The organism is Maribacter algarum (ex Zhang et al. 2020), from assembly GCF_005885635.1.
GTDB lineage: Bacteria > Bacteroidota > Bacteroidia > Flavobacteriales > Flavobacteriaceae > Maribacter_C > Maribacter_C algarum.
Genome location: NZ_VATY01000001.1, coordinates 1,555,860 through 1,671,202, shown reverse-complemented (window position 1 = coordinate 1,671,202; position 115,343 = coordinate 1,555,860). Strand labels below are relative to the sequence as shown.

Annotated in this window: 103 protein-coding genes and 1 tRNA gene (1 of these 104 only partly in view); 54 read left to right on the top strand and 50 right to left on the bottom strand. The window is 37.3% G+C overall.

Going from position 1 to position 115,343, the window contains the following annotated elements; genetic code table 11:
- Positions 1-3 precede the first annotated feature (3 nt).
- The 5 genes from FEE95_RS07200 to FEE95_RS07180 all read right to left on the bottom strand — a co-directional run bounded on the left by FEE95_RS07200 (position 4) and on the right by FEE95_RS07180 (position 5,144).
- Positions 4-717: a 2OG-Fe(II) oxygenase gene (locus tag FEE95_RS07200; protein ID WP_138657198.1), complete on the bottom strand. Its 714-nt coding sequence runs from the start codon at positions 715-717 to the stop codon at positions 4-6.
- A 4-nt stretch (positions 718-721) separates the two neighbouring features.
- Positions 722-1,564, bottom strand: a complete 843-nt coding sequence (locus FEE95_RS07195) for a methylated-DNA--[protein]-cysteine S-methyltransferase (RefSeq protein WP_138657197.1) — start codon at positions 1,562-1,564, stop codon at positions 722-724.
- Positions 1,565-1,651: 87 nt separating this feature from the next.
- Positions 1,652-2,446 carry an SDR family NAD(P)-dependent oxidoreductase gene (locus FEE95_RS07190; RefSeq protein ID WP_138657196.1) on the bottom strand — a complete coding sequence of 265 codons (795 nt, stop codon included), beginning with the start codon at positions 2,444-2,446 and terminating at the stop codon, positions 1,652-1,654.
- Between the two features lie 17 nt (positions 2,447-2,463).
- Complete coding sequence (locus FEE95_RS07185; RefSeq protein ID WP_138657195.1) at positions 2,464-4,143, bottom strand: sodium:solute symporter; 1,680 nt, start codon at positions 4,141-4,143, stop codon at positions 2,464-2,466.
- A gap of 29 nt (positions 4,144-4,172) precedes the next feature.
- Positions 4,173-5,144 (bottom strand): phytanoyl-CoA dioxygenase family protein, encoded by a 972-nt coding sequence (locus FEE95_RS07180; protein ID WP_138657194.1) that lies wholly within the window; start codon positions 5,142-5,144, stop codon positions 4,173-4,175.
- Between the two features lie 153 nt (positions 5,145-5,297).
- Here FEE95_RS07180 and FEE95_RS07175 point away from each other — a divergent pair, with 153 nt between their 5' ends.
- Positions 5,298-6,149: an AraC family transcriptional regulator gene (locus tag FEE95_RS07175; protein WP_138657193.1), complete on the top strand. Its 852-nt coding sequence runs from the start codon at positions 5,298-5,300 to the stop codon at positions 6,147-6,149.
- A gap of 71 nt (positions 6,150-6,220) precedes the next feature.
- Here the strand turns inward: FEE95_RS07175 and FEE95_RS07170 are convergent, their stop codons facing one another.
- A complete protein-coding gene (locus tag FEE95_RS07170; protein WP_138657192.1) occupies positions 6,221-7,132 on the bottom strand; it encodes a nicotinic acid mononucleotide adenyltransferase in 912 nt (303 codons plus the stop codon).
- Positions 7,133-7,347: 215 nt separating this feature from the next.
- Between FEE95_RS07170 and FEE95_RS07165 the strand changes: the two genes are divergently transcribed.
- Positions 7,348-8,346 (top strand): NAD(P)H-dependent glycerol-3-phosphate dehydrogenase, encoded by a 999-nt coding sequence (locus FEE95_RS07165; RefSeq protein ID WP_138657191.1) that lies wholly within the window; start codon positions 7,348-7,350, stop codon positions 8,344-8,346.
- Between the two features lie 55 nt (positions 8,347-8,401).
- Here the strand turns inward: FEE95_RS07165 and FEE95_RS07160 are convergent, their stop codons facing one another.
- From FEE95_RS07160 to FEE95_RS07140, 5 genes are all read right to left on the bottom strand, one after another.
- Positions 8,402-10,069, bottom strand: coding sequence for a glycerol-3-phosphate dehydrogenase/oxidase (locus FEE95_RS07160; protein WP_138657190.1), 1,668 nt, complete (start codon positions 10,067-10,069; stop codon positions 8,402-8,404).
- A gap of 148 nt (positions 10,070-10,217) precedes the next feature.
- Positions 10,218-11,699, bottom strand: coding sequence for a glycerol kinase GlpK (gene glpK / locus FEE95_RS07155; protein ID WP_138657189.1), 1,482 nt, complete (start codon positions 11,697-11,699; stop codon positions 10,218-10,220).
- A 105-nt stretch (positions 11,700-11,804) separates the two neighbouring features.
- Positions 11,805-14,153: a penicillin-binding protein 1C gene (gene pbpC / locus FEE95_RS07150; protein WP_138657188.1), complete on the bottom strand. Its 2,349-nt coding sequence runs from the start codon at positions 14,151-14,153 to the stop codon at positions 11,805-11,807.
- Positions 14,137-14,448: an antibiotic biosynthesis monooxygenase family protein gene (locus FEE95_RS07145; RefSeq protein ID WP_171036993.1), complete on the bottom strand. Its 312-nt coding sequence runs from the start codon at positions 14,446-14,448 to the stop codon at positions 14,137-14,139. Before FEE95_RS07145 ends, pbpC begins: the two co-directional genes overlap by 17 nt.
- 8 nt (positions 14,449-14,456) lie before the next feature.
- A complete protein-coding gene (locus tag FEE95_RS07140; protein WP_138657186.1) occupies positions 14,457-14,813 on the bottom strand; it encodes a hypothetical protein in 357 nt (118 codons plus the stop codon).
- Between the two features lie 88 nt (positions 14,814-14,901).
- Here FEE95_RS07140 and FEE95_RS07135 point away from each other — a divergent pair, with 88 nt between their 5' ends.
- A complete protein-coding gene (locus FEE95_RS07135) occupies positions 14,902-15,411 on the top strand; it encodes a CvpA family protein (RefSeq protein WP_138657185.1) in 510 nt (169 codons plus the stop codon).
- Between the two features lie 214 nt (positions 15,412-15,625).
- Positions 15,626-16,054: a hypothetical protein gene (locus FEE95_RS07130; protein ID WP_138657184.1), complete on the top strand. Its 429-nt coding sequence runs from the start codon at positions 15,626-15,628 to the stop codon at positions 16,052-16,054.
- Positions 16,055-16,064: 10 nt separating this feature from the next.
- Here the strand turns inward: FEE95_RS07130 and FEE95_RS07125 are convergent, their stop codons facing one another.
- The 3 genes from FEE95_RS07125 to FEE95_RS07115 form a co-directional block, all read right to left on the bottom strand.
- Positions 16,065-17,180, bottom strand: coding sequence for a proline racemase family protein (locus tag FEE95_RS07125; RefSeq protein WP_238474512.1), 1,116 nt, complete (start codon positions 17,178-17,180; stop codon positions 16,065-16,067).
- Positions 17,122-18,078: a bifunctional Delta(1)-pyrroline-2-carboxylate/Delta(1)-piperideine-2-carboxylate reductase gene (gene lhpI / locus FEE95_RS07120; protein WP_138657183.1), complete on the bottom strand. Its 957-nt coding sequence runs from the start codon at positions 18,076-18,078 to the stop codon at positions 17,122-17,124. Before lhpI ends, FEE95_RS07125 begins: the two co-directional genes overlap by 59 nt.
- Positions 18,079-18,265: 187 nt before the next feature.
- On the bottom strand, positions 18,266-23,785 hold the full coding sequence (locus tag FEE95_RS07115; protein ID WP_138657182.1) for an alpha-2-macroglobulin family protein: 5,520 nt from the start codon (positions 23,783-23,785) through the stop codon (positions 18,266-18,268).
- Positions 23,786-24,135: 350 nt separating this feature from the next.
- Between FEE95_RS07115 and FEE95_RS07110 the strand changes: the two genes are divergently transcribed.
- The 5 genes from FEE95_RS07110 to amaB all read left to right on the top strand — a co-directional run bounded on the left by FEE95_RS07110 (position 24,136) and on the right by amaB (position 27,639).
- Positions 24,136-24,621: a CAP domain-containing protein gene (locus FEE95_RS07110; protein WP_138657181.1), complete on the top strand. Its 486-nt coding sequence runs from the start codon at positions 24,136-24,138 to the stop codon at positions 24,619-24,621.
- A gap of 83 nt (positions 24,622-24,704) precedes the next feature.
- Positions 24,705-25,247, top strand: a complete 543-nt coding sequence (locus tag FEE95_RS07105; RefSeq protein ID WP_138657180.1) for a 3-hydroxyanthranilate 3,4-dioxygenase — start codon at positions 24,705-24,707, stop codon at positions 25,245-25,247.
- An 11-nt stretch (positions 25,248-25,258) separates the two neighbouring features.
- The gene (locus tag FEE95_RS07100) at positions 25,259-25,621 is read left to right on the top strand and encodes a DUF1304 domain-containing protein (protein WP_138657179.1); all 363 of its coding nucleotides are present in this window, start codon (positions 25,259-25,261) and stop codon (positions 25,619-25,621) included.
- Positions 25,618-26,025, top strand: a complete 408-nt coding sequence (locus FEE95_RS07095; RefSeq protein WP_171036992.1) for a nuclear transport factor 2 family protein — start codon at positions 25,618-25,620, stop codon at positions 26,023-26,025. Before FEE95_RS07100 ends, FEE95_RS07095 begins: the two co-directional genes overlap by 4 nt.
- 60 nt (positions 26,026-26,085) lie before the next feature.
- Positions 26,086-27,639 (top strand): L-piperidine-6-carboxylate dehydrogenase, encoded by a 1,554-nt coding sequence (gene amaB, locus FEE95_RS07090; protein WP_138657177.1) that lies wholly within the window; start codon positions 26,086-26,088, stop codon positions 27,637-27,639.
- 715 nt (positions 27,640-28,354) lie between these two features.
- Here amaB and FEE95_RS07085 read toward each other — a convergent pair.
- Positions 28,355-29,125, bottom strand: a complete 771-nt coding sequence (locus FEE95_RS07085) for a collagen-like domain-containing protein (protein WP_138657176.1) — start codon at positions 29,123-29,125, stop codon at positions 28,355-28,357.
- 385 nt (positions 29,126-29,510) lie between these two features.
- On the opposite strand from FEE95_RS07085, the gene FEE95_RS07080 reads away from it, so the two are divergent.
- Both FEE95_RS07080 and FEE95_RS07075 read left to right on the top strand, forming a co-directional pair.
- Entirely contained in the window at positions 29,511-30,419 is a 909-nt protein-coding gene (locus tag FEE95_RS07080) for an OmpA family protein (RefSeq protein ID WP_138657175.1), read from the top strand.
- Between the two features lie 26 nt (positions 30,420-30,445).
- Entirely contained in the window at positions 30,446-31,021 is a 576-nt protein-coding gene (locus FEE95_RS07075; RefSeq protein WP_138657174.1) for a hypothetical protein, read from the top strand.
- A gap of 70 nt (positions 31,022-31,091) precedes the next feature.
- On the opposite strand, the gene FEE95_RS07070 is transcribed toward FEE95_RS07075, so the two are convergent.
- The 4 genes from FEE95_RS07070 to FEE95_RS07055 form a co-directional block, all read right to left on the bottom strand.
- Positions 31,092-32,087, bottom strand: coding sequence for an acyl-ACP desaturase (locus FEE95_RS07070; RefSeq protein WP_138657173.1), 996 nt, complete (start codon positions 32,085-32,087; stop codon positions 31,092-31,094).
- Positions 32,088-32,149: 62 nt separating this feature from the next.
- Positions 32,150-32,887, bottom strand: coding sequence for a metallophosphoesterase (locus FEE95_RS07065; protein ID WP_138657172.1), 738 nt, complete (start codon positions 32,885-32,887; stop codon positions 32,150-32,152).
- Positions 32,884-33,972 (bottom strand): TFIIB-type zinc ribbon-containing protein, encoded by a 1,089-nt coding sequence (locus FEE95_RS07060; protein WP_138657171.1) that lies wholly within the window; start codon positions 33,970-33,972, stop codon positions 32,884-32,886. Before FEE95_RS07060 ends, FEE95_RS07065 begins: the two co-directional genes overlap by 4 nt.
- 82 nt (positions 33,973-34,054) lie before the next feature.
- The gene (locus FEE95_RS07055) at positions 34,055-35,188 is read right to left on the bottom strand and encodes an SPFH domain-containing protein (protein ID WP_138657170.1); all 1,134 of its coding nucleotides are present in this window, start codon (positions 35,186-35,188) and stop codon (positions 34,055-34,057) included.
- Between the two features lie 611 nt (positions 35,189-35,799).
- Between FEE95_RS07055 and FEE95_RS07050 the strand changes: the two genes are divergently transcribed.
- Both FEE95_RS07050 and FEE95_RS07045 read left to right on the top strand, forming a co-directional pair.
- Positions 35,800-36,156, top strand: coding sequence for an HlyD family efflux transporter periplasmic adaptor subunit (locus FEE95_RS07050; RefSeq protein ID WP_317129243.1), 357 nt, complete (start codon positions 35,800-35,802; stop codon positions 36,154-36,156).
- An 80-nt stretch (positions 36,157-36,236) separates the two neighbouring features.
- Positions 36,237-37,199, top strand: coding sequence for a carbohydrate kinase family protein (locus FEE95_RS07045; protein WP_138657168.1), 963 nt, complete (start codon positions 36,237-36,239; stop codon positions 37,197-37,199).
- Here the strand turns inward: FEE95_RS07045 and FEE95_RS07040 are convergent.
- The 3 genes from FEE95_RS07040 to FEE95_RS07030 form a co-directional block, all read right to left on the bottom strand.
- Positions 37,196-38,332 carry an ATP-binding protein gene (locus tag FEE95_RS07040; RefSeq protein ID WP_138657167.1) on the bottom strand — a complete coding sequence of 379 codons (1,137 nt, stop codon included), beginning with the start codon at positions 38,330-38,332 and terminating at the stop codon, positions 37,196-37,198. The genes FEE95_RS07045 and FEE95_RS07040 overlap by 4 nt on opposite strands.
- Positions 38,333-38,426: 94 nt before the next feature.
- Positions 38,427-39,179: an SDR family NAD(P)-dependent oxidoreductase gene (locus FEE95_RS07035; protein WP_138657166.1), complete on the bottom strand. Its 753-nt coding sequence runs from the start codon at positions 39,177-39,179 to the stop codon at positions 38,427-38,429.
- Positions 39,180-39,195: 16 nt separating this feature from the next.
- Positions 39,196-40,071: an aldo/keto reductase gene (locus FEE95_RS07030; protein WP_138657165.1), complete on the bottom strand. Its 876-nt coding sequence runs from the start codon at positions 40,069-40,071 to the stop codon at positions 39,196-39,198.
- A gap of 310 nt (positions 40,072-40,381) precedes the next feature.
- Between FEE95_RS07030 and FEE95_RS07025 the strand changes: the two genes are divergently transcribed.
- The 14 genes from FEE95_RS07025 to FEE95_RS06960 all read left to right on the top strand — a co-directional run bounded on the left by FEE95_RS07025 (position 40,382) and on the right by FEE95_RS06960 (position 55,661).
- The gene (locus tag FEE95_RS07025) at positions 40,382-41,383 is read left to right on the top strand and encodes an AAA family ATPase (RefSeq protein ID WP_138657164.1); all 1,002 of its coding nucleotides are present in this window, start codon (positions 40,382-40,384) and stop codon (positions 41,381-41,383) included.
- Between the two features lie 79 nt (positions 41,384-41,462).
- Positions 41,463-42,329, top strand: a complete 867-nt coding sequence (locus FEE95_RS07020; RefSeq protein WP_138657163.1) for a DUF58 domain-containing protein — start codon at positions 41,463-41,465, stop codon at positions 42,327-42,329.
- Positions 42,329-43,996 carry a hypothetical protein gene (locus FEE95_RS07015; protein WP_238474510.1) on the top strand — a complete coding sequence of 556 codons (1,668 nt, stop codon included), beginning with the start codon at positions 42,329-42,331 and terminating at the stop codon, positions 43,994-43,996. The genes FEE95_RS07020 and FEE95_RS07015 overlap by 1 nt, the downstream gene beginning before the upstream one ends.
- Complete coding sequence (locus FEE95_RS07010; protein WP_138657162.1) at positions 43,996-44,994, top strand: vWA domain-containing protein; 999 nt, start codon at positions 43,996-43,998, stop codon at positions 44,992-44,994. Before FEE95_RS07015 ends, FEE95_RS07010 begins: the two co-directional genes overlap by 1 nt.
- Before the next feature lie 3 nt (positions 44,995-44,997).
- Complete coding sequence (locus tag FEE95_RS07005; protein WP_138657161.1) at positions 44,998-46,041, top strand: VWA domain-containing protein; 1,044 nt, start codon at positions 44,998-45,000, stop codon at positions 46,039-46,041.
- A gap of 5 nt (positions 46,042-46,046) precedes the next feature.
- Positions 46,047-46,892: a tetratricopeptide repeat protein gene (locus FEE95_RS07000; RefSeq protein ID WP_138657160.1), complete on the top strand. Its 846-nt coding sequence runs from the start codon at positions 46,047-46,049 to the stop codon at positions 46,890-46,892.
- A gap of 8 nt (positions 46,893-46,900) precedes the next feature.
- The gene (locus tag FEE95_RS06995; protein WP_138657577.1) at positions 46,901-48,673 is read left to right on the top strand and encodes a BatD family protein; all 1,773 of its coding nucleotides are present in this window, start codon (positions 46,901-46,903) and stop codon (positions 48,671-48,673) included.
- 2 nt (positions 48,674-48,675) lie between these two features.
- Positions 48,676-49,434 (top strand): tetratricopeptide repeat protein, encoded by a 759-nt coding sequence (locus tag FEE95_RS06990; protein ID WP_138657159.1) that lies wholly within the window; start codon positions 48,676-48,678, stop codon positions 49,432-49,434.
- 61 nt (positions 49,435-49,495) lie between these two features.
- Complete coding sequence (locus FEE95_RS06985) at positions 49,496-49,792, top strand: hypothetical protein (RefSeq protein ID WP_138657158.1); 297 nt, start codon at positions 49,496-49,498, stop codon at positions 49,790-49,792.
- Positions 49,793-49,860: 68 nt separating this feature from the next.
- Entirely contained in the window at positions 49,861-51,435 is a 1,575-nt protein-coding gene (locus FEE95_RS06980; RefSeq protein ID WP_138657157.1) for a SulP family inorganic anion transporter, read from the top strand.
- Between the two features lie 44 nt (positions 51,436-51,479).
- Positions 51,480-52,106: a carbonic anhydrase family protein gene (locus FEE95_RS06975; protein WP_138657156.1), complete on the top strand. Its 627-nt coding sequence runs from the start codon at positions 51,480-51,482 to the stop codon at positions 52,104-52,106.
- Positions 52,107-52,211: 105 nt separating this feature from the next.
- Positions 52,212-54,077, top strand: a complete 1,866-nt coding sequence (locus FEE95_RS06970; RefSeq protein WP_138657155.1) for a SulP family inorganic anion transporter — start codon at positions 52,212-52,214, stop codon at positions 54,075-54,077.
- A 112-nt stretch (positions 54,078-54,189) separates the two neighbouring features.
- Complete coding sequence (gene pheS, locus FEE95_RS06965) at positions 54,190-55,209, top strand: phenylalanine--tRNA ligase subunit alpha (RefSeq protein ID WP_138657154.1); 1,020 nt, start codon at positions 54,190-54,192, stop codon at positions 55,207-55,209.
- Between the two features lie 56 nt (positions 55,210-55,265).
- Positions 55,266-55,661, top strand: a complete 396-nt coding sequence (locus FEE95_RS06960) for a hypothetical protein (protein ID WP_138657153.1) — start codon at positions 55,266-55,268, stop codon at positions 55,659-55,661.
- A 1-nt stretch (position 55,662) separates the two neighbouring features.
- Here the strand turns inward: FEE95_RS06960 and FEE95_RS06955 are convergent, their stop codons facing one another.
- Positions 55,663-56,157, bottom strand: a complete 495-nt coding sequence (locus FEE95_RS06955) for a YciI family protein (RefSeq protein WP_138657152.1) — start codon at positions 56,155-56,157, stop codon at positions 55,663-55,665.
- A 3-nt stretch (positions 56,158-56,160) separates the two neighbouring features.
- Entirely contained in the window at positions 56,161-56,628 is a 468-nt protein-coding gene (locus tag FEE95_RS06950) for a CYTH domain-containing protein (RefSeq protein ID WP_138657576.1), read from the bottom strand.
- A 39-nt stretch (positions 56,629-56,667) separates the two neighbouring features.
- Between FEE95_RS06950 and dinB the strand changes: the two genes are divergently transcribed.
- A complete protein-coding gene (dinB, locus tag FEE95_RS06945; protein WP_138657151.1) occupies positions 56,668-57,768 on the top strand; it encodes a DNA polymerase IV in 1,101 nt (366 codons plus the stop codon).
- Positions 57,769-57,894: 126 nt separating this feature from the next.
- Positions 57,895-58,035 carry a hypothetical protein gene (locus FEE95_RS22110; protein ID WP_171036991.1) on the top strand — a complete coding sequence of 47 codons (141 nt, stop codon included), beginning with the start codon at positions 57,895-57,897 and terminating at the stop codon, positions 58,033-58,035.
- A gap of 69 nt (positions 58,036-58,104) precedes the next feature.
- Here FEE95_RS22110 and FEE95_RS06940 read toward each other — a convergent pair whose 3' ends face one another.
- The 3 genes from FEE95_RS06940 to FEE95_RS06930 all read right to left on the bottom strand — a co-directional run bounded on the left by FEE95_RS06940 (position 58,105) and on the right by FEE95_RS06930 (position 60,256).
- Complete coding sequence (locus FEE95_RS06940) at positions 58,105-58,494, bottom strand: cupredoxin domain-containing protein (protein ID WP_138657150.1); 390 nt, start codon at positions 58,492-58,494, stop codon at positions 58,105-58,107.
- A gap of 92 nt (positions 58,495-58,586) precedes the next feature.
- Complete coding sequence (locus FEE95_RS06935; protein WP_138657149.1) at positions 58,587-59,135, bottom strand: carboxymuconolactone decarboxylase family protein; 549 nt, start codon at positions 59,133-59,135, stop codon at positions 58,587-58,589.
- Between the two features lie 272 nt (positions 59,136-59,407).
- Positions 59,408-60,256 carry a helix-turn-helix domain-containing protein gene (locus FEE95_RS06930; protein ID WP_138657148.1) on the bottom strand — a complete coding sequence of 283 codons (849 nt, stop codon included), beginning with the start codon at positions 60,254-60,256 and terminating at the stop codon, positions 59,408-59,410.
- A gap of 240 nt (positions 60,257-60,496) precedes the next feature.
- On the opposite strand from FEE95_RS06930, the gene FEE95_RS06925 reads away from it, so the two are divergent.
- Positions 60,497-61,018, top strand: a complete 522-nt coding sequence (locus tag FEE95_RS06925; RefSeq protein WP_138657147.1) for a PAS domain-containing protein — start codon at positions 60,497-60,499, stop codon at positions 61,016-61,018.
- Between the two features lie 73 nt (positions 61,019-61,091).
- On the opposite strand, the gene pyk is transcribed toward FEE95_RS06925, so the two are convergent.
- From pyk to FEE95_RS06900, 5 genes are all read right to left on the bottom strand, one after another.
- Positions 61,092-62,534 carry a pyruvate kinase gene (pyk, locus tag FEE95_RS06920; protein WP_138657146.1) on the bottom strand — a complete coding sequence of 481 codons (1,443 nt, stop codon included), beginning with the start codon at positions 62,532-62,534 and terminating at the stop codon, positions 61,092-61,094.
- A 2-nt stretch (positions 62,535-62,536) separates the two neighbouring features.
- Positions 62,537-63,001: an IPExxxVDY family protein gene (locus FEE95_RS06915; RefSeq protein ID WP_138657145.1), complete on the bottom strand. Its 465-nt coding sequence runs from the start codon at positions 62,999-63,001 to the stop codon at positions 62,537-62,539.
- Positions 63,002-63,110: 109 nt separating this feature from the next.
- Positions 63,111-63,848, bottom strand: coding sequence for a ribonuclease III (gene rnc, locus FEE95_RS06910; protein ID WP_138657144.1), 738 nt, complete (start codon positions 63,846-63,848; stop codon positions 63,111-63,113).
- Positions 63,849-63,855: 7 nt separating this feature from the next.
- On the bottom strand, positions 63,856-65,106 hold the full coding sequence (fabF, locus tag FEE95_RS06905; protein ID WP_138657143.1) for a beta-ketoacyl-ACP synthase II: 1,251 nt from the start codon (positions 65,104-65,106) through the stop codon (positions 63,856-63,858).
- 102 nt (positions 65,107-65,208) lie between these two features.
- Positions 65,209-65,442, bottom strand: a complete 234-nt coding sequence (locus tag FEE95_RS06900) for an acyl carrier protein (RefSeq protein WP_008269813.1) — start codon at positions 65,440-65,442, stop codon at positions 65,209-65,211.
- A 161-nt stretch (positions 65,443-65,603) separates the two neighbouring features.
- Here FEE95_RS06900 and purN point away from each other — a divergent pair, with 161 nt between their 5' ends.
- Both purN and FEE95_RS06890 read left to right on the top strand, forming a co-directional pair.
- Entirely contained in the window at positions 65,604-66,230 is a 627-nt protein-coding gene (purN, locus tag FEE95_RS06895) for a phosphoribosylglycinamide formyltransferase (RefSeq protein WP_138657142.1), read from the top strand.
- Positions 66,231-66,250: 20 nt separating this feature from the next.
- Positions 66,251-66,886 (top strand): ribonuclease H1 domain-containing protein, encoded by a 636-nt coding sequence (locus FEE95_RS06890; RefSeq protein WP_138657141.1) that lies wholly within the window; start codon positions 66,251-66,253, stop codon positions 66,884-66,886.
- 66 nt (positions 66,887-66,952) lie between these two features.
- Here FEE95_RS06890 and FEE95_RS06885 read toward each other — a convergent pair whose 3' ends face one another.
- The gene (locus FEE95_RS06885; protein ID WP_138657140.1) at positions 66,953-67,453 is read right to left on the bottom strand and encodes a hypothetical protein; all 501 of its coding nucleotides are present in this window, start codon (positions 67,451-67,453) and stop codon (positions 66,953-66,955) included.
- A 6-nt stretch (positions 67,454-67,459) separates the two neighbouring features.
- Positions 67,460-67,888 carry a hypothetical protein gene (locus tag FEE95_RS06880; RefSeq protein WP_138657139.1) on the bottom strand — a complete coding sequence of 143 codons (429 nt, stop codon included), beginning with the start codon at positions 67,886-67,888 and terminating at the stop codon, positions 67,460-67,462.
- Positions 67,889-68,119: 231 nt separating this feature from the next.
- On the opposite strand from FEE95_RS06880, the gene FEE95_RS06875 reads away from it, so the two are divergent.
- Both FEE95_RS06875 and FEE95_RS06870 read left to right on the top strand, forming a co-directional pair.
- Complete coding sequence (locus tag FEE95_RS06875) at positions 68,120-69,046, top strand: PfkB family carbohydrate kinase (protein ID WP_138657138.1); 927 nt, start codon at positions 68,120-68,122, stop codon at positions 69,044-69,046.
- Positions 69,047-69,090: 44 nt separating this feature from the next.
- Positions 69,091-70,989: an amidophosphoribosyltransferase gene (locus tag FEE95_RS06870; protein ID WP_138657137.1), complete on the top strand. Its 1,899-nt coding sequence runs from the start codon at positions 69,091-69,093 to the stop codon at positions 70,987-70,989.
- 1,104 nt (positions 70,990-72,093) lie between these two features.
- On the opposite strand, the gene FEE95_RS06865 is transcribed toward FEE95_RS06870, so the two are convergent.
- Complete coding sequence (locus FEE95_RS06865) at positions 72,094-72,702, bottom strand: superoxide dismutase (RefSeq protein WP_138657136.1); 609 nt, start codon at positions 72,700-72,702, stop codon at positions 72,094-72,096.
- Between the two features lie 132 nt (positions 72,703-72,834).
- On the opposite strand from FEE95_RS06865, the gene FEE95_RS06860 reads away from it, so the two are divergent.
- The 4 genes from FEE95_RS06860 to FEE95_RS06845 all read left to right on the top strand — a co-directional run bounded on the left by FEE95_RS06860 (position 72,835) and on the right by FEE95_RS06845 (position 81,402).
- A complete protein-coding gene (locus tag FEE95_RS06860) occupies positions 72,835-75,930 on the top strand; it encodes a UvrD-helicase domain-containing protein (protein ID WP_138657135.1) in 3,096 nt (1,031 codons plus the stop codon).
- A gap of 7 nt (positions 75,931-75,937) precedes the next feature.
- Positions 75,938-77,131, top strand: coding sequence for a glycine C-acetyltransferase (gene kbl, locus FEE95_RS06855; RefSeq protein ID WP_138657134.1), 1,194 nt, complete (start codon positions 75,938-75,940; stop codon positions 77,129-77,131).
- Positions 77,132-77,244: 113 nt separating this feature from the next.
- Positions 77,245-78,585, top strand: coding sequence for an OmpA family protein (locus FEE95_RS06850; protein WP_138657133.1), 1,341 nt, complete (start codon positions 77,245-77,247; stop codon positions 78,583-78,585).
- A 69-nt stretch (positions 78,586-78,654) separates the two neighbouring features.
- Positions 78,655-81,402 carry a PD-(D/E)XK nuclease family protein gene (locus tag FEE95_RS06845; RefSeq protein WP_138657132.1) on the top strand — a complete coding sequence of 916 codons (2,748 nt, stop codon included), beginning with the start codon at positions 78,655-78,657 and terminating at the stop codon, positions 81,400-81,402.
- Position 81,403: 1 nt separating this feature from the next.
- Here the strand turns inward: FEE95_RS06845 and FEE95_RS06840 are convergent, their stop codons facing one another.
- On the bottom strand, positions 81,404-82,117 hold the full coding sequence (locus FEE95_RS06840) for an SDR family oxidoreductase (RefSeq protein WP_138657131.1): 714 nt from the start codon (positions 82,115-82,117) through the stop codon (positions 81,404-81,406).
- Positions 82,118-82,120: 3 nt separating this feature from the next.
- Positions 82,121-83,449: a Gfo/Idh/MocA family oxidoreductase gene (locus FEE95_RS06835; protein WP_138657130.1), complete on the bottom strand. Its 1,329-nt coding sequence runs from the start codon at positions 83,447-83,449 to the stop codon at positions 82,121-82,123.
- A 360-nt stretch (positions 83,450-83,809) separates the two neighbouring features.
- Here FEE95_RS06835 and FEE95_RS06830 point away from each other — a divergent pair, with 360 nt between their 5' ends.
- The 4 genes from FEE95_RS06830 (at position 83,810) to FEE95_RS06815 (ending at position 90,095) form a co-directional block, all read left to right on the top strand.
- A complete protein-coding gene (locus FEE95_RS06830) occupies positions 83,810-85,066 on the top strand; it encodes a tyrosine-type recombinase/integrase (protein ID WP_138657129.1) in 1,257 nt (418 codons plus the stop codon).
- Positions 85,067-85,704: 638 nt separating this feature from the next.
- Complete coding sequence (locus FEE95_RS06825; RefSeq protein WP_138657128.1) at positions 85,705-86,919, top strand: lanthionine synthetase C family protein; 1,215 nt, start codon at positions 85,705-85,707, stop codon at positions 86,917-86,919.
- Between the two features lie 13 nt (positions 86,920-86,932).
- Positions 86,933-89,176, top strand: a complete 2,244-nt coding sequence (locus tag FEE95_RS06820; RefSeq protein ID WP_138657127.1) for a lantibiotic dehydratase family protein — start codon at positions 86,933-86,935, stop codon at positions 89,174-89,176.
- Between the two features lie 13 nt (positions 89,177-89,189).
- Positions 89,190-90,095 (top strand): thiopeptide-type bacteriocin biosynthesis protein, encoded by a 906-nt coding sequence (locus tag FEE95_RS06815; RefSeq protein ID WP_138657126.1) that lies wholly within the window; start codon positions 89,190-89,192, stop codon positions 90,093-90,095.
- Positions 90,096-90,108: 13 nt separating this feature from the next.
- Here FEE95_RS06815 and FEE95_RS06810 read toward each other — a convergent pair whose 3' ends face one another.
- Positions 90,109-90,858: a LytR/AlgR family response regulator transcription factor gene (locus FEE95_RS06810; RefSeq protein WP_138657125.1), complete on the bottom strand. Its 750-nt coding sequence runs from the start codon at positions 90,856-90,858 to the stop codon at positions 90,109-90,111.
- 48 nt (positions 90,859-90,906) lie between these two features.
- Here FEE95_RS06810 and FEE95_RS06805 point away from each other — a divergent pair, with 48 nt between their 5' ends.
- Complete coding sequence (locus FEE95_RS06805; protein ID WP_138657124.1) at positions 90,907-92,799, top strand: tetratricopeptide repeat-containing sensor histidine kinase; 1,893 nt, start codon at positions 90,907-90,909, stop codon at positions 92,797-92,799.
- Between the two features lie 510 nt (positions 92,800-93,309).
- Here the strand turns inward: FEE95_RS06805 and FEE95_RS06800 are convergent.
- Together FEE95_RS06800 and FEE95_RS06795 are read right to left on the bottom strand one after the other, a co-directional pair.
- Entirely contained in the window at positions 93,310-94,623 is a 1,314-nt protein-coding gene (locus FEE95_RS06800; RefSeq protein ID WP_138657123.1) for an HlyD family secretion protein, read from the bottom strand.
- A 5-nt stretch (positions 94,624-94,628) separates the two neighbouring features.
- A complete protein-coding gene (locus tag FEE95_RS06795; RefSeq protein ID WP_171036990.1) occupies positions 94,629-96,833 on the bottom strand; it encodes a peptidase domain-containing ABC transporter in 2,205 nt (734 codons plus the stop codon).
- A gap of 521 nt (positions 96,834-97,354) precedes the next feature.
- Between FEE95_RS06795 and FEE95_RS06790 the strand changes: the two genes are divergently transcribed.
- Positions 97,355-98,572 (top strand): site-specific integrase, encoded by a 1,218-nt coding sequence (locus FEE95_RS06790; RefSeq protein WP_138657122.1) that lies wholly within the window; start codon positions 97,355-97,357, stop codon positions 98,570-98,572.
- 114 nt (positions 98,573-98,686) lie between these two features.
- Here the strand turns inward: FEE95_RS06790 and FEE95_RS06785 are convergent, their stop codons facing one another.
- From FEE95_RS06785 to mbpA, 3 genes are read right to left on the bottom strand one after another with little or no spacing between them, the layout of a single operon-like run.
- Positions 98,687-99,154 carry a DUF6730 family protein gene (locus FEE95_RS06785; protein ID WP_138657121.1) on the bottom strand — a complete coding sequence of 156 codons (468 nt, stop codon included), beginning with the start codon at positions 99,152-99,154 and terminating at the stop codon, positions 98,687-98,689.
- A 17-nt stretch (positions 99,155-99,171) separates the two neighbouring features.
- Positions 99,172-100,041, bottom strand: a complete 870-nt coding sequence (locus FEE95_RS06780; RefSeq protein WP_138657120.1) for a relaxase/mobilization nuclease domain-containing protein — start codon at positions 100,039-100,041, stop codon at positions 99,172-99,174.
- Entirely contained in the window at positions 100,038-100,334 is a 297-nt protein-coding gene (gene mbpA / locus FEE95_RS06775; protein ID WP_138657119.1) for a mobilization protein MbpA, read from the bottom strand. Before mbpA ends, FEE95_RS06780 begins: the two co-directional genes overlap by 4 nt.
- Before the next feature lie 521 nt (positions 100,335-100,855).
- Between mbpA and cysQ the strand changes: the two genes are divergently transcribed.
- From cysQ to FEE95_RS06755, 4 genes are all read left to right on the top strand, one after another.
- Complete coding sequence (gene cysQ, locus FEE95_RS06770) at positions 100,856-101,668, top strand: 3'(2'),5'-bisphosphate nucleotidase CysQ (RefSeq protein ID WP_138657118.1); 813 nt, start codon at positions 100,856-100,858, stop codon at positions 101,666-101,668.
- Positions 101,669-101,893: 225 nt separating this feature from the next.
- Positions 101,894-102,484 (top strand): adenylyl-sulfate kinase, encoded by a 591-nt coding sequence (gene cysC / locus FEE95_RS06765; protein ID WP_138657117.1) that lies wholly within the window; start codon positions 101,894-101,896, stop codon positions 102,482-102,484.
- Positions 102,484-103,389, top strand: coding sequence for a sulfate adenylyltransferase subunit CysD (gene cysD, locus FEE95_RS06760; protein ID WP_138657116.1), 906 nt, complete (start codon positions 102,484-102,486; stop codon positions 103,387-103,389). The genes cysC and cysD overlap by 1 nt, the downstream gene beginning before the upstream one ends.
- A 6-nt stretch (positions 103,390-103,395) precedes the next feature.
- Complete coding sequence (locus tag FEE95_RS06755) at positions 103,396-104,649, top strand: sulfate adenylyltransferase subunit 1 (protein WP_138657115.1); 1,254 nt, start codon at positions 103,396-103,398, stop codon at positions 104,647-104,649.
- 96 nt (positions 104,650-104,745) lie between these two features.
- Here FEE95_RS06755 and FEE95_RS22495 read toward each other — a convergent pair whose 3' ends face one another.
- The 7 genes from FEE95_RS22495 to FEE95_RS06715 all read right to left on the bottom strand — a co-directional run bounded on the left by FEE95_RS22495 (position 104,746) and on the right by FEE95_RS06715 (position 110,800).
- Positions 104,746-105,147 (bottom strand): GtrA family protein, encoded by a 402-nt coding sequence (locus FEE95_RS22495; protein ID WP_138657114.1) that lies wholly within the window; start codon positions 105,145-105,147, stop codon positions 104,746-104,748.
- A gap of 6 nt (positions 105,148-105,153) precedes the next feature.
- Complete coding sequence (locus FEE95_RS06745) at positions 105,154-106,413, bottom strand: ArnT family glycosyltransferase (RefSeq protein ID WP_138657113.1); 1,260 nt, start codon at positions 106,411-106,413, stop codon at positions 105,154-105,156.
- Positions 106,414-106,418: 5 nt separating this feature from the next.
- Complete coding sequence (locus FEE95_RS06740; RefSeq protein WP_138657112.1) at positions 106,419-107,447, bottom strand: sulfotransferase; 1,029 nt, start codon at positions 107,445-107,447, stop codon at positions 106,419-106,421.
- Positions 107,448-107,529: 82 nt separating this feature from the next.
- Entirely contained in the window at positions 107,530-108,399 is an 870-nt protein-coding gene (locus FEE95_RS06735) for a class I SAM-dependent methyltransferase (protein ID WP_138657111.1), read from the bottom strand.
- Between the two features lie 393 nt (positions 108,400-108,792).
- Entirely contained in the window at positions 108,793-109,215 is a 423-nt protein-coding gene (locus tag FEE95_RS06725) for an HYC_CC_PP family protein (protein ID WP_138657110.1), read from the bottom strand.
- A 641-nt stretch (positions 109,216-109,856) separates the two neighbouring features.
- Positions 109,857-109,933: transfer RNA gene (locus FEE95_RS06720), tRNA-Ala, on the bottom strand.
- A gap of 72 nt (positions 109,934-110,005) precedes the next feature.
- Positions 110,006-110,800, bottom strand: a complete 795-nt coding sequence (locus tag FEE95_RS06715; RefSeq protein WP_138657109.1) for a universal stress protein — start codon at positions 110,798-110,800, stop codon at positions 110,006-110,008.
- 53 nt (positions 110,801-110,853) lie between these two features.
- Between FEE95_RS06715 and FEE95_RS06710 the strand changes: the two genes are divergently transcribed.
- The 6 genes from FEE95_RS06710 to FEE95_RS06685 form a co-directional block, all read left to right on the top strand.
- Complete coding sequence (locus tag FEE95_RS06710; protein ID WP_138657108.1) at positions 110,854-111,354, top strand: GNAT family N-acetyltransferase; 501 nt, start codon at positions 110,854-110,856, stop codon at positions 111,352-111,354.
- A gap of 3 nt (positions 111,355-111,357) precedes the next feature.
- Positions 111,358-112,701, top strand: a complete 1,344-nt coding sequence (locus FEE95_RS06705) for an MATE family efflux transporter (RefSeq protein ID WP_138657107.1) — start codon at positions 111,358-111,360, stop codon at positions 112,699-112,701.
- Positions 112,702-112,722: 21 nt separating this feature from the next.
- Positions 112,723-113,490, top strand: coding sequence for an enoyl-CoA hydratase/isomerase family protein (locus FEE95_RS06700; protein WP_138657106.1), 768 nt, complete (start codon positions 112,723-112,725; stop codon positions 113,488-113,490).
- Between the two features lie 213 nt (positions 113,491-113,703).
- Entirely contained in the window at positions 113,704-114,135 is a 432-nt protein-coding gene (locus tag FEE95_RS06695) for a hypothetical protein (protein ID WP_138657105.1), read from the top strand.
- Positions 114,136-114,205: 70 nt separating this feature from the next.
- A complete protein-coding gene (locus FEE95_RS06690; protein ID WP_138657104.1) occupies positions 114,206-114,655 on the top strand; it encodes a 6-pyruvoyl trahydropterin synthase family protein in 450 nt (149 codons plus the stop codon).
- A 42-nt stretch (positions 114,656-114,697) separates the two neighbouring features.
- On the top strand, positions 114,698-115,343 hold the 5' portion of the coding sequence (locus FEE95_RS06685) for a UDP-2,3-diacylglucosamine diphosphatase (RefSeq protein WP_138657574.1). 116 nt of this gene lie beyond the right edge of the window; the window shows 646 of its 762 coding nt (coding positions 1-646); it begins with the start codon at positions 114,698-114,700; its stop codon lies off the right edge, out of view.

The window sequence follows — 115,343 nt, the reverse complement described above, 5'->3', positions numbered from 1 at the left end:
AGCTTAACTAAGTGCATCGTGAAAAATAACTCCCATGGTATGCCTTTCCCCATTATACAACTCACTAACCCCATGCTTCATATTTACTCTGTAATATCCTTTTTTCCCCTTAATAGGTCTAAAATTAGTGGTAAAAATGAGCATATCACCTTTTTTTGGCTTTAAAACAATGGCTTTGGATTGTGCTCTGGGCATCTGTTGGGTCATAACAAATTCACCACCTGTAAAATCGACATCAGGTTCATTTAAAAAAAATACCGATTGAAGCGGAAAAAACACATCTCCATATAAATCCTGATGCAGGGTGTTGAATCCACCTTTGCCATATTTTAAAATAAGTGGTGTAGGTTTTAATTGATTGTTGTCATGACATTGCGTTTGCAATTCATGGTACGATTTAGGAAATTGTTTATCGATTTTTAAAACCTTCATCCATAGATTAGCGATAGGTGCTAATTTAGGATAAACTTCTTCACGGATGGTCTGAATAATTTTGGGTAAGGGGTAATCAAAATATTTATATTCCCCTAGGCCAAAGCGGTAGCGTTCCATAACTACCGTTTTTCGATACTTGTCTGGCCTCTCATACAAATCAATTAATTCGTGACATTGTATTTCCGAAAGGACACAGGGTATAATCGAATATCCTTTGTCGTTCATATCTGATGTGACCTTTTGCCAATCTATTTCTGCTATTCTAGAACTTAAACTTTCCATAAGGCTATCCATTGATTTTTGCGGCCTCCCAACCAATGATAGCTGATTTTCGCGTGCTTCCCCACATATATCCACCTGAACTCCCCGATGATTGAATTACTCTGTGGCAGGGAATTAAAAATGCGACGGGATTGTTTCCAATAGCAGTTCCTATCGCCCTAGAAGCTTTGGGCTTATCAATTTTTTTAGCAATAGCGCCATAAGTTGATAATTCCCCCATAGGTATTTTTAATAGCGTTTCCCATACTTTAAGTTGAAACGGAGTACCCGTTAAATGCAATTTAATTTGGTCGAGTTTGCTCCAATCGTGCCTAAAAATAAATAGTGCATTCTGCTGTGCTTTATCAACAACCTGATTATAAGTGGCATTTGGAAATCGTTTTTGCAATGTAGCAAATGCGTCATCTTTGTTATCAAAGAAAGCCATATGGCAAATACCTTTTGCTGTAGACGCAACAATGATATTTCCAAATAAGCTTTCAGCAAAACTGTAACTTATAATTAGATTCTCGCCACCGTTTTTAAATTCTCCAGGAGTCATTCCTTCTATATTAATAAATAAGTCATGTAAACGGCTCGTACCGGAAAGACCTGTTTGATGTGCAGTTTCAAATAGTGTAGTCTGTTTATCTTTTAATACTTGTTTGGCATACTCGATGCTAATGTATTGCATAAACTTTTTGGGACTTACCCCTGCCCAATCAGTAAACAAACGTTGGAAATGAAAAGGGCTCAAATGCACACTTTCGGCAATGTCGTTTAAAGAGGGTTGTTCTCTAAAATTTTTCTTGATATAATCTATCGCTTCCGCGATTCGATTATAATTAATTTGTTCTTGCTCAGTCATTTTCTTTGAATTTTATGATACAAACTTATGTTGCTTTTGAAGGTCATAAAACCCGATTCTTGCTGAACTTTTTTACAAAAAAAGCATTTACATAATTCCTCCCGTACTACCGCCATCAACTTTTATGGCTGACCCATTTGTGGCCGAAGAAAGTGGGCTGCTCAAATAAGCGATGGTATTGGCCACCTCATCTACTTTTGCAAAGCGTTGTAGAAGCGAAGATGTTCGGACTTCTGAAAAAAAGTCTTCCTCTACCTCAGCTTTTATCTTGCCATCTTTTTCAGCCGCATTTTCCAAAAATCGTTCTGCTCCTTCCGATAAAGTAGAACCTGGAACGATTGTATTTACAGTTACTCCAGAACTTTTAGTCAATTGCGCCAATCCTCTAGAAACAGCATGTAAAGCCGCCTTTGTCATGCTATACGGAATCATATCAATCGGGACCAAAGTGGCACATTCGCTAGAAACGAAGAGAATTCGCCCCCAATTTTTAGTGAGCATTTTTGGTAGTATATTTTTAGATAATCGGACTCCACTCATCACATTTACTTCAAATTGCCGGTACCAGTCTTCGTCGGTAATTTCAAAAAAAGAACCAGATGAATAGATACCCACATTATTAATAAGAATATCTATTTCTGGAAGTTTGTTCACCAACTCTTCTACCTCGTTTAATTTACTAAAGTCCGTTGCAAATCCAGAAACTGAATTATTGGGAAACTCTTGTTCCAATTTTTGAACTGCCTTAATAACACTTCCTTCTGTTCTTCCGTTTAAAATGACCGAAGCCCCTTCTTGAATTAATGTTTTAGCAGTTGCGTACCCAATGCCCGCAGTAGAGCCAGTAATAAATGCCGTTTTATCTTGAAGTTGTAAATTCATTGTTTACTTATTTTAAACTACCCTGCAATGCCCCACTTACTGAATAGTAGCCACAAGAGCAATACCAATCCGATGAGAATAATAGTAAGCGTTACATCTGAAGACCATTTAAATTTAGGTCGTTCTGCGCGTCTTTGAAAAGTCACTAATTCTAATACTTCAGCAGCTTGTGGTTGTCCTATTTTACTTACTACCATTAATATCACGGCGCAGAATAGGAATAAAAATAGGGCGAAGTGCAGGAAATTAATTCCTAAAAACATTCCCAATAGTGAATCCTGTGTTACGATAATAGTTCCTTCATTGGCTAAAAATTCTGCAACTAATCGAAAAACACCGATAACAAAGCCTACCCATAAGGAAACGATGGCGCCTTTGGCATTAATCCATTTGTAAAATAATCCGAATAAGAAAACTGCGGCAATTGGCGGTGAAATATAAGCTTGTACGCTTTGAAGGTAATGAAAAATTCCGCCGCCCATGAGTGCTTTCATAAAGGGAATCCATCCCAAACTGACAACAACTAAAACGATAGTTGCCAATCTACCAAAACGGACCAAATCCTTCTGAGTGGCATTGGGTTTGTATTTCTGATAAAAGTCGATTGTTAATAGGGTAGAGCTCGAATTAAAGGCGGAAGAAAGCGAGCTCATTAAAGCAGCCAATAGTCCTGCTATAGCTAAGCCTTTTAAGCCCGTTGGGAGGAATCCGTTTATCATCGCCGGCAATGCTTGATCGGCATTTTCCATTGAAAATTCAATTGCTCCTTCTTGTAACAAAGCATAGGCGATTACCCCAGGGATAAAAAATATAAACACTGGAAGTAATTTCAAATACCCTGCAAACAAAGCGCCTTTTCTGGCATTGTTTACATCTTTGGCAGAAAGGGTTCTTTGCACGATATATTGGTCGGTACACCAGTACCAAACCCCTAATATAGGAGCTCCGAAGAGCATTCCTGTCCATGGGTATTCGGTGTCAGCCATGGGACGCCAAAGATTAAAAAATTGTTCTGTTGGCGGATTCCCTTCTTGGGCGGAAGCAGTTGTAATTACGTCTATCATATGATCCCATCCGCCTAGGGCATACAACCCAAAAATGGTTACGGCGATTGTACCCAAAAGTAAGATAAACGCTTGAACCATATCAGTGTAGATTACTGCTTTGAGTCCGCCTAAAACGGTATAAAAACCAGTTGCAACGACCGTAATGATGGCCCCTGTCCAAAATGGGATACCGATGGTTTCAAAGACCAAAGCTCCTGCGAAAATGATAAGGGAGATTTTGGTAACTACATAGGCTAAAATGGAAATTACTGAAAGGTAACTTCTGCATGCTTTGGAGTAACGTTTTTCAAGAAATTCAGGCATGGTGTATACACCCGTACGCAGGTAAAAAGGCACAAATACCCAACCTAGAAGTATCAAAACAAGAGAAGCTATGATTTCGAAATTCGCCATAGGCATATTTCCTCTTGCTCCTGCTCCAGAAACACCTAAAATGATTTCCGAACCAATATTCGAAGCGAAAAGCGATGCTCCAATAACGAGCCACCCCGAGTTTTTCCCAGCTAGAAAATAATCAATTGCGCTGCCTGAATCTGATTTACTTTTCGATGCCCATTGGGCTATCCATAAAATAATTCCAAAATAGATTAGGATAATGGCTATATCCCAAAAGCTGAGGCTTGAAAGCATAGATTAGTGGTTTTATAGTATTCGGTTGATTACCAGTTATTCAAACCTAGGAGTTTTTTCCCTAAATCAGTAAGTTCGGCGGTCTCATATTTGGTTTGTTCCCAGTTTCGAGGATCACCGGGAAAAGCGTAACCTTCGGGTGCAATTCGGTTTTTCCAAGAATTGATTCGCCAATTTCTTAGTTCTTCGTTTTCCTCTTCTGCGGGCATCATAGAAATGTATTGTGCAATTCTAACTTTATCACCTGATTTATTGGGGCGAATTCCATGCGGTTCGGTACTATTGAAAATGAGCAAGTCACCTGCCTCCATTTTCACTTTTACAATTTTATCTTCTAGTTCAGTAATATTAGGTTGAAAGCGGTCTCGGTCTTCAGGCTGTGTCAATTTCCAAGTATCGTAATTTCTATATAACCATGGAATACATTGAAAACCACCCATATTTTCATCAGTTTGGTCCGCTAACGCTAATACGCCCTGAACATTTTGTGGTTTGGTTTCCGGGTCATAGTCCCAATGAATGAAACCTTTTTTCTCCACTCCAGGTTTTAATGGAAAATTCAGGTTTGCCCTGTCTATGGTAACCCATAACTTTTCAGTTCCCCAAACATCTACAAATGCATCGTATACCCTTTGCATTTGCCGATTGTTCCATAAAAACTGATTGTTATATACCTCTACCATTCCTGTTCCTTCCAATTCTTTCATTTGCATTTCTGCACGTGGTGGTGCATACCACGTTTCAGAGTCGTTTGGGTCTTTTTCGTCAAATTCCCATATAAAATCAGCCGTTGCTTTTGCCTGTTCTCTTGGGATGGCATTCTTAATAACAATGTATCCATTGTGCATCCAAAACTTCCAATCTTCCTCACTTAATACCCGCAAAGGTTTTCCATTTGAACGGTCATTTAATTTCTGCTTACTACTTGTAGCTGTGGATGGATTTCCGGGAATTTCTTCATGAGCTTTATTCGCCATCTCCATTTTATTGTTTGAATCCATAGTATAAATATTTTGAGATTACTAATAAATTGATACTATAAAACTAAAAATGAAAATAAAGGAGTTCCACCTCGATATTGATTAATATTTGAACTATATTGATATTTTAAATAATAAATGAGCAAAATAAGGTCAATTTAGGTGCATTAGGTAATGAAGATTCAACTAGAAACAATCAGTCCCGCATCTAAAAGTCCATTTCGACTTTTGCATGACCCCAAACTAAATCATCTCTTCTATTGGCATTTTCACCCAGAGTTTGAGTTGGTCTATATTGAAGGTGCCAGCGCCACTCGACATGTCGGAAATCATATTTCTCAATTCACAGAAAGCGACCTTGTTTTGATTGGTTCCAATATTCCACATTTGAATTTCGACCATGGCGTTACCACCACTTATCGCAAAGAAGTCTTACACATAAAACCTTTTTTCAAGGAGCAATTCATTTCACAAATGCCCGAGTTACTTAGTATTGAACGATTGCTAGAACTCTCTAAATACGGAATTGCTTTTACCGGATCTACGAAAAAAGAAGTTAGTGAATTGTTGAAGGAATTACATTTATTAGCGCCTTTCGAATTCTTTATGCAGTCGGTTACGATTCTGAAGAAATTGGCGCAAAGTAAGGAATTTGAATTGCTGCATACCAAACCCTATATAAATCGATATAGTAAAAAGGAACAGGAGCGCATTCGTCAAATTTACGCAATGATTGATGAACGTTATCAATACAAAATAACGGTTGATGAAGTAGCCGAACTTTGCAATTTGACCAAGCCCGCTTTTTGTCGTTATTTCAAAAAGGCAACGGGAAATACTTTTATTAGTTTTCTTAATCAGTATCGTATTAGTCAGGCCAAACGGTTATTATTAATGGGAAGGAATATTAGTGAAACCTGTTACGAATGTGGTTTCGAAAGTCTTTCTTATTTTAATCGGACCTTCAAAAAAGTTACTGAGGAAAATCCTTCTGAATTTAAAAAGAGGCATTTGAGCTTCAAATGACCATACAAGAAAAAACCCCTCGACATTTCTGTTCGAGGGGTTTTCTAACTAAATAACCAACCAAAAATTGTTTATCTCTTTCTACTTCGTTTGACCTTCATTTTAGGATTCGAAGTCTTTGTTCTTTTCTTAGCAACCGCGCTTTTGCCCGATTTCAAGTACTGCTGATATCCTCGTCCTTTAAACTCATATACCGTTTCACTTGAAGGATGGTACAGCTCGATAGTACTATCATTAATAACGTAAAGCTCGAAGTAATCATTGCCCATAAAGTCGTAAGCAAGTGTTAAAGTTTTGAGCGTTTCATCGTTTTCTATGTCATACACCTGATAATTTCCGACGAAATCCCACTGTAGGTTTGAAATCGATGTTCCTACTTCGTCAATTGAGGACCGAAAAGTTTCTACATTGAACTGCAAGAAATTCTCATCATCAAAGTCATTTAGAGCACCTTCTTCACTCGTAAATGTTTTTTCCCAAGCATCATACTCTTGTAAAAAGAAGTTGATATTATCATAGAACACGGTATCATAATCGAAATTTCCTATTTGATACCCATTCAGGAAATACGACGTTCCAGAACGAGGGTCTCTTACTTCTATGGTATTTCCGTTTACTGCAAAAATATCCAATAGCCATAATCCGTCAACATCGTGATTGATTTCTACAGTTCCGCGAAGCGTACCATAACTGCCGACATCAATTCCGAAACCATTTCCGGTTTTACCGATACCTACAATATTGTTATTTGCGTAAACCGTCCCATTATTAAATGAAACTGTGAATGCGCGTTGCAAGAAAGGTACTTCGCCATTTCCTCTGGTAGCATTAATATCAACATACCATAAATCGTATGACTGCAAAACTTGATCTGTATTGAAAGCTGATTCTTCAATAAAGTCATCTTGAATAATAGTCTCTGTATAACACGAAGTCATCAAAGTTCCTATAAGAATAAGTCCGAAGAGTAGTTTAGCTTTCATATGCATCAATTTAATTGTTCCTAAATGTCATATGTAATTCGTCAATCAAAATTCTAGCTGTGTTTAAAACTATCATGACTCATTTCATAATAAACGTATTTAAATTCTTTTTACTAAAAACAATCTCCGTGCCATTTTTTATAAATACCTGTTTATCAGTATTTAAGGTTTCATTTTAAGAATTGCTTAGCTTTGAATCTTAATTCAATGGAAGAATGGATAAAATGAAGTTTGGGGTTTTAGGCGGTGGAAGCTGGGCTACAGCAATTGTAAAAATGCTTACTGAAAATCAGGATAAAGTAGCCTGGTATATGCGGAATTCTGACGCCGTAGCTTACATTAAAAAGGAGAAACATAATCCGAATTATCTCACTGCTGTAGAATTTCGTACGGAACAATTGAGCTTAACCGATAATATCAATGAGGTCATACAATCTACAGATGTACTCATTTTTGCTATTCCATCAGCTTTTTTAGAAGCTGAATTACAAAAATTAACTACGTCCATTCACGATAAAATTATCTTTTCAGCTATAAAAGGTATTGTACCCGAAACCGGGTTAATCGTTGGTGAACATTTTCATGAAATCTATAAAATACCTTTTAAAAATATCGGAGTGATTACCGGGCCATGTCACGCTGAGGAGGTGGCTTTAGAGCGACTTTCTTACTTAACCATAGCTTCTGCAGATGAAGAAAAAGCGAAGCTAGTCGCTAATAATCTGAGTAGCCATTACATCAAAACAAAAATCTCGGATGATATCATTGGTACTGAATATGCGGCAATGCTAAAGAATATCTATGCCCTAGCAGCTGGTATTTATCACGGATTAGGTTACGGAGATAATTTTCAAAGCGTATTGATGAGCAATGCCATTCGTGAAATGAAACGCTATATCAAACGCGTACATAAGATGAAACGCAATATCAATAATTCAGCTTATCTAGGGGATTTGCTAGTGACCGGATATTCTACTTTTAGTCGAAATCGTATGTTCGGAAATATGATTGGAAAGGGTTATGCGGTCAAAAGTGCGCAAATGGAAATGAAAATGGTGGCAGAAGGATTTTATGCTGCTAAAACTGCCTTTGAGCAAAAATCAAAATTCAGCAAGAAGGTTGAAACTCCGATTATTGATGCTGTTTATAAGGTTCTGTATGATAGGGAGAATGCGAAGCGGGTTTTTAAAGAGTTGACGGATAAACTGGATTAATTTTCACACAATAGTATAAAGTTCCTTCCCCAGAAAGGGGAAGGAGCGTATTTATTTAAACCCTTTCCATCGAAAAATCAGAATGTTCTTTCAACTCCCTATTTAACTCCTCTTTCCACTCTTCTAGCTGAGCATCATCAACCTTATAAATTGATTTAAATTCCTGCAAAACCGGCTCCATCAGTGAGCGAACGCTATCAATATCAAAATATAAACGTCCTGTTCTGCGGATGAAGAAATCCATCGGATTTTGCACCATTTCATAGTCGATTCCAAAATGCAATTCTGCTTTTGCCATACGAACATACAAGTCTTCATCTTTTAGAGAAGCATAGTTTTCTAAAATGATTTCTGTTTGCTTCCCATAATTCGTTACCAAAAACCAGGCATCGTGTTCTGTAAAGCCATCACTTTTGATACGGTCAAAAATTTCAGCCATATATTTCTTAACATGCTTGAATTTTTTGAAATCGACATTACCTGCTAACGGAATTTCATCAGTAAAGCATTCTTTCAACTTTGTACCATCTTCTTCAATCTTTTTTGCAATTCGGTCCACGACTCGTTCTGCCATTTTTCGATAGCCGGTAAGTTTTCCTCCTGCAATGCTGATTAAACCCGTATCAGAAGTAAAAATCTCATCTTTTCGAGATAGCTCTGAGGCCGATTTCCCTTCTTCATGGATTAAGGGACGTAATCCTGCCCAAGAAGAGACGATATCTTCCATCTCCAAATTAATCTTTGGAAACATGTTATTGACCGCCGACAAAATATATACCGCGTCCGTTAAATCAGTCCGTACATCGTCTTTATCATTATTATAATTTGTGTCAGAAGTTCCCACATAAGTAGTTTTTCCCCGTGGAATTGCAAACATCATCCTGCCATCTGGAACATCAAAATAAGTGGAATGCTTTAGCGGAAGTTTTTCATAGGGAAATACCAAATGAACTCCCTTCGTCAAATGCAAACGTTTTCCTTTTTTAGAATTGTTTACACTTCTCAATTCATCAACCCAGGGGCCGGCGGCACTAATCACATATTTGGTTTTGATAGTAAAGTCCTCACCGGAAATCTCATCCATGATACTTACTCCCGAAATCTGATTATCAGTATACTCGAAATCTTCAACCGAAGCATAATTCAAAGCAGTAGCCCCAAATCGCAAACTGGTTTTTATATTTTCAATAGTTAGTCGAGCGTCATCGGTTCGATATTCTGCGTAGTAACCTGCACCTTTTAATATTTTCTTCGGAAGTAAGGGCTCCAATTTTAAAGCCTCCTTTTTCTCTAACATTTGGCGCTTATCATCTCCGGTAACTTGGGCCAGAATATCATATACCTTAAGTCCAATAGATGTTAACCATTTACCGTAGGAGCCATTCTCAATCAATGGCAATAGCATCTTTTCAGGAAGCACCAAATGAGGCGCTAATTTATGTACGATTGCTCTTTCAGAACCAACTTCTTTTACCAACCAAAAATCAAATTGCTTTAGGTATCGGAGCCCTCCGTGAATTAGCTTAGTAGATTTACTGCTTGTCCCTGAGGCAAAATCGTTCTTTTCAACTAAAGCAACTTTCAACCCACGAGACGCAGCGTCTAATGCGATTCCTCCACCTGTAATTCCACCACCGATTACAACTAAATCGAATGCCTCAGTAGAGAGTTTATCGACAGTATTTGCTCTGTCTAGATTAGAGAATTTTATGTTTTTACTCATTCTTAATTAGTCGTCATTGAGAGGAGCTTTTCGCGACGTGGCTATCTGCCTACTCATAGTTCATACTATTGTAAGTGCTCTTAACAAACGGATTGCTTCATTGTCGTCCTTCGAATCCGCTCAGGATGACAATTCGCAAAGACGTCTTCTATTGCTCCTCCCAACCTTTGGTTCTTTCAACCGCCTGCTGCCATTTCCCGTACAAACGTTTTCTTTTTACTCTATCAAAAGTGGGTTTGAATATTTTGTTCATTGGGCGATTTTGGTCTACGTCTTCTTGTTTCCAAAGTCCGACTTGGATGCCAGCTAAAAAAGCCGCACCGATAGCAGTAGATTCAATTACCTCGGGACGATGGACTTCAGTATCTAAAATATCCGCTTGAAATTGCATGAGGTGATTGTTCGCACAAGCGCCCCCGTCTACCCGAAGATTTTCCAGTTGAATTCCTGAGTCATCTTCCATGGCTTTTAAAATATCTTTGGTTTGATAGGCCAATGATTCCAAAGTTGCTTTTGCCAAATGTGCTTTGCCGGTATCCCGTGTTAATCCGAAAACAGCGCCACGCGCATACATATCCCAATAGGGAGCTCCTAAACCTGCAAAAGCTGGAACGACATATACGGGATTTTCACCCTCCACAGAGTCTGCTAAGGCTTCCGTTTCTTTGGCATCCTTTATTAATTCAAGTCCGTCACGTAACCATTGTACTGCTGCACCGGCTATGAAAATACTTCCTTCAAGAGCATAAGTTACTTTTCCGTCAAGTCCATATCCTATTGTGGTTAATAATCCGTTTTTGGAGAACATCGGTTTTTCACCCGTGTTCATCAGCATAAAACAACCAGTTCCGTAGGTATTTTTAGCGGTACCTTCTTTAAAACAAGCCTGACCAAAGAGCGCAGCTTGTTGGTCACCAGCAATTCCAGCAATGGGTATTTTAACCCCATCTAATTCATAATCCCCAAAATAATGTGCGGAAGGTTTTACTTCGGGCAACATACTTTTCGGAATTCCTAAAGCTTTAGTCAGTTTATCATCCCATTTCAGATTTACGATATCATAAATCAAGGTTCGAGAAGCATTGGTATAATCGGTAACATGACTTGCACCATTTGTCATATTCCAGACCAACCAAGTATCAACAGTGCCCATCAACAAATCTCCATTTTCAGCTTGTTCTTTTGCTCCACCTACATTATCGAGAATCCATTTCACCTTTGTTCCAGAAAAATAGGAATCGATTACCAGTCCTGTGGTTTGTCGCACATGTTCGGTAAGTCCATTATTCTTCATGTTCTCGCAGATATCTGCCGTACGTTTATCTTGCCAAACAATTGCATTGTAAACAGGTTCTCCCGTATTTTTATCCCAAACAATAGTCGTCTCTCGCTGATTGGTAATTCCGATAGCCTTAATATCCGAAACACTTATATTTTGCTCCTGTATCAATTGTTTCAGAACACCCATTTGGGACTCTAAAATCTCTTTGGGGTCATGTTCAACCCATCCTGATTTCGGGAAAATCTGTTTGAACTCCTTTTGAACCATGCCTTGAATGGCTCCTTCCTGGTCAACCAATAAGGCTCTTGAACTTGTAGTTTCTTGGTCTAAAGAAATGATGTATGACATATATGCAATTTTTAGAATGCCAATATACACATAAAGTAGCATATAGTAGCACAGATATTTAAACTAAATATAAGGGTTTCTTATTCAGGGACAAAGTACTCAAGACTACTCTATCGTTATCGTAACACTAACTTCATTTCCGAGGGCATCTACAACGGTAATTTTGTGTCTTCCCAAGTCGGGAATTAGTCCGATTTCATGAAAATCTTTGGTTTGTGAAATGAAACGGTCGTCTAAATACCAGTACACTCCAGTTTCAGGCTTTGCATGGGCCAGTTTCAAGACCACTTCATTTTTTTCGCCATTAAAATTCTTCGTTAGCGAAATACGACTTCCGTTCTTCGGATAAATGAATTCCATCGGTGGGGCATTGGTGCTTTTACAATCGTTTCGAAAAGGAGGTAAGGGTTTATAGAGAGGATGGGTTCTTTTGTAATAAAACTCCATTAATGGAGGAAGAGAAAACCAGGATTCAGAAATAGCTGTCGACAAATCAACACAGGATGAATTTACACGGAATTGCTTCTGCACATCTAATTGAACCATTTGGTGAAAGTTACAGGCATTTACGTAATTCGGCTTATTCGGAATAGAAATGGTTTTCCTCGGACAGCTATCCGTTGTTAAATATCCACTCTTGGCACACACATCAATATCGACAAATTCATCAAAGGGCTTTTGAAACCAATCACTTCTCGGAAGCACATCAAAAACATCGAACAAAATGGGCGCGGCGCTGGTCACTCCTGTAACATTAGGTCGCCCTTCTCCGTCCGCATTTCCCACCCAAACTCCTACTACATAATCAGTGGTTACTCCGATGGTCCAAGCATCTTTGTTACCGAAACTTGTACCTGTTTTCCAAGCAATTTCTTTACTGCTATCATAAAATTCCCATGACTCATTTCCGTCGGGCCGGTTGACTTCTTTCATCGCTTCGAAAGTGAGGTAAATACTAGCCGCATCAAAAACTGTTTTATTTGTGGATTTTACCCCGAAGTCCAAAACTTCCTTTCCGAAGGTAGGCTCTGTAAATTCCTCAGAAAAGTATTCACTTGAAGTTGCATTAAAGTGATTCAAAGTTGAGGCCAAATTCATGTAGGTTTTACACAAATCCCAAAGGTTGCTTTCTGCACCACCAAGAATTAAAGTTAGTCCGTAATGGTCTGCTGTTTGGTTTAATCCTCCGAGTTGAAAAACATCCAATTGGTCTCGAAATTTTGCCAATCCGTAGGATTGTAAAAGTCGCACTGCCGGAATATTCAGTGACCTCGCCAAAGCACTTTTAGCCTGAACCGCACCACTATAATCTTCATTAAAATTTTCAGGAGTATACCCTGCTATTTGAGTCGGCACATCAGGCACCAACATATCTGGAATCAATTCGCCTGCATCTAACATAGCAGCATAGAGTAAAGGTTTTATTGTACTTCCTGTGCTTCGATTTGCCTGCACCATATCAACATCTTTCTGATTCTCTTTGGTGGTTTGGGTATTTCCTACGTAACTCAATACTTCCTTTGTGTTTACATCTAAAACCAAAACTGCAGCATTATGTACTTGATTTTGCCGCAAGCTTTGATGGTATTTTTGGACTATGGAATTTACATTCTGTTGTAGATTTTCATCCAAAGAACTTTTAATCCGTTGCCCTTTGGCATTTTTTGCAATTTGCTCTACCAGATGGGACGCAATTTTCGGTAAGGGATAGGGTTTCAGAGGAAGCGCCTCCAATAAAGCTAAGTGATAAGTTGTACTATCGATATATTTTTCGGCAAGTAGTTTTTTAAGCAAGCGATTTCGTTTGTCCAATAACCGTTGCTGATTCTTCCCTGGATAAATCAAACTTGGGGCATTTGGCAAAACAGCAAGTGTGGCAGATTCTGCCCAAGACAATTGATGCGGTTGTAAGCCGAAATAGCGCCAGGAGGCTACATCTAGGCCGACCACATTTCCTCCATACGGCGCATGGCTTGCATAGAGCTTTAAAATATCTTCTTTAGAATGCCGAAACTCCAAACGTGTCGCCAAAATCAATTCAATAAGCTTCTCGAAATAAGAGCGATTTTGATTTCTTGATAATCGAACAACCTGCTGTGTCAAGGTGCTACCACCACGAACAGTCTTTCCAGCAGAAATATTTGAACCAATAGCCTTGGCCATCGAAACAGGATTGAATCCAAAGTGTTTATAAAAATATGCGTCTTCAAATTGCAGCAAACAGGTCTCAAACTTCCTAGGTACACTATCGATTACCGGAAAACGCCATTGACCATCATCAGCAATTTTGGCCCCTATTAAGGTCCCTTGACGGCTTTCGACTACGGTGGCTGTTGGTGTTTTGAATAACTCTTTGGGAAGACAGTAATAGTAGGCGATGAGAAGAATGCCAAAAAGTATAAGCTTTTTCGGGTGTTTGCGAGCGAAGCGATGTACCCTATCTTTCAAAGTCATACTCCCTTTCTACCAGACAAATGCGCACTTTATACCAAGAATACCAATCTTTGATTCCCTTTTGCTGAGCAAATAGATGGTCTGTATTTGCTTTCCACTTGGCGATTGCTTCCAGACTTTCCCAATAACTAATTGAGATTCCCATTTCTTCTCGTGCGCTTTCGAAATCTAAATAACCTGATTGTTGTTTGGCCAAATCTTGCATCTGTTGTGCCATTTCAGCATAGCCCACATTATCATCTCCTGTAAGGTTTGAAGTAAAAATTACCGCGTAATAAGGGGTTATGGGTTTCATTACATTCATTAGGTTATATACTCTTTTTCAAGAAAGTAAGATACGATAGCCTCCTTCATAAGCACCGATTGCTCTCCTGCTTTTAAAGGCGGTAACTCCTCCTTAACTGTATAGTGAGGCCAACTATCTTCATCGAAATGTGAAAACTCATAGAAACCATAGGGCTCTAACAAACGACATATCGCGATATGCATTAAATCAAGTTTATGGTCTTTTTTAAACTTTCTATGGTATTGCCCCAATTCTTGAACTCCCACCAAATAGATAATGGCATCAAGTTCCAAATCATCGCCATCGGCGAATTGATTTGATAGTTTTTCAACCAATTCTCCCCAGCGTTCTTTTAAAACTATATCTCTTGACATCTTACTTTTTTAAGGTCTTTCCCCACTAATGGGTGCAGTGGCATAAAGGTACAAATCAAAGTTCTATATTTGTGAAAACGCTTCACTTATGAGCTTCTTGGATATCATTTTAGGATTATTGCTTGCCTACGGATTGTACAAAGGTTTAAAAAACGGACTTTTCGTAGAATTGGCCTCTTTAGTAGCCTTAATCGGAGGGATTTTCGGGGCTATTCATTTTTCATATATCGCTGGAGACTACCTGTCGCAAAATATGGAATGGGATGAACGTTATATTAAAATCGCAGCTTTCGTCATTACCTTTTTTGCCATTGTTATTGGTGTTAACCTAGCGGGAAGGTTTATGACCAAAATAGCTGATTTTGCGATGTTAGGGCTGTTGAATAAAGTTGCAGGCGGTTTATTCGGCACTCTAAAAGTGGCTATAATTCTTGGTGCACTACTCATATTTATTGAAAGAGTCAATGCGTCAGTGGGGCTTGTAAAAAATGAGACGAAGCAAAATTCTGTACTCTACGGACCTGTTAAGGAGATCGGAGCTTTCATTTTCGATGCGGTATTACAGCAAAGTGAAAACCCTGAGGAAAAGCTGCAATAGATAACACTCTTGAATTGAAAAATAAAGGCGTAACGAGGATTCGATAAGAACTGTGAAAAACAGCTTTTCCTTCCGGATAAAAAAACCACGCAAATTGTAAGAAGACTACTAAGTATTTGCTCTACATAGATTTTCAAAGCACTTAACCGACCAAAAGCACCATCTACCTCGTACATCAATTATCTTGGCAATGAGAATTTGAAAATGAGGATTAGTGGGAAAATTTAAAGAATCAGAGTTTTTTCATGAGGCTATTCATGAAATTAACTATCCATTTGGGGATTTCTACCTTTTAGATGGTTTTGTTGTTGCAGAAGTTTATGAGGGAATTACTTTTAACTGGGAAGACCATGGTAAAAAGGTGGTCGAAGATATTACATATCTATACGACTCTTATGGTCAAGATCTCATTCTGATAGCCAATCGAATCAACCCCTATTCTACAAAACCCACAGACTGGAAGAAGTTTTTCCAACACAGATATACTTTAAAAGGATACGCAGTTGTCAGCTATTCAAAATACGGAAATTCTATTGCGCTTATCGAGAAGTGGTTTATCAGAACAAGAACCAAAAGATTCAAATCATTGGGAAATGCCATTGAATGGGCCAAGGGAGTTTCTGGTAGTCGGATGGTTTCTTAAGGGGAAAATCTTATCTCAAAACAAATCCGTTTTTCATGGGGTCATTTGGGTCGATACAAAAAGTATGTTGCCCGGTGATATGGGCGGTTCCTTCTACTTGAGGTACGACTGCCATAAAAGGACCATAGTACTCTTCAGATACTACAGAACCTTTAAATACCGAACCCGTAATGCTTTCGATAGTCATGCTTTCTCCAAAGTCAATTTCATTTCTGGCTTTATGAATGGCCATTCTTCCAGATACTCCTGAACCAGTAGGGCATCGGTCAACTTCTCCCTCTGCAAAAATGCAAACGTTTTTACTATCTATTTCGGGTTTATCTGAATTACCGATAAAAATCGTTCCGTAAAGGAAACTTAAATCTTCCTCGAAGGGATGCAAGATTTCAGGGTCTTCTTGCATTACCGCTTTTTTGATATTCATTCCCGCGGAAATTAGAGAACGATACGAATCACTACTTAATTCAAAATTAAAACTGTTCTTTTCCATATCAACATAGACATAAAATGCTCCACCATAAGCCAAATCGTACGTAACTTTTCCCAAGCCTTGAACCTCGACCGTTCTCTCCAAACCGACTACAAAACTGGGCACGCAATGAAATCGTACTCCGGTAACTTTTCCATTCTTCACAAGGACAAAGGCAGTAATGCGTCCGCAAGGGGCATCTATTTTTAATTGATTATCACCCTCGTTTACTTCTATCCAATTCATCTCAACTGCCAAAGTAGCTATCGCTATTATGGCATGACCGCACATGGTACTATAACCTTCATTGTGCAAAAAAAGAATTCCAAAATCACCTTCTTCATCATTTGGCGGCACCAAAATACAGCCATACATATCAGCATGACCTCGGGGTTCAAACATCAAGGTCATTCGCAAATGGTCGTAGTTTTCCTTGCAATAGCGACGGTAATCTAAAACAGAACTTCCTTTTAACTCCGGAAAACCGGAAACAATTACACGTAAAGGTTCTCCACCAGTATGCATATCAATCGTCTTGATTTGAAGCCAAGCTGCGGGTGGATTGAAATCTGTTTGCCTCAGGATATTTTGATAGGTGCTACTCATGAGTAAATTTTTCGTAATAATAGGATGCTGCCACCAAGTCTTCAAGCGCATGACCTACGGATTTAAAAAGCGTAATTTCCTTATCATTGGTTCTTCCCTTTGTTTTTTTCAAACACAGTGAAAATAAATTTCCCTTGATATCTTTCTCTTTAAGGATTCCTTCTTCCATTGGAATAAAAATATCTCCGCTTTCTTTTCGTCCTCCAAAGGAATCGACAAAGACAGAAGCTTTTTTAATAACCTCATCATCGGCTTCGCGCATATCTTGTTTGTAAGCTCCAACCAAATCAATGTGTTGCCCTTCTTTGAGTAATTTTCCGAGGACCAATGGGGTATTCGAAAGGGTCGCACTAGAAATAATATCAACTTCACTTATTTTTTCGTCAATGGAAGCTATAGCTTTACAATTGAAAGTTTCATGTTTTAGTGCCTCACAAATCGTTTCTGCCTTTTCTTGATTTCGCCCCCAGACAAAAACTGTATCGATTGGTCGCACACTAGCATGTGCCCGAATCAAGTTAGTGGACAACACCCCAGTTCCAATCATTAATAATGAGGTCGAATTCTCTTTTGATAAAAATGCAGATGCCAAGGCAGAACTAGCGGCGGTGCGTTTAGCCGTCATCTCTTTAGCTTGAAATGTAGCTTTTACAGTTCCCGTAACGGCGTTCATCAAAATATAGATGGCATGAACTGAAGGCAAACCAAACCTTTCATTTTCAGGACTCACTGTCGCAATTTTTACTCCGGCTTCTTTCCCAGAATGCCATGCTGGCATTAAAAGTAAAGTAGAATCAACGCCTGTTTCAGGATTTGGAAAAAGATGATGGTGTCGATTTGGAATGTTGATATCCTCAGAAGCAAAACCTGATTTTAAAGCTAGAATAAGTTCTTTAAAATTGGTATTAGCTTTTATAAAATCATCGTTGACTTGAACGGTTGGTTCCATATTCTAAAAATATGGAATTCTATCCTTAGAACAATCTTAAATAGAAGTATTGAGGCTTCCTAACTATAAAGAACACCCCGGCTGCGCCACCTTTACTTCGACTTCGCTCAGTACAGGCCTCAAAAGGGGAATACTCAAAATCGATACTAGTTATCACTTCGTGCTTCAAGCATCTAACACCCAATTTTTATTTCACCACCTCGACCCATTGCCCCTTGGTTCGAACTATATAATCATTATCGTACATAGCTTCTGCTTGAATTCCTGGCAAATAGTACTTACCTAAATACGAAGCATTCAAGAGAATTCTAAAAGTTTTGGTTTCGTTGCGTTTCATATCAAAATAGAAATTCGCACGGTCATCTCGTAAATCAGTATAGGTCACTTGGTTTTGCGCAAAGCTTCCAAAATCAGTGAAACGGGTGTTCACGATTTCCCATCCGCTAGGGAAGATTTCTGTTAGTGCCATATCCTTTAATCTATTCGATGACGTATTGGTCAAGGTTACCTCGGCTACGAAATCTGTTCCTTGGGTAATCGAACTTGGGTCTAGAATCGAACCGTTTCTACCCTTGAAAACTAAGGTTGCTGCCAAGTTCTTCTGAACTGTTTTTTCTTCTCCCACAGGAAGAATTCCACTATTCACGATACTCACATAAACTGTATTACTTTCTTGGTTTTTAACGGTAATACTATTGCTTCCTTTTTTGATTTGAATAGGTCTATTGGCAAGTGTTTTCTCCGTCCCTACATTTTCAGATTTTCCGTTTACCGTAAGGCTGGTTTTGATTCCTTTTCCGCCAATCATTTCGGCAAATTTGGCCATTGCCATCAAACTATAGGATGTACTTTGCGTACTCATATATCTTTTGTCCGAAAGATTTTTGGCGATGGTTTTTGCTAATTCTTGAGCCTTGGTTTTATCTTTCATCAAGACATAAGTTTCTAAAGCCATTGCTCTATTTCGGTCCGATGAGCCGTAGGTATAGTAATGATATTTGTTATTCTCTACATCTAATCTTGCCGTGCTTAAAATCTTTTTCGCCACGTTGGCCTGACCGATAATTGCATAAGCTGCAGCTAATCGGAATTTACCTTCATTTGAAACTCCTGAACTCTCTCGCAAACGGTTCATACTAGCTACATCAGCGTTACCCGAAAGTGCTAGGGTGTATAGACGATAGGCTTGTGCTAAATCTGAATTGCTTCCCGCTCTCCATTGTTTTGCAACACCTTGTTGGTACTTTACCCAACTCGATTTGAATCCGATAGGTAAAACATAACCTTTCTTTTCAGCTTCTAGCAAAAAGTGTCCGGCATAGGTGGTTCCCCAATCGTTGACATAGTTTTGACCTGGCCAATAAGAGAAGCCGCCATTGGGTTTTTGAAATCCTCCTAAACGCTTGATGCCTCTATCGATATTTTGTTGGATGCGTTTTTTCTTGCTGGCTTCTACGTCAAAAACATCGGATAAGAACAACTGTGGAAATGCTCCTGAAGTAGTCTGTTCAACGCAACCATGTGGATAGCGAATCAAGTATTTCATTCGTCCATTAAAGTTCATCGGAGGCAAAGTTGAAAATTCGATTTCTGCGGAATTACTTCCTGCAATTCCGAAGGTTTCTAGATTGATGGTTTGACTTCCGTTGCCATCAAGAATTACCTCTGTTACTTCGGATGTCACCGGATTCGGATTCACTACATCAATCGGAATTTCAAAAGATGCTTTTTCACCTCCACCGGAAGCTTCGACAACTACTTTTCCTATTCCCGAGAAATCGGAAACATTCAATTGAAAATAGGCCATCTTTTCATCTGGCTGGGCAAAAGTCAGTTTTTGAGTTTGTTCGCCTTCGATACTAAATGCTTTGTCTTGCTTGATTTTCAAAGTCACATTTTTGACTTTCTTTTCCATCGCAAAAACCGTAACGGGAAGTGTCACTTTTTCACCTGGAGTAATCTTTCTAGGCAAAGAGGCCAAAATCATTAATGGTTTGCGAACGGGAGTAGTCTTTTCAACTTGCCCATAAGCTTCTTTTTCATAATCACCAGCTATCACCATTGTTCTCACGGAACCAATGTATTTCGGAATCTTAATTTTATGAGACTTGGTTTCTCCCTTCTCTAAACTAAAAGGTCCGAGATGCACCACCATGGGTTCAAAACGGTTGGCTTTTTTGTTTTTCGCTCCAGCTAATTCGCCATCACCACCAATAGCAAATACTTGGTCAATTCTTCCACCAAAAGCGCCAATGACATCGTCATAGACATCCCAGGTTTTTACTCCTAGTGCTTCCTTGGCGTAGAATGTATTCCACGGATTTGGCGTTTTAAATCGAGTTAAATCCAATAATCCCTCATCAACAATTGCAATGCTGTAGGTCATTGCTTTTTTATTCTTCTCATTAACATTAACCGTAATTGTTTCTTCAGGACGTAAGACATCTTGCATTGAAACCACAGGTTCCAGTTTCGTGTTTTGGTCTTCTACATTGATTCCTGTAACGCCGTACATTCGAATTGGAGAATCATTTTTCGTCGTCGCATGAGGTTGTAATGATGAAATATTGATGAACACATTTGGGGTGTAAAGCTCAGTAATTGGTAATTCGAATTTCGTTTCGCCTTCAACGGTCTCCACCCACATTGATTCCAAAACTTCGCTCCCATTTTCAACGGTAACTAAGGCTCTTCCACCAAATGAACTTGGGAAGGTAACTGTAGCCGTTTCACCAACATTATAGGTTTCTTTATCTGTTGAAAACACCAACATCGTAGCCGCAGAAGGGTCCCCTTTTCGAGATTTTCCTGCCCAACCAGGCCAATCGATATAGATTGTTTTTCCGGTAGCGTGGCCCCCGTTTGGATCTTCAACACGGACTAAATATCTCCCCCAATCAGGATATTTTAATTCAAACTCAAATTCACCTTTTCCTTGGGAGTTAGTATTAATCGTCTTCTCAAAAAGCAAATCGCGGTATTGACTGCTACTATAGGATGAAAGGTTATCGGAAGAAGTATCCCACCACCATCTCCAGCTTACTTTGAAGATGGATACTTTTAAGTTTTTCGCTGCTTTGGCCTTGCCATTTTCGTCAACAGAAACGACCTCGAATTTATGCTTTACATCCGTAAGGAGCATTCCTCTTGTCTTATCTCCTTTGGGTGCATTCAGTCCGATATAGGTATTATATGGAGAATAGGGTTTCGTGAATACATCTGTGCTGAAATCACCTCCATTTTCATAAACTTTGGTGATGAATGCCGCATTTAGCATTCCAGGGGCCTTACTCGTCAATTGCGGATTAAGGCTAAAACTAGCTTTCCCTTCACCATCTATTTTGCTATCAAAAACAACTTGGTCTTCCGAAGAGAAACGGCGCGTTGGGTCATCAAAAATATAGCCTGGAAAAGTCTCAAATTTTGTAGTTGCCGGATTGAACTTTGCCGTAATATCTGCTTTTAGGTTTTTAGCAATGGCACCGTGCAACCATTTCACTTCCATATCACCTTTGATAGGTTTCGAGCCATTCAAGACCTCAGCGTCAAAGTCCGTTTTAATTTTTAAACGATTTGGTTTGATAGTTTCAATCTTGATAGTTTTGGTGAAGGTTGCTCCACCCACAGAAACTTTAGCTAACCAATTTCCGGTAGGCGCATTTTCATCGGTTTTGATGTCAAAATGGAAGAAATTATTAAGTCCGTTTTTAGAAACTTTGCGATGTACGACCTTGTTATACGGGTCCATCAACTCCAGTTTCACAGGATGTCCTGCAGGTAATTTATTCGCATTATCATTCAACATAAAGGATAAGAATATTTTATCCCCAGGTCGCCAAACTCCCCGTTCTCCGAAGATGAAACCTTTAATCCCTTTTTGCAAACGTGTGCCTGAAACATTGAATTTGCTGATGGAAAGTGCGTTTCCATCATTCAATTTCACGTAATTCTTTTGTCCGTTATTTTCAACTACAGCGAAAAACGCAACTTTTTCAGAATCGAAAATAGCGGTACCCTCAGCATCTGTATTTACATAACCTACAGACTGTTGCTGGAAGTTATAAAAGGTAACTTTTGCTCCAGCGATGGGGTTTGTATTTAAAATATCGCTAACAGCAATGAAGTAGCTTTTGTTTACGCCTCTTTTAATGGTAACGCCAATATCTGTAGCTAAAACATTTGTTCCTATTTTCTTGTCGTAGTAATAGGACTTGTCACAGGGGTTGTCTCGTTCGTTCCAATTGTATCCGTAATAGCCATAATCGTCGTAGTAGTTTTCGATACCATCCCAAGAGCTATCTTCCTGTTCTTCATCAAAATTATCATCATCATCTTCTACTGGGTCGAAATTCGTAGCGTCACATTTATAGGTACTGTATGCAGGGCGGTAATTGAATTCAACGCGATACATCGCTCCGACTTCTGGAGAAATCAACGCGCTTAAATCTATGGCATGGGCTGCCCATTTACCCGTCGATGCTGATAAATTATTTTCAAGAACAATCTTTTTTCTAGCAATTGGTCGTGCAACACTTCGAAGGTTAGAACTTCCATTGATATTGTTGCTCTGCAAAAACTGAAGCACATTGTTCTCAAAGATTTTAAAAACAGAAACATCTACCGCCTTTAGGTTTACCGCTTCGAAATTGATTTTTAAATTGTTCGAAGAAGGTAGAATCGTCCCATTAGAGAGTAATCTAACTTGAGGTTTGAGCTGTTCGAAAGCTACATACTGTTCGAACTTGTTCTTGAGTTTATAACCATCTTCACTTTGAATACCTTGTAAGACTTCCAACTTGGCAGAGCCTTTCAATTCTGCAGATGGGTATAGTTTTAATATATTTCCATCAACCGCATACTTCGGTTTGGAAACGCCTTCAAGTGTTACCAAACCTTTAAAGTTCTGGCCTTTTTTGATAGGGTCCGAAAAGTTGATGAGCACCACTTGACTTTCTCCTGTTTCGACAGAAGTATCTAAAACTGTGAAGTTGTTCTTCCCTGATATTTTTACAACATTCTTACCGCTACTTTCGATGTCGAATTTTGCACCATCCCAAGAAATTTCTAAATCAGAATCTTCTTCATAACGCTGAATACTATCTATTTTAAAGGAAAATTGCGTGCCCTTCTGCACAGCTTCATCGAACTTTAATTTAACGGATTTCCCTTTGTGTGAAACCGATAGCAATTGCTTTGCTGTTTCTAGGAGTAATACATCTGAGGCTCTTAGCTGGCCGGTAATATACTGTCTTTCTTTTGAATAGGATTGCAATGCATCTGTATAAATATTGAATTGCTGTTTTAGGGTTTTTACGCCGAAAGACATTGTTTTTAATTCCTTCGGAAGGTCTTTTACTACTTCTGAAAGCGCGAATTCAAAAGTATATTCAGTGTCTTGCTTGAATCCGTTTTCGGGGATAAAAGCAATCGTTCTTTTATCTAGAGAAACTACCTTTCCTTTTGTTTTTGGGGAAACACGAAGTAAATCAGAATCTAGTTCATCACCGTTCGTCCATGATTCCACAGGCGTATTCAACACAACACGAATATCGCTTTGTGCGGAGATTATTCCGTGAGAAACTTCAGTAATGTATCCTTGATATTTATTGAGATTTTCAAATTGTTCTTCTGGCGAGGCGATTTTATCTTTGCATCCGGCTAGAACAAATAGAAAAAGAGAAAGGCGTAAAAAGAACTTGATTTTCATGAAAATAGAATTTTATTAAAAGTAAAGGAGCTTTAAATAAAATCTATCCCAAGATGCCGTGAATATGATGCCCCAAATACCCCCGTATTCAGTTAGAACGAAATAGCTTGTTTCTTTATTACTTTGTTTCGTAATAATTCAAGTAGTGTTAAAGAAGTACGGTTTGACTTACTAAAATTTCACGGAAAGGTGTAATTCGTCGAAAAAAGCACTTTTTACATAGACGAGCTCTGTATTTTACGTATCATTACAGGCGCTAACCTCCCCGATTAGCAGAAGAACACGAGAACACCCCACATCTCTCCTACCTACTTTACTTAAGAGCACCTACTTACAAATAGAACTGTTGTATGAAAATGAGAACGCACTTTGTTGCCCTTGTTTTATTTGTAATTACTTTGGCTTCTTGCAGTAAAGAATCCTTAGAAAACACAAGTATTACCGAGGCTGAGAACGCTACAGATGTTGAATTGGAATTATTGGCGGTTGTTAATGACCATCGCATTTCTCTAGGCCAATCTGCTTTAGATTTTAGTGAAGTGGCTTACGAATATGCAAATCAGCATAATGATTATATGATTTCAATAGGAAGTATCAATCACGATAATTTCAGCTCTAGAGCTTCAAAAATCTCTTCTCAGGCAAGTGCTGAGTTTGTAGCTGAAAATGTTGCCAAGGATTATACGAATGCAGCGGAAGCTTTTCAAGGTTGGTTAAATAGTTCGAGTCACAAAAAAACCATGGAGGGAGATTTTTCCCATACTGCAGTCAGTGTTAAAATAAATGATTCTGGCGACTATTATTTTACACAAATATTCTTCAGACAAGGTAACTAAAAAAGCCGATTTCTTTTCTTAAATTTGATTGAATCTGTTGTTCAATTTTTAAAACTAGATTGAACAAAATCAATTACTTATTTATGTCAATAGCACCTCCGTTTAATCTCCACAAATGGATTGAAGAAAACCGTGATACTCTAAAACCACCCGTAGGAAATAAAAATCTATACAAAGACGCCGGGGATTATATCGTTATGATTGTCGCTGGCCCTAATGCAAGAAAAGACTATCATTACAACGAAACGGAAGAACTTTTTTATCAGCTCGAAGGAAATATAGAAGTACATATTCAAGAGGGTGGACAAAAGAAAACTATGAAGTTAGAGGCAGGAGATATGTATTTACATCCCGCGAAAGTGCCACATTCTCCTGTGCGTCATGAGGGAAGTATTGGCTTGGTAGTTGAACGCAAACGGGCTGATATGGAGGTTGATGACGGCCTGCTTTGGTTCTGTGAAACCTGTAACCACAAATTGTACGAAGCTTACTTCACACTAAACGATATCGAAAAGGATTTTCTAGGACATTTCAATCATTTTTACGGTTCCGAAAAATTGAGAACTTGTACTAATTGCGGGACGGTTATGCCCATTGATAAACGTTTTGTTGCCGAAGAAGACTAAACTCTGAAAACATGGAAATCACTATCAAAATTTTAATTGGACTTGTAGCATTTTTGCACCTCTATTTTCTCTACTTTGAAATGTTTGCATGGACAACAAAGGGCCCCAAAATATTTCGAAGTTTTTCCAAGGATTTATTTGCACCAACAAAATCAATGGCCGCTAATCAAGGCCTGTACAATGGTTTCTTAGCAGCTGGATTAATTTGGACATTTTTTATCACCGACCTAGCTTGGAAAGATAACATTGCTCTTTTCTTTTTAGGATGTGTTGCCGTGGCAGGAATTTATGGTGCCCTTACTGTAGAAAAGAAAATATTTTTTATTCAGGCTCTACCGGCATTGATTGCTATGACTCTTATCCTTTTCAAATGATGAAAACGGTAGTCGTACTTTCCTTAATTCTAACAACGATATCCGTATCAGCCCAAATGAGCCCTGAAGAAGTAGTACAAAAACAGTTGGAAACTTATAATAACCGAGATATTGAAGGGTTCATGTCTGTCATCGACATGAACATTACAATGCGTGATTTTTCCTCTGGAAAAGTTACTTTGGAAGGTTATGATGCCTGCAAGAAAGTGTATGCTGATTTATTTGCGACTTCTCCCAAACTCCATTCTAAAATATTGACCCGAACAGTTTTCGACAATAAGGTCATTGACCACGAATATATTACAGGAAGAAAAGGAAGCGATACACCTATTGAATTAGTACTTATTTATGAGGTAAATGGTGAAAAAATCACCAAGATATCTGTCCTTCGAAAACAAGAATAAATCAGTTGTTTATTCGTAGTTTTGTAGAAATTTAACAATTCACGCTTAAAAAGTTATAAAATGTCAAAAATAGCCACGGAATTTGGTATTACTGAAGCGCTAAAAGCCTTAGGAATTAAAGAAATCAATGAAGGGACTTCTACAGGTTCTGATAATTTTTCTTCTGGAGAAATTATAGAATCCTACTCTCCTGTTGATGGCGCCTTGATTGGAAAAGTGAAAGCCACTTCCAAAGAAGACTATGAAAAGGTAATGACCACAGCTACGGCTGCATTCAAAACTTGGCGTCAAAAACCTGCTCCACTGAGAGGTGAAATTGTGCGTCAGTTTGGTGAAAAATTACGTGAATTAAAAGAACCGCTTGGAAAATTGGTGTCCTACGAAATGGGAAAAAGCTACCAAGAAGGTTTGGGCGAGGTTCAAGAAATGATTGACATCTGCGATTTCGCAGTCGGACTTTCAAGACAATTACACGGTTTGACCATGCACTCTGAACGTCCAGGACACAGAATGTACGAGCAGTATCATCCTTTAGGGGTTGTTGGAATTATTTCGGCCTTTAACTTTCCCGTTGCGGTTTGGGCTTGGAATACCGCCTTAGCATGGATTTGTGGAGATGTTTGTGTTTGGAAGCCATCCGAGAAGACACCTTTATGTGGCGTTGCCTGTCAAAATATCGCAGCGGAAGTTTTCAAGGCAAACGGACTTCCAGAAGGTATTTCATGTTTAATTAATGGAGATTATAAGGTTGGTGAAATGATGACCAAAGATGGGCGCGTTCCATTGGTTTCAGCTACAGGTTCTATCCGCATGGGGAAAATCGTTGCGCAAGCAGTTGCGGCAAGATTAGGAAAATCTTTATTAGAATTAGGAGGAAACAACGCAATTATCGTTACTCCAGATGCAGATATTAAAATGACAGTGATTGGCGCTGTATTTGGCGCTGTAGGAACAGCAGGCCAACGTTGTACTTCAACGCGAAGATTGATTATTCATGAGTCTATTTATGATAAGGTAAAAGATGCGGTTGTAGCTGCCTATGGTCAATTGCGTATCGGTAATCCTTTGGATGAAAACAACCATGTTGGCCCATTAATCGATACAGATGCTGTTGGTCACTACAATAAAGCCTTGGAAAAGGTTATTGCTGAAGGTGGAAAAGTAATCGTAGAAGGAGGCGTTTTAGAGGGTGAAGGTTATGAAAGTGGATGTTATGTAAAACCTGCTATAGCAGAAGCGAAAAACGATTTTGAAATCGTTCAACATGAAACTTTTGCACCAGTACTGTACCTTTTAAAATATTCTGGGGATGTTGAAAATGCAATTACAGTTCAAAACGGAGTAGTTCAAGGACTTTCTTCCGCCATCATGACCAATAATTTAAGGGAAGCAGAACGTTTCTTAAGTCAAAATGGCAGTGATTGTGGAATTGCCAACGTCAATATTGGAACTTCCGGTGCCGAAATAGGTGGTGCTTTTGGTGGCGAAAAAGAAACTGGCGGTGGTCGCGAAAGTGGTTCGGATGCATGGAAAATATACATGCGTCGTCAAACGAATACAATTAACTACACTACAGAACTTCCGCTCGCTCAAGGAATCAAATTCGATTTGTAAATTATTGATGTAGCTTAAATTAAAAAGCTCCTAGTTGTTTAGCTCCTTCATTCACCGACTGGCGAACTGGCTCAAACAATTAGGAGTTTTCTATTTCCAATAGAATTCCAAAACCTTTTTATCCGGATTATCAAAAAGTATTTGGGTTGGACTATATTCTCTTCGGTGCCCCGATAAAATATCTTCGTTACTTATTAATAGTTATTTCCTCAGAAAGGTTAACACGAAAAAGCATAAAAAACCCGCTGTTACTCAAAATCTACCCGTTCCCCCGAATGATAGTCTTGAAATAACAGCGGGATTAACCAAACTAACTCAAACACTAAGTTGTATATAGAAGTCTTATGAATTGCTTCCATTTTTCGACTTTAGAGGCTCTGTTTCCTGAACTCGCCAGCTTCCGTGGAGGAGAGCCTGGGTTCCAAGAACTATCACCATACAAGCAAAAGTCAATATTTTTATAATTTCAGTTTTCATATTTGTTTTGTTCAAACTTCTAATCCTTTTCAAATATAGGTTTAGGATCTATTCTTCTTTTTCAACATTGTATTGTTGGATGTAATTTCTGTGTAAATGGTAAAAAATAGGCTTTTCCAGTTTCTCTGTGCACTCCTATTTGTTAGTACCTTACCTTAAAAAAGGTAAACATCCTAATAAATACCCTGTCCATTAAAAAGAAGACAGGGTATAAACTAGACTAACTCAAACAACTATTTTAATGTGACAAACCATAATGGTTCATGACTTCTTCATAGGTCATCTTTGTGAAGTCCTGGTTTGAACTTTTTCCTGCAACACCCGACGGAATTATAACATACCGTACTTTCCTAACACCAGTGAATCTCTCTGGAGTTACCCTATCAACAGCTCTGCCTAAAAATCTTATTTTACCAGTAAGGACTGCAAAGTAGTAAGATTGGTTATTGGAAACATAAGGAATAGGTAGAACACTTCCAGTAGTGAGTTCTCCGTAGGCAAGAATTACTCCACTATCCTTAACCTCTTGATTCAATCTATTATCTGTAATATCAAATGATGTTGATGTGACTGCTGCCAAACCGTATTCTGCGTCAATCCATTCAGATGCTATTACATTTGCATTGCCATCGGCGCCATCTTCACCCGCCGGACCTGCCGGGCCTTCTGGTCCCGCTGGACCTTGTTCTCCGTCTTCCCCATCCTGACCATCTTCACCGTTAGCGCCAGCTGGACCGACAGGGCCTTGTTCGCCTTGTGGACCTTGCTCACCCTGCGGTCCTTGTTCTCCATCTGTACCATCTTGACCATCCACTCCGTCTTCACCGTCAGTGCCATCAGTTCCATTCGTACCATCACTGCCGTTGGTTCCATTTGTTCCACTTAACCCATTCTCAACAGGTATCGGCTCTAGTAATGCAACATCTTCTAAATCATTCTTTTTGCAAGATGCAAATACAAGGACGAGGATGCATATTCCTTTTGTTAAAAATTTTAATGTAGTTCTCATAATCAAATATTTTAAGTTTATTGTTTGACCTTTTATGAGAACTCAAATGAAAAGGTTAACATCTTTAATTCCTGAAATTTGATTTCTAGCCTAACTTTTAGTCAAAACAAAACCCTATCACAATGCCGATCTTTGTCGGGAGTGATAGGGTTTTCACTTAATATTTTTCAGCAATTTCAGAAATTCTTAATTGACGGAGTCCAGATATTTTATGAATGGTATCAAAAACTGTATAAATAACAGCAAAACAACAGGCAAGCCATGTAATACTTACATGAATTCGGAATGCTTACTTACTCATTTATAGGATTTAATTCACAATAATTTAACATTTTAAGGAAATTTTTTAATACATTGTGAATTCAACACTAAATCATTTTTAACAATGACAAAAACAACAACAAACTTGTTGCTGATGCTCATTACCATTTTGGCTGGTACGTATTTTTATATTACGTGCTGCAGCTCATGCGGTGCTTCTACGGCAGAAGAACCTGTTAAAGAAGCGGTAACAGCTCCAGTAACACCCGAAGCAACGTCGTATCCCTTTGCATTTAGCGATGGTGATTATGCGTACAATGAAAACGACAATTATAATTTTAATGTGTCGTCCTCATCGATTTTAATGCCACTCTCCCAAAAAGTAACAGATGGGATTGCCAGCTTAAAAGCCTTTTTAGCTGAAAATGCAGGTAAAGTTATTAACCTTACCGGCTATTATAAAAGCGATGAAACGAACGATTCCGCTTTTCCGAATTTAGGTTTAGCTCGTGCCAATGCGGTAAAAAACCACTTGGTAGAAAACGGCATCTCTTCGACCCAAATCAACACTATGGGAAAATTGATGGATGAAATGGTAGCAAAAGGTGAAATGTTCTTAGGGCCCATCGCTTATGGTATTGGTGACGCAGCACCTGATGCCGAAGATGAGATGAAGGCTCTCAGAGATAAAATAAATGCAAACCCTCTTGTTCTTTATTTTGAAACCAACCAAGCATCGATTAGTCTTAGTGCGGAGCAGCGTCAAAAAGTTGCTGATATTTCTAGATATCTTGATAAGGTTGAAGGCGCATCTTGTAACGTTGTGGGTCACACTGACAATGTTGGTCGTCGTGGACCAAATGTTCGCTTAGGACAGGGTAGAGCTGATTTTGCCAAATCGTATTTGGTGCGAAACGGAATTGCAGCTACAAAAATCAACGCTTCATCTAAAGGACCAGATTCTCCGGTTGAAAGTAACGCAACAGAAGAGGGAAGGGCTAAAAACAGAAGAACTGAAGTCACATTAAACTAATAATTAACTCATAAAATAATATAAAAATGGATTTTGAAAATATGAATATTTGGTGCTGGTTAATTCCACTACTTGTAGGTGCAATTTGTGGAATTCTTGGTTACCTTATTGGTAAGGGTTCGAGTACTACGATAGATAATTCAGGTGAACTTAACGCTTGGAAGGATAAAAATGCCAAACTTCAGGCTGATCTTGATGCTTGTAATGGGAAATTGAAAGTAGCCTCAACTGCAGCAGCAGCAGGTGCAGCTACAACGGCGGCATCATTAACTGCAAGCGCCCCTGCTGTCGAAACTAAAATTCCTTTCGATGCCGCAGCAGCAAAAGCAGCAATGGGCAAAGCAATTAAAGAGGATGACCTTAAAGTTGTGGAAGGAATCGGACCCAAAATTGAGGGTATGTTCCATGATGGAGGTATCAAGACTTGGAAAGAACTCTCTGAAACCGCTGTCGCTAGATGTCAAGAGATTCTTGATGGAGGAGGTGAACGCTACAAAGTTCATAATCCTGCTTCTTGGCCAATGCAGGCTAAAATGGCGTACGAAGGTAAATGGGCTGAACTTGCAAAATGGCAAGATGAGCATGACCACGGAAAGTTGTAATCATACGATTGATATTCAACTAAAAAGGTCCGCGATTGCGGACCTTTTTTATTTTGATTCTATTTCATCTTTAAACCATTCCATTAGCTTCTACCCATTTGAAGCGATACTGGTCTTCAGGAAATTGCATGCGTTCAGAAATACGTAGCAGTCTCGCCGGCAGCCTCATTAAATAATCTCTTGCTTTTTCTGCTTCATCAGATAATCCGCGTATAGCATCTATTTCCCAATATACATTCAGCTTACTGAGAATATCTATGTAGTCTTGTGCCGTATATACCCCTAAACGCTGTGCACAATTCGAAAAATTTTCAAATGCTGTACCAATGCTTCCGCCCGACTCTCTTAAAAAGTGAGCTGGCATTACAATTTTCTTTTTCATCATATCCGCAAAAGCCAACATCATACCAGACGGATCTTCACCAAATATGGTCTTTACAAACTCTCGATATGCTAAATGGTGCCGCATTTCATCACCAGCGATAATGGTACACATCTTTCCCAATAAGGCGTTGCCTTTTTTCTTGGCCATCTGCCCTACCCTTTTGTGAGATATGTTTGTTGCCAGTTCTTGGAAGGACGTATATACAAAATTCTTATAAGGATCTCTATCGGTACCGATATCAAATCCATCTGTTAACAAATGCTGAGTAGTAATTTCTACTTCACGCATATTCACTCTTCCTGACAGATATAAATACTTGTTCAGAACATCTCCGTGACGATTTTCTTCTCCTGTCCACGCTCTTACCCATTTAGACCAACCGTTTTTCTTTCCATCATGCTGATTGATTCCTTCAACATCCATAAGCCAAGATTCGTAAGTTGGCAAAGCTTCTTCAGTAATAGTATCAGCAACCATGGTCACCCAAAAGTCATAACCCAGTTCTTTTGATTCCCCGCGTAAGGTTTCAACTGCATCTAGAAACCCCTCACTTTGTGAATCTGGTAAGAAATCAGTCGGTTGCCATATATCTTCAATGGGTATTAGAAAAGAGTCGATAAACCCCTCAACCTTGTGCTCTATCGCCTGCATCACCTCTAATCGTATGTTCTTTTCTACCATTATTTTATTTTTTACAAAGTTCGGAAATAATACATAGTTATTCCTCGAACAATCCGTCTATTTTAATTTCTTCCTTTTTCTGTAGGATATAAGGTATGGACTGGGTCACTTTGCCATATCTCTTTTGTATCAACATCTATAACAGAAAGTGGCCCCTTGAATGCTGCGCCCGTATCGATATTCCAAACATTTGCGCTCATTGTTGGAACAACATCCGATAGTTTTTTTGAAATAGGGGTATGCCCGATATAGATTTCTGAATAGTGCTTCAACCGACTCGGATAATACTCGTCTTCTTTCAACATTTCAGGATTCAGTGATTGTGCCAACTCCCACAAGGTTCTATCCCAATAAAAGGTTTTTGTGAAGTATTCATGTTCTACTCCTTTTAGGTTCGTAAATCCTGCATGTAAAAAGAGTCTATTGGCTGAATCTAGATGATAATTTTCAAGCCCTTCATAAAACTGCAAATGCGCCTCAATGGTTTTGTCATCTGCTTCCTCATAAGATTCAAGCGTAGCCTGTCCACCGTGTTGAAGCCAAATAGGATTGTCTTTTTTTTCTTTTAGCCAATCATAGCATAACTCATCATGATTTCCTTGAATAAATACGCAATTATGGGTTTCCTTAAGGGCTATAAGAAAGTTGACCGTTTCAACAGCGGTACTCCATCCATCTACATAATCCCCAAGAAAAACAATCTTATCATCTGAGGTAACCTTAGCTTTTTCTAATACCTGCTCCAAAGCGCTTAATCCGGAATGGATATCACCGATTACCAAAGTCCTACTCTTTTTCATTCTGCAAAAATCGCAATTACGGCGATGACTGCAATAATAAAAAGGACCAAAAAGAAAATTTTCCAAAACGAATAGGGCCGGGTTCCACTCAACGTTCCTGTCTGCCCATTGATAGAGAAATGATATTCCTTTCCGTTATAGCGATATGAGCTTATGTAAACAGGAAGCAAAATGTGTTTAAAGGTTTCATCAGCTAACTTTATATCTGCGTGCGAAATACGCTGGGTATCACCTCCAATGTCTCGTCGTATCCAGTTATGGGCAATATGCTTTGCTTCTTGGAAGGATTGATGATGTCCTTCTTTTAGCGAAACGGTGTACTTTTCAGTTACAAAGCCAGATAAATATTTAGAGTTGAAAGCCACTAACTTTTTTGTGTCCCAAAATGCTATTTTGGTCGGAATATCTCGTCTTTTCTTATGGGAAGCATTAATCAGAATATCATCAATGAACCCTTTTACCGAGCCGGAAGCTGATGACCACCTTGTTTTTCGAACTTGTCGAGTTTGTATTCCGTTCTTAGTTCTCACACGCTGGGTTTCATAATAATAATCACCTCGTTGACCGTGATAAGCAGCAAATAAGTTGGCATCAAAGGTCCAATATGGGACGTACAGTCCATGTAACCCTTCAGGATCTAAAGCAGCTCTTTTCAGCTTGCTTGGCGCAAACCAAATTCCATTGACCCAGTTTTTAAAAATGCCTCTAGCCTTTTTGGAGTCCAGTTGAAACGGAACCAGTGCTCCTGGTAATATCCAACCTTCCCTTTCAACATCCTCACGAATCAAAGGTTCACCGCAATACACGCAACTTAAAGATTTATAGTTTTCCTCTACGTGTTGATTAGCTCCACAATGTTTGCAATTCAGTAAATCAATGGTATTCGTATAGGCGTTCTCACCAACAACCTTTAAATAATGCTGTAGCTCGAGCTCTTCGAAACTGCTCTTAGTTTGTTCAATAAATTCTTCATACCCACAGTACTCACATTTTAATTGATGTGAGCCGGGTTTAAATTTTAGCTCCGCCCCGCAATTGGCGCAGTCCTTTTTATGTTCGGAATTTAGTGTTTCTTCTTCTTGCATTCTATTTGATAGAAGTTGGTTCGGAAAGTCCTCCCCTAGCCCCTCCAATGGAGGGGGAATAGCTTATCTTAATTTCCTATAGTTATGCTGTAGGTAATGGTGGTGGAGTACTTCCTCCTAAGAAGGATTTTAATTCTTCTACATCTTTTAAAGCAGTCCAGTTTTGCATGCCTTGTTTCCAAACCAATGAATCTTTATTGACTGTTCTGCTTGCAAACAATTCTTTCAACTTGTCGATAGAAACCGGACCCATTTGTTGTCCATTGCTCGCGTAATGATACATTACCTGAGTTGGCATGGGTGGAGGAGTAGCCACTTGTTGCGGAGCACCAAAAACCTGTTGTTGAGCTTGTGGATTCATCATTCCACCCATTTGCTGTGCTAGTACAAAGCCCATTCCCATTCCCATTCCGGCACCAGCTGTGCCACCCTCGTTTTTGGCAGCGGCTTCCATAGCTTTGGCAGCTTTGAATTGTGCCAATTTGGTCATGTCTAATTTGTCTAGACGACTATATTCAAATATTTCTTTTTTGAGTTCTTCGGGCATCGATACATTCTCTATATAGAATTTTTCCAATTCAATACCTACCCTGCCGAATTCGGGCTGCATTACTTCCTGACAAGTTTCGGAAAGTTCTGTTGTATTTGCCGCGTAAAGTTCAATCGGAAGATTAGCCTCCCCAACAGTATCGGTAAAACGCGTGACGATTAAACTTTTCAAGTGTTCATTAACTTCATAATTGGTGAAATTACCGTCAGTTCCAACCACATCGACGACAAACTTTCCTGGGTCGTTAATTCTGAAACTATAGGTTCCGAATGCGCGAATTTCTACCAAACCAAAGCGTTCATCACTTAACATGAATGGGTTCTTTGTCCCCCACTTTTCATCGGTAAACAAACGTGTGTTTACAAAATACACCTCTGCTTTAAACGGACTATCGAATCCGTATTTCCATCCTTTTAGTGTAGCTAAAATAGGAAGGTTTTGGGTAGTCAAATCATAGGTGCCTGGCGTAAAAACATCTGCCAACTGCCCTTCATTAATAAAAACAGCGGTTTGCCCTTCACGAACAATGAGTTTCGCGTTGTTCTTTATCTCATTTTGATAGCGTTCAAAACGGTGAACGATTGTATCATTGGTGTTGTCAAGCCACTCAACTATGTCAATGAATTCATGACTGAGTTTCTTTTTTATTTCGTCAAATAAGCCCATTACTTTTCGTTTTAATTAGTTTTTGAAAAGGTATGAATTTCTTTGAAGGGGTGCAAAAAGATGAAATTATTCAATTCTTAAATTGATACTGATTTTTGGAGTAATAAATACTCCTCTTGACATTTAAATCAAAACAAGATTTAGAAAGGAAAAAATAACCAAAATAGATGAATTTCTTTTAAATGATTAAGCAGCTAATTTTATTATGAAAGCTTACCTCTTAAATAATAAGTTACACCTTGGAGGGCATTAGAGACTCATTAAAATTTACTCATCACCTATGAAAGCGCGTTCTTATTTTGATGACAATATTTTACTATTATTCGGCTTATTAACTTGAAAGTTCTCATAAAAGTAGTTTTCTAATTTAATGGTTTTTGATTTTTCAGTTTTTTTGCCATTATATGATGCTGTAATCAAAAACTCTTGAGTTATCCTCAAATGTTCATGATTGCCCTCATATTTAACCTCTCCAATCAAATCTGACCGAAAGGAACTTAATTGATATTTATTTTTGGTATATGGCCTAAAACGTAATTCTAAAGATTGAAAGTTGGTTTTACTCTTGTAAGGAATCTGCTTTTTTTAGAGAATTCATCTGAAAAAACACCATCGATTTTGGTATTTACTATTTTACCAATACCAGTTCTTCGTTTGTAGCTAAGCTTCGAACACCAAGTAGCAACTCTGGTAAAATCGAAGTGGGTCAAAAAGTGAATGTTTCCCTTTATGATTATCCTGAATACGAATTTGGGGTCATCAAAGGAAAGGTAACGAGTATTTTGTCCATTTCAAGTACAGAAGGTATCTATATTGTTAATGTTTCAATTCCTTCAGAATTAACCACTTCTTTCGGAAAACAAATAGAATTTAAGCAAGAGATGAAGGGGAAAGCAGATATTATCACAGAAGATTTAAGGCTTTTAGAGCGACTGCTCTATCAGTTTCGGGAGGTTTTCAAAAGGTAGGCTTAACTATAATTTCATTCAACAGTGTATCATAAACTGTTTTTGTCATTATCTTGCTCCCCTAAGCAATTGACTTGATTATGCGAAATGTATATTGTATCGGAGAACTCTTAATTGACTTTGTTGCCGAAAAGCAAGGGAACAATCTTTCAAAAGCACATGAGTTTACAAAAAAAGCAGGTGGAGCACCGGCCAATGTGGCTTGTGCCATTGCCAAATTGGGTGGTAAGAGTAAGTTCGTTGGTTGTGTGGGCAATGACCCTTTTGGTGATTTTCTTCTTAATGTTTTAAAGGAAAATGACGTTGATATTTCATTTGCTCAACGTTCAAAAACTTTCACAACCTTAGCCTTTGTCTCGCTAGCTGAAGACGGCGAACGCGATTTTGTTTTCAGTAGAGGTGCCGATAAAAAACTGGCATATGATTCGTCTTTAAGAAATGATTTTAAAGACAGCATCGTTCACCTAGGTGCCGCTACCGCCTTATTAGGCGGTGATTTAGAAAAAGCCTACGGGCGTTACTTTTTTGATGCGCTTACCCAAGATGCCTTTATAAGTTTTGACCCAAATTTCAGGGGGGATTTATGGCGTGATGAAGAAGAAGCCTTTGTAAAAAAATGCATGCTTTTTGTTGAAAAATCACATTTATGTAAATTCAGTTTAGAGGAGGCCCAACTACTTTCAGGAAAGAGCGACCTTTATGAAGCCAGCGATTTTCTCCATGAAATTGGCGCTAAAATTATCACGATTACGCTTGGAGGTGACGGTACTTTTGTCAGTACTGCTGAAATAAAAGAAACTGTTCCTAGTATTCTTGTAAAACCCATTGATACGACTGGAGCTGGAGATGCTTTTATAGGTTGTTTGTTACAGCAAATTGCAAACCTTCAAAACCCCAATGAAATAGTAGAAAACACAAGTCTTTTAATAAAAATGGTAAAAAATGCCAATAAAGCAGGGGCCTTGACTACTACGAACTATGGGGCGATTCCATCATTACCTTCCCGAGATGCTGTTTTTGATTCTTCCGAGCCTCACCTTTAATTATATTTTACTTTTCTTAAAATACGAAGAGACTCTTTCATAGTTTGATAGATTTTTTTATCGTGTCTTTTAAGTAATGGTCTAGCATTCTCCATTTGGTCTTTCGCCTCATCAAATCCGTTTAAAAAACAAATTAAATATGTATCAGGAAGATGCCTTAGATCAGACAGTTCAGCCTTATTCAGTGTTATCTTCTTTTCTAATTTTCGCAATAATGCGTTGTTAGAGTTCAAAATATGATGCAATATTTTCTTATCATATTGAGGTGGTTTAAAAATCAAATCAGTTTGAATCTGATAAGTGCCATTATCTGAAAAAGTAATGACGACCTTTTCTAATGGAAAGTACTGCTGTTTCTTTCCTAGACCCAATTGAACATATTCAATAGTGGTAAAAGAATGTTCATCATATGATATCGTGACTTCATCCAAAGTTGAATAGAACAACTTTACTTGTTCATTGATTAACTCAATATCAACTCTTGAAAAATAGGTGTCTCCTTTTACTTTTTTTTGGATTCCAGCCCAGCAAACAATAAACTGTTCTTTAAATACTTTATAGTTGCTTTCTAGGTCTTTATGGCGGTTATTGATAAAATCAATAACACCATCTAAAGTCAATTCTATATTATTCCGCGCATGTTGTTCTATTTTTGCGACAGCATCCCTATTGATGTCTTTAAGCTCGATATCATAGGCTTTTGGCATGCTAATACTACCTTCTCTAAAAAAAACCATTCCTCCATAATATTTCCAGATATTCTTGCGAAGGGCACATACTTTTCCATTGGATTTTATGGTAACCAACCCAACTACTTTCCCTTCCTCAAGATGCGGAAATGGAATATTTTCATAAGAAATTAAAGGCGGATTATCGAGATAGGCATTGACTAAATTCTGAATTTTACTATCATCAAAAAAGTCAACTCCGACAATCTGATTATCCTCATCCTCAACACCAATAACTATAAATGAATTGTTCTTCGGATTGCTGTTTGCCAAGGCACAAACATGCTTCAAAAACTTAGCTTTACCCTCCTTTTGACCAATAGCAATAAAACGCTTTTTGTCATAAAAACTATTCTCGTCATTATGGGCGAGAAGGTTTTTGACAAGTAAGCGTTTGTTAATCATTCTTTTAAAATACAAACTCAAATTTCAAATACAAACTCAAGGCACAAATTGTATTTGATTTTCGAACTTGTATTTGAAGTTAAGCAGACTATTTCTAATTTTTATTAATGATTGTAGAGGATGCCTGCGCAGTTGGCATGACCACAAGATCAGCAATATTCACATGATATGGACGTGTAACTACAAAGTGAATAATGTCAGCGATATCCTCTGCTTTTAGTGCTTGAAAACCATTGTAAACTGTTTCAGCCCGCACTAAATCACCTTTAAAACGCACATCACTAAACTCCGTTTCAACAAGGCCCGGGTTGACCGCTCCGACCCGAATTCCGTGGGCATTCAAGTCAATTCGCATGCCCTGGTTTATGGCATCCACTGCGTGTTTACTGGCACAATATACATTGCCTCTAGGGTATACTTCCTTTCCCGCAGTTGAACCGATATTGATAATGTGTCCCGATTTTCTTGCAACCATTTGAGGAATTATGGACTTTGACATATAAAGCAGCCCTTTTACATTAATGTCCAACATTGCATCCCAATCTTCCAGGCTTCCTTCATCTATAGTATCAAGACCATAAGCGTTACCCGCATTATTTATCAAAATATCAATAGTTGTAAAATCCGTAGGTAAAGAATTGATTGCACTGAAAACAGCATCCTTATCTCGAACATCGAAATTTAATGCATGAACACTGGTCTTCTCTCCAAGTGTTGATTTCAGTTCATCCAATCGTTCTTGTCGTCTCCCGCAAAGAATCAAACGAATTCCATTTTCGGCAAATAGCTCTGCCGTTGCCTTGCCAATGCCGCTAGTAGCTCCTGTGATTAATGCTGTTTTATTCATTTTGTATTTTTTTGTTTTAGGGGACTTCATGTCCTTTACTTGCTTCTAAAAGTATGAACCAGTCTTCCAATTCTAAATCTATTTGGGTTGCTTCCATCGATGCTTTCAACCGCTCTTTCGATGCGGTACCCACAACAGGATATATGTCTGAAGGATGTTTTAAAATCCATGCTAAAAGTAATTGATCTGCATTTGCATTATACTTTGATAGCATGGGAGCGATTGCTTTTTGAATGCGTTTAACTTGAACGTTGTCTTCACGAAAGTATGAACCTAACGGACTCCATGACATCGCCATTCGCTTCTTTGCCAAACAGTCATCCAAAGAACCATCATACATAACTTCGTTAGCTGTCAAAGAAAATTCAACTTGATTTCCTGACACCGGAATTGCAGTTTCTAACAAGGCTATTTGAGAGGGATTGAAGTTTGATACTCCGAATGATCTTATCTTTCCATCGTGTAATAGCTTTGAAATAGCTTCTGCAATAGTTTCAGGATGCATCAAAGGACTAGGGCGATGCAAAAGGAAAAGATCCAGATAATCTGTTTTAAGGTTTTTCAGGGATTGCTCCGCAGACCAGACGATGTATTCCTTAGAGAAGTTGTAGTGTTTGACCTTGTTAGACCTTGAATCATCAACCATTTGAATACCACATTTGGTGATGAGCTGTACCTCGTCTCTCACTACTTTGCTTTCCTTAAAAGCTTTTCCAAAAGTTGCTTCGGTTGAATACCCGCCATAGATATCTGCGTGGTCAAAAGTAGTAATACCCTCATCCAAACAATAGTACATTAGGCTACACATTTCTTGAGTTGTAAAATTCTTTCCCCAGTTACCCCAAGTCATGGTGCCAGCTATAATTTTAGAATACTGTTTTTTATTTTGCATAGGATGGTGAAATTAAAAAATAATTATGTCAATTTCAGGTAGGAATTTACCGATTTTGGGCTTCCTTAATTTTTCCTATCTTTCGCCATCGTCAGTTTAGAAAAATCTATTCTTTGAATTGTTAAAAAAGAAATGCTGATTCAAAAGTATATTTTGAAATTAATATCCTACAAATACCTTAAAGACTTCATAAAAATAAGGGGTTAAGCTATTTTTTAACCAATCATTAACAGCTACTCAGTGAATAAATTTTCAATTTGCACCACCAATTATAGATAAACCGATCATTACCGAAATTTTAAAAGAATATATGGAAGAAAATACTACTGTTGATATTAGCGCGGTAAACGAAAAAATAGCACAAGAAAGCGCCTTTATCGATTTACTGATGTTGGAGATGAACAAAGTCATTGTTGGTCAAAAACACATGGTCGAACGATTACTTATCGGACTTCTTGGCCAAGGCCATATTCTATTGGAGGGAGTTCCTGGACTTGCCAAAACTTTAGCGATTAATACACTTTCAAAAGCAGTCAAGGGGGAGTTTAGTCGCATTCAGTTTACGCCAGACCTTTTACCGGCAGATGTAGTTGGTACTATGATTTACAATATGAAGGTCAATGACTTCTCTATCAAGAAAGGTCCTATTTTTGCCAACTTTGTATTGGCTGATGAGATTAATAGGGCACCTGCGAAAGTGCAATCGGCTTTGCTTGAGGCAATGCAGGAAAAACAGGTCACGATTGGTGATGAAACCTTTATTCTTGATAAGCCTTTCTTGGTAATGGCAACACAAAATCCTGTAGAACAGGAAGGAACTTATCCCTTACCAGAAGCACAAGTTGACCGTTTTATGTTGAAAACGGTAATCGACTACCCGAAGATGAATGAAGAGCAGTTGATTATGCGTCAGAATCTGAAAGGGGCTTATGATGAAGTTAAACCCGTAGTTACTTTAAAGCAGATTTTAAGTGCGCAACAGGCGGTTCGTGACGTTTATATGGATGAAAAAATAGAGAAATATATCTTAGATATTGTATTCGCTACCCGTTATCCTGAGAAATATAATCTAGAACACTTAAAGCCGCTCATTAGTTTTGGAGCATCCCCTCGTGGAAGTATCAATCTTGGTACTGCCGCCAAATGTTATGCCTTTATAAAAAGACGGGGTTATGTAGTGCCAGAAGATGTTCGCGCCGTAGTACACGACGTATTGCGACATAGAATAGGTATTACCTATGAGGCCGAAGCGGAAAATATCACTTCAGAAGAAATTATCAATAAGATAGTAAACGAGATCGAAGTACCCTAAAAGCAGTTGGCAATGGCAGTAAGCAATTTTCTTGAATATTGCGACTGTCTTCTGCAACTGGATACTGTTTACTCAATAGATGGATACCAAAGAATTACTTAAGAAAGTTCGTAAAATCGAAATAAAGACTCGGCGTCTTTCCGACCATATTTTTGGTGGGGAGTACCACTCTACTTTTAAAGGTCGCGGAATGACTTTTAGTGAGGTCCGTCAATATCAATTCGGAGATGATGTACGCAGTATTGATTGGAATGTCACAGCTCGCTACAACGAACCCTATGTAAAAGTTTTTGAGGAAGAACGTGAACTGACTATGATGTTAATGGTTGACGTCAGTGGCTCAGAACTCTTCGGAACTTCCAATCAGTTCAAAAAAGAAATAATTACCGAAATATCTGCTACACTTGCCTTCTCGGCTCTTCAGAATAATGATAAAGCGGGCCTAATTCTATTTTCCGATGAAGTTGAGCTTTTCATTCCACCTAAAAAAGGGAAAAGCCATGTACTTCGTATCATACGTGAGCTTTTGGAATTCAAACCAAAAAGCAATAAAACTGATTTAGCTGGTGCCCTAAAGTATTTGACCAATGTAATGAAGAAGAAAGCCATTGTTTTTGTGCTTTCTGATTTTATTGCCGAGGATTACGAGCGCACTATGAAAATTATTGGAAACAAGCATGACGTGACCGGTATTCGTGTTTACGATGAGCGTGAAGAATCCATACCGAATTTAGGGATGGTACAAATGCAAGATTTCGAAACCGGAACGATTCAATTGGTAAACACCCAATCTAAAAGTGTGAGAAATGCATATGCCAAATACCATCGTGAGCGAGTAGATTACTTTAAAGACACTTTTACCAAATCTGGCTCTGGTGTTTTAGATTGTCGTGTTGATGAAAGCTATGTGAAGAAGTTGTTGGGATATTTTAAGCGAAGAGGATAATGGGAAGTTTGAAATATGAAATACGAAGTACGAAATGCCCAGCGAATGGTTTGCGGTATGTCCTTCTATTTCTATTCTTCGGGCATTCCTTCTTCGGATATGCCCAATCAACTGCTAAAATTACTTCAGAGGTAGATACCACTTTTATCAAAATTGGTGAACAGATAATTTGGACAGTTTATGTGGATACCGATTCTACCGCAAATGTAATTTTTCCTGAGGGACAGACTTTCTCTCCTTTAGAAACGGTTGAAGCATTTAAAACGGACACTACTCGAAAAAAAGACCGTTTTACACTCGAAAAATCATACGCACTTACCCAATTCGATTCGGGTTCGTATAAACTCCCAACCCAAAGAATTGATATCAATGGTCAAGGGTTTTTTACCGATTCCCTTCAAATTGATGTGGCTACTGTACCCGTCGATACGCTCAACCAACAGATGTACGACATCAAAGATTTGATGGTCGTCGAAAAAAGTCATTCAGGTTGGTGGAAAATAGCACTTGGGATTTTACTCGGGCTAGCCATTTTAGGTGGATTGCTATACTGGTTTGGATTCCGAAAAAAGCCATTGACAGAAGAAGAGAAAGTAGCATTACTGCCACCCTATGACCGGGCGATGTTGGAATTGAAAAAGTTGGAAAATTCCAGATACCTCATTCAAGACGAATACAAAAAATACTATTCTGAACTGACAGATATTGTTCGCTCCTACTTAGAAGAAGATGTAAATGTTACGGCCTTAGAAAGTACAACTGACCAGTTGATTGATAAGCTGGAGTTAATGACAGATTCTGGAGAATTGGAATTGGATAAAGACACCATTTCCCAATTCAAAAGAATTCTACAAACAGCTGATTTAGTAAAATTCGCTAAATCAAAACCAGAGACCTCAGTTGCAGAACAGGATAGAAAATCCATAGAACAAATTGTTGAAAAGACGCATGAAGCACTTCCAGAACCTACGGAGGAAGAATTAATGCAGCAAGCAGAATACATAGAAGAATTAGAGCGTAAAAAACAGAAAAAAAGAATCCTTATTGCTAGTATAAGCCTAGCCGGTTTAATTTTGATTTCAGCAATTGCGGCTTCTGCGTATTTCGGTTTTCAATATACAAAAGACACGATTTTAGGGCATCCCACAAAAGAATTGTTAGAAGGCGAATGGGTAAGAAGTTCATATGGGTTTCCTCCGGTCATTGTAGAAACCCCTAAGGTTTTGATTCGTGAAGAAGTCAAGCTTCCCCCAGATGCTAAGGCAACAATCAAAGAACTACAAATGTTCGGATATAGGAGCTCCGTTGGTCTATTTACCATGGCGACTTCTTCGATGTCTCTTGTTAATCCAGAGCAAGAACCTGAGTTTGAACAATCAATCGAAACGATTATCAAAGAGTTTGAGCAGAAAGGGGCTAAAAATATTATTACTAAGCAAGAAGATTTTAAAACGGTTTCGGGTGTTACAGGGGTAAAGGTTTTTGGAAGTGGAAAATTTGCAGTGCCAGAGTCTGATGAATTGATTCGGGGAAAATATACTTTAATCATGTTTGGTGGAAAAGGCTTTCAACAACAAGTAATTCTTACTTGGTTAGATGATGACTCCTATGCTCAGAAAATAGTAGATAGAATTTTAGCAACCCTCGAAGTTAAATTAGAATCATAATGTTTAAAGACGTACAATTTGCAAATCCAGATTTCTTTTGGTTGCTTCTATTGCTTCCATTGGCTGCGCTATGGTACTTCTTTAAACGCAAAGAGCAAACACCATCACTTAAAATATCGAGTATAAAAGGATTTTCAACCCAAGGATTTCTTCCAAAGTTAAAACCCCTTTTATTTCTATTGCGTCTTTTGGCATTAGCAGCAATCATTGTCGCTATCGCCAGACCACAAACCAAAGATGTTTCAACAAGAACCAAGACAACTAAGGGAATCGATATTGTAATGGCTATTGATGTTTCCTCAAGTATGCTGGCCCGCGATTTAAAACCTAATCGGTTAGCAGCATTGAAAAAGGTGGCTGCAGACTTTATTAGAAAACGCCCGAATGATAGAATCGGTTTGGTAGCCTATGCGGGTGAAGGGTATACGAAAACTCCGATTACTAGTGATAAATCCATTGTTTTAAGTTCTTTAAGGGAGATTACTTATGGACAATTAAATGATGGTACAGCCATCGGAATGGGTTTGGCTACTTCGGTAAATCGACTCAAAGAAAGCAAGGCAATTAGTAAGATTATCATTTTATTAACGGACGGAGTCAACAATTCTGGCTTTATTGAACCCCAAACAGCCGCAGACCTTGCTATTGAATATGATATTAAGACCTATACCATTGGTCTTGGCACAAATGGAAATGCCTTATCGCCAGTAGCCTACAACGCTGATGGGTCCTTTAGATATGGTATGAGACAGGTAGAAATCGATGAAGAGTTATTGAAAGATATTGCGAAGGTTACGGGAGGAAAATATTTTAGGGCCACCAATAATGAAAAGCTTGAAGAAATTTACGACGAAATCAATAAGTTAGAAAAAACAGAAATAGAGGAGTTCAAATACACCCGATACGAGGAAAAGTTTCGACCTTGGATACTTTTGGCGGGAGTGCTACTACTCTTAGAATGGATTTTGAGAAATACCTTATTTCGAAGTTTTATATAGATTATGATTCAGTTCGACGAAAAAATATATTTCTATTTGCTAGGCATCATTCCTGTATTGATTGTCCTTTTCGTGCTGCTTCAAATCTGGAAAAAAAAGACACAGAAGAAGTTTTCAAATCTTTCCTTACTAAAACATTTGACTCCCGATAAATCGGATTTCAAATCAAGTTTGAAATTAATTCTATTGCTACTCGGCTTGTCCTTTCTAACCTTAGGCTTGGTCAACCCAAAGATTGGCACAAAATTAGAGACGGTAAAGAGAGAAGGTGTTGACATCGTGTTCGCCGTTGATGTTTCTAAAAGTATGCTGGCCGAGGATATCGCCCCCAACCGGTTGGAAAAATCAAAACGTTTGGTTTCTGAAATAATTAATCAGTTGGCTAGTGATAGAATAGGAATCATCGCCTATGCGGGGCAGGCATTCCCCCAGCTGCCTATCACTACGGATTATGGTGCGGCAAAGATGTTCTTGCAGAGTATGAATACTGATATGCTAACTTCTCAAGGCACGGCAATCGACCAGGCCATTGAATTAGCAACTACCTATTATGATGATGAGGACCAAACAAATCGGGTACTGTTCATTATTTCCGATGGAGAAGATCATTCTGAAGGAAATGCAGTGAAATCTGTCGAAAATGCCAGGGAAGCTGGAATTCGAATCTTCACTATTGGTGTGGGGAAAGAGAAAGGCGCTCCCATACCAATAAAAAGAAAAGGTGTTGTTGAGAGTCTGAAAAAAGATGCCCAGGGAGAAGTTGTCATTACCAAATTGAACTCAGAAGTTCTTGAGGATATTGCAGATGACGGAGACGGGGAATACATAGATGGTACAAACACAGAAGAAGCAGTGGAATTCATCAAAGAACAATTAAACCAGATGGATAAAAAGGAATTTGAAGCCAAACAATTCGCCGAGTATAAAGACCAGTTTCAGTGGTTTTTGGGCGCAGGTCTATTATTGTTATTTTTAGATGTTTTTGTTTTAGATCGAAAAACGCAGTGGTTGCGTAAGTTGAATTTGTTTAACGAAAAAAGAAACTAGGTGCTATGAAAAAGTATATCCTGTTTTTTGTTCTACTAATTGGATGTCTCTCTCATGCTCAAGATGAGGAGAAAGAAAAAGCAAAAGCCTTAGAAGCCTCCACCAATCTCACTTGGGATGCCAATAAATCCCTATCTGAATCTAAATTTGTAGATGCGGAAGTCGACTATAGAAAAGCGATTGCAAAAAGTGATGAGAATGTTGCCGCCCCCTTCAATTTAGGAAACGCATATTACAACAAAGAAACCTATAGTGAGGCCTTTGGGCGATTTAAGGAAGCAGGCGAAACAGCAACAGACAAAAATAGCAAACACAAAGCCTATCATAATATGGGCAATGTTTTCATGAAACGCAAAGAGTATGAAAAGGCGGTTGAGGCCTATAAAGAAGCGCTTCGAAATAATCCAACTGATGAGGAAACGCGCTACAACTTGGCTTTAGCCAAGGAGATGCTTAAAAAGCAGCAGGACGAGCAAAAGAACGACGATAATAAAGACGACAAGGAAAACAAGGATAAGGACAAGAAAGAAGACGAAAACAAAGACAAGAACGAGGGCGACGACGGCGAGAAAAAGGACAATAAAGACGAAGACGAAAAAGACAAAGGAGATAAGGGCGACGAGGAAAAAGAAGATAATAAAGAAGGGGATGGTGACCAAAAAGAAAAAGAGGAGAAAAAGCCAGAAGATGATAAAAAAGGAGAGCAAAAGCAGCCTCGACCCAATCAATTATCAAAACAGCAAATTCAGAATCTGCTAGAGGCCATGCAGAACGAAGAGAAAAAAGTACAACAGAAGATTGATGCCAAGAAAGTAAAAGGCGTTAAAGTAAAAAATGAAAAAGATTGGTAGTACCTATTATGCCTAAGAAATACATACTTCTATTTCCGTTGCTGTTTCTAGCGTTTTTGTCAATAGCGCAAGATTCAGAAGCGGTTACATTTGAAATGTTGGTAAGCAAAGACAAATTGGGTATCAACGAACGTCTTAGAGTTGATTTTGTCATGAACAAGGATGGTGATGATTTTAATCCCCCAGACTTTGCCGGTTTTCGAGTTCTCATGGGGCCATCTCAATCGATTAGCTCCTCGTGGGTTAATGGGGTGCGAAGTTATTCCAAGACCTATTCATATACTTTGGCTCCTACCAAGCGGGGCAAAATCAATATTAGGCAAGCATCTATTACGATAGGGGGCAAAGTCTATAAGTCACTTGCGAAACAAATTGAAGTTACGGCCGCCGTAGATAAACCCAATGCTCAAAAAACTATAGAAGATTTCGCAGATGAGAGTTTGCATCTTGTGGCCGAAGTTTCTAAGTCAAACCCTTATATGAATGAAGCGGTAAGCGTTGTCTATAAATTATATGTGAGCCCATCAATAAGCGTTTCAAATTATCGTCCTTTGGATAATCCAAAGTATAATAATTTTTGGAGTCAAGATATTCCTGTATCTGTACGAAATGCAAAAAACGGAACCTACAAGGGAAAACAATATCGTTATGTTATTCTAAAACGTGTTGTTCTATACCCACAGAAATCTGGAAAACTTGAAATAGAACCACTTTCTTTGGATGTAACTGTTGATGTACCTACCAATAAAAGGGATTTTTTCGGAGGAAGGATTTATTCCCAAACCAATAAAACCGTTTCTGCCGGAAAACGAACGATTAACGTTAAAGCATTGCCAACCCAAGGAAAACCAGCAGATTTTAGTGGCGCTGTTGGTGATTTCGATTTTTCTGTTACAGCTAGTAAGACAAGTTTAAATGCTTCTGAGTCGTTGCAAGCAAAGGTTGAGGTGAATGGCAAAGGTAATCTGAAACTTTTTCAGTTGCCAGAACCAAATCTTCCTAGTTCATTGGAAGTCTATGAGCCCGAGTTTGATGAAAAAGTCAGGACTACACTATCTGGAATGCAAGGAAAAGTGACCAACAGCTACACCATCATACCTTCATTCCGCGGAAAATATCCTATTCAACCTATTTCCTTTAGTTATTTCGACCCTAAGACAGAACAATACAAAACACTTTCTTCTGACGAAATCCTTATCAACGTTGTAGAAGGGCCAACTAGTGCCAGTGGAAATACTGCTTCCCAAACTGGAAGTAAACAAGCCGTAATTGCTACAAGCGATAAGTTCAATTTCATCAAATTGAAACCAAATTTAACGGCAATCGGGTCTGATTATTTTTTAGGTTCGACTAGTTTTTATCTATGGTTATTGTTGCCATTACTATTAATTCCTTTAGCCATTATCTTCGGGAAGAAACGTGATGCTATTGCTAGCGATGTTGCTGGAAACAAAATTAGAAGAGCGAACAAATTGGCACGCAAATATCTCTCCGCTGCTAAAAAATCCCTAGGTAATAAGGAAGCGTTTTATATTGCTTTAGAAAAAGGGCTGCATAACTATCTGAAAGCAAAACTAAAAATAGAAACTTCAGAATTCAGTAAAGATAAAATTATGACTCTGCTCACTGAAAAGCAGGTAGATGATACCACAAGGAATGGTTTTATCGCTCTGCTTAAAAATTGCGAAATGGCACGTTATAGTCCATTTTCAGAGGTTCAAATGAAGCAAGATTATGAAAAGGCCAGTGAAGTGATTTCATATTTAGATAAACAGTTGTAACTATGAAAAGCGTACTTACTTTTCTATTCATCTTACTCTCCTTTACTGTGCAATCACAGAACGATGCCTTGTTTAAGGACGCTACGGATGCTTATAATGCGGGTAATTATAACAAAGCAATAGAAAATTACTTAGAAATTGTTAAGGCAGGTCAACATTCACCTGAACTGTATTTTAATTTGGGCAATTCTTATTACAAATTAAACCAAGTTGCCCCAAGTATATACTATTTCGAAAAGGCCCTCTTGTTAAAACCAAATGACCCAGAGATAAAAAACAATCTGGCCTATGCCCAAAATATGACACTTGATGCCATAGAGCTAATGCCCGAGACAGGACTTTCAAAAATTTACCAAGAAATTACTGGTTTCTTATCATTTGACCAATGGGGTTATGTGGCAATAGTTTTTATGATTTTGTTTGTCCTTCTATATATTGGATTCTATTACCTAAAATATGCCACACAAAAGCGAATTGCCTTTATCACCAGTATCGTTTCATTACTCCTAGCAGTAGTTTCCGTTGTTTTAGCTTTTCTTCAATATGCCGACTTTCAGACAGACCAGCCTGCTATTGTTTTTGACAGCGAGGCAAAAGTTACCTCAGAACCAAATAAAAGAAGTCAAGTTGTATTTACATTACATGAAGGCACAAAACTGAATGTACTCGAAGAATTGGACGGCTATAAAAAGATTCGAATTGCGGACGGCCAAACCGGATGGCTGAGTTCTGAAAGTATTAAACTGTTGAAAGATTTTTAAAATTTATTTAACAAAAAATTAATAGTATTACTGTTATCTTAGCGCTCTATTCGAATATCCTATGAAGTCATCTTGCCTCATTCTTCTTGCATTGTTGGTAACAACGGCCATTATTGCCCCGTCGGTTATGACTTTAACAAATCTTGATGAAAAGGGAATAGTCGTTGACTTCAATGAGGAGGAAAATAAAGAAGAAAAAAAAGAGGCACAAGAAAAAGAATATTTTTTAGAGTTTAACCTAAATACAATTGCACAATTTCGAAGCGAGAAAATTGTTATTTCAAGTTTTTATTTTGAACAAGACTATATGGCTTCATTGCCTATTCTACTGCCCCCTCCGGAACACTGTTTTATTTAAAATTCCGACCGTTTTTCAAATAATTAATCAATCTCATCAGGGCAAAATGCCCTATTATTCTTTAAATTATGTTTAAGCATTTAAAAAAGGACTTGCCTGCAAGTATCGTTGTATTTTTCGTAGCGCTTCCCCTTTGTTTGGGAATAGCCTTGGCAAGTGGCGCGCCACTATTTTCAGGTCTAATAGCAGGTATTGTAGGTGGTATTGTTGTTGGGGCAATAAGTGGCTCCAATATAGGGGTTAGTGGTCCTGCTGCTGGTCTTGCAGCAATTGTTTTGGTCGCAATCGATCAACTAGGCTTTCAAGTATTTCTCTCTGCCGTTGTTATTGGAGGGGTGATTCAAATCATTTTTGGCGTAGCCAAATTGGGTATTATCGGATATTTTTTTCCAAGTTCTGTTATACGTGGTATGCTAACTGGAATTGGAATAATAATCATTCTAAAACAGATACCTCACTTTTTAGGGGATGATGATGATCCTGAAGGAGATTTTGCCTTCTTTCAAATTGATGGTGAAAATACATTTACAGAAATCGTAAACGCAATAGGAGACCCAAGTTTAGGTCCAACTATTATAGGCTTAATTTCCTTGGCGATATTAATTCTCTGGAGTAATGTACTTTCCAAAAAAGGGAGGTTTTTTGAGCTTGTTCAAGGTCCTTTAGTGGCCGTTGTAGTTGGTATCATTTACTACGTTGTTACCCAAGGAACAGATTTTGGAATTACAGAACAGCATCTGGTTTCTTTAAGCGAAGATAGAAACACGGCGGGCTTACTAACTCAATTTGTTACACCAGATTGGAGTCAAGCATTCACTACACCCGTTCTAATCACAGCCTTTACAATCGCATTGGTGGCCAGTCTTGAAACACTCTTATGTGTTGAGGCTACAGATAAACTCGACCCCGAAAAACGGGTTACCCCTACCAATCGGGAATTATTGGCGCAGGGAGCTGGAAACATTGTCTCTGGTTTCATCGGTGGTTTACCTATTACTCAGGTAATTGTACGTTCGTCTGCAAATATTCAATCAGGAGGTAAGACCAAAACATCAGCCATAGTTCACGGCTTTTTATTAATAGCTTCTGTAGCTGCAATACCATTTTTGTTACAAATGATTCCGCTCTCTGTACTTGCTGCGGTACTCTTTATTGTAGGATATAAATTGGCTAAACCATCAACTTTTAAAGCAATGTATGATGGTGGTTGGACGCAGTTTGTACCGTTTATGGTAACAGTCATGGGAATTGTATTCATGGACCTCCTAAAAGGACTAGCCTTAGGTTTGATTGTAGGAATCATCGTCGTGCTATATAAAAGTTTTAAAAACTCGCATTTCCTACATACAGAAAATGATGACCCAACGGACGGAAAAGTAAAAATGACACTTGCTGAAGAAGTTACATTCTTTAACAAGGGGGCTATTCTAAAGGAGCTTGATTCACTTCCAGAAAATTCTTTTTTAGAGCTGGACGTTCGTAAAACACGTTATTTAGATCAAGATATCATTGAAATTCTAGAAGATTTTGCGTTCAAGGCAAAACAACGAAATATTCATATTAAATTAGTTTCTGAAAGAGGAATTGTCGAAAACCCACCAAGTTATATTGAGTTTTTCAAACTCCGTCCAAAACTGAACTAGTTCATATTCAAACAATAAACGTTTTTACTTAAAAAAAATACAAAATGAAAGCACATACACAAGAAACGCAGGCGGCAATTACCCCTGATATAGCAATTCAACTCCTAAAAGAGGGAAATGAAAGGTTTGTTGCCAGTAAGATGGCAAACCGTAATTTATTAGATCAAGTAAACGACACGGCCACTGGTCAATATCCCTTTGCGACAGTACTTAGTTGCATTGACTCAAGAGTATCTGCCGAATTAATTTTTGACCAAGGTGTCGGGGATATTTTTAGTGCAAGAGTAGCTGGCAATATTGTTAACGAAGACCTTCTTGGAAGTGTTGAATTTGCTTGTAAGTTAGCTGGCACCAAAGTATTTGTAATACTTGGCCATACCGCATGTGGCGCTGTCAAAGGTGCTTGTGACGACGCTAAAATGGGGAATTTAACTACTTTGTTACATAAAATAAAGCCTGCAGTAAGAGCAACTACAGAACCAACTGATGCCGGTCAGAGAAATTCCAAAAATGGTGATTTTGTAAATGATGTAGTACGTAATAATGTACTGCTAACTATCGAAGATACACGCAGTTTGAGTCCTGTTTTAAAAGAAATGGAAGACAACGGTGAAATAAAAATAGTTGGTGCCATTTATGATATCAGTAATGGAAAAGTGGCTTTTATTTAGGCTATTAGGACTATAGAATATAAAAGCCAATGCAGTTGCATTGGCTTTTTCTTTTGTCAAAATATACTATCTTTCAATCGTTCAAAATTTACTTAAATCATACCTATGAAAAATCTCTTCTCCAATCTTCGAGGTGACCTCTTTGGAGGAATTACAGCTGGTATTGTCGCATTGCCCTTAGCCCTTGCTTTTGGGGTAAGTTCAGGACTAGGACCTAGCGCAGGGTTATATGGAGCTATTTTTATAAGTTTTTTTGCTGCTCTTTTTGGAGGAACTCCAACTCAAATTTCTGGGCCAACGGCACCTATGACCGCAGTAAGTATGGTAGTCATTGCAGGAATTATTGCTGCGAATGATGGTAGTGTCTCCCAAGCACTGCCTACAATTCTAGTCGTTTTTCTTTTAGCCGGCTTAATTCAAATTGTACTTGGCCTTACGGGTATTGGTATGTATATTAAATACATTCCCTATCCTGTAGTTTCAGGATTTATGACTGCGATTGGAATTATTATTTTAATAACACAAATACTTCCTGCGATTGGGTATTATCCGAAAGAAGATACTCAATTTGTAAATCAATTTGTTCCGGAAGCTCAGGAAGTCATTCTGAAGAATATCTTGAAAGAGGAAGTAGGCGAAGATGTTTTGAATGTTCAAGACTTTGTTGGAACAGTTGATCGAGTAAATGAGATTAATGAAGAAAGTACAGCTAAGGAGGCAAGAACCTTGGCAAAAAAAGAGGCATCAGGTGTCATTGGCACTCTAAAAATATTACCTAGAGCACTAAAAAATATCAAATGGCTGGAACTACTTCTGGCGCTCTCAACAATCATCATTATTTACGGATTTAAAAGAATTACTACCATAATACCGAGCACATTAGTCGGTTTGTTAGTAGTATCAGGGGTAGCCTATGCTTTTAATTTAAATTATATACCTATAGAAGAAATACCTTCCGGTTTTCCATTACCCAACTTTGAAATTTTTACGCAATTCGATTTAAATTCTATTTCGCCTTATTTGGTAGCAGCATTAGCTTTGGCCCTCTTAGGATCCATTGATTCTTTGCTTACATCGGTCATCGCTGATAACATGACAAAGACAAAACACAAACCAAACAGAGAATTGATAGGACAAGGTATTGGAAATAGTATTGCAGCGGTATTCGGAGGTATTCCTGGAGCAGGAGCAACCATACGAACTGTTGTAAATATCAATGCAGGTGGTAAAACAAAGTTATCGGGTATGATTGCAAGTATCATTTTGCTTATTGTGATGCTTTCCCTTGCCCCTGTTGCTTCACAAATTCCAGCCGCAGTCTTGGCAGGTATTCTAATTACTGTAGGTATTGGAGTTATGGATTACAAAGGACTAAAAGCGATACCAAATATGCCTAAGGATATTAAATTAGGGCCTATTCCGCTAAGCTCGGAAGTAATCATAATGTTGGTTGTTCTTGTATTGTCATCCGTGTGGGATTTGGTTTATGCGGTTGGTGTAGGCCTTGTCATTGCCTCATTGATGTTTATGAAAAAAATGGGGGATCTTACCGCAAGACGTTCTGATGTCAAAACGCTAGCGGAAGAGGAAGCATGGGACGACGAGATGGGTTTTCCCGAAAATCTTCGCGATCAAGTTTTTATCAAACACCTCAAAGGCCCTTTATTCTTTGGTTCCACCACAGAATTCCAGGCTTTGGCAGACCAAATACCTAATGATGCCGATGCCGTTATTATTCGCTTAGGACGTACTCCTTACATGGATCAATCAGGATTATATGCCATGGAAGAAGTACTCTATGAGTTAATTAAAAATAACATATCCGTTTTATTCGTTGATCTTCAAAAACAGCCTCGATATATGATGGAACGCATTGATATCATCCCTGACTTAATTCCTGAAGAACATATTTTCAATACATTTGACGAGTGTCTAAAATGGATTATGCAAAATGTGAAGGATAAGGTTTAAGACTAATTTTTCTCATGCAACGGCATTTGTAAATAGATAAATGTGGTTTTTTGGAAGCTTCCAATGACATACTGGTTATAAAGTTTTAAATTTGCCATTCTATCGCAAAATTATGATTGACAAAATCAAAGAACATATTGTCGAAGTGGAGCAGTTTACGGCAGATTCAAAAGAAGCCGTCGAAACCTTCCGTATTAAATACTTAGGAAAAAAGGGACTATTAAAAGAGTTCTTCGCTGAATTTAAGAATGTTGCTAATGATCAAAAAAAAGAATTTGGTCAGACCATTAATACCCTTCAAAAGCTAGCGACAGATAAAGTAAATTCCTTAAAAGAAAGCCTAGATAACACCTCTGAATCCCAGGGCGTGTATAATGATTTAACACGACCGGGCGAACCCATTGAACTTGGTGCCCGCCACCCAATTTCTATCGTTAAAAATCAGATTATTGAGATTTTTTCAAGAATAGGGTTCAATGTTTCTGAGGGTCCTGAAATTGAAGACGATTGGCATAATTTTACTGCACTGAACCTTCCAGAGTATCACCCAGCTCGAGATATGCAGGATACCTTTTTCATTCAAACAAATCCTGATATTTTGTTGCGTACCCATACCTCATCGGTCCAAGTGCGATATATGGAGAATAATAAACCTCCGATTCGAACAATTTCACCTGGTAGAGTATATAGAAATGAAGCTATTTCAGCACGCTCACACTGTTTCTTTCACCAAGTAGAGGGTTTATACATCGATAAGAACGTTTCCTTTGCAGATTTAAAGCAAACCCTGCAATTCTTTACTACAGAGCTTTTCGGAAAATCAAAAATACGGCTTAGACCTTCATATTTCCCATTTACGGAACCTAGTGCGGAAGTAGATGTTTATTGGGGTCTAGAGACCGAAACCGATTATCGCATGACCAAAGGAACCGGTTGGCTAGAAATAATGGGCTGCGGTATGGTTGACCCTAATGTGCTTAACAATTGCGGAATTGACCCAGAGGAATATTCAGGTTTCGCTTTTGGAATGGGTATTGATCGTATAGCACTTTTGTTACATCAGATTTCAGATATTCGCTTGTTAAGTGAAAATGATGTTCGCTTCTTAGAACAGTTTAGAGGCGCTTTGTAAATCAAATATTTTCTACAAGGTTTAATTTTATTCCCCATTCAGCTGATTCTCAGGGTATGAAAAAAGATATTGAAATACCGATTGCCAAAGACGTATATGTTGCCGCAGTTCATGAATGGAATCAAGAATTCTTATCTAAAGACTGGAATGCATATATCATAAACAATAGAGCCACGCAAATCGATATGGTGCTAATTGTTTCCAAAGGATATGATGGTGAGCGAAAAACTTCTTTGATGCGGCACGCCATTGGCGTCGTTGATGCTAAATCATTCCAAAAGATAGAATTGATTCAGGAAGATGTTCTTGCACTAAACAATGAATTTTTTGTTACCTATTATGCGGATAACAAAATCTATGAAAAACGATTCGTGTTTGAAAAGAATACGGTAAATGAGGCTAGCCTTTTAGAAATTCCCTTAATAGAAAAAGAAGGTGTTTTTGCGAAATAACCTAACGGAGCGGAAAACCCTTAGCAGCCCACCATGGATGTACTTCAATAATTAACCTTCCTGCTTTTACCATCGGATCCGAATTTGCTAAGCTATCGGCCATTTCCTGTGATGGCGTGTTGTAGATGGTAATACCCCTAATATCTCCGTCATCTCCAATAGGTCCCGAAATATCTGCATAACCTTCATCATACATTTTTCCTAAATGAGCCATATGCAAGGCTTGTAAACTGTCTGCTTCCTCTTTACTTTGTGAACGGTTTGGTCCTCTTTTTAAAAAGGCGATAAAATACTGCTGCATAACAACTGTATCTTTAGTATTCTCGTCTACATAATCAAAGATTTCAAAGCCCTTAGAAGTCAATTCTTCCTTGATTTCCTTAACGGATTTTACCTCCTCTTGAAGGACATCGGTTATAGTATAATTCGAGTTCACAACTTCTTTACAGCCCGCGAGAAATAAGGTAACAAGAATCAAAACTTTACTTTTTTTCATGATTCACCAGTTTTTATAGGGCTCCTTACTCAATTGAGAATTATAATATTTAATAATTCCAGTAACTTCTTTTCCAAGCCAATTCGGTTTTTCAAAAATCTCATCTTCAGAATTTAGTTCAACCTCGGCAACGAGTAGCCCTTGGTTCTCCCCATGGAATTCATCAACCTCATAGGTATGTTTCCCTATTGGAATTTCATATCTGGTTTTTTCCAATACACCTTCTTCACATAGCCCCAAAAGGGATTCAGCTTCTTCTAAGTCAATTAATTTTTCCCATTCAAATCGCGAAGTTCCTGAGGCATTTGAAATTCCCTTAACAGTTAAAAATCCTAAATCTCCCTTTATCCGAACTCTTACGGTTCTTTCAGGGTGGATATTCAAAAACCCTTGAACTATTCGTGATTTGGAAGAAGCCTGTTCCTTGAATTGATTCGATTTCACTAAAAATTTTCGTTCTATTTCAACCACTATTAGGAGTTTCAATTTTATGTTCAATAAATTTACGATATGGAACCGGATTTTCCTTTACGAAAAATCATTCATGTCGATATGGATGCCTTCTATGCTTCAGTAGAGCAGTTAGACAATCCCGATCTACGAGGCAAGCCCATTGCAGTAGGTGGAAGTTCGCAAAGAGGGGTCGTCTCCGCCGCAAGCTATGAAGCTCGTAAGTTTGGGGTTCGTAGTGCCATGAGTAGTGTGATAGCCAAACGAAACTGTCCTGAATTGATTTTTGTAAAGGCAAACTTTGAACGCTATAAAGAAATATCAAAAGCCATTCGACAGATCTTTTATGATTATACTGATTTGGTGGAACCACTTTCCTTAGATGAAGCTTACTTAGATGTTACCATAAATAAAAAGGGAAATCCGTCAGCAACTTTGGTAGCCCAAGAAATTCGACAGCGCATTTTTGATGAATTGCAATTAACTGCTTCTGCAGGTATTTCCATTAATAAATTCATTGCCAAGGTTGCTAGTGATTACAACAAACCTAACGGACAGAAAACTGTAAATCCCGAAGAGGTTATTCAATTCTTAGAAGATTTAGAAATTCGAAAATTCTATGGTGTCGGAAAGGTAACTGCGGAAAAAATGTATAAGCTTGGTATTTTCACCGGTAGAGATTTAAAAACAAAATCCCTCGAATTTCTAGATCAAAAGTTTGGTAAGAGCGGAAACCATTACTACCATGTAGTTCGTGGCATTCATACTAGTGAAGTAAAACCTCATCGCATACCAAAATCCGTTGGGGCCGAACGCACATTTAGTGAAAATCTAAGTAGTGAAATCTTCATGCTAGAACGTTTGGAGCATATCGCGCAAGAATTAGAACGTCGTCTTAAAAAGTCTAAAATTGCCGGTAAAACAATTACACTCAAAATCAAGTACAGTGATTTCTCTCTACAAACAAGAAGTAAGACCCTCCCTTACTTTATATCTGACAAAGATTTAATCCTCGAAACTGCCAAAAATTTATTATACCAAAATAGCCTCGAAAATTCAGTTAGATTACTAGGAATCTCACTGGCCAATTTAAACACAGAAAGGAAAGAGACCATTAACGGGGAGAAAGAAGTTTCTGTTCAACTGAAATTCGATTTTTAAAAAAACCCCCTTCAAATACAATAATTCCTAAAAGTGCAGTTCATCGAATAAATTTATAATTCACAATAAAATCTAGATAAGGTGGTTTTAGATAGACAAATTTTAATAACCTAAAATCTTTAAACCATGAAAATTTCTATCAACAAACCAAAAATGTTAGCCTTATTCGCAGTTTCTTTATTTGCAGTTTCTTGCAGCGTTAAAGGAGAAATCGAGGATATCGTAGAAGAGTTAGAAGAAACAACTGAGACAGCTGTTACTGAGTAATTAGCTTCTTTTAAGCATAAAAAAAACCCGAGCAAAAGCTCGGGTTTTTTTATATCAATAATTTCATGTTTAATTGACAATCAATGCATTATCTGTTGCCGTGGGGTTCATTGGGCAGAAATATACATATTCTCCCTTTGCCAATTTTGTCGGCTTTGAAGTCTGCTTTTTTCCTGTTGCAACTACTTCAGTTACATAAGCTGTTTGGATATGATTTTCCGGCTTACTGATATCTTTGCCTTTTGGTACCAATACAAAGCCCACGTCATGACCAACGGCATTGTTTGCGATTTCAAAAACATAGGTTCCTTCTGAAACCGTTATTTGTTTTTGAGTAAACTCTCCAGGAGTCTGTTCTAAAGAAATTGTACTTACTTCTCCTTTCATCATTTTATCCTGTGCACTCACTGAATATGCTACTCCAAATACTAGTGCTACTACTGCTATTACTTTTTTCATAATTACTTGATTTTATTCTGGCTTCCCAGAACGTTTTAAAACTATTTATTTCTGACTATGCTCAAACGGACAGCCTACGTTATACTTCCATATTAAGCTTCAATGGCTTCCAAAGACTGTACTGCTGGAAAATCAACAGGTACATTTGTGGTCTTGTGCAGGTAATTCGATATGGTTTTATCGCCCACTAAAACTATAGTGTCGACAAGATTTTCTTTTGTCCATCCTTCGTTTAAGAAATTCTCAACTACGGCTTCACTAGCAGCTCCTCTATTTTCGGTAATATTCTTGGCTAGCTTAGCAAGTGCATTCAATTTTGAATCGAATGTCGCCTGTCCACCTCGCAACTCCAAAATTTGCTCATCGGTAAAACCATTCATTTTACCAATCGCTGTGTGCGCAGAAAGACAGTACGTACAGTTATTAACCTCACTTACGGCAAGGTTCACAACTTCTTTTTGTTTTGCGTTGAGCGAAGTCTTCGAACCACTAAGGTTTAGGTAATTCTCCAATGCGTTTTCTGAATGTGCATAGGTCGCATATAAGTTAGGAACAAAGCCCAAAGCTTTTTCTAGGTTATCAAAAATCGCTTGATTTTTTTCACTTACTTCTTCTCTTTTAGGAACATTAAATGTGCTCATACTATTTTAGTTTTTAATTATTATTTATATTGATACATATGGTTTCTCAGCATCACAATAAAAATCGTGATGATGTTTTTGCTCACAATGCATTTGTGCATTTATGGGCTTCACGCTTGAGTTTCTCGACTGTCGAAAAATCTCTATTAAATTGAATACTGATTTTATTTGTGCTTTCATCTTATGCTATCTTTTAATTACAAGGCAAAGATGCGACACAAAAGAAGGTGTATGTTATTATGAATTGCCCGACGGCTTGTAGAAATTTCCCGTTAGGAAGAAACCGCTTTGGTTTCACGATAATTTGTGGGAGACTGACTCGTCATTTTCTTAAAAAAACGACTAAAATGGGCAGGGTCGTTGAAGCCTAATTCATAAGCAATCTCTTGATTCTGTTTATCCGTGAAACGGATAAGGCGTTTTGCCTCTAGGGCTAAACGTTCTAAAATTATTTGTTGCGGCGACTTCTGGTTATATAATGCAAACAAATTGGAAAGAGTCTTTGGACTCTTAAAAAGCAAGTCAGCATAATCACTCACTTTACGTTTAGTCTTATAATGCGTATCAACTAAAACATTGAACTTACGAACCACATCAATCTGTTCGTTATCTAGTTTTTTAACTATCAATTGCTCTTTTGCCAAACGTGTACAAATAATAATTAATCTTTTCAAAAGCATTTGAAGCATATCTCCTTGTATTTTATCTGGAGTAGCAAACTCATCTACAAAGACCTCGTAAAGGGTTTCGAATTTCCGGTTTTGCCCTTCTGGTATTGTAACGATAGGTAGATCTTGTGTTCCAAAAAACAAAATTCCGTTACAGGACACCTCACTATCGTGATCTGAGATGCAATAAAACTCCCTGTTAAATAAAAAGGCAGTCAACGGAAGGTTTGAATTCTCATAGGATATTTTTTGCAAATAGGTGGTAGTCATCAATTGATTTGGAAGCAATTGCACTCTCAATCCATCAACCTCTAATTCGGTGACTGAGTCATTTCTATTCCATAAAATAGTTATGTTACCAGTGTTTACGGAGAAACGATTTTCGTTGCTTTTGATATCATCAGTAAAGGCAAACAACGACCCAATCTTCTTGTCGTGGAATTCAAATTTCATACATCTATTGCTTACATGAGCTTAAAAACACTGATTTAGTCTGTTTTTTTGTTCATCCTTACGCCTGCAAAATCATTCTAATTCAGTTATTTATTAAACAAGACTGTTAATCATTGCTTTATATTTTAACACAATTCAGGCTTTTTCTAATTTTATGTAAAATTGCTATAATCAAGGAAATTAATTTTTCCTCTAGTTTGTTCAAAAAGAACGTTTTGCCCTAAAAATCGACTTTAAAAAATGCAGGAAATTAAAAACTACGACCGTGCCGCCAATAAATTTTATGACACATTGGATATAAAAAGTTTGCCTATAAACTCATGGGATTTATACGCCACTTTTTTTGACAAAATCTGTCAATCAATTAATGACGTCTTTGTGCTAAAGAATTTAGCGAAAAGTAATTTGTGGTCTTATAGGGAAGACTTTAACGAGGAGTTATTACAAAAAGAGCACGTGGTAGTAGTTACTGATGCTGAATTGAGAATAGTTTATGCCACTCAAAATATACGCCTTATGAATGGTTATAGACCGGAAGAAATTTTGGGTAAGAAACCGAAAATGTTTCAAGGTATAAAAACGTGTAAGGAAACATCAAGAAATATAGGTATTGCAATAAAGAACAGAGAACCCTTTGAAGCTGTAGTATTAAATTATAGAAAAGACGGAAGCACCTACAATTGTTGGATAAAGGGAGAGCCGATATTAAATAAATCTGGTGAAGTAGTGAACTTCATCGCCTATGAAAAAGAAGTAGCTTAAGAGTTACATGTTTAAGTGAAAAGAGCCAATCGATTTAGTTGATTGGCTCTTTTTTATACAATAAATTCTTGCCTTAAAAATTACAGGTTTCGATTTCAGTCACACGCAAAGTGTTTACCATACCTTTATCTTTAATCGGCATGGCAGCAAGGCTAATCAACATATCACCTACATCTAAAAAACCTTTTTTACAGGCAATCTGATTCACATCTTCGATGGTTTCATCTGTAGAAACATACTTGTCATAATAGAATGCTTTTACTCCCCAAAGTAGATTGAGTTGGGTAAGTATTCTTTTATTGGATGTAAAAACTAAAATGTGAGCACTTGGCCTCCAAGCTGATATTTGAAAAGCGGTATAACCACTGTTGGTTAAAGTGGAAATTGCTTTGGCCTTAATCTCATTCGCCATAATTGCAGCATGATAACAAACCGATTTTGTAATATATCGGTTTGTACGAATATGAGGTGGGTCGTGAGGCACATTAATCAATTCAGAACTCTCAACACTTTGTAGTATACTCGCCATTTTTTCGATAACCTGAACCGGGTAGTTCCCAACGGAAGTCTCTCCAGAAAGCATTACAGCATCAGCACCATCCATAACCGAATTGGCCACATCGTTTACTTCAGCTCTTGTTGGCGTGAGGCTTGTAATCATAGTTTCCATCATCTGCGTAGCGATAATTACTGGTATTCTAGCCTTCTTAGCTCTCAGTACAAGTTGCTTTTGAATCAAAGGTACTTCTTGTGCAGGAACCTCAACGCCCAAATCACCACGGGCTACCATAAGTCCATCGCAATAGGCAACAATCTTGTCAATGTTCTCTACAGCTTCCGGTTTCTCGATTTTTGCAATAATCGGAATTTTGTGTTCAGAATGTTCTTTAATAATATTCTGGAGGTCAATAAGATCTTGACTGAATCGAACAAACGAAAGGGCTATCCAATCTACATCCAAAGAAACTGCAAAAATAGCATCCTTAACATCCTTCTCTGTCAGAGCAGGCAATGAGATGTTCGTATTGGGTAAGTTCACTCCTTTCTTAGATTTCAATGGACCTCCTTGGATGACCTTCGCCTTAACCTCATCTTTACCATTGGTCGAAACCACTTCGAACATTAATTTTCCATCGTCTAATAAAACGCGCTCCCCTGCTTTTACATCTTGCGGAAAGTTAGTATAGTTCATGTATACCTTCTCTGCTGTTCCTTCAAAAGGTTCTCCTGTCACAAAGGTAATTTCATCTCCTGGTGCAACTACCACTTCACCAGCCATTACTCCCACACGAAGTTTTGGTCCTTGTAAATCCGCTAGAATAGAAGTATAGATTTGCATTTCCTCATTAAGCTCACGAATCATTTTAATTCGCTCTTTCACATCTTCATAATCAGCATGTGAAAAATTGATTCGAAAGACATCTACTCCCGCCAACATCATTTTTTTCAGTACCTCTTTCTTACTTGTAGCTGGTCCTAAAGTTGCTACTATTTTGGTTTTTTTCTTACTCGGCATTTTTAAAAAATTAGGTTGTTCTTAGATTTTAGATAATCAACTTCTAAAATGTAAGCGGTTATTATTTTGGGTATGGTTTGTAACTGCTTTACCGTACGCTCTTCTATACTATCGTCATCATGTTCAATTTTCAAAAGATAGTCTGCTTCTTTGTATTCTGGCACCAAATGATTTTTGGTATAGGATGGCTCGTTTGCAAACAAGTCACTTCCTACTAAACTTTCCTCTTGTATACTAGTATTGGTGATAAGCGTCCAATAACTGTCATTTTGTTCATCTCTCCATTCGAAAATCGGAAAGGAAATATCTTCCGTCAAGTCTAAATCTTTCGATGCTCTTTTAAAGTTTGATTTTAAGCACGAATTAAGGGCATATACAATAGCGTAATCCTCCATACTACTGTGTAAAGCTAGCAGTGTAAAGGAGTCTTCATAAAAATCATCCGTGATTTTATGTATTGCCATCATGTAAGTGCGAACTTCAAATATAAAACTAAAAACCAAAACAGCCTAGAGTAGGCCAATAGAATGCCATTAATTGACAAACTATAACGGTTTAGTTACATTAAATTTATACTTAGGATTTTTTCATCTTATCCTGAAGTGCAAAATAGGCTCTTTTGGAAGCCCGCTCTTCGGCCTTTTTTTTAGAAGTTGCCCTGGCCTTTGCCACTACGTTGTTTCCGATGGAAAGTTTTACAGCGAAGTGCTTTAAACTATCATTACCAGTATCTTCATAAACATTGTAATTGAAGTTTTTTTTCTGTTTTTGGCACCACTCAATTACTAAACTTTTATAACTTATAACCTTGCCCTCTAGCATTTCGATATCCACGTAAGGTGCAATAACCCTTTCGTTTATAAATTTTTCGCAGTAGTTATACCCCCTATCCAGATAAATGGCGCCAACTAAGGCCTCAAAGACGTTGCCATGAATATTATCTCCGAAATGCGACTTAGGAATTCGGCTTTCCACATATTTAATTAAATCCAAATCCTTTCCTAGTTCGTTCAAATGTTCTCGACTTACAATCTTTGACCTCATTTTAGTGAGATATCCTTCATCACCCAAAGGGACTTCATTATACAGATGTCTTGAGATAATGGTGCCCAGCATGGAATCTCCCAAAAATTCTAAACGTTCATAGTTCATGGGGTTCCCATCTTTGTCCCTTTTATTAGCGGATCGATGTAGAAATGCCTTCTGGTAGATTTTGAGCTTCTTTGGCTTAAAACCCAAGATTTTGGTCATTCCCAAAAAAAAATTCCCATCTTCTTTAGAATGGGAATTAAATAAATTAGATGGGAAGTTCATTTGTTGATTAGTCGATTTTCTTAAATACTACACAAGCATTATGACCTCCAAAACCAAATGTATTGCTCAATGCGACATTTACTTCTCGCTTCTGAGCCTTATTCAGGGTCAAGTTTAATTTCGGGTCTATATTTTCATCAACCGTAGTATGATTTATGGTCGGTGGAACAATACCGTGTTTCATCGCTAGTATAGATGCAATCGCTTCTATGGCTCCTGCCGCTCCCAGTAAGTGGCCTGTCATCGACTTGGTAGAGTTTATATTGATGTTTGGAGCATGCTCGCCGAACACTTCTGAAATTGCTTTTAGTTCAGCAACATCTCCCAAGGGGGTTGATGTACCATGTGTATTAATGGCGTCAACATCTTCGGGTTTTAAACCTGCATCTTTTAAGCAGTTTTTCATTACTTGAACCACTCCTATTCCTTCGGGATGCGGTGCCGTCATGTGATACGCATCACTTGACAATCCGCCACCAACTACTTCAGCGTATATTTTTGCACCACGCGCCTTGGCGTGTTCATATTCCTCTAAAATCAAAGCTCCTGCCCCTTCGCCTAAAACGAAACCGTCCCGAGTTCCATCAAAAGGTCTTGATGCGGTTTCAGGACTATCGTTTCTTGTGGAGAGGGCGTGCATAGCGCCGAATCCTCCCATACCTGCAATAGTTACTGCTGCTTCACTTCCACCAGAAACTACGACATCACAATATCCTAAACGAATATAGTTCAACGCATCAATCATTGCATTCGCTGATGACGCACAGGCAGAAACCGTTGTATAATTCGGCCCCATGAAACCATGCTTTATAGAAATATTGCCAGGAGCAATATCAGCTATCATTTTAGGGATAAAGAAGGGATTAAATCGCGGCGTACCATCACCTTCAGCGAAATTCATCACCTCGTTCTGAAAAGTCTCTAGCCCTCCAATACCTGCACCCCAGATAACACCAACTCGAAACTTATCGATTGTATCTAAGTCCAAACCGGAATCTTCAATAGCCTCATCAGATGCAACAAGTGCATACTGCGCAAACTTATCCAGTTTACGGGCTTGCTTTCTATCAAAAAAATCCTCGGGATTGTAGTTCTTTAATTCGCAGGCGAACTTGACCTTAAATTTTTCGGTATCGTAGTAAGTAACGGGAGCAGAACCGCTCTTGCCGTTTACTAGTCCTTCCCAATATTCCTCAATGTTGTTTCCGATGGGAGTAAGTGCCCCCAATCCGGTAACTACAACTCGCTTTATCTGCATTGAACTAAATTTTACACGCTTACTAAGCAAATTAAAAAAAATATCCATGCGATACAGTTACCGCATGGATAATTTCAAATCTTGTTCAAGAAATCATAAAGATTACTTCGCTTCTTCTATATAACTTATGGCTTGGCCAACTGTTGCAATATTTTCAGCTTGATCGTCTGGAATCTGAATATCGAATTCTTTCTCGAATTCCATAATCAACTCAACTGTATCTAGTGAGTCCGCCCCTAGGTCGTTAGTAAAGCTAGCTTCTGTAACCACTTCGTTTTCATCAACTCCTAATTTATCAACGATGATAGCTTTAACTCTTGATGCAATGTCTGACATAATAATATTTGGTTTTAAAAATTTAAATTGTTGGCAAAAATAAAAAACTTTGGATTAATAACACGTTTTACCGTTAAAATGTCTCGTAATTTAAGAAATTTAAGTACAAGAGTGCTATTTTAGCTCCAAATAATTCTTCTTCGGTAACGCCGATTCCCTTCATGAAAAATATCGTATTATTTGCCTCCGGTTCTGGTTCAAATGTTGAAAACATCATACATCATTTTCATGACAAGCCTAACGTTACTATAGCCGGTGTGCTAACTAACAAAAGGGATGCCAAAGTTTTAGACAGATGTAATAAATTGAAAGTCAATGGATTATATTTTAATAGAACTGCTTTTTACGATACCAATTGTATTCTAAACATTCTTAAATCATTACAACCAGACCTTATAGTGCTTGCTGGTTTTCTCTGGAAGATTCCCTCGAATTTGATTAAAAATTACCCCAATAAAATCGTGAATATTCACCCAGCTTTACTTCCTAAATATGGAGGCAAAGGCATGTACGGAAATCATGTACACCAAGCTGTAAAAGACAACATGGAAACTGAAACTGGAATTACAATTCATTATGTGAACAAAAACTATGATGAGGGAGCAATAATCCACCAATCAAGAACAGAGGTATCGTCAAAAGATAGTGTTGAAGAAATAGCTAAAAAGGTACATGCTCTAGAATACAAACATTTTCCTGAAGTGATAGAGAAATTATTGAATGAAAAGTCCTCCCCCAACATCGCTTTAGGCGATGTTGACCTCTCACAAGGAGGGGTAAAACAATAGTGTTGATTCAACCATAAGCAATGGCTAAAAAAGCAAAATTCTATACCGTCTGGAAAGGGAAACGACCTGGAGTCTATAACACCTGGGATGATTGCAAAGCAGCTATAACAGGATTTAAAGGTGCACAGTATAAATCTTTCCCAACATTCGAACTTGCAAAAAAGGCCTATAATGGAAACTACGAAGAATATAAGGGAAAGAAAAAAGGGGAAGCTTCCCTTTCACAAGAACAACTGCTCAAAATAGGGCAACCGAATTATCATTCCATTTCTGTAGATGCAGCTTCCAGCGGAAACCCAGGTATAATGGAATATCAAGGTGTAGATACCAAAACCAAAAAGAAACTTTTTAAACAAGGTCCGTTTGCTGAGGGCACCAATAATATTGGAGAGTTTTTGGCACTTGTACATGGCCTTGCCTACCTAAAGGAGCGTAATAGTGACCGCATCATTTATACCGATTCAAGAACTGCGATGAGTTGGGTTCGAAAAAAATCGTGCAATACAAAATTGGCAGAAACTACTAAGAATAAAGCTTTGTTTGACCTGATTCGGCGTGCGATTGATTGGCTGAAAAACAATTCTTATAATACCCCTATTGTTAAATGGGAAACAAAGGCTTGGGGGGAGATACCTGCGGATTTTGGAAGGAAGTAGGCTAGAAAATTTGATTTTTCTGGAAAGCAATATTTTAATAGTCCAAAATCAGATTAACACACAAGGCTACTCACTACTATTTATTGTCAAATGAGTATTTCCTTGGTCATGAAATATGGAAAAGACAATATCCTTATCTAATTTATTCCATTTTATAAACATAGGTTTATCAACAAATTGACACTCTTCTAAATATCCTGTTGTAGAAATCGCGGTGTTTCCACTATCAAGCACCTCTGAATCCTCATTAATTATTGCGCTCATCTTTTTAATTTGGTCTGGTTTTCCAAGTTTATCCACTAGGTCCTTGTAATAATCTTCATCAATAATTTCCTTAAAATCTGTACTAATCGATTTAATAATTCCTTTGTTATCTGTTTCGATAATAATTAGGCTAACCTCTTTAAAAAGAAAGACCATTTCTTGATCGGAAACTACGTACGTTTTTATTCCTTCCTCAGAATCCATTTCAATAGCTGGATAAGGTAATTCACTAATATTTAGACCTAAAAAACCTTCAATGGGATTATTCATAATTAAAAACAGAAAAACTATGGATTTTATCATAACTATTTACAGTTGGTAGGTCCTTCCCAAAAAGAACTCTTCGATGTACGGCGCAAGCGATCTGAGAGCAAAAGAACTGTTTTGTGAAAAACCTCCGCCAATAATCCTCATTGCTAAATCAATATTTTTATTCCATTTTTGGTCCAAAGCGGTGTTACTAGCTTTAGGGTTTTGCAAATACCACACTTGTGTTCTTATGTTAGCAACATTTAAAGCTCTTGCTGTTTGATTTGCAGCAGTCCCATTTGTCCTTCCCAGAGATAGGGTAAAATATCCTTTAGGGATATTCAATTCAACTGCATGTGTAAAAAAAGAGCCGTCAGGGTTAACCTTACCTGTTGCGAAAGTATTATTTATATTAGCAACTCCAGCAACTTTTGAAGGAATACCATTTGAAATCCCGTCTGCATATTCAAGGTTAAAAGCTTCCCTCAATTTAGAAAAACCAACCAAGAAATTGTACTATGAAAACCTTTTAAATTCAGAGGTTTTGATGATATCAAAATATAAGTTAATTCTTACTTTTTGTTTAGTAATTTAAAGTTAGTTCCTTTTTTTTCGCTCAATATAAACTTCAAATATTTTATTATTTGATATAAACACCCTTATCAAATACCTGTACAAAACCGTATATTTGCAGCTTAATTTTTAGGCCACAAATTGAATATGGGTAAGTTAGTAATTGTAGGTACAGTAGCTTTCGATGAAATTGAAAGTCCTTTCGGTAAAACCGATAAAATTCTTGGCGGTGCCGCAACCTTTATCGGCCTCGCTGCATCTCAATTCAATGTTGACTCTACCATTGTATCCATAGTTGGCGATGATTTACCCCAAGCCTATCTAGATCTATTGACTTCCAAAGGAATTGATATTTCAGGCATTGAAATCGTTCAAGGTGGTAAGACTTTCTACTGGAAAGGTAAATACCACAACGACTTAAATTCGAGGGATACCTTGGTTACTGAACTGAATACGCTGGCTGATTTCAACCCAGTTGTGCCAGAGAATTATAAAGATGCAGATATCGTCATGTTGGGCAATTTGCACCCTATGGTTCAAATGAGCGTCATCAACCAAATGGCAAAACGACCGAATCTAATTGTATTGGATACGATGAACTTTTGGATGGATAATGCCTTAGACGATTTACTTGAGGTCATCAAACATATTGATGTGATTACCATAAATGACGAAGAGGCTAGACAATTGACTGGTGAATATTCCCTTGTAACAGCTGCCGCGAAGATTCAAACAATGGGCCCTAAATATGTAGTTATCAAAAAAGGAGAACATGGGGCTCTTTTATTTCATGATGAGAATATATTCTTTGCTCCAGCCCTACCCTTAAAAGAAGTTTTTGACCCAACTGGTGCTGGAGATACTTTTGCAGGAGGCTTTGTAGGTTATTTAGCTGCTACTGATAATATCTCTTTTGAAAATATGAAGAATGCCGTGATTCATGGCTCAAACTTGGCATCTTTCTCTGTGGAAAAATTTGGCACAGAGCGCATGGAAACTCTTGAAAGAGACGAAGTCAATAAACGCTTGCATCAGTTTAAAGCATTAACACAATTCGACATCGAACTAAAATAAAAACACGCCCTGATAATTCGGGGCTTTTTTAATTTATATATCTAATGAGCGACGCTATTAAACATGAATGTGGTATATCGGTAATACGATTGTTAAAACCCCTAGAGTACTACAAAGAAAAGTATGGTACTGCTTTCTACGGAGTTAACAAAATGTATTTGATGATGGAGAAGCAGCATAATCGGGGTCAAGATGGTGCCGGTTTTGCAAGTATCAAATTAGATATGAATGCTGGAGAGCGATACATGAGTCGCGTACGCTCAAGTCAGCAACAACCTATTCAAGATATTTTCGCTCAAATCAATGACCGAATCAATACTGAAATGGAGCAAAACCCCGAATATGCTAGTGATGTGGCTTTGCAAAAAAAGAATATTCCGTATATAGGGGAGTTACTTTTAGGTCATGTTCGCTATGGCACTTTCGGAAAGAATAGTATTGAAAGTGTGCATCCATTCTTACGTCAAAATAACTGGATGCATAGAAATCTTATCATGGCGGGTAATTTTAATATGACCAATGTACATGAGCTTTTTGACAACTTGGTACAATTGGGGCAACACCCAAAGGAAATGGCAGACACCGTTACCGTGATGGAAAAAATTGGTCATTTCTTAGATGACGCCGTTGCCAAGTTATATAAGCAGATTAAAAAAGAAGGGTACAACAAACAAGAAGCTTCACCCTTAATTGCAGAACGTCTCAAAGTTGCTAAAATACTTAGAAGGGCAGCTAAAAACTTTGATGGCGGTTATGCTATGGCGGGTTTATTAGGGCACGGAGATGCCTTTGTATTAAGAGATCCTGCGGGAATCCGGCCTGCCTATTATTATCAAGATCATGAGGTGGCAGTAGTTGCTTCAGAAAGACCAGCAATTCAAACTGTTTTTAATGTTTCTTATGATGATGTAAAAGAACTGGATCCAGGTCATGCATTTATCATCAAAAAAGATGGTAGCACTTCTTTAAAACAAGTTCTTGAGCCTACGGAAAGAAAAGCTTGCTCCTTCGAGCGTATTTATTTTTCCCGTGGAAGCGATAAAGAAATCTATCAAGAACGAAAAGAACTTGGAAAGCTCATTTTTCCTAAAATTTTGGATGCTATTGACCATAATATCAAGAAAACTGTTTTCTCCTATATTCCGAATACCGCCGAGACTTCTTTCTTCGGAATGGTCAAGGAAGCGCAGAACTATTTGAATAAGAAAAAAGAGGAACAAATTCTTTCTATCGGGTCAAAAATTACTAGTGAGGAGCTTCATGAGATTTTAGAAGTCCGACCTAGAATAGAGAAAGTAGCCATTAAAGATGCGAAGCTGCGAACCTTTATCACACAAGATGATAGTCGTGACGATTTGGTTGCCCACGTTTACGATATTTCATATGGTTCAGTTGACAAAGGGGACAACTTGGTGATTATTGATGATAGCATCGTTAGAGGTACTACACTTAAGAAAAGTATTCTTCGCATTCTTGATCGACTATCACCTAAGAAAATAATCGTTGTCTCTTCTGCTCCCCAAATTCGCTACCCCGATTGTTATGGTATTGATATGGCCAAGCTCGAAGATTTTATTGCCTTTAGAGCTGCACTAGACCTACACAAAGACAGAGGAACATTAGATATCGTGGAAGATATTTATAAAAAATGTTTAACTCAAGTCAACACAAAAGATGCCGAGGTAATTAATTACGTAAAGGAGTTCTATGCTCCTTTCACAGCCGATGAAATTTCGAAAAAAAGTGGCGAATTATTAAGTCCAAAGGATATTAAAGCTGAAGTTGAAATCATCTATCAATCTATTGAAAATCTCCACCAAGCCTGTCCGAAGAATTTAGGAGATTGGTATTTCACCGGAAACTACCCGACAGCAGGGGGAAATCGTGTAGTCAATAGAGCATTTATTAATTTCTACGAAGGTAAAAATGAACGGGCCTACTAATAAAATTATCGATGAAATGCACAAATTCTTGTAGTTCATCGATAATTCACGCTATTCAGCGTGTTTTTAGCCTCCATGGAAGGTGTCTCGTCTATTTTAGATTTGCCATAGCATAAGTAGGTTAAGTTCATGGTAAGATTTGGGGCAAAAAAGGTGGAGACTTCTCCACCTTTTTTATTTTAATCAAACTCCCTGTTAAAGGCTTTTCTTTTCAAAGCAGCTATTCAAAAGTCGTTAAAGCTAAATAACACTCAATTTATTTCAAATGTCCAATTTATTGGGCTCAAAAGTCTAAGGCTCTTCCTAAAACACTTCGTGAAATTACACTTCATCCGAATTATGCGAACTTCAACAAAGAAGTTTTCAAGAATCACGAACTCGCTTTACTTTTGAAGAACCATAGCATAAGTAGGTTAAGTTCATGGTAAGATTTGGGGAAAAGGCGGAGCATTGCTCCGCCTTTTTATTTTTAAATATTCCTTCGAAAGTTAGATCTATACTTGAGTCAACAACTTTAGAATCCAAAAGAATGTTGAGCAAAAAACACGGTTGGAAAAATAGTTCGATTTCCATGCGCGCTCCTATTTCAATATCTCAAGTCTATGGTACTACTTGGAGAAAAGTTACCCGTCATTTACATCGGTTTGTAGGACTCTCATCGATAAAATGCATTTCAACCCAACTTCTTGGAAGTTCATCTAAAACCTTTTAAAAGGTCAAATAATCACTATATTTTTGGAGAACCATAGCATAAGTAGGTTAAGTTCATGGTAAGATTTGGGGAAAAAAGGTGGAACATTGTTCCGCCTTTTTTATTTGAAACCCCCAGTGTTTAACAAGGTTAACCTCATTTTTAAGTAATTTCCTACGATTTTATTGATAAATAAAGCTCTTAAAAAATACCAAAATTTCTTTTTTATTTAACGCAATACCAGTAATTTAGTACTGCCATAGCATAAGTAGGTTAAGTTTATGGTAAGATTTGGGACGAAAAGGGTGGAGACTTCTCCGCCCTTTTCTATTTTTAATTGGAACCTAAAAAAATCCCTCCCCCGTAATTACGGGGGAGGGATTTTTCTTATTTGGAGAGTACTTAAAAGACTCTTATTTGTGTGCGCTATACAATTCGGCCACTTTATCCCAATTGATAACATTGAAAAAAGCACTTACATAATCAGGTCTTCTATTCTGATAGTTCAAGTAGTAAGCATGTTCCCAAACATCTAAGCCTAAAATAGGTTGGCCACCACAACCAACACTTGGCATCAGTGGATTATCCTGGTTTGGCGAAGAGCAAACTTCTACTTTACCTCCTGGGTGCACGCAGAGCCATGCCCAACCCGAACCAAATCTAGTTCCAGCAGCAGTACTAAATTTACTTTTAAATTCCTCGAACGAACCGTAAGCGTCATTAATAGCACTAGCTAATTCTCCAGAAGGTAAACCTCCACCATCAGGTGACATAACACTCCAAAATAAAGAGTGGTTGAAAAATCCCCCTCCGTTATTTCTAACAGCTCCGTTCGACATATCTAAATTCGATAAAATGTCCTCTATTGATTTTCCTGCCAAATCAGTTCCTTCAATCGCTGCATTTAATTTTGTAGTATATCCATTGTGATGTTTGGTATGGTGAATCTCCATCGTTCTTGCATCAATATGTGGTTCCAACGCATCATAGGCATAGGGTAATTTTGGTAATTCAAAAGCCATAATCTCTATATTTAATTTTTAAAATTCGATTTCCTCAAATTTACATATTTTAACAAACATATTCGTATAAATCTTTGTTAAGAAGGGTGCCGAATATAGAAGAGTTCTATGTAATTTGCAGGTAAAAAGTAGGTGCTTACGAATTCGTTCAAAATATATGATGCTTCCGCCGGTTCGGGCAAGACCTACACCCTTACCAAAGCCTATCTTAAAATTATTCTCTCTTCAAATGAGGGCTACCGTCAAATTCTAGCCATCACCTTTACCAACAAAGCTGTAAATGAAATGAAGGGGAGGATTTTAGAAAGTCTTTTCGTTTTCAGTAAAACAACCAGTACTGAAAAAGCACCCTCCTTGTTTATTGACCTCTTAAAGGAACTTTCATTTACAGCTGCCGAATTGCAAAATAAATCGAAAAAGGCCTTAAAAAAGATACTTCATAATTATGCCTTTTTTGATGTATCTACCATTGACAAGTTTACCCATCGCTTAATCCGCACCTTTGCCAAAGACTTAAAAATTCCGCAGAATTTTGAAGTCATTTTAGATAGGGATTTATTATTGGATGAAGCAGTATTAAGGCTCATCAATAAAGCTGGTAGTGATTCGAAACTAACTAAAGTTCTTATCGATTTTGCACTTGAGAAAATTGATGATGACAAAAGTTGGGACATTACTATTGATTTAAAGAAAGTCGGAAATTTAATTTTCAATGAGGCCGATGCCGAGCATTTTAAAAAATTTGAAGATAAAAGTATTGATGATTTTCTTAAACTGCAGAAGACTATTAAGAAGAATATTTCTGGCCTTAAAAAAGCCATCGTTGCAGACGCTTCGCAAAATCTCCAAATAATTGATAAAAATGGACTAGAGCATTCCGATTTTAAATCAAGCTGGTTTCCTAAATTCATGCTTAAGATTAAGAGTGGTGACCTCCACATAGATTTCAAAGCAGGCTGGAAACAAAATTTTGATTCAGAACCATTGTATGCGGGCAAATGTGACGCCGCAAAAAAACCACTTCTAGACGGCTTACAATCTCAATTCGTTTCGCTTTTTAATTCCATTAAAAACAATACACTTTCCCATCAACTTCTTACCAATGTCTATAAAAACATTGTTCCACTTACCGTTTTAAATGCTATTCAGCAAGAAGTAAAAACAATTCAAAATGAACGTGACCAACTGTCTATTTCTGAATTTAATATTATCATATCAAATGAAATAAAAGACCAACCAGCCCCATTCATCTATGAACGATTGGGGGAGAAATACAGACACTACTTCATTGATGAATTTCAAGATACTTCTGAAATGCAATGGAACAATTTGATTCCATTAATTGATAATGCCCTATCAAGTGAAGTCGGCTCACTTTTTTTAGTGGGTGATGCTAAGCAAGCCATTTACAGGTGGCGAGGCGGAAAGGCCGAGCAGTTTTTGAATTTAGTGAATTCGAAAACCAATCCGTTTGTAATACAACCTCAAATTGAAGCGCTACCGTCCAACTATCGCAGTCATGAAGAAATCATAAAATTCAATAATGATTTTTTTACGTCCACAAGTCCCTTGTTGAATAGTCAGATTTATAGAACACTTTTTGCTAACGGTAACCAACAAGAATTCAATGAGCTAAAGAATGGTTTTGTTCAGCTCACTTTCCTTGAGGAAAATGATGAAGAAAGTCTTGATGAGCAATACGGTAATAAGGTTCTAAAATCGATTCTTGATATCAGGGCAAAGGGATTTTCATACATAGATATCTGTATTCTAGTACGCGGCAATAAAGAAGGTGTGGCGCTAGCTAACTTTTTAACTCAAGAAGGTGTCCCAATAATTTCTTCAGAAAGTCTTTTACTAAAAAGTAGTCCTAAAGTTCAGTTTTTAGTCAACTTGTTGCGCTATCAAAACCAACCCGATGATTCCGAAATTGCATTTGAACTTTTATCCTTTTTATATAAGGATGAGCTAGAGCAACATCAATTTATTGAGGCCCATTTAGAGAATGTCAGCATACTGCTTAAAAATGAATATCGTTTTGACATTGCTAAAATGAAACAGGCATCTGTTTATGACACTCTTGAAACTGCCATTAAACAATTTGATTTAGCACCCAGTTCAGATGCTTATATAAATTTCTTTATGGACACGGTTCTTGATATAGAACAAAAAGAGGGTACTGGTATTCCGTCATTTTTATCCCATTGGGAAAAGAAAAAAGACAAGCTGAGTATTACGGCACCGTCAAGTATTAATGCTGTTCAAATCATGACCATTCATAAATCGAAGGGATTGGAATTTGAAATAGTAATTTATCCCTACGCCCATTCAAAAATATATAGCGAAATAGAACCTAAGCTTTGGCTTCCTGTCGAGGCCGAGTCTTTCGAGGGTTTTGATGAGCTCCTTATTAACAAGAAACAAGAAGTTATTAATTATAGTGAAATAGCGGAGTACTTATTTGAGGAAGAAAATAATAAGTTAGAGCTTGATGCTTTCAACGTATTGTATGTTGCACTTACCCGAGCGGTTAAAGCATTATATATCATTACGAAAGAGGAAGTTTCATCTAAAAAATCAGATGCGCCTAAAACTTATAGTGAACTGTTTATCCATTTTTTAAAGGAAAAAACACTTTGGGAAGAAAACAAAAGCGTTTACCAATTTGGCTCTTTGGACTTTCCAAGGGAGGGTAATAAATCAGAAGAACAAGAAGATATCAGTTATCAGTATTCTTATAAAGAAAGAGATAGTTTTAAAATTCTTGCCAAATCGGGAGTGCTCTGGGATACGGACAGTGAAGCTGCTTTATCAAAAGGAAATCTGATTCACTTTATGATGGGTTTGGTGGAAACAGAAAAAGACATTGAAAACGCCCTGGCCATAGTAATTAGAAATGGTGATATTAGTAAGATTGAAATAGAACCAATGCGGGATATGGTTTTGCAAATTATCAACCACCCTAAACTTGAGACCTATTATAAGGAGGGGCATTCAATTAAGAATGAGAGGGATATTATTACCAAAAGCGGACTTGTTTTAAGACCAGACAGAGTTGTCATCAAAGAAAATAATGCAACTGTTATTGATTATAAAACAGGAAGGCGAGATATTCGCTATAAGGACCAATTAGATTCATATGCTCATGCATTAAAGGAAATGGGGTATGCCATAGAAAATAAAATCATCATATATATTAACGAAGAAATTACACCAGAATTCATTTAAGAATATTATGTACGGAAAAATAAAAGAACATCTACAGGCTGAGCTAGACCAGATTAAAGAGGACGGACTTTATAAATCGGAGCGCATCATCACTTCTCCCCAAGATGCGGTTATCAAAATTTCAACAGGTGAGGAGGTCATTAATTTTTGTGCGAATAACTATTTGGGGCTTTCATCGCATCCTGAAGTTATTCAAGCTGCCAAAGACGCGATGGATACGCATGGCTTCGGAATGTCGTCAGTGCGTTTCATATGTGGTACGCAAGATATCCATAAAGAATTGGAACAAAAGATTGCCGATTTTTATGGAACTGAAGATACCATATTGTATGCTGCCGCTTTTGATGCCAATGGCGGAGTATTTGAACCGCTCTTAACTGCAGACGACGCTATAATCTCAGATTCGCTCAATCACGCTTCTATTATTGATGGCGTGAGGTTGTGCAAAGCAAAGCGATACCGCTACACCAATAGTGATATGGCTGATTTGGAAAAACAACTGCAACAGGCCAATACAGATAATGCACGCTTCAAGATAATTGTGACGGATGGTGTTTTCTCTATGGATGGATTAGTTGCTCCTTTAGATAAAATTTGCGGCCTCGCAGATCAATATGACTCCATGGTCATGATAGATGAATGCCATGCCACCGGATTCATTGGTGAAACCGGTCGCGGCACCTTGGAAGAAAAGAATGTTATGAATCGCGTTGACATCATAACAGGAACGCTAGGAAAAGCAATGGGAGGAGCAATGGGAGGCTACACCACTGGAAAAAAGGAAATTATAGAAATCTTAAGACAACGTTCAAGGCCGTATCTATTCTCAAATTCTCTGGCACCTGCAATTGTTGGAGCTTCTATTAAGGTATTCGATATGTTAAAAACGGATACCAGTCTTCGCGATAAACTCCAAAGAAATACTGATTACTTTAAAAAAGGAATGAAAGAAGCAGGCTTTGATATAATTGACGGAGAATCTGCAATTGTTCCAGTTATGCTTTATGATGCCAAACTTGCGCAGAAAATGGCTAACATGTTGTTAGAGAGAGGAATCTATGTAATTGGCTTCTTTTATCCCGTTGTTCCTAAGGAAAAAGCGCGTATTCGCGTGCAATTATCAGCCGCACATAAAACCGAACATTTAGATAAGGCAATTCGCGCGTTTATTGAAGTAGGTAACATACTAAAAATCGTTTAAGTGCGTTATTTCACCTGTCAAATGCAATAAAAAAAATAACATATTGATTTTGTTAATAATTTTTAACAAGTTACATTTGCAGCTAATAAACACTTAAACTTAAAAATTTAAACATGAAACATCTTAGCAAATTAATGGCTGTTGCCCTATTATTCGTAGGTTTTAGCAGTATTCAAGCGCAAGACGAGAATAACCCTTGGCAAGTAAGTTTTGGGGTTAATGCCATTGACGTTTATCCTACTGGGGATGTAAGTTCTTTTGGTAACGAGCTCTTCAACGCTAATGATCACTGGAACATTCTTCCTTCAATCTCGTACATCGGCGTTTCTAAGTCTGTTGGTGACGGATTTGCAGTTGGAGTTAGAGGTTCTTTGAACAAAATCAGCAAATTGGGTGACACCCGTGTTGATGATCTTTCTCACTACGCTGTAGATGGTACTATAAAATATAGTTTCCTTAAAAATAAAAAAGTTGACCCTTTCCTAGAAGTAGGTGGTGGTTATACTTGGGTTGATGAAATCGGTGCAGGTACGGTTAATGCTGGTGTTGGTGTGAACTTATGGTTCTCGGAAAACGTTGGTCTTACTTTACAGACTGGTTACAAACATGCATTCGAAGATTACGGAGTTAAGCACTGGCAACATTTAGCAGGTATCGCTGTTAAATTTGGAGGTACTGATACTGATAGTGATGGTATTTACGACAAAGACGATGCTTGTCCAGAAGTTGCTGGTTTAGAAGCATTCAACGGTTGTCCAGATGCTGATGGTGACGGAATCGAAGACAGCAAAGATAACTGTCCTAACGAAGCTGGTTCTAAAGAAATGAATGGATGTCCTGATGCTGATGGCGATGGAGTAGCTGATAAAGATGATGCTTGTCCTAACGAAGCTGGTCTTGCTGCCTTAGCTGGTTGTCCTGATGCTGATGGTGACGGGGTTGCTGATAAGGAAGATGAATGTCCTAACGAAGCAGGACCTGCTGAAAACAAAGGATGTCCATGGGCTGATAAAGATGGTGATAGCGTTTTAGACAAAGACGATCAGTGTCCAGATGTTGCTGGTACTGTTGCTAACAATGGTTGCCCTGAAGTAACTGTTGAGGTTCAAAAGCAATTGAATGACTACGCCAAAACAATTCTATTCGATTCAGGTAAATCTTCTATCAAAGCTGAGTCTACAGGAGTAATGGTTGATATCATCAGAATCTTAGGTGAGTACCCAACTGCTAAATTCTCAGTTGAAGGTCACACAGATAGTCAAGGACCTGCCGCTAGCAATCAGAAACTTTCTGAGTCAAGAGCAAATGCAGTTCGTGATTTCTTAATCGGTGAAGGAATTGGTGCAGACAGATTGACTGCTGCTGGTTTCGGTGAAGATCAGCCTATTACTACCAATAAGACTAGAGCTGGTAGAAAAGAAAACAGAAGAGTTGAAATCAACTTAATCAAGTAAGAAGATTTAAATTTCTTTTTCATAAAAGAAAAGCCTCGCAATTGCGAGGCTTTTTTTATTTTTAGACATATGCAGAGTTTTTTAGAAGAGGTTATCCATAAGATAACAAGAGAATACGATAGCCTCGAAGACTTCATTTTTGTATTGCCGAGCAAGCGTGCTGGTACTTTCTTAAAGAATAACATAGCTAAAATTTCTATAAAAACAGCTTTTGCTCCAGAAATATATAGTATTGAGAGTTTTATAGAAAGGGTATCCAAACTTGGTTATGTCTCAAACACACAACAGCTTTTTGAGCTTTATAATGCCTATTTAAAGAATACCACTAAAGATGAAGATAACTTCTTTACTTTTTCGAAATGGGGTCTAACATTACTTCAAGATTTCAATGAAATAGATCGTTATCTCATTGATGCGGAAAATTTGTTCTCCAACCTGGCAGACATTCAAGAAATCAATCACTGGTCCCTTCAAGGGGAAAAGACCAAAATGATGTCAGATTATTTGGCTTTCTGGAATAATCTTAATCAACTTTATAACAAATTCAATTCGGCCTTGCTTGAAAAAGGCCTAGGCCATCAGGGACTTGTTTATCGCCAAGCATGTGAACGACTTCCAGAGTACATCGAAAGTTGTAAGAACAAAATTCATGTTTTCGTTGGATTTAATGCCCTGAATACTTCTGAAAGTGAAATTATTCAACGTATTCTAAAGCAATCCAAAGCTAAAATTTATTGGGATATTGATTCTTATTTCTTGAATGACCCCATCCACGATGCAGGATTGTTTATTAGAAAACATCAAAAGACGTGGTCACACTTTCAAAAACATGCACTTCAGGGTGTCAGCGAAAATTATGCTTCCGAAAAAAACATTCAAATTACAGGAGTACCGAAAAATGTTTCACAGGCTAAATATGTGGGTGCGTTGCTTAAAAAGCTCAAAAAAGAACGCCCTGACTCATTAAAAACAACGGCAGTCGTATTAGGTGATGAAGCCCTTCTGAACCCCATACTTAATGCTGTGCCAAAGGAAATAGAAGCTGTAAACATTACCATGGGTTATCCCCTGAATAAAACTTCACTAGCAAGTCTATTCAATCAGTTTATGGATTTGTATATCAATAGAGACAGATTAGGTTGGTTTTACCAGAATGTCCTATCATTTTTATCGCATCCCCAAATTAAACAAGTCCTTTATAAGGAAACTGATTCAAATTTAGATTTACAAACAAGTATTAAAACAAAAAACTGGACGTACATAACCCTGTCTAAACTGGGGTCCTTTATGGAGGAAAACCCAAATTTAAAGTTGCTTTTCTTCGATAGTCAAATTAGTCCGAAGAATTTTGTTCAAAAATGCCTAGCTATTATTCTAGAGTTAAAAGCCCAGTACCAAAAAGATGAAAGCAATTTGACATTGGAATATCTCTATCGTTTTCATACGCTTTTCAATCAAATATTGGATTTGGTTCAAAAACATTCTTTTATCAACGATTTGAAATCACTACAAAGTCTATTCAAGGAGCTCTTGTCTTCGGAGACCGTTGATTTTCAAGGCGACCCATTGGAAGGGCTTCAAATAATGGGGATGTTAGAAAGCAGAAACCTTGACTTTGAAACGGTTATCCTTACCTCAGTGAACGAAGGTATTCTACCTTCCGGTAAATCGAACAATTCTTTTATCCCTTTTGATTTAAAAACAAGGCTTGGCCTTCCTACCTTTAAAGAAAAAGATGCCGTTTATACCTATCACTTTTACCGCTTACTACAGCGGGCAAAGAACATCCATATCATTTACAATACGGAACCTGATGTACTTGAAGGAGGAGAGAAAAGCAGATTGATTTCCCAAATGCTAACAGACCCGAACAAAGAAAAGGATATCGTTGCAAAGGTTGCTACTCCGTCGATTGAACCTGTCATACAGACTTTGAATTCATTTAAGAAAGATGACGGTTTGATGCGGTTAATTCAAAATCATGCGGAAAACGGTTTTTCGCCTACTTCCTTAAGCAATTATATCAGAAACCCCATTGACTTTTATAAACGTAATCTATTGGGTATTAATGATTCCCTTGAGGTTGAAGAGACGATAGCGGCCAACACTTTTGGGACAATCGTACATGACACCTTAGAGGATTTATATGCCCCTTTCTTGGGAAAATATTTATCTCCTGAAGGACTTACAAAAGCAAAGGCCAAAATTCAAACCTTGGTTCAAATGCATTTTACCAAGAATTATCTCGATGGTGATATCAGTAGAGGCAAAAACTTAATCGCATTCAACGTGATTGTTCGCTACCTCACTAATTATCTAGATTCTGAAATCAAGGAGGCCAAAAATCACCAAATTAAAATTCTTGGCATAGAGGAAAAATTAAATATCGAGCTCAACATCTCAGAAATTGATTTTCCCATCACTTTAAAAGGAAAACTTGACCGAATCGATGAGAAAGACGGAATGCTCAGAATTATCGATTACAAGACCGGAAAAGTAGAATCAAAAAACGTCGAAATCCTAAGCTGGGATGAAATAACCGCTGAATACGATTTTAGCAAAGCGTTTCAATTACTTTGTTACGCCTTCATGTACAACGACAAAAATCCTATTGAAAATATCGAGTCGGGAATCATTTCCTTTAAAAACTTGAATGGCGGACTTCTAAAATTTGCTACAAAAGACAAAAGAGGAAGTTGGGCAAAGAAGAATCATATCATTTCTCAAGAAACGCTTTCCTATTTCGAAAAAGAACTTAAAAAACTAATCTTAGAAATCTGCAATCCAGAAATTCCGTTTACAGAAAAGGAAGTTTAACCTACTTTTTATCGGGCCGGGTTGGGCGCACTTCTATCTTGCTAGGTAAAGTTCTGGGGTGCATTTTAAGTAAATCTAAAACCAGTTCGCCAATGTCTTCAGGTTGAATTTTCCAAGCATCTTTTTCCGAGGGTTCATTATTATTGAAATGTGTTGCAACTGAACCCGGCATAATCGTAGAGACCTTCACGTCATACTTTCTCAAATCTAACATTGCAGCTTGAGTAAAACCAACGACTCCGAATTTGGTGGCGTTATATCCTGCTCCCGAAGCAAAGAAATTGGTGCCAGCCAAACTGGCAAGGGTTATGTAATAGCCCTTTGATTTTTTTAAAGCCTGAACAGAAGCTTTTAAGGTATGAAAGACGCCACTTAAATTCGTATCTATCATTTGATGCCATTGTTCTTCTGACATTTCATAAACAGGAGCAAAATGTCCAACCCCTGCATTTGCCAAAACTACATCTACCTGTCCCCAAATATCTAGAATCTTTTGAATAGCTTCTTTCTCGCTATTGAGTTTGCTAACATCGGATTGCAAAGCCAAGACATTTTCAGAATCCCCCAAATATTGAGCGGCAGTTTCCACCTTTTTCAAAGTTCTGCCACTAATGGCCACTTTCATTCCCGTTGCAATGAGTTTTTCTGCGACACCATACCCTATCCCTTTTGAACCCCCTGTTATATAGGCTACTTTACCTTTTAAGTTTTGCATGTATTATAGTTTAGGCTCCCACCCAGGTTGATATTCCCTTTTCCAGCTTTTCATTGCTTTTTCATTATTCAGTATCTTCCCTGTTGCAGAATCTATTTTTAGCATCTCACCGGCATCCTGCGCCATATTTCCAAGATGACATAACATGGTCGAAATACTGGCATCATTGATATCTGCTTGAAGGGTTTTATCCTCACGAATGGCATCAAAGAAATTACCAACATGGGATACATCCAAACCTCCTTCACCTCGGGTATTTGTCGTTGCACTCGCAGTTTTTTCAAATTCAAATTTTATGGGATTTCCCTGTAAATCATACAATTTATAATAGTTTCGGTCCAATTGAATGGAACCTTTGCTCCCATAAATGGTAATACCTCTTCCAGGTCTTGTTGGTTTTAAGACGCCTCTGCTATGGCCTGTCCAAGTGATGAATTTATCATCAGCGAATTTGAAGGTTACTTGTTGATTATCTACAAATTCCCAATCGTCATCGAAGGTATATTTTCCACCAAAAGAAGTAACACTTTCGGGTAAATCAACACCCAAAGCCCATCGACAAATATCCACCTCATGCGTTCCATTGTTATGTATTTCCCCTGTTCCCCAATTGCGGAACCAGTGCCAATTATAAGGGTGAATATTGTCCTTGTACTCTCTTCTTGGGGCTGGGCCTTGCCACAACTCCCAATCAAGTGTTTTTGGAACATCCATTTTATTTCCTTTTCCTATAGAACCTCGATTATTCGAATAGTAAGCTTCGCCCTTGTAAACATCTCCAATTATTCCATTTCTGATATCATCAATGGCCATAATAGAGGTTGTCGCAGAACGCTGTTGATTACCCATTTGTACTTTCTTTCCGTACTTGTTCTGTGCAGCCACCAATAAATCATTTTCATGAGGATTATGACTACAAGGCTTCTCCACATAAACATGTTTCCCTGCCTGCAATGCCGCAATTGCCATAGGTGCGTGCCAATGTTCGGGTGTTGCTATAAAAACAGCATCAACGTCTTTATCTTCGAGAATTTTCCGAAAATCTTTTTCTACTTTAGGAACATATCCCAAGTTTTTCTGGCACCATACATTGTGTTCATCTATTATTTCATCATCTACATCACAGGTATAAATCACCTTAGCGTTCTTATCAGCGTGAATTGCTTTATAATGTGCCTTTCCTCTGCTACGAACTCCGAGTACCGCACAGTTGATATGGTCGTTCGCTCCTAGGAAATTTGCGTATGAGGTACTTGGCAATACTAATCCGCCAAGAGTGACAGCTGCAGTTCCTGCTGTAGTTTTCTTGATAAAGCTTCTTCTTGTGGTCATGGTTGTCGAGATGAAATTGTTGGTATTCCTGTAAGACCTTAAATTAAGAAAAAAAACGTTTTGAAAGTATTTAATGAGGTTTTTAATGTAGATGAGATAGTATGTAAGCTCCAAAACAAAAAACCATCACTGTCGCGATGGTTTGTGGAGAATACCGGAGTCGAACCGGTGACCTCTTGCCTGCCAGTCCGAAATTCCTTAATACATCAAAAATCAAAATAACCCGCTACTTGTTGATTTACAGAATATTAACTCAATTTTCATAAGATTTATATTCATATGACATCATATGAATACAAACAAAACTGTGCACAGACTGTGCATTTTTATTCCTAACTTGAAGTAGTATAAGGGGTGAAAATGGCTAAAGTTAAACTCATATTAGATACTCGAAAATCATCGAAAAATACAATTTCTGAATTGTATCCGATTGCATTACGATTATTCCATACTAAGCCAAGAATTATTCGATTACCATATGAGACTTCAAAAAATGGATGGGATGTAAATTCATTCTGTCTGAAACGCTCTGTTCTTGTAAATAAAAGTATTGACTGCTCAAAAGTCAACCAAATTTTGTATGACAAACTTCATGTTGCGCGAAGCTTGATAAATGAACTCGGAGATGCTATCCAATATATGGCCGTAGATACTCTAGTATCGGAAATCAAAGATAAATGGGAGGAACAGATTAGCCCATCTCTAAAAGGCAAACTATCAAACGGATTAACTCTAAAAGTTTGGGGGCAAGTCATTGTTGACAGAAAACTAAAAACAAACAAACCAAGCTCAGCGGAATGGTATTTAAATGGAATAAAAGCTTTTATAAAATTCAATAACAATCAAGATTTAAGATTGGACCAATTAAATGTAAGTATGCTCAAAGATTTTCAAATAGAAAAAGAATCAAAAGGCCTAAAACCAAATAGCATAAGTTCAGTCCTAAGAGCTATCAGGGCAATATATAACGCAGCTATAAATGAAGATAGAATTGAAGTAGTCAAGAACCCTTTTCATCGGTACAAGATTCCATCTTCAAATCAAACAAAGAAGAGAGCGATTTCTAAAGAAGACTTCCTAAACATTCGCAAATTAAAATATGGAAAGAACTCTGCGCTGTGGCATACGAAAAACTATGCTCTGATAATGTTTAATTGCAGAGCAATGAATTTGATAGACTTGGTTAAGCTTAAAAAATCAAATGTACGTGAGGATAGAATATTCTATGGAAGAAGTAAAACAGGTGACCCATTATCAGTAAAACTCACTTCTGAGCTAAAGGAGATTTTAGCCCATTATTTAATAGATAAATCAGAGGATGATTTTCTATTCCCTGCAAATTACGATGGCAGTACAGCTAAATATGAGAAGTATAAAACCATAAGAAGAAGGGTAAACGAAAGACTAAAAATTATCGCGCTAGACGCAGGAATTAAACAGCACTTTACAACATATGCTATTCGTCATTCTTGGGCGACAATCGCCAAATTTATGGGAATCCCGACCGCAGTAATAAGTGAAGGTTTGGGGCATAGTTCCTTAAAAACTACTGAAATTTACTTGAAACGTTTTGATAACTCTACTTTAGATGAAGCTAACGAACGTATTGTTGCTTAGTAGAAACATCCCAAATCTTACCCTAACTTAACTGCGCATGGTTCCTGTTTCGATTTCATAGCGTTCCGATAGATAAGCGTTAAGTGAAATCGAAATAGGGCGCATCTACTATTGTCATTTTAAGTTCTAATTTTTCTTTGCAACCATCGGGAGCAAAGCAAGATTGTCATGACAATGACACATCTTGAATTACCTTTTTTACTATAAAATTTTGCTGTAAAATGGGAGCTGCTGAGGTTTTTTACGAAAAAACAAAGAGAGAATAATCGTAGTAAAATATTAATAGGTTGATTTTTAACAACTTATGACAAATAACATCGCTTTAGCGTGTTATCCTCTTGCTTTTCCCTTTACCTTTGGAAAAACACCTTAGGCTAATAATTTCTGTGATAAAAATACCGTTAATTAGAAACTTTATTTTGGGAAAACGATCTTATTGTCAATTAAACTCCAAGTTCTAAAAACAATTAATATACTTTTCAAAAACCTATGAAGCTAAGCGACTTTAAAAAAACAACTTTCGTTTAAGGATTGGATTGTAACGTTCATGAACGAAATTGACCTGTTCAAATAGTGGTCCTCCGATATCAAAGTAAGAACAACTATTTTCAATTAGAAGGGATAAATAATCTACTTGAATGGTCAATAGGGAATTACTAGAACAGAAGCTAAGCGATATTCATCTAATAATTAAGGAGAATTATCAATCAGAAAATGACATAGGAGTGTTAGGTGGGCTATCCGGTTTGGCCTTATTTGAATTCTACTATTCAAAACACCTTGATATTGAAGAACCTTCAGATATTGGAGTAGAAATCATCTCAAGAGGCATTTCGAAAATAAATAATGGTTATGGGCTAGCTACTTTTTGCAGCGGCATAGCTGGTTTCGGTTGGGTTCTAGATCATTTAAATAACAAAGAATTTATTGAACTAGATAACGACACTTTGCTTGAGCCTCTAGATTCCTATTTAAGTGACTTCATGCTTTCTGAGCTTAATAATGGCAACTATGATTTTCTACATGGATCATTAGGTTGTGGTCTTTATTTTTTAAAAAGATTTAAGAGCACTCACAATAATGAATTACGAACGAAGTATCATGAAAAACTTATTAGACTTATTGAGTTATTAAAGGACAGCTCTGAGAATGAGAACAGTATGACCAAGTGGAAGTCGATACTTGATAACGAAAAAGGAAATGAAGGCTATAACCTTAGTCTATCTCATGGTATTTCGAGCGTCATCAATTTTATAACAAGGTTATCATTAGAAGCTGAGTTCAAACCGATGGTTGAGCCAATTTTGAAACAAGCAATTGCGTATGTCCTGAGCTTTAAAATGAACGCCCCTGAGAATCTTTCCTTATTTCCTAGTTGGATTACGGATTCAGAGCCAATTGAGTATCAAAGTAGAATTTCATGGTGTTATGGAGATTTAGGTATTGGGATTACCCTGCTTCAAGCCTCAAAGGCAATTGAAAGTGATAACCTTAAAAAAGATGCAATTGAAATATTAAAACACGCTGCTAAGCGGAGAACAATGGAAACAACGCGAATTATTGATGCAGGGCTATGTCATGGCTCTTACGGCAACGCCCAAATTTTCAATAGAATATACCAAGAGACAAAAATTTCAAATTTTCAAGAGACCGCTTTATATTGGATTCAAGATGGATTGAATAAAGCAGTTCATGAAGACGGATATGCTGGCTACAAACAGTGGGGAGGTCTAGAACAGGTTTGGAAATCTGAATTATCCTTACTGGAAGGTGTTGCTGGGATTGGACTTTCTATTATTGATTTTCTCAGCACAGATGAAAATTCGTGGGACGAATGTTTATTATTAAGCTAAACATCTCAAATCGATGAAAGTATCTAAAAATCCATATTCAGAATTTTCAAATTTTGTTTTAAGAACGCCACTCTTACCCTTTGAATTTTATAAGACCCTTACCAGTAAAAAAGAGGTTACAACAAATGAACTTAAAACAGCCTGTGCAAACCCAGTAATTAAAGAAGCTATTTTTTTAGCTTCTCCATCACTTCTGTTTGAGATGGAAAAATGGTTGGCAAATGATTTGGATTCTGATAAAGAAGAGAAATTAAAACATTCACTACTCAAGTATATCACGCGCATGACAACCAGGTGTACCCCATTCGGTATTTTTGCCGGTTGCGCTACAGGTACTTTAGAAGAAAACACATTAATTAAGTTAGATTCTTTTACTGGCAACAAAAGGTATACTAGGTTAGATATGAATTATCTAGTGGCATTATCTCAAGATTTGGCAAAGAATGATAGTATTAAAAAACAGCTGCTTTTCTATCCTAATTCCAGCTTGTATACTAGTGGTAATGAATGGCGCTATGTGGAATATAATTATATCAACAGTAAAAGAAATCACTATGTCTCTGCAGTAGATAATACAAAGTATTTGAATGCTATCCTTGAAAAATCAATAGGTGGAGCCAAGTTAAGCGACATGGTTCCTTATGTTGCTGATAACTTTCAAGTCTCTTTTGAAGATGCTGAATCGTTCTTAAATGAATTAGTAGAGTCTCAAATCTTGATTAGTGATTTAGAACCTTCAGTTTCAGGGCCAGAGTTTCTCAGTCAAATATTAGAAATCTTAAGTACCCTAGATAATACGCAACACCATATAAGTTCATTGAAAAAAATTGAACTGGAGCTTCATTCTTTAGATACAAAATTTGGAAATGATCCTAAAAAATATGTTAGGCTTAGCGAATATATAAATACCCTCGGCACTTCTTTTGAGATTAAATATCTATATCAATCTGATATGGAGTTGCGACCTGAGCAATGCAGTTTGTCTTTAAGACATATTGAAAGTATTAAAAAGGGAATGGTTTTACTAAATAAACTAAGCGCTACCTCTCCTTCACCAAACCTTACGGCATTTAGAGACAGTTTTAGAGAACGATATGAAGACCGTGAAATTTCTTTGGCCAAGGCCTTAGATGTTGAAATAGGAATAGGCTATCTTCAGAATCAAGGCAGCGGCGACGTAAATCCACTAGTTGATAGTTTGGTATTACCTCCTCTTAATTCAAATAAAAGTAGCAATAGTTTTAATTGGAATGAGAACTTTCAGATTTTATTCGACAAATTGCAAGAATCACATAACAGAGGTGTTGACAAAGTGGTACTAAAGGATGAGGATTTTAAAGATGCCTCTTTGAATTGGACAGACTTGCCCGATACCTTGTCAACAATGATTGAATTAGTTGTTGAAAACGGGATTGAAAAAATTGTGTTTTCTGGTGCAGGTGGCTCAAGCGCTGCTAATTTACTGGCAAGATTTGGTCAAGGTAATGAACAAATAAAAAAAACCATTCAAGAAATAACAGTATGTGAAGAAACAATGAACCCTGATAAGGTAATCGCAGAAATTGTACACCTCCCTGAATCCAGAATAGGAAATATTCTTTCTAGACCATCATTAAGAACGTATGAAATTCCCTATTTGGCCAAATCGGTTCTTGAGAGAGAACAGCAGCTTACCTTAGATGATTTATTTATTTCGATTCGCAACAACAAAGTTTTTCTAAGGTCAAAAAAACTGAATAAAGAAGTGCTTCCTAGGTTGACCAATGCACATAATTACTCGTTTAACTCGTTGCCTATTTATCATTTTCTTTGCGATTTGCAATCTTCCAATAACAGAAGCGGAATTGGTTTTACCTTGGGACCTATTTCAGAATTGCGCAAGCACCTGCCAAGAGTCGAATATGAAAATTTAATCCTACATGAAGCGCGGTGGACCATTGAAAAAAATGAAATACAATCAATGCAGAAAGTATTAGGTGATACCAATAAGCTATTAAAGGCCGCAAAAGATTTTTGTGCTTTAAATAAAATGCAGCAATATGTTTTATTAGTAGAAGGTGATAATGAACTATTGATAAACTTCAAGAATTCCTCATCAATTCGAATGTTCGTCAATGAAATAAGGAATCGAGAGCGTTTTGTGCTGAAAGAGTTTTTATATGGTGACAATGGCGTATTGGAGTCAAAAGAAGGTTATTATACCAACCAAATGGTTGTTTCGTTCTTCAATTCAAAAAAAATTACGAATACTGATTAGATAATCTTAGCAAATGCAACAAAGAAATTTCATTTTTGGTAGTGAATGGGTATACTACAAGCTATATACCGGTTCTAAGACCTCAGATTCAATTTTGACGGATGTTATTAAACCTATATCCGAAGAATTGTTGGCATGCGGCGCTATTGATAAATGGTTTTTCATTAGATACGCTGACCCCAAACATCATCTTAGAATTCGGTTTCATTGTCCCGACACCAATAGAATACTTGAGGTAATTAAAAGCTTAAAAGAGCCCTTAAATAATTTATTTAATAAAGATTTGATTTGGAAAATTCAGACAGATACTTATGTTAGAGAATTAGAGCGCTATGGCGCTAAGACCATGGAGCTTTCTGAAACAATCTTTTATTATGATAGTAAATGTTGCATAGATTTTATAGCCCTAATCGAAGGAGATGTGGGGGAAGAATTGCGGTGGCTTTTCGGTCTAAGGGCAATCGACTTTTTCCTAAGTGCTTTTCAGTTTACCACAAAGCAAAAGTTAGATTTACTTGAAAAGCTCAAGACAGGTTTTGGAGAAGAGTTCGGAATGGGACGCCCTTTGAAAAAACAACTTGATGATAAGTTCAGAAATGAGAGGGACAAAATAGAGCATTTTATGTCGTTCTCTAAAGTAAGCGAGCCTGATTACGGGGTTTTACTTAATCTTCTTGAAGAAAAAAATAAAAGCGTCGGCATCATTTCTAAAGAGATATTAGGAAGTATTGAACAAGGTTCATCACTTACCCTAGATAGTCTCATAAGTAGTTACATTCATATGTTAATGAATCGACTCTTTAAATCTAAGAACAGATTAAACGAGATGGTCTGTTATGATTTTCTTTATAGATATTACCGCTCTTTTTTGGCTAGAAACAAAAAACTTCCTAATAAGACGGCGCTAAAAATAAATTAGAAAGTATTTGCTGCTAGTACTTAAAACTCTCCATCAATTCAGCCAATCTTATTTTATTTCGTGAGGTAATACTTATTTTGGTGCCATTGCTTAAAATAACGGTCTCCTTTTTATAAATAGATTTAACATGATTCATATTAATCAAATCAAATCTGTTCATTCTATAAAAACCTTTATATGCTAATAAGTTTTCATAATACTTTAGCGGGTTTGAAGCCAGTAGTTTTTTACCTGATTTCAAATGCAATTGCGTGTAGTTTCCATCAGACTTGCAGTTCACAACATCTGATATATCTACTGCCAAATACTCATTACCTACATGAACCAAAAACTTTGACCCATCCTCTTTGATAAAATCCTTTAAAATTTGAAGTCGTTGATGGTCAAAAATTCTTTTTCGTTTGGTGGAATACCCTTGAATTGCCCTAATCAATTCAATGTCTTCAAATGGTTTGCTGATAAAGGTAAAGGCAAAATGTTCAAATGCCCGTTTCATGAATTCGCTATGGGCCGTAATAAAAATAACCTCGAATGTGTTATTTGGGAAATGATCAAGAATTTCAAAAGCGTTACCATCCTTTAGAACAATATCCATCAAAATCAATTCAGGATTCTGATTTTTTATCGCCTTTATAGAATCTTTGATTGTAGAATGCTTACCAATAATATCTATTTCAGAAAAATGTGTTGCTATAAGTTTCACTAAACTTTCCATCGCATTTTCATTATCTTCAATAATTATGCTTTTGATTTTTCCATTCATATTTTTCTTTGGATTTGAAAACCTATAATTCAGTTTAAAATTTACTTTATGAGGTTCTTTTTTATACTATCCTTATTTGTGTTACATCTAAAAATGATTGCGCAAACCCCTAAATATACGCAAGCTTTTGCGGATTCATTTGCAATAAGACCCCTTAGCGAAGAAAATTTACAAAAATTCAAAGGTATTCTAGAATCTAACAAAAAACTATATGGCTGGTCAAAATACTATGCATTGCATGGCTATTACAAAATGGTCAAAGCTGAGCATGATTCTGCCTTGTTTTACGCACAAAAATCTATAGACATCTATCAAAATATTTTAGTAAAGCATTCGAATGAAGAGAAATCGCTAGTTCACGCTTATTTTACCTTAGGATATATCAATAGACAGCGGGAACTTTATAGAGAATCTACAAGTTATATGTTGACAGCTCTAGATCTTTCAAGTAAATATAGCATCTCATTAAAATCTTATATTACTAATAACATAGCCAGTAACCACCTTTCACTAGGCAATGACCAAAAAGCATTAGACTATTTTCGTAAGAATATCAAAGATTCCCTTTTTATAAAATCCGCTCAATCAGAAATAACTACATTGACAAGAATGGGGGTTTTGTACTCAAAAACCTACCTCAATAAAATAGATTCTGCTGACTACTTTTTCCGTAGAGCTTTAAGGAGAAGTCATGACTCTGATTACAAAAACAACCTCCCCTTTATATATGGCAATCTTGCAGGTTTGACCAGGGGTATAAATCAAGACTCAGCTTTATTCTATTATAAGAAATCGAAAGAATGGTTCGAAGTTTTTGTAAATGATCCAAATTCTTCTCCTGACAATACCGATTTCTATCAGGTGATAAATAATAGCTATGTTGACATTCATGAAAATAAAATTGATAAGGCCATCCTTGATTTGAAGCTCGCGATTGATAGTTTAAAGCCATATATAGACAATAAAAATGATCGAGATATACTTTCTGATGCCTACGAAAATCTCATTTTGGCTTATGAAAAGAAAAACGAATTCAAAAAGGCAAATACTATTTTAAAAGAACAACTTGAATTTGAAAACGAATTTTCCAGAAAACAATTAGATCAAGAACTGGAAAAATTACAAATAGATTATGAAACAGAAAAAAAAGAAGAAGAGATCGTTATTTTAAAAGGAGAGGCAATAAAAACCGATACCATACTTCAACAGCAGCGTACCATTACTTATAGTGCCATAGGGCTAGGTTTGCTTGCACTAGCACTAGGAGGGCTTTTTTATAGACAGCGACTACTTAAGGAAAAGTTTAGACAAGTATCATTAGAGCAACGATTACTTCGATCGCAAATGAACCCTCATTTTTTATTCAATGCCCTTAATACCGCCTCTGTATTAGTAGACACCAAAGCAGCTCAAGCCAAAACATACATTCAAAAACTTGCCAAATTATTACGTTTAACATTGGAAAATTCTAGAGAAGACTATGTACCCTTTGAGAACGAAATAAATGCACTTGAAAGCTATTTGGAGTTACAATCCAATTTCGCACAAAATTTTAACTACGATATTATTATTGATGATGCTATTGAAACGCAAATTGTAGAAATACCCCCAATGTTGATTCAACCTTTTATAGAAAATGCCATAATACATGGGATTTCTAAAACCAATAAGCGAGGATATATTACCCTTGAAATAAAAAAAGGTAAAGAAAAGACCCTTATGTGTTCAATTACTGATAACGGACCAGGTTTTAATCATATAAGTGCTGATCAAAAAATTGGCCGTAAATCTTTATCACTGTCTATTGTAAAAGAACGTTTAGCGGTTTATCAAAAAAATAATAAGCAACGATTTATTTTTAAAACTCACGCACCCTTGAAAAATGGCACCCAAACCACTGATAATCAGGTGAATTTTTCGATGCCATTTCACACGATTTAAAACTCATCAAAAGCTTGACATAGCCGTTCTTCACGTTTAAAAGCTGAATTGGCCTTTTCGTAAAGAACCCCTTACAATAGATAAGGCATACTGTTAACTTAAGGTATTATTAATCCTTAAAATCATAGTATTATGAAAAAAAAGAAGTTAAGTGGCTTGTCTTTAAACAAGAAGACAATTTCAAGTTTTGATCAACAAAAAGTAGCAGGCGGGGGTACTACAAACCATACATGTGGTCAATTTACTTGTCCTGATATGAGCATATGTGAACCTAGTAGAGCGGGTGCAACATGCGGCACAGGTAATGCCTCCGTGCAATATTGTGGAAATACAACAGTACCTGCACCTACCTTAGCCGGCCGTTCAGTATGTGTATGTATGTAGTGAAAAGTTGCCAACTACTTTTGCCGTCTTTATTTATTTTCAACATCTAAGTCGGTAAGGAAGGTTTAAAATGATAGTAGCTTATGATGAAGTTTTAAGCCACCTAAGTTTATTTAGGTGGCTTGTTCATTCACTATCAAAAACCTTTCGCAATTGATAAAAGATTCGCTGCAATACGGTAAGCTCTTCTATAATAATTTCTGCGGTACCATTCATCTCTTGCTTAAAAGAGATGGTTTTGGAATATGATGTAGTTAATGCATTAATTTTCAAATATACCGTATAAAAAGTCTCTTGCCCTTGTTTAGGCACCTCTGAAATAGTAACGATTTCTCCTTCCAAACTACCCCATTCTTGAAATGGGTAATTAGCCAGTTTAATAATTACTTTTTGCCCCGGTTTTACTTTACCAGAATTTTGAATAGGTAGGGTAACCCTACCAATAATTTCTTCCAAGTCATTCGGTACAACGGTAAAAATGGTCTCCCCTACAGCCACATTTTGGTTTTTGTTCCAAATATCAAAAACAGTAACCTTACCATCTATAGGGCTTTTTAAAAGATAGGTCTGCTCCCATTGTAAGAATTCATTATTGAGGTTTTGATAGGCCTTCTCTAATTGTTGTCGATAGCTATTTTTAAATTCTTCTCCTTCAATGCCTGATTTGGTCAATAAATTGAAATAGTTGGCAATTGTTATTTGGGTATTGGACATAGCGCTTTTGAAACCTTCGTAGTTCTGTTGATCATTTAGATATGCTCTTGACGCATTTTCAAATTCGGCATCGGAGATTACACCCTTATCATGTAATTTTTTATTCCTAAGATAGGTGCCTTCAGATAATTCTAAATCTTCCTTGTAAAACTGTAACTGCCTTTGCTGCTTATTTAAAAGTGATTGTTGCTCATTTAATTGTTGCTGAATGACTGCCGATTCCTTTTTGTTAGGAGTTAACGCATTAAATAAAATATAGTTTTGATATTGTGTCAGGAAATCTCCGTAAGTCAATTGCACTGACCCTAAACTTAAACTTGCAGGAAATAATTTCCGTAACGAGTCTGTTGAAACAATTGTCGCCTTAAAATTTTTCAGTTTCTTTTTTAGATATAATATATCATCAATGTTAGCCGTATTTTCAATTTCGGCCAAAGGTTGGTCTTTTGAAACCTTTTGATTCGCTGTAACAAATACATTGGTTAGTTTACCTGTTGCATTAGCCTTTAGATATACAGGAGGGTTTTTACTTGTAATCACTATTTGTGCAGGAATGATGTCATTATAACTTATCAAAGCTGAACCAATTAGAAGTAGGCAGACCAATACGGCAACAAGCGTAATGCCTGACCTAAGAATCCAACTAGGCGATTTACCTAGTATTTCTTTTACTTGGTCAGAGCGTTGGTCCAAATCGTCTATTTTCCTTTTTTGCTTATCAGCCATACCTGCTAGTTTCCTAATTCCAATTGATTTTTAACCAATTCATAGTACATTCCCTTGCGTTGTGTAAGTTCTTTATGATTACCCACTTCGATTACACTCCCTTTGTCAAGAACTATAATCTGATCAGCATTCTTTACCGTACTCAATCGGTGGGCCACAACTAGTACTGTTTTGCCTTTATAGAACTCTTGTAATTTTTTCATAATTACTTTTTCATTATTTGCATCTAAAGCACTTGTGGCCTCATCGAAGAAAATATACGAAGGGCTTTTATATACTGATCTTGCGATAAGAATTCGTTGTTTCTGTCCTCCACTTATGTTACTGCCACTACTGCCTATTTTGGTGTTATACCCTGATGGGAGCCCTTCAATGAAATCTTCGATATTGGCAATGTTGACGGCATTAAGTAATCTTTCTTTGTCGACAATGCCTTCTGAATCAGATTCTGTAATATTTCTTGAAATAGTATCCCCAAATAAGAAGCCATCTTGCATTACCGAACCACACTTTTTACGCCAAAAATTGGTGCTTAAGTGTTTTAAGTTGGTATTACCAACTAGAATATCCCCTTTTGTGGGTTTGTAAAACTGAAGCAGCAGTTTTAACAAGGTGGTTTTGCCGCTACCACTAGCACCGACAATTGCTGTAACTTTACCTTCTGGTATTTCAAAATTAAGATTGTTCAGCACCTTAGGAGAATTTTTACCTCCATATTTAAAACTAAGGTTTCGAAGAATTATACTCTTATTTTTTGGAAGCTCTTTAACAACTTCTTCTGTACTTTTTTCTTCATCTTTTTTATTGTGAATCTCAGCTAATCTTTCCAAACTTATTTTGGCATCTTGACCAGCCTGTATAAAACTTATGAAATTATTGATAGGAAGATTAAGCTGACCAATAATGTACTGAACAGATAGCATCATTCCCAAAGTAAGAGACCCATCGATAACCGACTTTGCTGCAACAAAAGTGATAAGGATATTTTTTAGTTCATTAAAAAACTGACCTCCTGTATTCTGCGTCTGTGATAGCGCAAGACTTTTTATTGACACTTTGTAAAGCTTAACCTGAATCGCTTCCCACTCCCAACGCCTTCTTCTCTCAGAACCGTTTAGCTTAATTTCTTGCATCCCCGAAATAAGTTGGTAAATACTACTTTGGTTATCCGCCGCCTGATCAAAACGTTTGTAGTCAAGTTCAGCCCTTCTCTTTAGAAAAAGAAGTGTCCACCCTATATAAATCAAAGAACCGAGCATAAAAATGGCAAATATGGTGAGATTGTAGTAGGCCAATATCGCACCGAAAATTAAAAGATTGACTATCGAAAAAAGCGTGTTTAAGGTTGTACTGGATAGAAAATCTTGAATGCGGTCGTGATCATAAATTCGTTGAATAATGTCACCAGTGTTCTTAGAGTCAAAAAACGCGATGGGCAGTTTCATCAATTTTATCAAAAAGTCGGAGATAAGGCTAATATTTATTCTACTGGTCATATGAAGAAGAATCCACCCTCTAATTAAATCTACTGTGACCTGAGAAATGAACAGGGTCAACTGGGCCGCTAGAATAAGATATATGAAATTTAGGTTCTGGTAGTTGATTCCGTAATCAACAACAGCTTGTGTTAAGAAAGGAAATATCAGTTGTAGTACACTACCAACAAGCAATCCTATAAAAAGTTGGTAAATGTATTTTTGATGCGGTTTAAAATATTGCAAAAGAAAACCGAAGCCGTATTCTTTTTTTTCAGACAAATCACTATCATAGAATTTGGGTGTTGGTTCTAACAACAAAAGGTAGCCTTCTGGAGTGTCTACATCTGCATTTTTACCTATCCAGCCTTGAATAAATTCTTTTTTGGAATATTTTAGGAGTCCATGTGCCGGGTCAGAAACGTATACCGTGTCTTTAGTTATTTTATAAACAACTATAAAGTGTCGTTGTCGCCAATGGGCAATACAAGGTAACGGAGCTTCAGCTAAAAGGGATTCAAAATCTAAATTTACCGCAAGCGAATGAAAACCTATTTCTTCTGCCGCCTCCGCTATACCTCCTAAAGAAACTCCTTCGCGTGTAATATTCGCATTTCTTCTTAGTAACTCAATTGAATGTTCTTTTCCAAAAAATTTGGAAATGATGCGCAGACAAGTTGGGCCACAATCCATTTGGTCCAGTTGTTTGTATGAAGGAAATTTTTTGATGCCCATCTTATCATTTCAATATAGCATTATATCATCTCCTAATTCCTGATGAGCATTTGAACGTATAAAAACGGCATGTGAATACCTCTTTTCGGATGATGAAAACAATTAGTTTAAACTTGTTGTGGCAAATTGGAAATGAAATTAAGGTTTGAAAAGAAAAAACTTAAGTTAAATAGCTATTAACTTAACCTAATCCAGATAAAATAGACTGAAACGAATCTATCAAATGTTAAATTTTATCTAAAAAGGAAGAAATTTTCAAAAGTGTGCACAAACTGTGCATTGAGAAAAAACAGAAAAGCCCTCACATCTGTGAAGGCCTATATTTACTTGGTGGAGAATACCGGAGTCGAACCGGTGACCTCTTGCCTGCCAGCAAGAGGATTGATACTAAAAATAAAATCAAAACTATTTATAACTAATTAAAAGACAGCATTTTAATTAAATTTATATTCGTTTAATATTAAATAAAATACTCTGTTTGCGTGCAAATTGCGTGCAAATTTTTTCTACCTTTGATTTAAATGAACACTAATATAAAACTTTCTTTGGATACGCGAAGGCAGAAAAAGGATTCTTCCTATCCCGTTATTTTAAGATTGACTCATTTTCGTAAAACAACGTCAATAAGTTTAGGCCAATCTATTCAAAAAGAATTTTGGGACAATAAAAATGAGAAAGTAAAAAGAGCGTTTAAAGGCACCGCATCGGTTAGCAAATTAAATAATCAGCTTTTGAAAGAAAAGACAAGAGCGGTGGACATAATCAATGACCTTCACGAAAAGGATGAGCTCAACTTTTTGTCTATTCTCCAACTCAAAAGCAAAATCGTAAAAACTGTGTCTTTTGAATCATTTTTCGAATATAGCAAGGGTATTGTTAAGGAGTTAAAGAAGGCAGAACGTTTTGGAAATGCCAACACATACTATGCTGTAATCAAAGTATTGGAAAAGTTTACTGGTGGGAAGGATATCAAATTCAATGAAGTTAATTATGACTTTCTTAAAACATTTGAAAGGTGGCATTTTTCTAGAGGTAATTCTGTAAACGGTCTTTCGGCATACATGAGAACAATAAAGGCTATTTTAAATAAGGCCATTAAATCTGATGTTATTTCTAGAGATTCTTATCCGTTTACCCATTATAGAATTAAAACAACTCCCACCGAGAAAAGAGCTCTTGATATCAAAAGCATCAAATCTATAATGATTTTGAAACTGGAAGAAACAGATAGCCTATTTCATTATAGAAACTATTTCTTAGCGTCTTATATGCTTTATGGTGTTTCATTTATGGACTTGGCCTTTTTAAAAGTTGAAAATATCATTGATAACCGCATTAAGTTTCAAAGGAAAAAAACATATAAACCTTATGATATAAACATAACATCACAGCTAATGGAGATCCTCTCGTTTTACCTCAAGAACAAGAGAAAATCAGATTTCATATTTCCAATAGTTAAAAGGGGCACCTTTGAACTTCAATATAAGGATGTATTATGGGCTCGAAAGAGATATAATAAAGGATTAAAAGAGATTGCAAAAAAATGCAATATTGAACAACGGTTAACTTCGTATGTATCACGCCATAGCTTTGCGACCCAGGCCATGCTGCAAGATGTTCCATTACAAGCAATTTCAGCGATGCTTGGACACAATCGTTTGTCCACTACTCAAATATATTTGAAGTCCTTACCAAATGAAATATTAGATGATTATAACAAAAAATTAATGGAAATATAGTATTGGTTTTTTCCTTACCCCAAATCTTACCCAAAACTTTGCGCATGGTCCCTGTCCTGTTTTTGTAGTGTTCCGGTAGATAAGCGTATAGCAAAAACAGGATAGGGCGCATACCTACTTTTGATTTTGAATACCCTCTTTCTTTCTGGTCCATTTTTTATAATCTTCATAAATAATGGGATGGTCTTCAAAATATCGTCTTGCACTTTCATTGCTTTCTTTTTGACCTTCTATGTAAGCCGCTTTGTTCCTATTCTCAGAATGAATAAAGTGATAGGCAAAATAGCTCAATGATAGAACTTGGATTGTTACTGTAATACAGAACAAGGTTGCCATCCAATTCGGGGTTATCCGAGCCAATCTTAATCCCTGTTTTATTTCGGTTGTTTTCTCTTTGTAAATCGTTATTACTTTTCGCTGTTCTTTTAAGAAGTCTTTTAAAAGGTATTCGATACTTGAAGTATCCGTCTTTATTTTCAGGTCAACGAAATTCTTGGACAAACTCTCCAACTTATTGATTGATTTACTAAACCCCTCGATTTCATCGGTGAAAAGTTCCATCATCTCTTCCATCTTTTTCATGGTTCTATTCTTTACGTTTATATTCCTATTCCTCGATCCAATGTTCTTTTAATAACTCTTTTCAAAACTTGTTTGGCAATACTGGTAGCTAGGTTCATACTGAGTCCTATGGTTTTACCCGATAGGCTGATAGTATTACCTTTTTTGGGCAGTATCCCCTTTTCCGAATTGTTGGCTATTTGAATGGCCAATCTGCTTCCCGACATCGAACGGTGTACTTCGCTTCCTTTTAGATTATGACCCTTATAATTAAATCGAAAACCCTGTAACTGGTTTTGCCTATTGATACTTGGTATAACCTTTATCTCGTTTTGCTGCATGTATTTCATATACTGGTCAAAGTCCTTGGGCCTCTTTTCCGTCATGACTTTTTCATGGGTCTGTTTGATTTCTTTGCGTATCCTTTTTAGTTCATTTAGTTTTTCCTGTTGTACTTCCCTAGCAGTGGTAAGTCCCATTTCCTTGGCAACTTTTTCCGCAGCATATTGGCTTCTCTTACCAATGAAGTTGTCCTTATAGGCCATCCCATCGAAACTTATCCTGTTGACGTAGACATGCACATGGGTGTGCTGTTTGTCCCGATGTACGAAACCGATTCCTTGATGTTCCGATAGCTTCATTTCGGCAATGAATCTGTGGGTAAGTTCTAGGAGTTGTTCTCCAGTGAGGTCTTTTCCATCCTCAATGGTCGGGCTTAGTACAAAACTCAGGGTGTTGTTTTTCGTTCTTATGTTCTGCTCTTGGATGATCCTGAACTCCTCTGTGATCTCCCTTGGGTTATCCCCTGCCAGATGTTGCTCGTAGACGACCTCTGCATTCTTCTCCTGGTTCCATCCATAGCCCATGGATGCTCCTGTATGCGATATCGATTTTCCCTTTCCTATCATTTTTTGAAATTGTAGAGATGAATCCGTATTTCATTGGCGAGCTGCTCCACTTCCTTTGCTAATTTGGGATTACGCTTCTTGAACATATTGCTGATTCTTGTAAAGTTGTTCTTGTACTTGACCAGCATCGCATAATGTTCCAATTGTTCCGAAGTGAGCCTTTCTGCGATGTTGTTTTCAAAAGCCGCACTCCTGCAATATTCGGATAGGGAAAGTCCTGCTTTTTTGGCCTTTAACCTGAGCATCTTTTTCTCATAGATGCTGCACCGGAACTGTATGAATTCTCGCTTCACCTTTTTCCTTTTTTCTTTTGCGACCTTCGGGAGCAAAAGCAAGATTGTCATGACAATGACACATCTTGAATTGCCAACCGACTTCAAATTAACTGTTAGGCAATATAGGATCGGGAAGTACTTTGATTTTAACTATGGAAGAGGTGTTATTTTGAATAAAATATAATGATATACTTGAATCCTTAGGATTATCTGAAGTAGATTCTAACTAATACAAGAAAGGTAAGTAGATGCGCCCTATTTCGATTTTAATTTACGCTTACCTACCTGGACACTATAAAATCGAAACAGGTTCCGGCGCATGGTAAGTATGGTAAGATTTGGGTAAGGAACAAAAAATTTAATAAAAGACTAATGAAGTATTTTTAAAAAAGGAATGCCTTGTATAATGCTTATTTTGCCAAGAGTTGTAAGGTGGTCAAAAGAAGGTTAATTTCATAATTTCCATGACTTTTTGAAACTAACCGTAATTTTATGTTCAAAAAGTCTTGCGGTAATTTAGCTTTCGTACAAAAAAACTTATGAAAAAAGATTACAACTTGGCAATTAAGGCCGCAATTGAAGCAGGACAGGAAATATTAAGAATATATGGGCTGCCAAATTTCCAAACAGAAACTAAAGAAGACAATTCGCCAATAACATTGGCGGATAAAGCTTCAAATGAAATAATCAATAACTTTTTGAAAAAAACCGAATATCCCATTATAAGTGAGGAAAATGAACAACTGGATTATAGTCTACGAAAAGAATGGGAGACAGTCTGGATAATTGACCCGCTCGATGGCACCAAGGAATTTATAAAAAAGAATGGCGAATTTACCGTGAATATCGCATTGTGCTCTGAAGGTCGTCCAATATTTGGGGTTATCTACGCTCCCGTTCTCAGAGAATTGTATTATGGCGTTACGGCCGAAAAAAAATCATACAAAACAATTTTGGATAATAAACATAAATCGAAACAAGGCTTGTTTTATGATGGTGATTTGATTTTTCCAGGTAAACCTTCAAAAGATTCTATACGCGTAGTTTGTAGTCGTTCGCATATGGATCAAGAAACTTCCATGTTTATTAAGGAACTTCGCAAAAAGTTTTCCGTAGTAGAGATAATATCGAAAGGCAGCTCTTTAAAATTTTGTATTTTAGCGGAGGGTGGTGCACATGTATATCCAAGGTTTGCCCCTACCATGGAGTGGGATACGGCGGCTGGCCATGCTATCTGCACGGCAGTTGGTCTAAATGTAATTTCAAGGACAGTTAATCAAGAGATGAAATACAACAAAAGGAGTTTGACCAACCCTGACTTTTTAGTTCATATCAATGATAAAAGCATTTGAAAAATATAGGGTTCATTGTCAAGGATCGATAAAATCATTCATTAGGGTTGGACCGTTTAAGCCCTTTGATAGGAAGAATTAAACACTTTATCGGATTTTTGATTAATATCCTTTTTTTTGGTAAAACCAATCAAATTTATTTTTACTTTTTTGTTACCTTTCAACGAATTGACCTACAATTAAAAAAGCTCTATCTTCCCGGGAGATAGGTCCTAACAAGCAATCATGGAAGAAAATTTGGTGGAATACCGGTATAAGATAAAAAGGGCGCAACGAAGGGAGTTGAACGGTCACGGTTCCTTTCTTGTGTTATTTACGGGTCTGTCTGGTTCTGGAAAATCCACCGTAGCAAATACGCTTGAAAAGCTTTTGTTCGAACTTAAAATTAAAACCTATGTTCTCGATGGGGATAATATAAGGAGGGGGATAAACCAAAATCTAGGATTTTCACCGGAAGATCGTTCTGAAAATAACAGGCGTATCGCTGAAATATCGAAGCTATTTATAGACGCTGGCTGCGTTGTTCTGGCCGCGTTCGTATCCCCGTATAAAAAAGACAGGGAAAATATAAAGCAAACCGTTGGGGCAGATGATTTTTTTGAAGTGTTCGTCAATACTAGTATAGAAGAATGCGAACGAAGAGATACTAAAGGTCTGTACAAAAAAGCAAGGGCCGGTGAGATAACCAATATGACAGGCATATCTGCTCCGTATGAAACCCCTGAAAACCCCGATATCGTGATTTTCCCTGCTTATTCCCCTGAGGAATCCGCAGCGTTGATCCTTGAACATATCAATCATAAACTTGTATTATAGTGGGAAAGTACTATTTGAATTATTTGGATGAGTTAGAGGCCGAATCCATTTATATACTTAGAGAGGTGTGGGCACAGTTTAAGAATCCTGTAATCCTCTTCTCCGGCGGCAAGGACTCCATCGTTGCAACACGGTTGGCCCAAAAAGCATTTTATCCATTAAAAGTTCCTTTCCCATTGCTACATGTAGATACAGGACATAATTTTCCTGAAACTATCGCCTTTCGCGATAAGCTAGTGAAAGAATTAAATACCCAACTCATTGTTGCTTCTGTACAAGAATCCATTGATCAAGGGAGAGTTCTTGAAGAAAGAGGAAAAAATGCAACCAGGAACTCTTTGCAGATAACCACTCTCCTTGATGTTATCGAAAGAAAACGAATTGATTGTGCCATAGGCGGGGGAAGGAGAGATGAGGAAAAATCAAGAGCCAAGGAGCGTATCTTTTCGCACCGGGACATTTTTGGTCAATGGGATCCTAAGAATCAGCGACCAGAACTATGGCATTTATACAATGGGGGATACCAAGAAGGAGAGCATTTTAGGTCTTTCCCCATCAGCAACTGGACAGAACTGGATATTTGGAATTATATAAAAAGGGAGAGGATAGAAATACCATCACTATATTTTGCTCATGAAAGGGAAGTTCTTTGGAGAAATGATTCATGGATTCCGTTTTCAAGTTTTTTGGAAATCGATAATGAGGAAAAAGTGGTATCAAAGAAAGTCAGATTCCGGACTCTTGGTGATATCACCATTACTGGTGGAATTGAATCAGAATGTGATGACATCAACAAAATAATTCAAGAAGTCGCAGCAATGCGTAACACGGAACGTGGGAATAGGTCTGACGACAAACGCTCTGAAACGGCCATGGAGGATAGAAAAAAGCAAGGATATTTTTAAAAGGTTATGATTGAAACAAATCAGTTATTTCGATTTACTACTGCCGGAAGTGTAGATGATGGAAAAAGCACCTTGATAGGTCGTTTATTATACGATTCAAAATCAATTTTTGAAGATCAACTACAGGCCGTTGAAAGGACCAGTGTCAAAAAAGGGTTTAATGGAATTGATCTAGCCTTATTTACCGATGGTTTAAAGGACGAGCGAGAACAGGGTATAACAATCGATGTTGCCTATCGATATTTTACGACCCCAAAAAGAAAATTTATAATTGCCGATACTCCGGGCCATATCCAATACACTAGAAATATGGTTACAGGGGCATCCACGGCTAACGCTGCCCTAATTCTGGTCGATGCACGACATGGGGTGGTCGAGCAAACCAAAAGGCACTCATTTATAGCATCACTGCTGAATATACCGCATATCATTGTTTGTATCAATAAAATGGATTTGGTAGATTTTGACGAAACGGTTTACGATGAGCTGTGCAATCAGTTCAAGGAGTTTTCTTCCAAGCTATTGGTACAGGACATTCGGTTCATACCAATTAGTGCTTTGTTAGGAGATAATGTGGTCCGAAGATCGGACAATATGAATTGGTATCAAGGAGCTCCCCTATTGCATACTTTGGAGACTATGTATATTGGCAGTGATACCAATAGGGTCGATGCCCGTTTTCCGGTTCAAAATGTTTTACGTCCACAGAGGGACGAGTTTATGGAGTACAGAGGCTATACGGGCAAAATCGAAAGTGGTGTTTTTCGCAAGGGGGACGAAATATTGGTAATGCCATCCGGACTAACCTCAAAAATAAGGTCCATTGACGTGTTTGAAGAAGAGCTTGATATGGCCATTGCGCCAATGTCGGTCGCCCTTACTTTGGAAGACGATATCGATGTGGGCAGGGGAGACATGATCGTAAGATCAAACAACACCCCTGAAGCCGCAAAAGATATTGTTGTAATGCTTTGTTGGTTAGGTAATACACCTTTGGATTTAAAAAGCAGATTTAGCCTACAACATACTTCCAATAAGCAGTTGGCTGTTATCAAGGAAATAATCTATAAAATAGATATCGATACCCTAGAAAGAATAGAAGGAAACCAAGAACTGAAAATGAATGACATTGCCAAGGTGAAGATTTCGGTTGCGCGACCAATCATGGTCGATACATATCGAAAAAACAGAAATACAGGAAGTATCATTTTGGTTGACAGCAATTCAAATGAGACTGTAGCTGCGGGTATGATTACCTAGACTTTTTAGTGTAGCTAATACTGGATTCCAAAAGGAAATAAATATGTGGAATTTAAGGAAGGGTATTACTGAATTACAGTGGCACTCTGATTAGAGCTAGTCAAGAAAAATCAACTTTTTTCGGACTATAAAATTAAATACAGCGATAAATATAGTAATTAGGGTTTTTGAGATTACATACCAAATGGGCAAATAGGTAGTCATTACATACATCAATACTACATTTAAAAACAGGCCTATTATAGAGAACGAAAAAAATGCCATCACTTCTTTTTGTCGTGAATACCGTCCACTTTTAAATACAAATTTGGCATTTAGTAAATAGCATACGAATATGGTAATTAATGATGCTAGGAAATTGGCAAAATTAACTTCGAAATGTGTAATCTCGACGAAGAGCAACAATAAAGCTATTCCAAAAAAGTAACAAATGCCTCCAACAAAAAGAAACAAAAGGATTTGATGGACTATCGGACTCCTTAGATTGTACTTGAACATCTAGTGTTATTGCTTTTCTTGCACAATTGAAATTTTTATAATATGACTATAGCAATAGACTAAAAATAGAACAAGTGAAGGTACCATCATTGTAAAATATCGTGGTTTACCTAGTAATAAAATCATTCCACCCCCATATATGAGGCTAAATAGGAGTGCAGCCTTTATTTCAAATGGTATTTTTTTTCTTGCTAAAAATGCAGGCCAAGCTATTAACAAAAGAAGGACTACAAGAAAGCCATTCGGAATGATATAGCCAAAAACTTTAAAGCTTTGTGTCTGATATGAGTTCGGAATATTAAACAAAAACCTAGTTGTATTTGCTGCAGTATTTTTAACATACTTAAGGGGGTGCTTTATCATGTTTTCAATAGCTTTAGCTTTTAAAGCACTATCCTTCTGCATATTACTAAGTGGATCTAGCTTGCGGTAGAACGCTTCATGATTTGCAATTAAAAGTGACAGATTTTCTGTTTTCTTTGAAGTTTTATCCTTCGCAACATCCATAATCTTATTTGGTGAAAACCAATTACCATATTCATTTTCAAAAGGTGTGGCACGGTGGTATAGTATTTCTCCTCCACGTGTGCCAAGATAAAATACTTTTCCAGTAACTGAATAGGCATAAATCAGAAATGGACTTGTGACAACGAAAGCACCAATTGCTACGAATATTGCCCGATTAGTATTTGATTGCTTTTTTATCAAATACAGAATGGCCAATATTATAGCTCCAAAAAGCAATACATAAAAGAAAATCACTTTGGTCAGCACCAAAAAACCAAGGCAAAAAGAAGCCAGAATAATAGTCTTCCAGTTTTTCTTTTTTTGGTATAATGAACAAAAATAATAGATAAAACCACTCACCAAAACAAATGAAAGAGACTCAGAGTAAAGCGCAGTCATCCAATGTAATAACGGCGGGTACAGTCCAATCAATAAAGCTACAATTATAGCATATTTTTCTTTGGTGTAAAACAGGAGTGTTTTGTACAAAAAGAAAATACCAAGAACAACAAAGATTCCGTTTAACAGTTTTGGAATTAATAGATTACTTTCTAAAGCAACAAATGGTAACAGAACTAGAGGATAACCTGGACCATTGGACAAATTTGGGTTTTCAGCATCTGTATAAAACCCATGAGTCATATTTTCAGCATATGCAATATATCTGGTCTCGTCTCCTTTGAGCGGCTTATTTAATACCATTATTAAAATCAAATACAGTAATAGCAATAGCAATAGCCAAATATATTTTTTTTTCATTTAACTCATTTTTTAGCTAATTCTTTTTTGTTCTGAAGGTCCTTTAAGCAACTTTTGATACGATTAAACTCTTCGTCCGTTAATCGTTGCCCGTTAGATGCCGCTGAAAATTTTAGGTTTGTAAGGTCGGTATCATCCACTGTTTGGTCTAGAGCTTGAGTACCGACCAATTTAATTATGTCCATTGGGTTTTCACAAAAATCCTCATATGAAACTCTAAAATATTTATTCGGATCGATTTTAGCCCTGTTTACTGCAAGTATCCGATTAACTTCAAACACTTGTCGACAAATGTCATCAATATAGGCCAATGGATCACTATTGTTTTCAAAATCTTTACTGAGCAAACCCCATCCAATTTTATCACTTCCTTGAACCGTTCTGCGTGACAAAATAATAGACTGAGCAACAAAAATTGGGTCTCTATAAATTTCAACAAAGAAGATATTTGGAAATATCTTGTCAAACATTGGGGCACAAAGCGAATTTCGATTGTTCTTATTGAGAAATGGTTTTTTGGTTGTATTCAACCACGTATTAAAAAAGGTCCTCATTTCTACCTTGGATTCTTCGCTTATATCCTCAGGTGCATGGTTTCTATCCTCACCCAACCATCTATTCCAAAGAAAAAAAGCGTCGTTTGGTCCGCCAAAGCCCTGAACACTGCCAAAATAACTTTGATAACTCTTGACAGATTTAGGAATCAATCTGTGAAATAATTTAAATGCTGTTATTGGGGAATTAACAAATGACGCAATAAAATTACTGATATAACTTACGGACAAGTATCGCTCTAAGGTTTGATATAGCAGTGTCGTTCCACTCCTTGAGCCTCCTAAAACCAATATAATGGGAAGTGTCGAATCATTTGACTTTTTTAATTTTCTTTTCTCTGAATTTCGCAAAAGTAAATCAATGGGAACAACAAGTTTGGTGAAAAACTCCCTAAATAAAATTGAATAAGCGGTTTTATTTCCAGAAAGCAGCATGCGTTTAAGCAAACCGACCGGGTCTTTAAAGTTAGAATAGCTCATAATGTTACATTTTTACCTAGAGTCCCCCCTTTTTGGTCGATTAATTGAATATTGGTTTTATTACTGTTGTTTTCATTAAAATTTAATTCCGTTTTTGGAATACGTACCATTTGACATCAATTGGCGGATAAATCAATTTTAGTTTTCCAAATGATCTTGATAAGAAATTGATGATTCGTTTTTTAAAAAAGAAATTTGGTGTGTTACTATCTACTAGGGAAATTCCATGGTTAACCTTAATTCGTTTTAGAGGGAATCCCTTATTTAAGCGATCAAAACCATAAAAATCAAAAAGTTCAGAAATCGTTTTGTCAGAAAACCAATGAATTACACTTGGTGGACAGTATGCGTGCCAGTGTTTACCAATTAATTTCACTATCAGACTTTCTCGATTCCATGATTCAACGAGAATAATGCCATTGGGTCGTAAAAAGCTATGAGCCTTTTGTATGGCTATATCAAGGTCGTTAAAGTGACCGATCACCTCTATTAATGTTATCAAATCGAATTTTTGGTTGGTTTCATATGACTCTAGATCGCCAACTTGTATGTCGAAGCCAAATTCATCTTTACCATATTCTGCCATTGTTTTATTCGGCTCAACGCCATAACAAGCCCAACCCTCGTTCTCGAAACCTTTAAGTATAAAGCCCGCTGCACTGCCTACATCCAATACTTTACCTGGTTTGTCAATGTACTCAGACATCAATTTTGCATAGCGACTACCATGCTTTATCAAGATTTCTTTTTCATCTAAATAATTTGGATAGCCAGATTTTCCTTCGAAGAAATAACTATCAGAATACACTTTTTCAAGGTGTATTTCAGAATCGTTTATGCCATGGAATCTATGACCGCATGTTGTACAATCAAATATTTCATACCCGTTTTTATTCAAAAATAATTCTTTTTCTTCAGGGCAATTCCTTATGGACTTACAAGTTTTTCTCATAACATATTCTGTGTCATTAGTTGTCGCATACCTTTATTTAATGGTCTCAATCACACCCCCACACGTCAACATAGCTTCACCGTAATAGGGGTTCTTAATATCCATTTTCGCCCTTAGCCAAATTCCTCATTTGTTATTATTTGCCATAGGACACTTTTGAACATAAAGTTGCCCATATCCCATTTAAAGGAAACCTTTTCAATACCCAACCCTACAGAAAGAAGGAGCATCAGTACCTTAACCAGCTAATTCTCGATAAGAAATTTAATGCCTTTGTTTTGCATAAGAATAGATTGTTAAACTTTTAGAATATTGTTGATTAAACAACGCATACAACAAGTTCAGCCCAAGAACAGCAATGGCTGTTGGGTTTAATTTTCTAAAGTTTTAAAATCAAATGAGGAAAGTCTGATCTAGAATCTGTAAATCCCGTATCAGGGGAGGGGGTTTATAGTCCTTTAATGGGACTAGGTTTTCATCGAATCCTTCAAAGCGGCTTATATAGGAATAAACCGAAGAGGCGACGAACACTTGTTGGTTAAAAGTAAGTTGGTCAAACGAAATTTTCAAATCATCTCGACCTTCGAAAACGACCTCGACATCCGAACAGCAGCCCATCTCCATTTTCATAACTTCACAGGAACTAGAGGTTTTGGTCATTTCGGTCTTCATCAGGCAAGTATTTGCCTTGTCAGAAATGCTAAAATCTACCAATTGGTCACCACAAAAGTGCATATCCAACGAAAAGGACATTGTGGACAATAGCACAATTAGTGCTAATAAGACTGAAGTTATTTTATAGTATATTTTTTTCATTCGTAATTCAAAACTAGCAAATAATTCGATTATCTGTTTTTTTTCACTTTATTTATTTTATCTACCATTTGTTATTAACACTTTGAATTCAAGCACTTTAATTTAGTAAGTTAGAAGGACTGGAAGACTGGCATGACGGTTGGGATGTTCTAGCCGGAGCAGTTGTGGGTAGCACTTATTTATGTACTTCGCCTTATATGGAAGAACATTTTGAGCTGAGTTTTGAAAGTGGAGATGGTTCTTATACTTTGGGGATGGTTTATATGTTTTAAGACAACTATAAATGTGTATATATCCAAACAACTATTTCAGATACTAAGCAGTCCCATATTATGGCCATTTTAAAGGCCTTTTCCGAAAGTAACTTTTATTAATACTTGAAATTGTCCCATGCGTGGTCTTTTTTAATATTTTCATAAATTGACCATTAATGAGACTTTTAATTCTCCGATTTAAGATTATTCTTCAAAAATCACATGGCTCTTTATAAAATAAGCGTTCTATAAAAGATAAAGAATAATCAAAGCAGGTTAATTGGCATCAAATATTATCAAGGCCAATTATATAGATGATTTGCGTGCAAATTGCGTGCAAATGAAAAAAGCTCCAAAAGTCAAATGCTCTTGAAGCCTTATAAATATTGGTGGAGAATACCGGAGTCGAACCGGTGACCTCTTGCCTGCCAGGCAAGCGCTCTAGCCAGCTGAGCTAATCCCCCATTTGACTGGCGACAAAGAAAATACTTTTAAGATAAGTATCAAAATGTAAGAGGGTGTAAATCTACCTTTATTTAATACTTCTTAACCCTAAGCATTAGAACAGGTATTTTCACGAAAAACTCTGATTTTAAAATGGTATTCTTTTCCCAAAGTTTTTTGAAGAAACCTCTTTTTCTTCTAAAAACACAAAGTAAATCAGGTTGGTGAGATTGAAAGTGTTCTAAAACACCCTGATAGGTAGTTGCATTTTCGGTTATCGTAAGTTGTTCGCTGATATCCATTAGCGCCGGGTGTACTTTCAAATCATCCGAATCGTATCCTGGGGTTTTTACTAAAAGCAAACTTACCAAAGTGCCAAATTTTTTCTGAATAGACAGTAGTGGCTCCAATATTCGTTTCTTCTTCAAAACACCTGATTTAAAAGCGGTCAAAGCTGTTTTGAAAGGAGTAAAAACAGTTCCTTTGGGTACAATAAGTGCAGGAATGTCCGTCTTCTTTATTATTCCTCCTGTAGTATGACCTAAATACAATTCTTCCTCAATAGCATTACTTCTAGGTGAGATAATTATCAAGTCAATTCCTAATTCCTTGTCTATTTCTTTTAATCCATCAACAATATCACCATTGTATGTGGCTATTTTAATAGTTACCTGTTTTGCATCAACCTTTCCTATTATCTCCCGTAAACGTTCTTTACTACTTTCCTCGACCTTTTCTGAAATATTTGCCAATGTGCCGGCCTTTGCCGAAACGGAAAATACATCCATAACAAAAACCTGTGCTGAAAACTCAGAAGCAAAATCAACTGCATATTGTAGCGTTTCGCCTGTATTGGAAGTGCCGATAGGAACGAGGATGTGTTTCATGGAAAAGAATGTTAATTAATATTCTAAATTTACAATTAAATTGAACTTCACGAATGATTCGACGTGCAAAGATATCGGAAATACCCGACATTCTTACTATTTGTAAAGCTTGTGCGGCACATATGATTTCCAATGGAATTTACCAATGGAATGAACATTATCCGTCCGCCGCAGCGTTTGAAAAAGACATCGAAAGAGATGAATTATATGTATTAGAAGTGAATGAGAAAATCATTGGAACCATAGTTATATCTACGCTTATGGATGATGAATATGTACCTATCGAATGGCGTACACCGAATGGAAATAGTGTTTATATTCATCGCTTATCCATTGAACCTAATCTACAGGGAAAGGGTTACGCTCAAAAACTTATGGATTTTGCTGAAAACTACGCAAAAGAAAATGGTTTTGTTTCCGTTCGCCTCGATACGTTTAGTCAAAACAAACGGAATCAAAAGTTTTATGAAGCTAGGGGATATCGACGTCTTGGTGACATTTTTCTTCCAAAACAAAGCGAGCATCCATTTCATTGTTTTGAACTCGTTTTATAGATAATGAGAGTTCAAAAACCAATTATCAATTTTAAAACAATCAACAAATTGGCCATTCCGGCGACCATTGCAGGAATTGCTGAACCTTTGCTTTCAATAACCGATACAGCAATTGTTGGTAACATTCCCATTGATGGGGTAGAATCGTTGGCCGCGGCTGGTATTGTTGGTTCGTTCTTATCCATGCTCATTTGGATTTTAGGGCAAACCCGCAGCGCCATTTCCGCTATCATTTCACAATATTTAGGTGCAGGAAAAATCAATGAAGTTCAAACGCTTCCCGCACAGGCTATATTTTTGAATATCAGTCTGAGTATTTTGATTTTACTTTCGACTATATTCATCGTAGATGATATTTTCAGATTGCTTAACGCTTCCGGAAAAATATTGGAGTATTGTATTTCGTACTATTCTATAAGGGTCTGGGGCTTTCCATTAACACTTTTCGTATTCGCCGTTATGGGAATTTTTCGCGGACTACAGAATACGTATTGGCCTATGATGATTGCAATTGTTGGGGCAGTTTTGAATGTAGGCTTAGATTTTGTTTTGGTATACGGCATAGAAGGTTTTATTAACCCCATGTACCTCGATGGTGCTGCTTGGGCTAGTCTGATTGCTCAAGGAATTATGGCAATAATGGCGTTTGTTCTATTGATGACCAAAACCAATATAAGCTTGAAATTGAAATTCCCTTTACACAAAGAATTAGGTAGATTGGTTGTAATGAGCCTAAATCTTTTTGTTCGGGCAATAGCTTTAAATACCGCTTTGATTTTGGCGGTTCGTGAAGCGACAGCCTTGGGCGACAAATATATCGCAGCTCACACCATAGCCTTGAATATTTGGTTGTTCTCTGCATTTTTCATTGATGGTTATGGTGCTGCTGGAAACATTATGGGAGGTCGATTATTAGGTGCCAAAGATTATAACGGGCTCTGGTCACTGGCTAAAAAAATAATGCTCTACGGACTTCTAGTAAGTCTGGTTTTGGTACTCTTCGGATTTCTCTTCTACTACCCTATTGGGAGATTGTTCTCAAATGAAACAATTGTTTTGGAAACGTTCTATGCCGTCTTTTTTATTGTGGTTTTAGGCTGGCCCATGAATACCATGGCTTTTGTTTTAGACGGATTATTTAAGGGATTAGGAGAAATGAAATATTTGAGAAATACGTTATTGACTGCTACGTTCTTAGGATTTATCCCTGTTCTTTTTCTTGGGAAATACATGAAATGGGGACTTTATGGCATCTGGATTGCCTTTACTGTTTGGATGCTGATTCGTGGCCTTGCTTTAGTGTGGAAGTTTCGGAGAAAGTTTCGACCCTTATTACAAAAGCCTTAATTTTGAGCAAAATACTATTGCATGGGAACTGATAGAGCAAACGGAAGTTTATATACCAACATACAAGGCAAAGTTGCCACAATAGAATTTGGCCATCCAGCAAGTAATTCTTTTGTGGCTGAACTTTTAGACCGACTTACTGCTGAACTTCATAAACTTTCTGAAAATCCGGATATATCGGTAATCGTTCTAAAATCCGAAGGAGATGGAGCCTTTTGTGCTGGGGCTTCTTTCGATGAATTGATGGCGGTTTCTAATTTAGAAGAAGGCAAAATATTCTTTAGCGGATTCGCAAATGTCATCAATGCGATGCGTACTTGTAAAAAGGTCATGGTAGGTCGGATTCAAGGAAAAACAGTTGGCGGCGGTGTTGGTTTAGCCTCAGCCTGTGATTATGTGTTCGCTTCTGTAGATGCTTCGATTCGACTATCGGAATTGACCATCGGTATTGCTCCTTTAGTCATTGAACCCGCTGTTGAACGTAAAATCGGAACGGCAGCTATTTCAGAACTATCGCTCTCTCCGTCCGAATGGAAAAATGCCTATTGGGCACAAGAAAAAGGCTTGTTTTCACGAGTGTTCGATAGCCTAAAAGAACTAGATAAAGATTTGGAGTTCTTTACCGAAAAGCTATCATCTTATAATCCAGAAGCTTTGGCAGAATGGAAAAAAGTGCTTTGGAAAGACACTTCACATTGGGATACCTTATTGGTCGAGCGCGCTGCAATTACGGGAAAATTAGTGCTCTCGGAGTTTACCAGAAATGCACTATCTAAATTCAAGAAATAATAAGCCTCACTATTTTTCGTTCTAATTTCCTAACTCAATTATTTAGTAACATGGATATCTTAAGTTTTTTAAACGGAGATCTTGTCTTTCCTATTCTAGCGCTCTTCGTAGTTGTTATTTACTTTGTAAATCGTGTTCGCTCGAGACGGAAGTTCAAACGTTAAAATCGAACCTTTAACGCAACTCCCGGCTTAAATTGCATCTCTCTTTCAGATGAAAAAGCTATTTCTTTTTAGTATTTTTCCTTTGCTTCTAATGAATTGCAAGGATAATGATGACTTTAATCCAGATGCTTTAGATTGTACGGAAGTTGCCTGTACTGAGATTTTTATTTCCCTAGTAGTAACCGTAAAGGATACTGATGGGGTATTAATACCGCTAGATCGTTTTGAGGTAATCGATTCAAAGACATCCGAAGATCTTACTCCCGCTATTACTTTTGATGATTTTCAAATGGCAAGACAAAGTGGTCAATACCCCCTCTATGATGATTCATTTGTTTTTGAAAATCAAAATACCAAAAGGACTATTCTTTTTCGGGGTTTCATCAATGATGAAAAAATAGCCGAAGCTGAGTATGTCATCGACACTGATTGTTGTCATGTGAGCATTACTTTAGGTGACGCAGTTATCACTATCGATTAAGGTTTACAACTCAGCATAATATTTAGTTTCCCTTCAAAGAATTCCTACCTTTGCCGCTCAAGATTTTATCATGAGCAATATTAGAATTACCAAGCAATTCAATTTTGAGACTGGTCATGCCCTTTATGGCTACGATGGCAAATGCAGAAATGTGCATGGGCATAGTTATAAGCTTTCGGTAACTGTAATTGGAACCCCTATTACCGATACATCTCATGTTAAATTAGGAATGGTCATTGATTTTAGCGATTTGAAGAAAATCGTAAAAGAAGAAATCGTAGACCAGTTTGATCATGCTACCGTTTTTAATAAAAACACACCGCATATTGAACTTGCCAAAGAATTGACAGAACGTGGGCATAACGTAATTTTAGCCAATTATCAGCCAACTAGTGAGAACATGGTAATTGATTTTGCTGATAAAATAAAGGCTAGATTACCTCAAAATATTACGCTTCATTCTTTGAAATTACAAGAAACTGATACCTCATTTGCTGAGTGGTTCGCATCAGATAATTAAGTCAACTTCGCTTTTTCCTATCTTTACATCTAAATGACGACCATTAACATACCGCAGGGCAAAAATGTATATTTTGCTAGTGACAATCACCTAGGTGCTCCTACTATAGAGGCTAGTCGTCCTAGAGAAAAAAAGTTTGTGGCATGGTTAGATGAAATCAAAACAGATGCCGGAGCAATATTCCTGCTCGGCGATCTTTTTGACTTCTGGATGGAATATAAAACGGTTGTTCCCAAAGGATTTATCAGAACTTTAGGGAAATTGGCGGAAATTTCAGATTCCGGTATTCCTATCTACTATTTCGTAGGCAATCATGATTTGTGGATGAATGGCTATTTTGAAGAAGAACTCAACATTCCCGTCTTTCACAAACCTCAGCAATATGAAATCAACGGTGTTTCTTTCTTTATAGGTCACGGCGATGGTTTAGGGCCTCATGATAAGGGCTACAAACGAATGAAAAAGGTATTTACAAACCCAGTTTCAAAATGGCTGTATAGATGGTTGCATCCCGATTGGGGTGTTCGTTTGGCACAATACTTTTCAGTAAAGAACAAATTAATTTCTGGGGACGAGGATGCGCAATTTTTAGGAGAAGACAAAGAATGGTTGGTTCAATATGCCAAACGAAAACTGGAAACCCAACACTACGACCATTTTATCTTTGGACATAGACACCTTCCCTTAG

What these genes read in the sequence shown, in the direction of transcription:
- FEE95_RS07200 (WP_138657198.1), bottom strand. Translation starts at nt 717, where the DNA reads ATGGAAAGTTTAAGTTCTAGAATAGCAGAAATAGATTGGCAAAAGGTC.
- FEE95_RS07195 (WP_138657197.1), bottom strand. Translation starts at nt 1,564, where the DNA reads ATGACTGAGCAAGAACAAATTAATTATAATCGAATCGCGGAAGCGATA.
- FEE95_RS07190 (WP_138657196.1), bottom strand. Translation starts at nt 2,446, where the DNA reads ATGAATTTACAACTTCAAGATAAAACGGCATTTATTACTGGCTCTACT.
- FEE95_RS07185 (WP_138657195.1), bottom strand. Translation starts at nt 4,143, where the DNA reads ATGCTTTCAAGCCTCAGCTTTTGGGATATAGCCATTATCCTAATCTAT.
- FEE95_RS07180 (WP_138657194.1), bottom strand. Translation starts at nt 5,144, where the DNA reads ATGGATTCAAACAATAAAATGGAGATGGCGAATAAAGCTCATGAAGAA.
- FEE95_RS07175 (WP_138657193.1), top strand. Translation starts at nt 5,298, where the DNA reads ATGAAGATTCAACTAGAAACAATCAGTCCCGCATCTAAAAGTCCATTT.
- FEE95_RS07170 (WP_138657192.1), bottom strand. Translation starts at nt 7,132, where the DNA reads ATGAAAGCTAAACTACTCTTCGGACTTATTCTTATAGGAACTTTGATG.
- FEE95_RS07165 (WP_138657191.1), top strand. Translation starts at nt 7,348, where the DNA reads ATGGATAAAATGAAGTTTGGGGTTTTAGGCGGTGGAAGCTGGGCTACA.
- FEE95_RS07160 (WP_138657190.1), bottom strand. Translation starts at nt 10,069, where the DNA reads ATGAGTAAAAACATAAAATTCTCTAATCTAGACAGAGCAAATACTGTC.
- glpK (WP_138657189.1), bottom strand. Translation starts at nt 11,699, where the DNA reads ATGTCATACATCATTTCTTTAGACCAAGAAACTACAAGTTCAAGAGCC.
- pbpC (WP_138657188.1), bottom strand. Translation starts at nt 14,153, where the DNA reads ATGACTTTGAAAGATAGGGTACATCGCTTCGCTCGCAAACACCCGAAA.
- FEE95_RS07145 (WP_171036993.1), bottom strand. Translation starts at nt 14,448, where the DNA reads ATGAAACCCATAACCCCTTATTACGCGGTAATTTTTACTTCAAACCTT.
- FEE95_RS07140 (WP_138657186.1), bottom strand. Translation starts at nt 14,813, where the DNA reads ATGTCAAGAGATATAGTTTTAAAAGAACGCTGGGGAGAATTGGTTGAA.
- FEE95_RS07135 (WP_138657185.1), top strand. Translation starts at nt 14,902, where the DNA reads ATGAGCTTCTTGGATATCATTTTAGGATTATTGCTTGCCTACGGATTG.
- FEE95_RS07125 (WP_238474512.1), bottom strand. Translation starts at nt 17,180, where the DNA reads ATGCGCTTGAAGACTTGGTGGCAGCATCCTATTATTACGAAAAATTTA.
- lhpI (WP_138657183.1), bottom strand. Translation starts at nt 18,078, where the DNA reads ATGGAACCAACCGTTCAAGTCAACGATGATTTTATAAAAGCTAATACC.
- FEE95_RS07115 (WP_138657182.1), bottom strand. Translation starts at nt 23,785, where the DNA reads ATGAAAATCAAGTTCTTTTTACGCCTTTCTCTTTTTCTATTTGTTCTA.
- FEE95_RS07110 (WP_138657181.1), top strand. Translation starts at nt 24,136, where the DNA reads ATGAAAATGAGAACGCACTTTGTTGCCCTTGTTTTATTTGTAATTACT.
- FEE95_RS07105 (WP_138657180.1), top strand. Translation starts at nt 24,705, where the DNA reads ATGTCAATAGCACCTCCGTTTAATCTCCACAAATGGATTGAAGAAAAC.
- FEE95_RS07100 (WP_138657179.1), top strand. Translation starts at nt 25,259, where the DNA reads ATGGAAATCACTATCAAAATTTTAATTGGACTTGTAGCATTTTTGCAC.
- FEE95_RS07095 (WP_171036992.1), top strand. Translation starts at nt 25,618, where the DNA reads ATGATGAAAACGGTAGTCGTACTTTCCTTAATTCTAACAACGATATCC.
- amaB (WP_138657177.1), top strand. Translation starts at nt 26,086, where the DNA reads ATGTCAAAAATAGCCACGGAATTTGGTATTACTGAAGCGCTAAAAGCC.
- FEE95_RS07085 (WP_138657176.1), bottom strand. Translation starts at nt 29,125, where the DNA reads ATGAGAACTACATTAAAATTTTTAACAAAAGGAATATGCATCCTCGTC.
- FEE95_RS07080 (WP_138657175.1), top strand. Translation starts at nt 29,511, where the DNA reads ATGACAAAAACAACAACAAACTTGTTGCTGATGCTCATTACCATTTTG.
- FEE95_RS07075 (WP_138657174.1), top strand. Translation starts at nt 30,446, where the DNA reads ATGGATTTTGAAAATATGAATATTTGGTGCTGGTTAATTCCACTACTT.
- FEE95_RS07070 (WP_138657173.1), bottom strand. Translation starts at nt 32,087, where the DNA reads ATGGTAGAAAAGAACATACGATTAGAGGTGATGCAGGCGATAGAGCAC.
- FEE95_RS07065 (WP_138657172.1), bottom strand. Translation starts at nt 32,887, where the DNA reads ATGAAAAAGAGTAGGACTTTGGTAATCGGTGATATCCATTCCGGATTA.
- FEE95_RS07060 (WP_138657171.1), bottom strand. Translation starts at nt 33,972, where the DNA reads ATGCAAGAAGAAGAAACACTAAATTCCGAACATAAAAAGGACTGCGCC.
- FEE95_RS07055 (WP_138657170.1), bottom strand. Translation starts at nt 35,188, where the DNA reads ATGGGCTTATTTGACGAAATAAAAAAGAAACTCAGTCATGAATTCATT.
- FEE95_RS07045 (WP_138657168.1), top strand. Translation starts at nt 36,237, where the DNA reads ATGCGAAATGTATATTGTATCGGAGAACTCTTAATTGACTTTGTTGCC.
- FEE95_RS07040 (WP_138657167.1), bottom strand. Translation starts at nt 38,332, where the DNA reads ATGATTAACAAACGCTTACTTGTCAAAAACCTTCTCGCCCATAATGAC.
- FEE95_RS07035 (WP_138657166.1), bottom strand. Translation starts at nt 39,179, where the DNA reads ATGAATAAAACAGCATTAATCACAGGAGCTACTAGCGGCATTGGCAAG.
- FEE95_RS07030 (WP_138657165.1), bottom strand. Translation starts at nt 40,071, where the DNA reads ATGCAAAATAAAAAACAGTATTCTAAAATTATAGCTGGCACCATGACT.
- FEE95_RS07025 (WP_138657164.1), top strand. Translation starts at nt 40,382, where the DNA reads ATGGAAGAAAATACTACTGTTGATATTAGCGCGGTAAACGAAAAAATA.
- FEE95_RS07020 (WP_138657163.1), top strand. Translation starts at nt 41,463, where the DNA reads ATGGATACCAAAGAATTACTTAAGAAAGTTCGTAAAATCGAAATAAAG.
- FEE95_RS07015 (WP_238474510.1), top strand. Translation starts at nt 42,329, where the DNA reads ATGGGAAGTTTGAAATATGAAATACGAAGTACGAAATGCCCAGCGAAT.
- FEE95_RS07010 (WP_138657162.1), top strand. Translation starts at nt 43,996, where the DNA reads ATGTTTAAAGACGTACAATTTGCAAATCCAGATTTCTTTTGGTTGCTT.
- FEE95_RS07005 (WP_138657161.1), top strand. Translation starts at nt 44,998, where the DNA reads ATGATTCAGTTCGACGAAAAAATATATTTCTATTTGCTAGGCATCATT.
- FEE95_RS07000 (WP_138657160.1), top strand. Translation starts at nt 46,047, where the DNA reads ATGAAAAAGTATATCCTGTTTTTTGTTCTACTAATTGGATGTCTCTCT.
- FEE95_RS06995 (WP_138657577.1), top strand. Translation starts at nt 46,901, where the DNA reads ATGCCTAAGAAATACATACTTCTATTTCCGTTGCTGTTTCTAGCGTTT.
- FEE95_RS06990 (WP_138657159.1), top strand. Translation starts at nt 48,676, where the DNA reads ATGAAAAGCGTACTTACTTTTCTATTCATCTTACTCTCCTTTACTGTG.
- FEE95_RS06985 (WP_138657158.1), top strand. Translation starts at nt 49,496, where the DNA reads ATGAAGTCATCTTGCCTCATTCTTCTTGCATTGTTGGTAACAACGGCC.
- FEE95_RS06980 (WP_138657157.1), top strand. Translation starts at nt 49,861, where the DNA reads ATGTTTAAGCATTTAAAAAAGGACTTGCCTGCAAGTATCGTTGTATTT.
- FEE95_RS06975 (WP_138657156.1), top strand. Translation starts at nt 51,480, where the DNA reads ATGAAAGCACATACACAAGAAACGCAGGCGGCAATTACCCCTGATATA.
- FEE95_RS06970 (WP_138657155.1), top strand. Translation starts at nt 52,212, where the DNA reads ATGAAAAATCTCTTCTCCAATCTTCGAGGTGACCTCTTTGGAGGAATT.
- pheS (WP_138657154.1), top strand. Translation starts at nt 54,190, where the DNA reads ATGATTGACAAAATCAAAGAACATATTGTCGAAGTGGAGCAGTTTACG.
- FEE95_RS06960 (WP_138657153.1), top strand. Translation starts at nt 55,266, where the DNA reads ATGAAAAAAGATATTGAAATACCGATTGCCAAAGACGTATATGTTGCC.
- FEE95_RS06955 (WP_138657152.1), bottom strand. Translation starts at nt 56,157, where the DNA reads ATGAAAAAAAGTAAAGTTTTGATTCTTGTTACCTTATTTCTCGCGGGC.
- dinB (WP_138657151.1), top strand. Translation starts at nt 56,668, where the DNA reads ATGGAACCGGATTTTCCTTTACGAAAAATCATTCATGTCGATATGGAT.
- FEE95_RS22110 (WP_171036991.1), top strand. Translation starts at nt 57,895, where the DNA reads ATGAAAATTTCTATCAACAAACCAAAAATGTTAGCCTTATTCGCAGTT.
- FEE95_RS06940 (WP_138657150.1), bottom strand. Translation starts at nt 58,494, where the DNA reads ATGAAAAAAGTAATAGCAGTAGTAGCACTAGTATTTGGAGTAGCATAT.
- FEE95_RS06935 (WP_138657149.1), bottom strand. Translation starts at nt 59,135, where the DNA reads ATGAGCACATTTAATGTTCCTAAAAGAGAAGAAGTAAGTGAAAAAAAT.
- FEE95_RS06930 (WP_138657148.1), bottom strand. Translation starts at nt 60,256, where the DNA reads ATGAAATTTGAATTCCACGACAAGAAGATTGGGTCGTTGTTTGCCTTT.
- FEE95_RS06925 (WP_138657147.1), top strand. Translation starts at nt 60,497, where the DNA reads ATGCAGGAAATTAAAAACTACGACCGTGCCGCCAATAAATTTTATGAC.
- pyk (WP_138657146.1), bottom strand. Translation starts at nt 62,534, where the DNA reads ATGCCGAGTAAGAAAAAAACCAAAATAGTAGCAACTTTAGGACCAGCT.
- FEE95_RS06915 (WP_138657145.1), bottom strand. Translation starts at nt 63,001, where the DNA reads ATGATGGCAATACATAAAATCACGGATGATTTTTATGAAGACTCCTTT.
- rnc (WP_138657144.1), bottom strand. Translation starts at nt 63,848, where the DNA reads ATGAACTTCCCATCTAATTTATTTAATTCCCATTCTAAAGAAGATGGG.
- fabF (WP_138657143.1), bottom strand. Translation starts at nt 65,106, where the DNA reads ATGCAGATAAAGCGAGTTGTAGTTACCGGATTGGGGGCACTTACTCCC.
- FEE95_RS06900 (WP_008269813.1), bottom strand. Translation starts at nt 65,442, where the DNA reads ATGTCAGACATTGCATCAAGAGTTAAAGCTATCATCGTTGATAAATTA.
- purN (WP_138657142.1), top strand. Translation starts at nt 65,604, where the DNA reads ATGAAAAATATCGTATTATTTGCCTCCGGTTCTGGTTCAAATGTTGAA.
- FEE95_RS06890 (WP_138657141.1), top strand. Translation starts at nt 66,251, where the DNA reads ATGGCTAAAAAAGCAAAATTCTATACCGTCTGGAAAGGGAAACGACCT.
- FEE95_RS06885 (WP_138657140.1), bottom strand. Translation starts at nt 67,453, where the DNA reads ATGATAAAATCCATAGTTTTTCTGTTTTTAATTATGAATAATCCCATT.
- FEE95_RS06875 (WP_138657138.1), top strand. Translation starts at nt 68,120, where the DNA reads ATGGGTAAGTTAGTAATTGTAGGTACAGTAGCTTTCGATGAAATTGAA.
- FEE95_RS06870 (WP_138657137.1), top strand. Translation starts at nt 69,091, where the DNA reads ATGAGCGACGCTATTAAACATGAATGTGGTATATCGGTAATACGATTG.
- FEE95_RS06865 (WP_138657136.1), bottom strand. Translation starts at nt 72,702, where the DNA reads ATGGCTTTTGAATTACCAAAATTACCCTATGCCTATGATGCGTTGGAA.
- kbl (WP_138657134.1), top strand. Translation starts at nt 75,938, where the DNA reads ATGTACGGAAAAATAAAAGAACATCTACAGGCTGAGCTAGACCAGATT.
- FEE95_RS06850 (WP_138657133.1), top strand. Translation starts at nt 77,245, where the DNA reads ATGAAACATCTTAGCAAATTAATGGCTGTTGCCCTATTATTCGTAGGT.
- FEE95_RS06845 (WP_138657132.1), top strand. Translation starts at nt 78,655, where the DNA reads ATGCAGAGTTTTTTAGAAGAGGTTATCCATAAGATAACAAGAGAATAC.
- FEE95_RS06840 (WP_138657131.1), bottom strand. Translation starts at nt 82,117, where the DNA reads ATGCAAAACTTAAAAGGTAAAGTAGCCTATATAACAGGGGGTTCAAAA.
- FEE95_RS06835 (WP_138657130.1), bottom strand. Translation starts at nt 83,449, where the DNA reads ATGACCACAAGAAGAAGCTTTATCAAGAAAACTACAGCAGGAACTGCA.
- FEE95_RS06830 (WP_138657129.1), top strand. Translation starts at nt 83,810, where the DNA reads ATGGCTAAAGTTAAACTCATATTAGATACTCGAAAATCATCGAAAAAT.
- FEE95_RS06825 (WP_138657128.1), top strand. Translation starts at nt 85,705, where the DNA reads ATGGTCAATAGGGAATTACTAGAACAGAAGCTAAGCGATATTCATCTA.
- FEE95_RS06820 (WP_138657127.1), top strand. Translation starts at nt 86,933, where the DNA reads ATGAAAGTATCTAAAAATCCATATTCAGAATTTTCAAATTTTGTTTTA.
- FEE95_RS06815 (WP_138657126.1), top strand. Translation starts at nt 89,190, where the DNA reads ATGCAACAAAGAAATTTCATTTTTGGTAGTGAATGGGTATACTACAAG.
- FEE95_RS06810 (WP_138657125.1), bottom strand. Translation starts at nt 90,858, where the DNA reads ATGAATGGAAAAATCAAAAGCATAATTATTGAAGATAATGAAAATGCG.
- FEE95_RS06805 (WP_138657124.1), top strand. Translation starts at nt 90,907, where the DNA reads ATGAGGTTCTTTTTTATACTATCCTTATTTGTGTTACATCTAAAAATG.
- FEE95_RS06800 (WP_138657123.1), bottom strand. Translation starts at nt 94,623, where the DNA reads ATGGCTGATAAGCAAAAAAGGAAAATAGACGATTTGGACCAACGCTCT.
- FEE95_RS06795 (WP_171036990.1), bottom strand. Translation starts at nt 96,833, where the DNA reads ATGGGCATCAAAAAATTTCCTTCATACAAACAACTGGACCAAATGGAT.
- FEE95_RS06790 (WP_138657122.1), top strand. Translation starts at nt 97,355, where the DNA reads ATGAACACTAATATAAAACTTTCTTTGGATACGCGAAGGCAGAAAAAG.
- FEE95_RS06785 (WP_138657121.1), bottom strand. Translation starts at nt 99,154, where the DNA reads ATGAAAAAGATGGAAGAGATGATGGAACTTTTCACCGATGAAATCGAG.
- FEE95_RS06780 (WP_138657120.1), bottom strand. Translation starts at nt 100,041, where the DNA reads ATGATAGGAAAGGGAAAATCGATATCGCATACAGGAGCATCCATGGGC.
- cysQ (WP_138657118.1), top strand. Translation starts at nt 100,856, where the DNA reads ATGAAAAAAGATTACAACTTGGCAATTAAGGCCGCAATTGAAGCAGGA.
- cysC (WP_138657117.1), top strand. Translation starts at nt 101,894, where the DNA reads ATGGAAGAAAATTTGGTGGAATACCGGTATAAGATAAAAAGGGCGCAA.
- FEE95_RS06755 (WP_138657115.1), top strand. Translation starts at nt 103,396, where the DNA reads ATGATTGAAACAAATCAGTTATTTCGATTTACTACTGCCGGAAGTGTA.
- FEE95_RS22495 (WP_138657114.1), bottom strand. Translation starts at nt 105,147, where the DNA reads ATGTTCAAGTACAATCTAAGGAGTCCGATAGTCCATCAAATCCTTTTG.
- FEE95_RS06745 (WP_138657113.1), bottom strand. Translation starts at nt 106,413, where the DNA reads ATGAAAAAAAAATATATTTGGCTATTGCTATTGCTATTACTGTATTTG.
- FEE95_RS06740 (WP_138657112.1), bottom strand. Translation starts at nt 107,447, where the DNA reads ATGAGCTATTCTAACTTTAAAGACCCGGTCGGTTTGCTTAAACGCATG.
- FEE95_RS06735 (WP_138657111.1), bottom strand. Translation starts at nt 108,399, where the DNA reads ATGAGAAAAACTTGTAAGTCCATAAGGAATTGCCCTGAAGAAAAAGAA.
- FEE95_RS06725 (WP_138657110.1), bottom strand. Translation starts at nt 109,215, where the DNA reads ATGAAAAAAATATACTATAAAATAACTTCAGTCTTATTAGCACTAATT.
- FEE95_RS06715 (WP_138657109.1), bottom strand. Translation starts at nt 110,800, where the DNA reads ATGAAACACATCCTCGTTCCTATCGGCACTTCCAATACAGGCGAAACG.
- FEE95_RS06710 (WP_138657108.1), top strand. Translation starts at nt 110,854, where the DNA reads ATGATTCGACGTGCAAAGATATCGGAAATACCCGACATTCTTACTATT.
- FEE95_RS06705 (WP_138657107.1), top strand. Translation starts at nt 111,358, where the DNA reads ATGAGAGTTCAAAAACCAATTATCAATTTTAAAACAATCAACAAATTG.
- FEE95_RS06700 (WP_138657106.1), top strand. Translation starts at nt 112,723, where the DNA reads ATGGGAACTGATAGAGCAAACGGAAGTTTATATACCAACATACAAGGC.
- FEE95_RS06695 (WP_138657105.1), top strand. Translation starts at nt 113,704, where the DNA reads ATGAAAAAGCTATTTCTTTTTAGTATTTTTCCTTTGCTTCTAATGAAT.
- FEE95_RS06690 (WP_138657104.1), top strand. Translation starts at nt 114,206, where the DNA reads ATGAGCAATATTAGAATTACCAAGCAATTCAATTTTGAGACTGGTCAT.